Source organism: Paraflavitalea sp. CAU 1676, from assembly GCF_029223285.1.
GTDB lineage: Bacteria > Bacteroidota > Bacteroidia > Chitinophagales > Chitinophagaceae > Paraflavitalea.
Map to the genome: position 1 here is coordinate 57672 of NZ_JARHUJ010000004.1, position 115343 is coordinate 173014.

The 115343-nt window shown below is 49.4% G+C and carries 96 protein-coding genes (2 of these 96 cut by a window edge); 39 read left to right on the forward strand and 57 right to left on the reverse strand.

Features of this window, described 5'->3' with window-relative positions; genetic code table 11:
* Window positions 1-224, forward strand: the 3' portion of a protein-coding gene (locus tag P2H89_RS13235) for a DUF4476 domain-containing protein (protein ID WP_275827481.1). 628 nt of this gene lie to the left of the window's left edge; only the last 224 of its 852 coding nucleotides appear in the window; its start codon lies beyond the left edge, outside the window; the stop codon is at window positions 222-224.
* Between the two features lie 156 nt (window positions 225-380).
* On the opposite strand, the gene sucD is transcribed toward P2H89_RS13235, so the two are convergent.
* Window positions 381-1256 (reverse strand): succinate--CoA ligase subunit alpha, encoded by an 876-nt coding sequence (sucD, locus tag P2H89_RS13240; RefSeq protein ID WP_275827482.1) that lies wholly within the window; start codon window positions 1254-1256, stop codon window positions 381-383.
* Window positions 1257-1460: 204 nt separating this feature from the next.
* On the opposite strand from sucD, the gene P2H89_RS13245 reads away from it, so the two are divergent.
* Both P2H89_RS13245 and P2H89_RS13250 read left to right on the forward strand, forming a co-directional pair.
* Window positions 1461-1778 (forward strand): helix-turn-helix domain-containing protein, encoded by a 318-nt coding sequence (locus P2H89_RS13245; protein ID WP_275827484.1) that lies wholly within the window; start codon window positions 1461-1463, stop codon window positions 1776-1778.
* Between the two features lie 67 nt (window positions 1779-1845).
* Entirely contained in the window at window positions 1846-2325 is a 480-nt protein-coding gene (locus tag P2H89_RS13250; protein ID WP_275827486.1) for a GNAT family N-acetyltransferase, read from the forward strand.
* On the opposite strand, the gene P2H89_RS13255 is transcribed toward P2H89_RS13250, so the two are convergent.
* The 3 genes from P2H89_RS13255 to P2H89_RS13265 all read right to left on the reverse strand — a co-directional run bounded on the left by P2H89_RS13255 (window position 2318) and on the right by P2H89_RS13265 (window position 6341).
* Window positions 2318-3127 (reverse strand): ATP-binding cassette domain-containing protein, encoded by an 810-nt coding sequence (locus tag P2H89_RS13255; RefSeq protein ID WP_275827488.1) that lies wholly within the window; start codon window positions 3125-3127, stop codon window positions 2318-2320. The genes P2H89_RS13250 and P2H89_RS13255 overlap by 8 nt on opposite strands.
* A 48-nt stretch (window positions 3128-3175) precedes the next feature.
* On the reverse strand, window positions 3176-3919 hold the full coding sequence (locus P2H89_RS13260; RefSeq protein WP_275827490.1) for an ABC transporter permease: 744 nt from the start codon (window positions 3917-3919) through the stop codon (window positions 3176-3178).
* A gap of 79 nt (window positions 3920-3998) precedes the next feature.
* Window positions 3999-6341 (reverse strand): NADP-dependent malic enzyme, encoded by a 2343-nt coding sequence (locus tag P2H89_RS13265; RefSeq protein ID WP_275827492.1) that lies wholly within the window; start codon window positions 6339-6341, stop codon window positions 3999-4001.
* 679 nt (window positions 6342-7020) lie between these two features.
* Between P2H89_RS13265 and P2H89_RS13270 the strand changes: the two genes are divergently transcribed.
* From P2H89_RS13270 to P2H89_RS13310, 9 genes are all read left to right on the forward strand, one after another.
* On the forward strand, window positions 7021-7854 hold the full coding sequence (locus P2H89_RS13270) for an ABC transporter ATP-binding protein (RefSeq protein WP_275827494.1): 834 nt from the start codon (window positions 7021-7023) through the stop codon (window positions 7852-7854).
* 9 nt (window positions 7855-7863) lie between these two features.
* Entirely contained in the window at window positions 7864-8721 is an 858-nt protein-coding gene (locus P2H89_RS13275) for a hypothetical protein (RefSeq protein ID WP_275827496.1), read from the forward strand.
* A gap of 19 nt (window positions 8722-8740) precedes the next feature.
* Entirely contained in the window at window positions 8741-9112 is a 372-nt protein-coding gene (locus P2H89_RS13280) for a GntR family transcriptional regulator (RefSeq protein ID WP_275827498.1), read from the forward strand.
* Between the two features lie 18 nt (window positions 9113-9130).
* A complete protein-coding gene (locus P2H89_RS13285; RefSeq protein ID WP_275827500.1) occupies window positions 9131-9877 on the forward strand; it encodes a hypothetical protein in 747 nt (248 codons plus the stop codon).
* 1 nt (window position 9878) lies between these two features.
* Entirely contained in the window at window positions 9879-10790 is a 912-nt protein-coding gene (locus tag P2H89_RS13290) for an ABC transporter ATP-binding protein (protein ID WP_275827502.1), read from the forward strand.
* Window positions 10791-10792: 2 nt separating this feature from the next.
* On the forward strand, window positions 10793-11557 hold the full coding sequence (locus tag P2H89_RS13295) for an ABC transporter permease (RefSeq protein WP_275827504.1): 765 nt from the start codon (window positions 10793-10795) through the stop codon (window positions 11555-11557).
* Between the two features lie 29 nt (window positions 11558-11586).
* Window positions 11587-11793, forward strand: a complete 207-nt coding sequence (locus P2H89_RS13300; RefSeq protein ID WP_275827506.1) for a hypothetical protein — start codon at window positions 11587-11589, stop codon at window positions 11791-11793.
* A gap of 228 nt (window positions 11794-12021) precedes the next feature.
* Complete coding sequence (locus tag P2H89_RS13305; RefSeq protein ID WP_275827508.1) at window positions 12022-12447, forward strand: hypothetical protein; 426 nt, start codon at window positions 12022-12024, stop codon at window positions 12445-12447.
* A 37-nt stretch (window positions 12448-12484) separates the two neighbouring features.
* A complete protein-coding gene (locus P2H89_RS13310) occupies window positions 12485-12937 on the forward strand; it encodes a hypothetical protein (RefSeq protein WP_275827510.1) in 453 nt (150 codons plus the stop codon).
* A 121-nt stretch (window positions 12938-13058) separates the two neighbouring features.
* On the opposite strand, the gene P2H89_RS13315 is transcribed toward P2H89_RS13310, so the two are convergent.
* The 4 genes from P2H89_RS13315 to deoC are packed head-to-tail and all read right to left on the reverse strand — an operon-like array spanning window position 13059 to window position 17279.
* Complete coding sequence (locus P2H89_RS13315) at window positions 13059-14882, reverse strand: CocE/NonD family hydrolase (RefSeq protein ID WP_275827512.1); 1824 nt, start codon at window positions 14880-14882, stop codon at window positions 13059-13061.
* Between the two features lie 30 nt (window positions 14883-14912).
* Window positions 14913-16103: a M20 family metallopeptidase gene (locus tag P2H89_RS13320; RefSeq protein WP_275827514.1), complete on the reverse strand. Its 1191-nt coding sequence runs from the start codon at window positions 16101-16103 to the stop codon at window positions 14913-14915.
* 29 nt (window positions 16104-16132) lie between these two features.
* Window positions 16133-16555, reverse strand: coding sequence for an SPOR domain-containing protein (locus P2H89_RS13325; protein ID WP_275827516.1), 423 nt, complete (start codon window positions 16553-16555; stop codon window positions 16133-16135).
* A 49-nt stretch (window positions 16556-16604) separates the two neighbouring features.
* Window positions 16605-17279: a deoxyribose-phosphate aldolase gene (gene deoC / locus P2H89_RS13330; protein WP_275827518.1), complete on the reverse strand. Its 675-nt coding sequence runs from the start codon at window positions 17277-17279 to the stop codon at window positions 16605-16607.
* A 157-nt stretch (window positions 17280-17436) separates the two neighbouring features.
* On the opposite strand from deoC, the gene P2H89_RS13335 reads away from it, so the two are divergent.
* The gene (locus P2H89_RS13335; RefSeq protein ID WP_275827520.1) at window positions 17437-20508 is read left to right on the forward strand and encodes an amidohydrolase family protein; all 3072 of its coding nucleotides are present in this window, start codon (window positions 17437-17439) and stop codon (window positions 20506-20508) included.
* A gap of 20 nt (window positions 20509-20528) precedes the next feature.
* Window positions 20529-21839 (forward strand): amidohydrolase family protein, encoded by a 1311-nt coding sequence (locus tag P2H89_RS13340; protein WP_275827522.1) that lies wholly within the window; start codon window positions 20529-20531, stop codon window positions 21837-21839.
* Between the two features lie 161 nt (window positions 21840-22000).
* On the opposite strand, the gene P2H89_RS13345 is transcribed toward P2H89_RS13340, so the two are convergent.
* From P2H89_RS13345 to P2H89_RS13400, 12 genes are all read right to left on the reverse strand, one after another.
* Window positions 22001-22441, reverse strand: coding sequence for an NUDIX domain-containing protein (locus tag P2H89_RS13345; protein WP_275827524.1), 441 nt, complete (start codon window positions 22439-22441; stop codon window positions 22001-22003).
* Window positions 22442-22536: 95 nt separating this feature from the next.
* Window positions 22537-23271 carry a hypothetical protein gene (locus tag P2H89_RS13350; protein ID WP_275827526.1) on the reverse strand — a complete coding sequence of 245 codons (735 nt, stop codon included), beginning with the start codon at window positions 23269-23271 and terminating at the stop codon, window positions 22537-22539.
* Between the two features lie 121 nt (window positions 23272-23392).
* The gene (locus tag P2H89_RS13355) at window positions 23393-24358 is read right to left on the reverse strand and encodes a hypothetical protein (protein WP_275827528.1); all 966 of its coding nucleotides are present in this window, start codon (window positions 24356-24358) and stop codon (window positions 23393-23395) included.
* A 73-nt stretch (window positions 24359-24431) separates the two neighbouring features.
* Complete coding sequence (locus P2H89_RS13360) at window positions 24432-25046, reverse strand: helix-turn-helix domain-containing protein (protein WP_275827530.1); 615 nt, start codon at window positions 25044-25046, stop codon at window positions 24432-24434.
* A 265-nt stretch (window positions 25047-25311) separates the two neighbouring features.
* Window positions 25312-26232, reverse strand: coding sequence for a hypothetical protein (locus tag P2H89_RS13365; RefSeq protein ID WP_275827531.1), 921 nt, complete (start codon window positions 26230-26232; stop codon window positions 25312-25314).
* 101 nt (window positions 26233-26333) lie between these two features.
* Window positions 26334-27071 (reverse strand): BlaB/IND/MUS family subclass B1 metallo-beta-lactamase, encoded by a 738-nt coding sequence (bla, locus tag P2H89_RS13370; RefSeq protein ID WP_275827533.1) that lies wholly within the window; start codon window positions 27069-27071, stop codon window positions 26334-26336.
* 78 nt (window positions 27072-27149) lie between these two features.
* Entirely contained in the window at window positions 27150-27659 is a 510-nt protein-coding gene (locus tag P2H89_RS13375; RefSeq protein WP_345799367.1) for a dual specificity protein phosphatase family protein, read from the reverse strand.
* Window positions 27660-28235: a hypothetical protein gene (locus P2H89_RS13380; protein ID WP_275827535.1), complete on the reverse strand. Its 576-nt coding sequence runs from the start codon at window positions 28233-28235 to the stop codon at window positions 27660-27662.
* Window positions 28236-28257: 22 nt separating this feature from the next.
* Window positions 28258-29214 carry a nitrilase family protein gene (locus tag P2H89_RS13385; RefSeq protein ID WP_275827537.1) on the reverse strand — a complete coding sequence of 319 codons (957 nt, stop codon included), beginning with the start codon at window positions 29212-29214 and terminating at the stop codon, window positions 28258-28260.
* A 23-nt stretch (window positions 29215-29237) separates the two neighbouring features.
* Complete coding sequence (locus P2H89_RS13390; RefSeq protein ID WP_275827539.1) at window positions 29238-29750, reverse strand: GNAT family N-acetyltransferase; 513 nt, start codon at window positions 29748-29750, stop codon at window positions 29238-29240.
* 97 nt (window positions 29751-29847) lie between these two features.
* A complete protein-coding gene (gene secA / locus P2H89_RS13395) occupies window positions 29848-33171 on the reverse strand; it encodes a preprotein translocase subunit SecA (RefSeq protein WP_275827541.1) in 3324 nt (1107 codons plus the stop codon).
* Between the two features lie 508 nt (window positions 33172-33679).
* Entirely contained in the window at window positions 33680-34657 is a 978-nt protein-coding gene (locus P2H89_RS13400; protein WP_275827543.1) for a c-type cytochrome, read from the reverse strand.
* Window positions 34658-35037: 380 nt separating this feature from the next.
* On the opposite strand from P2H89_RS13400, the gene P2H89_RS13405 reads away from it, so the two are divergent.
* Complete coding sequence (locus P2H89_RS13405; RefSeq protein WP_275827545.1) at window positions 35038-35790, forward strand: LexA family transcriptional regulator; 753 nt, start codon at window positions 35038-35040, stop codon at window positions 35788-35790.
* 177 nt (window positions 35791-35967) lie between these two features.
* On the opposite strand, the gene P2H89_RS13410 is transcribed toward P2H89_RS13405, so the two are convergent.
* The 9 genes from P2H89_RS13410 to guaA all read right to left on the reverse strand — a co-directional run bounded on the left by P2H89_RS13410 (window position 35968) and on the right by guaA (window position 47955).
* Window positions 35968-36870, reverse strand: coding sequence for a histone deacetylase (locus tag P2H89_RS13410; RefSeq protein ID WP_275827547.1), 903 nt, complete (start codon window positions 36868-36870; stop codon window positions 35968-35970).
* 7 nt (window positions 36871-36877) lie between these two features.
* On the reverse strand, window positions 36878-37540 hold the full coding sequence (gene pdeM / locus P2H89_RS13415) for a ligase-associated DNA damage response endonuclease PdeM (RefSeq protein WP_275827549.1): 663 nt from the start codon (window positions 37538-37540) through the stop codon (window positions 36878-36880).
* 142 nt (window positions 37541-37682) lie between these two features.
* Window positions 37683-38156 carry a heme-binding domain-containing protein gene (locus tag P2H89_RS13420; RefSeq protein ID WP_275827551.1) on the reverse strand — a complete coding sequence of 158 codons (474 nt, stop codon included), beginning with the start codon at window positions 38154-38156 and terminating at the stop codon, window positions 37683-37685.
* Between the two features lie 73 nt (window positions 38157-38229).
* On the reverse strand, window positions 38230-40770 hold the full coding sequence (locus P2H89_RS13425; RefSeq protein ID WP_275827553.1) for a ligase-associated DNA damage response DEXH box helicase: 2541 nt from the start codon (window positions 40768-40770) through the stop codon (window positions 38230-38232).
* Window positions 40771-40916: 146 nt separating this feature from the next.
* A complete protein-coding gene (locus P2H89_RS13430; RefSeq protein WP_275827555.1) occupies window positions 40917-42299 on the reverse strand; it encodes a c-type cytochrome in 1383 nt (460 codons plus the stop codon).
* A 40-nt stretch (window positions 42300-42339) separates the two neighbouring features.
* Window positions 42340-43989: an ATP-dependent DNA ligase gene (locus P2H89_RS13435; RefSeq protein WP_275827557.1), complete on the reverse strand. Its 1650-nt coding sequence runs from the start codon at window positions 43987-43989 to the stop codon at window positions 42340-42342.
* A complete protein-coding gene (locus P2H89_RS13440) occupies window positions 43990-45012 on the reverse strand; it encodes a ligase-associated DNA damage response exonuclease (protein WP_275827559.1) in 1023 nt (340 codons plus the stop codon).
* A 95-nt stretch (window positions 45013-45107) separates the two neighbouring features.
* The gene (locus P2H89_RS13445) at window positions 45108-46310 is read right to left on the reverse strand and encodes a hypothetical protein (RefSeq protein ID WP_275827561.1); all 1203 of its coding nucleotides are present in this window, start codon (window positions 46308-46310) and stop codon (window positions 45108-45110) included.
* 109 nt (window positions 46311-46419) lie between these two features.
* Window positions 46420-47955, reverse strand: a complete 1536-nt coding sequence (gene guaA, locus P2H89_RS13450; protein WP_275827563.1) for a glutamine-hydrolyzing GMP synthase — start codon at window positions 47953-47955, stop codon at window positions 46420-46422.
* 264 nt (window positions 47956-48219) lie between these two features.
* On the opposite strand from guaA, the gene P2H89_RS13455 reads away from it, so the two are divergent.
* Window positions 48220-48939, forward strand: a complete 720-nt coding sequence (locus P2H89_RS13455) for a head GIN domain-containing protein (protein ID WP_275827565.1) — start codon at window positions 48220-48222, stop codon at window positions 48937-48939.
* A 56-nt stretch (window positions 48940-48995) separates the two neighbouring features.
* On the opposite strand, the gene pbpC is transcribed toward P2H89_RS13455, so the two are convergent.
* Entirely contained in the window at window positions 48996-51275 is a 2280-nt protein-coding gene (pbpC, locus tag P2H89_RS13460) for a penicillin-binding protein 1C (protein ID WP_275827567.1), read from the reverse strand.
* Between the two features lie 507 nt (window positions 51276-51782).
* Between pbpC and P2H89_RS13465 the strand changes: the two genes are divergently transcribed.
* The 4 genes from P2H89_RS13465 (at window position 51783) to P2H89_RS13480 (ending at window position 60220) form a co-directional block, all read left to right on the forward strand.
* Entirely contained in the window at window positions 51783-57182 is a 5400-nt protein-coding gene (locus tag P2H89_RS13465) for an alpha-2-macroglobulin (protein ID WP_275827569.1), read from the forward strand.
* Between the two features lie 127 nt (window positions 57183-57309).
* On the forward strand, window positions 57310-58140 hold the full coding sequence (locus P2H89_RS13470) for a sigma-70 family RNA polymerase sigma factor (protein ID WP_275827571.1): 831 nt from the start codon (window positions 57310-57312) through the stop codon (window positions 58138-58140).
* A gap of 69 nt (window positions 58141-58209) precedes the next feature.
* Entirely contained in the window at window positions 58210-58677 is a 468-nt protein-coding gene (locus tag P2H89_RS13475; RefSeq protein WP_275827573.1) for a carboxymuconolactone decarboxylase family protein, read from the forward strand.
* Window positions 58678-59011: 334 nt separating this feature from the next.
* Window positions 59012-60220 carry an MFS transporter gene (locus tag P2H89_RS13480; protein ID WP_275827575.1) on the forward strand — a complete coding sequence of 403 codons (1209 nt, stop codon included), beginning with the start codon at window positions 59012-59014 and terminating at the stop codon, window positions 60218-60220.
* Between the two features lie 118 nt (window positions 60221-60338).
* On the opposite strand, the gene P2H89_RS13485 is transcribed toward P2H89_RS13480, so the two are convergent.
* The 3 genes from P2H89_RS13485 to P2H89_RS13495 all read right to left on the reverse strand — a co-directional run bounded on the left by P2H89_RS13485 (window position 60339) and on the right by P2H89_RS13495 (window position 64375).
* A complete protein-coding gene (locus P2H89_RS13485) occupies window positions 60339-61181 on the reverse strand; it encodes a hypothetical protein (protein ID WP_275827577.1) in 843 nt (280 codons plus the stop codon).
* A 273-nt stretch (window positions 61182-61454) separates the two neighbouring features.
* The gene (locus P2H89_RS13490; protein ID WP_275827579.1) at window positions 61455-62561 is read right to left on the reverse strand and encodes a TonB family protein; all 1107 of its coding nucleotides are present in this window, start codon (window positions 62559-62561) and stop codon (window positions 61455-61457) included.
* An 86-nt stretch (window positions 62562-62647) separates the two neighbouring features.
* Complete coding sequence (locus tag P2H89_RS13495) at window positions 62648-64375, reverse strand: M14 family metallopeptidase (protein ID WP_275827581.1); 1728 nt, start codon at window positions 64373-64375, stop codon at window positions 62648-62650.
* A 131-nt stretch (window positions 64376-64506) separates the two neighbouring features.
* Here P2H89_RS13495 and P2H89_RS13500 point away from each other — a divergent pair, with 131 nt between their 5' ends.
* The 4 genes from P2H89_RS13500 to P2H89_RS13515 are packed head-to-tail and all read left to right on the forward strand — an operon-like array spanning window position 64507 to window position 68722.
* Entirely contained in the window at window positions 64507-65370 is an 864-nt protein-coding gene (locus tag P2H89_RS13500) for an ABC transporter permease (protein WP_275827582.1), read from the forward strand.
* On the forward strand, window positions 65367-66602 hold the full coding sequence (locus P2H89_RS13505) for an ABC transporter ATP-binding protein (protein ID WP_275827584.1): 1236 nt from the start codon (window positions 65367-65369) through the stop codon (window positions 66600-66602). The genes P2H89_RS13500 and P2H89_RS13505 overlap by 4 nt, the downstream gene beginning before the upstream one ends.
* A gap of 36 nt (window positions 66603-66638) precedes the next feature.
* A complete protein-coding gene (locus P2H89_RS13510; protein WP_275827586.1) occupies window positions 66639-67658 on the forward strand; it encodes a glycosyltransferase in 1020 nt (339 codons plus the stop codon).
* A complete protein-coding gene (locus tag P2H89_RS13515; RefSeq protein WP_275827588.1) occupies window positions 67658-68722 on the forward strand; it encodes a glycosyltransferase in 1065 nt (354 codons plus the stop codon). The genes P2H89_RS13510 and P2H89_RS13515 overlap by 1 nt, the downstream gene beginning before the upstream one ends.
* A gap of 30 nt (window positions 68723-68752) precedes the next feature.
* Here the strand turns inward: P2H89_RS13515 and P2H89_RS13520 are convergent, their stop codons facing one another.
* Window positions 68753-70993: a S41 family peptidase gene (locus P2H89_RS13520; RefSeq protein WP_275827590.1), complete on the reverse strand. Its 2241-nt coding sequence runs from the start codon at window positions 70991-70993 to the stop codon at window positions 68753-68755.
* A gap of 549 nt (window positions 70994-71542) precedes the next feature.
* Complete coding sequence (rpsT, locus tag P2H89_RS13525; RefSeq protein ID WP_275827592.1) at window positions 71543-71806, reverse strand: 30S ribosomal protein S20; 264 nt, start codon at window positions 71804-71806, stop codon at window positions 71543-71545.
* A 271-nt stretch (window positions 71807-72077) separates the two neighbouring features.
* Here rpsT and P2H89_RS13530 point away from each other — a divergent pair, with 271 nt between their 5' ends.
* Both P2H89_RS13530 and odhB read left to right on the forward strand, forming a co-directional pair.
* A complete protein-coding gene (locus P2H89_RS13530) occupies window positions 72078-74831 on the forward strand; it encodes a 2-oxoglutarate dehydrogenase E1 component (RefSeq protein ID WP_275827594.1) in 2754 nt (917 codons plus the stop codon).
* Between the two features lie 86 nt (window positions 74832-74917).
* Window positions 74918-76162, forward strand: coding sequence for a 2-oxoglutarate dehydrogenase complex dihydrolipoyllysine-residue succinyltransferase (gene odhB / locus P2H89_RS13535; protein ID WP_275827596.1), 1245 nt, complete (start codon window positions 74918-74920; stop codon window positions 76160-76162).
* Between the two features lie 512 nt (window positions 76163-76674).
* Here odhB and P2H89_RS13540 read toward each other — a convergent pair.
* Both P2H89_RS13540 and P2H89_RS13545 read right to left on the reverse strand, forming a co-directional pair.
* Window positions 76675-77301 (reverse strand): response regulator transcription factor, encoded by a 627-nt coding sequence (locus P2H89_RS13540; protein ID WP_275827598.1) that lies wholly within the window; start codon window positions 77299-77301, stop codon window positions 76675-76677.
* A gap of 139 nt (window positions 77302-77440) precedes the next feature.
* Entirely contained in the window at window positions 77441-80506 is a 3066-nt protein-coding gene (locus P2H89_RS13545; RefSeq protein WP_275827600.1) for a two-component regulator propeller domain-containing protein, read from the reverse strand.
* An 82-nt stretch (window positions 80507-80588) separates the two neighbouring features.
* Here P2H89_RS13545 and P2H89_RS13550 point away from each other — a divergent pair, with 82 nt between their 5' ends.
* Window positions 80589-81815, forward strand: coding sequence for an Fmu (Sun) domain-containing protein (locus P2H89_RS13550; protein ID WP_275827601.1), 1227 nt, complete (start codon window positions 80589-80591; stop codon window positions 81813-81815).
* Here the strand turns inward: P2H89_RS13550 and P2H89_RS13555 are convergent.
* The 3 genes from P2H89_RS13555 to mnmA all read right to left on the reverse strand — a co-directional run bounded on the left by P2H89_RS13555 (window position 81812) and on the right by mnmA (window position 85899).
* Complete coding sequence (locus P2H89_RS13555; RefSeq protein ID WP_275827603.1) at window positions 81812-83776, reverse strand: S8 family peptidase; 1965 nt, start codon at window positions 83774-83776, stop codon at window positions 81812-81814. The genes P2H89_RS13550 and P2H89_RS13555 overlap by 4 nt on opposite strands.
* 33 nt (window positions 83777-83809) lie before the next feature.
* Window positions 83810-84583: a hypothetical protein gene (locus P2H89_RS13560; protein WP_275827605.1), complete on the reverse strand. Its 774-nt coding sequence runs from the start codon at window positions 84581-84583 to the stop codon at window positions 83810-83812.
* A gap of 218 nt (window positions 84584-84801) precedes the next feature.
* Window positions 84802-85899: a tRNA 2-thiouridine(34) synthase MnmA gene (mnmA, locus tag P2H89_RS13565; protein ID WP_275827607.1), complete on the reverse strand. Its 1098-nt coding sequence runs from the start codon at window positions 85897-85899 to the stop codon at window positions 84802-84804.
* A gap of 606 nt (window positions 85900-86505) precedes the next feature.
* Between mnmA and ssb the strand changes: the two genes are divergently transcribed.
* From ssb to P2H89_RS13585, 4 genes are all read left to right on the forward strand, one after another.
* A complete protein-coding gene (ssb, locus tag P2H89_RS13570; RefSeq protein ID WP_275827609.1) occupies window positions 86506-86955 on the forward strand; it encodes a single-stranded DNA-binding protein in 450 nt (149 codons plus the stop codon).
* Window positions 86956-87194: 239 nt separating this feature from the next.
* On the forward strand, window positions 87195-88046 hold the full coding sequence (locus P2H89_RS13575; RefSeq protein ID WP_275827611.1) for a LamG domain-containing protein: 852 nt from the start codon (window positions 87195-87197) through the stop codon (window positions 88044-88046).
* Window positions 88047-88264: 218 nt separating this feature from the next.
* Complete coding sequence (locus P2H89_RS13580; protein WP_275827613.1) at window positions 88265-89116, forward strand: LamG domain-containing protein; 852 nt, start codon at window positions 88265-88267, stop codon at window positions 89114-89116.
* Window positions 89117-89243: 127 nt separating this feature from the next.
* Entirely contained in the window at window positions 89244-90023 is a 780-nt protein-coding gene (locus P2H89_RS13585) for an alpha/beta hydrolase (RefSeq protein ID WP_275827615.1), read from the forward strand.
* 89 nt (window positions 90024-90112) lie between these two features.
* Here P2H89_RS13585 and P2H89_RS13590 read toward each other — a convergent pair whose 3' ends face one another.
* The 4 genes from P2H89_RS13590 to P2H89_RS13605 form a co-directional block, all read right to left on the reverse strand.
* Window positions 90113-91411, reverse strand: a complete 1299-nt coding sequence (locus P2H89_RS13590) for a hypothetical protein (RefSeq protein ID WP_275827617.1) — start codon at window positions 91409-91411, stop codon at window positions 90113-90115.
* 178 nt (window positions 91412-91589) lie between these two features.
* Complete coding sequence (locus tag P2H89_RS13595; protein ID WP_275827619.1) at window positions 91590-92867, reverse strand: sigma-70 family RNA polymerase sigma factor; 1278 nt, start codon at window positions 92865-92867, stop codon at window positions 91590-91592.
* A gap of 102 nt (window positions 92868-92969) precedes the next feature.
* Entirely contained in the window at window positions 92970-93323 is a 354-nt protein-coding gene (locus P2H89_RS13600; RefSeq protein ID WP_275827620.1) for a YciI family protein, read from the reverse strand.
* A gap of 200 nt (window positions 93324-93523) precedes the next feature.
* On the reverse strand, window positions 93524-95230 hold the full coding sequence (locus tag P2H89_RS13605; RefSeq protein WP_275827622.1) for a PQQ-dependent sugar dehydrogenase: 1707 nt from the start codon (window positions 95228-95230) through the stop codon (window positions 93524-93526).
* A gap of 588 nt (window positions 95231-95818) precedes the next feature.
* Between P2H89_RS13605 and P2H89_RS13610 the strand changes: the two genes are divergently transcribed.
* Entirely contained in the window at window positions 95819-96697 is an 879-nt protein-coding gene (locus P2H89_RS13610; RefSeq protein WP_275827624.1) for a bestrophin family protein, read from the forward strand.
* An 8-nt stretch (window positions 96698-96705) separates the two neighbouring features.
* Here P2H89_RS13610 and P2H89_RS13615 read toward each other — a convergent pair whose 3' ends face one another.
* Complete coding sequence (locus P2H89_RS13615) at window positions 96706-97578, reverse strand: YihY/virulence factor BrkB family protein (protein ID WP_275827626.1); 873 nt, start codon at window positions 97576-97578, stop codon at window positions 96706-96708.
* A gap of 937 nt (window positions 97579-98515) precedes the next feature.
* Between P2H89_RS13615 and P2H89_RS13620 the strand changes: the two genes are divergently transcribed.
* Window positions 98516-100333: a hypothetical protein gene (locus P2H89_RS13620; protein ID WP_275827629.1), complete on the forward strand. Its 1818-nt coding sequence runs from the start codon at window positions 98516-98518 to the stop codon at window positions 100331-100333.
* A gap of 276 nt (window positions 100334-100609) precedes the next feature.
* On the opposite strand, the gene P2H89_RS13625 is transcribed toward P2H89_RS13620, so the two are convergent.
* Together P2H89_RS13625 and P2H89_RS13630 are read right to left on the reverse strand one after the other, a co-directional pair.
* The gene (locus P2H89_RS13625) at window positions 100610-101836 is read right to left on the reverse strand and encodes a sterol desaturase family protein (protein WP_275827631.1); all 1227 of its coding nucleotides are present in this window, start codon (window positions 101834-101836) and stop codon (window positions 100610-100612) included.
* Window positions 101837-101869: 33 nt separating this feature from the next.
* Window positions 101870-102190 carry a carboxypeptidase-like regulatory domain-containing protein gene (locus P2H89_RS13630; RefSeq protein WP_275827633.1) on the reverse strand — a complete coding sequence of 107 codons (321 nt, stop codon included), beginning with the start codon at window positions 102188-102190 and terminating at the stop codon, window positions 101870-101872.
* A gap of 457 nt (window positions 102191-102647) precedes the next feature.
* Between P2H89_RS13630 and P2H89_RS13635 the strand changes: the two genes are divergently transcribed.
* Both P2H89_RS13635 and queD read left to right on the forward strand, forming a co-directional pair.
* Window positions 102648-103529, forward strand: a complete 882-nt coding sequence (locus P2H89_RS13635; protein WP_275827635.1) for a DUF4382 domain-containing protein — start codon at window positions 102648-102650, stop codon at window positions 103527-103529.
* Window positions 103530-103628: 99 nt separating this feature from the next.
* Entirely contained in the window at window positions 103629-103985 is a 357-nt protein-coding gene (gene queD, locus P2H89_RS13640) for a 6-carboxytetrahydropterin synthase QueD (protein WP_275827637.1), read from the forward strand.
* A gap of 15 nt (window positions 103986-104000) precedes the next feature.
* On the opposite strand, the gene P2H89_RS13645 is transcribed toward queD, so the two are convergent.
* Window positions 104001-104435, reverse strand: a complete 435-nt coding sequence (locus P2H89_RS13645) for a DoxX family membrane protein (protein WP_275827639.1) — start codon at window positions 104433-104435, stop codon at window positions 104001-104003.
* A 166-nt stretch (window positions 104436-104601) separates the two neighbouring features.
* Here P2H89_RS13645 and P2H89_RS13650 point away from each other — a divergent pair, with 166 nt between their 5' ends.
* Window positions 104602-105660 (forward strand): hypothetical protein, encoded by a 1059-nt coding sequence (locus P2H89_RS13650; RefSeq protein WP_275827641.1) that lies wholly within the window; start codon window positions 104602-104604, stop codon window positions 105658-105660.
* Between the two features lie 117 nt (window positions 105661-105777).
* Here the strand turns inward: P2H89_RS13650 and P2H89_RS13655 are convergent, their stop codons facing one another.
* Complete coding sequence (locus tag P2H89_RS13655; RefSeq protein ID WP_275827643.1) at window positions 105778-107604, reverse strand: PDZ domain-containing protein; 1827 nt, start codon at window positions 107602-107604, stop codon at window positions 105778-105780.
* 99 nt (window positions 107605-107703) lie between these two features.
* On the opposite strand from P2H89_RS13655, the gene P2H89_RS13660 reads away from it, so the two are divergent.
* The gene (locus P2H89_RS13660) at window positions 107704-108180 is read left to right on the forward strand and encodes a nucleoside deaminase (protein WP_275827645.1); all 477 of its coding nucleotides are present in this window, start codon (window positions 107704-107706) and stop codon (window positions 108178-108180) included.
* 50 nt (window positions 108181-108230) lie between these two features.
* Here the strand turns inward: P2H89_RS13660 and P2H89_RS13665 are convergent, their stop codons facing one another.
* Both P2H89_RS13665 and P2H89_RS13670 read right to left on the reverse strand, forming a co-directional pair.
* The gene (locus tag P2H89_RS13665; RefSeq protein WP_275827647.1) at window positions 108231-108590 is read right to left on the reverse strand and encodes a hypothetical protein; all 360 of its coding nucleotides are present in this window, start codon (window positions 108588-108590) and stop codon (window positions 108231-108233) included.
* A gap of 27 nt (window positions 108591-108617) precedes the next feature.
* Window positions 108618-109190, reverse strand: coding sequence for a sigma-70 family RNA polymerase sigma factor (locus tag P2H89_RS13670; RefSeq protein WP_275827650.1), 573 nt, complete (start codon window positions 109188-109190; stop codon window positions 108618-108620).
* A gap of 101 nt (window positions 109191-109291) precedes the next feature.
* Here P2H89_RS13670 and P2H89_RS13675 point away from each other — a divergent pair, with 101 nt between their 5' ends.
* Window positions 109292-110062: a C40 family peptidase gene (locus tag P2H89_RS13675; RefSeq protein ID WP_275827652.1), complete on the forward strand. Its 771-nt coding sequence runs from the start codon at window positions 109292-109294 to the stop codon at window positions 110060-110062.
* A 177-nt stretch (window positions 110063-110239) separates the two neighbouring features.
* On the opposite strand, the gene P2H89_RS13680 is transcribed toward P2H89_RS13675, so the two are convergent.
* From P2H89_RS13680 to P2H89_RS13690, 3 genes are all read right to left on the reverse strand, one after another.
* Entirely contained in the window at window positions 110240-110800 is a 561-nt protein-coding gene (locus P2H89_RS13680) for an inorganic diphosphatase (RefSeq protein WP_275827654.1), read from the reverse strand.
* Window positions 110801-110906: 106 nt separating this feature from the next.
* On the reverse strand, window positions 110907-111308 hold the full coding sequence (locus tag P2H89_RS13685) for a hypothetical protein (RefSeq protein ID WP_275827656.1): 402 nt from the start codon (window positions 111306-111308) through the stop codon (window positions 110907-110909).
* Window positions 111309-111699: 391 nt separating this feature from the next.
* Window positions 111700-112737 (reverse strand): PhoH family protein, encoded by a 1038-nt coding sequence (locus P2H89_RS13690; protein WP_275827658.1) that lies wholly within the window; start codon window positions 112735-112737, stop codon window positions 111700-111702.
* A gap of 268 nt (window positions 112738-113005) precedes the next feature.
* Here P2H89_RS13690 and P2H89_RS13695 point away from each other — a divergent pair, with 268 nt between their 5' ends.
* Entirely contained in the window at window positions 113006-113383 is a 378-nt protein-coding gene (locus tag P2H89_RS13695) for a helix-turn-helix domain-containing protein (RefSeq protein ID WP_275827660.1), read from the forward strand.
* A 133-nt stretch (window positions 113384-113516) separates the two neighbouring features.
* Here the strand turns inward: P2H89_RS13695 and P2H89_RS13700 are convergent, their stop codons facing one another.
* From P2H89_RS13700 to ahcY, 3 genes are all read right to left on the reverse strand, one after another.
* A complete protein-coding gene (locus P2H89_RS13700) occupies window positions 113517-114023 on the reverse strand; it encodes a YdeI/OmpD-associated family protein (protein WP_275827661.1) in 507 nt (168 codons plus the stop codon).
* Between the two features lie 136 nt (window positions 114024-114159).
* On the reverse strand, window positions 114160-114429 hold the full coding sequence (locus P2H89_RS13705) for a hypothetical protein (protein WP_275827663.1): 270 nt from the start codon (window positions 114427-114429) through the stop codon (window positions 114160-114162).
* A 251-nt stretch (window positions 114430-114680) separates the two neighbouring features.
* Window positions 114681-115343 carry the final stretch of an adenosylhomocysteinase gene (ahcY, locus tag P2H89_RS13710; protein ID WP_275827665.1) on the reverse strand. It continues 666 nt past the right edge of the window, so the window shows 663 of its 1329 coding nt (coding positions 667-1329); its start codon lies beyond the right edge, outside the window — the gene reads right to left on this strand; its stop codon occupies window positions 114681-114683.

A 115343-nucleotide genomic window follows, 5' to 3' on the forward strand; every position in this document is an offset into this window, starting at 1 on the left:
CAAGGGTTACCATCGCCAAGCAGGTGATCGATCAAAACTACTTTACTGCCGAGCAGGTGAAACAATTGGCACAGATGTATTCTTTCGACAACTACAAACTCGATATTGCTAAATATGCCTACAAGAATACCCTGAATAAACAGGACTATTTCATACTGTACGAAGTGTTCCAGTTCAGTAACAGTAAGGAAGACCTGGCCAACTATATCAGGCAATTCAAATAACTTTTTCTACGATTTAAGTGATGGATTATCGAAGGCCCCGGTTTCAGCCCCGGGGCTTTTGATTTGGAGGGGTAGGTAAAATTAAGGGTATTGCAGGGCATAAAAAAAGATGGGTGACTGTTACCAGCCACCCATCTTTTTATGAGGATCAATTTGTTATTTCTTGATGATAGAAGCCATGGTTGCACCAATATCAGCAGGGCTGGATACTACGGTGATACCACAATCTTTCATGATCGCCATCTTTGCTTCAGCGGTATCTTCAGCGCCACCGATGATCGCACCGGCGTGGCCCATACGACGGCCGGGAGGAGCGGTTTGACCGGCAATGAAACCTACTACAGGTTTCTTCACCTTTTGCTCTTTGTACCAGCGGGCAGCTTCAGCTTCCATGCCACCACCGATCTCACCGATCATTACGATTGCTTCTGTCTCGGGGTCGTTCATGAACAATTCGAGGGCTTCTTTAGTAGTAGTACCGATGATGGGGTCGCCACCAATACCTACGGCAGTAGATACTCCCAAACCAGCCTTGGCAACCTGGTCAGATGCTTCGTATGTGAGGGTACCCGATTTGGATACGATACCGATCTTTCCTTTCTTGAATACAAAGCCAGGCATGATACCCACCTTGCATTCACCAGCAGTGATCACACCGGGGCAGTTGGGGCCGATGAGCCTTGTTTTAGTACTTTGCAGGAACAATTTGGCTTTCACCATGTCCTGTACAGGAATACCTTCTGTAATACAAACCACGAGGGCGATACCCGCTTCAGCGGCTTCCATAATAGCGTCGGCAGCAAAAGCCGGGGGTACAAATATGATCGATACATTGGCGCCGGTCTCTTTAACAGCATCTGCTACCGTATTGAAAACAGGACGGTCCAGGTGGGTTGTGCCGCCTTTGTTGGGCGTAACACCACCAACCACATTCGTACCATATTCGATCATCTGAGTAGCATGGAAAGTGCCTTCCGTACCGGTAAAGCCTTGCACCAGTATCTTTGATTGTTTGTTGACTAATATGCTCATAGCTGTGATTTATATATTCAAGAGGGGCAAAAGTAAGGCATAAAGTGCATATCTGCCATGGTAAAATATGATCTCTGTTAAGCTCAATTACCCTAGTGTGAAACCCCCACTAAACCTGCTTTAAGCCCTTGAGTGGTAACAGAATAAGCGCGATATGAGAAAAATAAAAAATATAATCCTTTATAGAAATTTAATACTGCTGCCATGCCCGTAATTTATAGCCCGATCGATACCTTTCTGCAGGTCATCAAAGGCAAATACAAAGCAAAGATCCTCATCTATCTCTCTGCCAAACAAAGACGGTACAGTGAGATCAAACGCAAATTTCCCCAGATGAGCGAACGCATCCTCATCAAGCAACTCAAAGAGCTGGAACAACAGGGTATCATTTCCAAAACCATTACCGGCCACAAGCCTCCACTCAAAGTGCAATACAGCATTACCGGCTACGGTTCTACCGTATGTCCTATCCTCAAGCAAATGTGGTTCTGGGGCGAGCAACATGAATTGCAGGCCCGTTAAACCATCACCATTTGTTCGTTATTGACTGGCTTTGCCAGCACTGGTAACTTTGCAAAAAAGAGAAGATATGGAAACCGTAGCAGCACAGCCTTTGCAAATTGTTCCTTACATAGCCGCACACCGCGAGGCTTTCAGGCAGTTGAATGAAGCCTGGATCACCCGTTATTTCCGGCTTGAAGAAGCGGACAGGCGCGTCCTTAATGATCCCGAAGGATATATTCTTAATAAAGGCGGTCACATCTTCATGGCGCTCTGGCAGGGAGAACCCGTTGGCGCCTGCGCGCTGATCAAAATAAGTGATGATGAGTTTGAACTAGCGAAGATGGCTGTGTCCGATCAGGTACAGGGAAAAGGCATTGGTTATGCGTTGGGCAAAGCCTGTATCGAAAAGGCACACGAGGCGGGTGCAAAGAAAGTAATGTTGTTATCGAACACCGTACTTAAGCCTGCCATTCACCTGTATACGAAGCTGGGATTTGTGGAAGTACCGCTACCACCTACCGAATACGAGCGGGCCAATATCAAGATGGAAATAGTATTTACTTGATCAGCTCATCCATATTCCGATCGTTGTCGATCTTACCGGTTTGTTCCAGCATCCGCATGTCTTTGGCGTCTTTCAGGAACTCTGAAGCAAAGATGAACTCGTTCAGCAGTTCGTTCTTGCTGAAGATGATCTCCTTGTTGTTGCCTTCCCATTCCTTGAGGCCCTGGTGCATGTAAATGATGTGGTCACCGATCTCCATCACACTGTTCATGTCGTGGGTATTGACGATGGTGGTGATGTTGTATTCTACCGTGATCTCTTTGATCAGTTTATCGATAACGAGCGAGGTTTGCGGATCGAGGCCCGAGTTGGGCTCATCGCAGAAAAGATATTTGGGGTTCAGTACGATGGCGCGGGCAATGCCTACGCGCTTTTTCATACCACCACTCAATTCGGCCGGGAATTTTTTATTCACGTCTTTCAGTTGCACACGGTCCAATACCTCGTTCACCCTTTTCATTTTTTGCGGCATGGTGTCGTTGGTGAACATGTTGAGCGGAAACAGGATGTTCTGTTCTACCGTTTGGCTGTCGAATAAAGCGGAGCCCTGGAACAGCATGCCGATCTCCTTGCGGATACCTTTACGCTGTTCATCATCCATATTGGTATAGTTGACGCCGTTGTACAGGATCTCCCCCTCATCGGGTTGAAACAGACCTACCAGGCATTTCATGAATACCGTTTTACCGCTGCCGCTGGCGCCAATGATCAGGTTGCACTTGCCGGCTTCCATGACGACATTAACGCCTTTCAGTACGGCCTTATCGCCAAAATTCTTCTTAAGGTCTTTTACTTCGATCATATGATAAAGAAGAAACTGCCGGTTGCCCGGCAGTTCTACTGTTTTATCTTAATTACTTAACAACAATGCCGACAAGACATAGTCTGCAAAAAGGATCGCGATGCAACTTACCACCACCGATTTAGTGCTCGCTCGCCCGATCTCCAGCGCGCCGCCGTTTACATGATAACCATAAAACGCCGAAATACTGGAAATGATAAAGGCAAATGTATAAGCTTTGATCAGGGCGAAGAATACATTATAAGGCACAAATGCACTCAACAAACCTGTATCGAATTCTTGCGGTGAAAGGATGCCGGAGAGCGTACCCGCCAGGCGGCCACCCCAGATACCCAGTGCGCCGGAAATTACTATCAGCATAGGGATGGTCAACAATGCTGCCGCTATTTTAGGCGCCACCAGGTAGGCCTTGGTATTGATGCCCATGATCTCGAGGGCGTCGATCTGCTCGCTCACGCGCATATTACCCAGCTCACTGGAAATCTTACTGCCTATTACACCCGCCAGTACGATACATACGAGGGTGGGGGCAAATTCCAGGATGATCGTGTCGCGCACGATCTGGGCAATGGTACTCTTGGGAATAAGGGGGCTCACCAGCTGGTAAGCCGTTTGCAGGGTCGATACCGCTCCGATAAAGAAAGAGATCAACACTACGATACCCAGTGAACCGATACCGATTTCACCGCACTGGTGCATGAACTCCTTCCAATACATTTTGCCGTTCTCCGGCTTGGAGAACATGCCCTTTATCATCAACAGGTAGCGGCCAAATTCGGTAAATAGTGTCATAGAATCGTACCACAATAATAAGTCAACTAACTGAGTATTGGCCAGTTGAACGCGTTAAATGTGCAGGAAACGACCTGTACTACGCATTCTTCGCTTCTTTTTTGCTTCTTTTCCACCAATGCGCCTTATTGGGAGCATCGGCTACACCACCCTTGCATTTCAACTGGGCGTCGATCACGGTGATCAATGCCATATTGTAAATGCTCCTCACCGAACTACCCAGCTGCAGAATGTGCACCGGCTTCTTGAGGCCCAGTAAAATGGGTCCGATAGCGTCGGCGCCACCCACTTCCTTCAATAAATTGTATGCCACGTTGCCGGCAGCGAGGTTGGGGAAGATCAGGGTATTCACTTCCTGGTCTACCAGCTCGCTGAACGGATAGCTCTCTTTCAGGATCTGTTGGTTGAAGGCAATATTCGCTTGCATCTCACCATCAACGATGAGGGTAGGATCTTTTTGCTTTACGATCTCCCGGGCTTTGGACACGAGCTTGGCTTCGGGTGATGCGCTGCTGCCGAAATTGGAATAACTCAGCATGGCGATGCGGGGCGTAAGGTTGAAGTTCCTTACTTCCTGGGCAGCCATTAGCGTAATATCGGCGAGTTCTTCGGCAGTGGGGTTGAAGTTGACAGTGGTATCCGCCATAAAGATGGGGCCACGCTTGGTGAGCAGCAGGTACATACCGGCAATCTTCTTAACACCGGGTTCGGTACCGATCACCTGCAGCGCCGGGCGGATCGTTTCGGGATAGTTACGGGTAAGGCCCGAGATCATACCGTGTGCGTCGCCGGCTTCCACCATCATGGAGCCGAAATAGTTACGGTCTTTCATGATCTTGGTGGCTTCGTAGCGATTGATGCCACGGCGTTTTCTCTTCTCGAAGAAGAGATCGCCATAGATCTTACGGCGCTCCTCATATTCATCGCTGCGGGGATCGATGATAGGCATATCCTCGATATCGATCTTGTTCTCTTCAGCGATCTGGCGGATCTTCTTTTCGTCGCCCAGCAGGATGGGGAAGGCAATACCTTCTTCGTAGGCGATCTGTGCCGCTTTCAGGATCTTCTGGTTATCGGCTTCGGCAAATACCACACGCTTCGGATCGCGGCGGGCCCTGTTGCCCAGAATACGCATCACCTGGTTGTCTTGCCCCAGACGGCGTTCCAGTTCGATCGCGTAGGCTTCCCAATTGTCGATATTGATCTGCGCCACGCCGCTTTCGATGGCTGCTTTGGCCACCGCAGGCGCTACTGTAGAGAGCAGGCGGGGATCGACGGGTTTGGGGATAATATATTCCGGACCAAAGGCCAGGTTATTCTGATTATAAGCCAGGTTCACGATATCGGGTACTGGTGTGCGTGCCAGTTCGGCAAGGGCCTTAACCGCAGCCAGCTTCATCGCTTCATTGATCTGCGTAGCGCGTACGTCGAGGGCGCCACGGAAAATGAAGGGGAAGCCCAGTACGTTGTTCACCTGGTTGGGATAGTCGCTGCGGCCGGTAGCCATGATGATATCCTTACGGGCAGTGGTGGCTGCTTCGTACGTGATCTCCGGATCGGGGTTGGCCATGGCAAATACGATGGGGTTTTTCGCCATCGGTTTCACCATCTCCGGCGTCAGTACATTGCCCTTGCTGAGACCGATGAATACATCGGCATCCACCAACGCTTCGGTGAGGGTAAGGTTCTTACCGGTCGATAAGAACTCCTTTTTCATATCATCGAGGTCGGTACGGCTTTCGTGGATGAGGCCTTTGGAATCGAACATGCGGATGTTCTCTTTCCTGGCCCCCAATGCGATGTACAGTTTGGTACAGGCCATGGCCGAAGCACCGGCGCCATTCACGACAAACTTTGCTTTCTCGATCTTTTTCTTTTGCAGTTCAACAGCGTTGAGCAGGGCAGCAGCACTGATGATGGCAGTACCATGCTGGTCGTCGTGCATCACCGGTATCTTCATTTGCTCTTTCAGCTTCTGCTCGATGTAAAAGCATTCTGGCGCCTTGATGTCTTCGAGGTTGATGCCACCGAAGGTGGGTTCCAGCGCCTTTACGATCTGTACAAACTTCTCGGGATCTTTCTCGTTGATCTCGATATCGAACACGTCGATGTCGGCAAATATTTTGAACAATACACCCTTCCCTTCCATGACAGGTTTGCCAGCTTCGGGGCCAATATCGCCGAGGCCCAGTACGGCCGTGCCATTACTGATCACCCCTACGAGGTTGCCTTTAGCGGTGTATTTATAAACAGTTTCGGGATTGGCTTCGATTTCGCGGCAGGGCTCTGCCACACCGGGCGAGTAAGCGAGGGAGAGGTCTCTTTGGGTTTTGGTTTCTTTGGTGGGGACTACTTCGATCTTACCGGGTCTTCCTTTGGCATGGTATTCCAGCGCCTGTTCTTTGATGAATTCTTTTTTCATACAATTTTTTTAGTCGGGCTGGGAAGGATGGGTTTCTGGATATTGATTAATGATGGCCTTCCCGCCATGAAAACAGGCGTGCAATTTACGGGAATTATGCTATCCGGGTGCTAATCTGCCAGTTAGGTAAAGAGTAGGCTAATATCGGTATGATGCCAGTAAGTTTTTTCTTCGACCCCGGGAATCACAAAATAACTTACCGATTGATTGGGTCCTTGCTAAAGGACTGCGTCATACGAGGCATCAATATGCTGCCATCCTAGGGTCATCCTAGGGTCATCCTAGGGTTTTCTTAGGGTCTTTGCAGGGTTATCCTAGGGTCTAAACCCTGGTAACGCCCTACTATTGCCCTGGGATGACCTTAAGATAAGGCCACCCTTTGCGGTAAATAAAGCTGTACCGGATCAGGGACGAGGGGTTTTGCCAATCACGCTAATGTTACCAGGAAAATTTGTTAGTTGGGACTCAGGGTAAATATTAAATGATTGTATATCATATGTTTGATGTGTATTGTGCAATGCTCCCTCTCGCCTAATCTTTTCAATTTTCCCCTACACCAGGTCGTCAGGCCGGGTTACTGCCGCTTACCGTTCATCCTCATTTTGGTAGAAAGATTTGGAATGTTGAGGAGTATTAGTATGTTTGTGTACTATTTAAGTAGTACACTAAAACACCGAGCATGGTCAATATTCAACAATTGCACTTTGGCTACCGTAAGAAAAAAGTCTTCACAGGCCTAAGCCTCCATCTTCAGCCTGGTCATATTTACGGCCTGCTGGGGAAGAACGGAACAGGCAAATCGACCCTGTTACGTAATATCGCCGGCCTCCTTTTCCCCGATCAGGGAACGATCGATGTGATGGGATTTGAACCCGGCAAACGCCAGCCCGCCTTTCTGCAGGAGGTGTTCATGGTGCCGGAAGAGTTTTACCTGCCCAATATTCCATTGCAGCAACTGGTGACCAGTCTGTCGCCCTTCTATCCCCGTTTCAACCAGCAGCAGTTCGACCGGTATATCAGCGAATTCGAGATACCGGTAGACAATAAGCTGGAGAGTATGAGCTATGGACAAAAGAAGAAAGTGATGATCAGCTTTGGCCTGGCCTGCAATACATCGGTGTTGCTGATGGATGAGCCTACCAATGGATTGGACATCATGAGCAAAAGCCAGTTTCGTAAAGTAATGGCAGGTGCTATCGACGAAAACAAATGCGTTATCATCAGTACCCACCAGGTGAAGGACCTCGAAAACCTCATCGACCGCATCACGATCATCGATGAAGGTGCTATCCTCTTCGATCAAACCATCGAAGCGATCTCCAGCAAGCTATCCTTCCGCATCTCCTTCGATCATGAAGAAGTAAAGCGCGCCCTATACAGTGAAAGCTCCCTGCGTGGCAGTGCGATCATCGCCAACAATACCGATGGCGAAGAAAGCAAGATCGACCTGGAACTGCTGTACAAAGCCATTGTTACGAACCGTCAATCCATTCAATCAGCTTTTCACTCTTAAACAACTATCATGAATCAGGTTTTTGATTTTCAACGGTACAGTTTGCTGGTGCGTAAGCATTGGGGCGACAACCGTAATAAATATTTGCTTTCTCTGGGGGCAATTGCCAGCTTATTGCTGTTGTGGTATGGCTTTCTGATCCTGGTAGATGGGCATGGCGCCATGGCGCAGGATGCTCAGGCCATTACCTACTATGTAGGCTTGTTCCTTACCGGTTCTTTCTATGCCAGTACGTTGTTTGCCGACCTGGCCAATAAACCGAAAGGCATCAATTTTCTGGCAGTACCTGCTTCGCAGCTGGAAAAGACACTTGTCATGTTCCTGTATTGTGTGATTATCTTTTTTGTATGCTATACATGCATCTTTTACGCCGTTGATTTTATTATGGTGAAAGTGGGCAATGCAGTAGAAGCGGAGCGCTGGCGCGAACGGCACATAGTGGGAAGTGTGTTCACTCCGCACGAAATTGCGAATGTTTTTTATAAGGCCGATAAGCACAATAGCGGCAACCCGTTTGCCACTCTCACCATCGTATTGCTGCTCTTTTTTGCAGTACAGGGTGCTTATGCGCTGGGCTCTATATATTTCCCTGCTTACAGCTTCATAAAAGTAACGATAACGATCCTGCTGCTGATCCTGTTCTTCATCTTTTTAGTGGCGAAAGTGTTGTACCCGATACTTCCGAAGGGTGGTTTCAGTAATCAACTCACGGAGTTCAATCTGTACATACCTGGAAAGGACTGGGCTTCCAACTATATACAGCTCCCCACCTGGACCGACAATGTACTCTTCGGGTTCTTCAAATATGTGATCGCTCCGGTGTTCTGGATCGCTACTTATTTCAGGTTAAAGGAAAAAGAGGTTTAACCCACGTAAACAAATCATTATGCAATTCAGAGAATCGCAAGCTATATACTTACAGATCGCAGACTATGTGTGCGAGAAGATCCTGCTGAAGGAGTGGAAGCCGGAGGAAAGGATTCCATCGGTGCGCGAGCTGGCCGTACAATTGGAGGTAAACCCCAATACGGTGATGCGTACCTTCGAATTTCTCCAGCAGCAGGATATCATCTATAATCAGCGCGGTATCGGTTATTTCGTGTCGGCCAGCGCCCCGCAACAGGCCGTTCTATACCGGAAGGCTGAGTTTACTGAAAAGGACCTGCCGCAGGTATTCCGGAACATGTACCTGCTGGGGATGTCGCCAGAGGAGCTGAAGCCCTGGTTCGAAAAATACAAACAACAACATTTCGCTTAAACCTGATAACTCAGTAACATGAGAACGAGTAATAAAATTTTACTGGCACTTTTTCTTTCAGCGATCCTGCTGTTTACAGGGCTGTTTGCCTCGGTAAGAATTAAGTATGCCAATGGTTCTATTCAACAGAGAGCAACAGATCAGAAGGCAATAGATCATTGGGCCGATGTACACGCGATCAATGGACCCATCCGCGCCGTTTCGATCCAGGGGCTCAGCGACGTAATGATCGTTCCGGCCGATTCGGCCAGGATAGAGATTGCCAAAGAGGCGAGCAGCAGAATTACCTGGAACTACTCAAACGGTGTACTTACCTTAATACCCGATACCACGGGCTCCAATGGGCAACGATTAAATTTTTCAATGAGTGGCCATGTCGAGCTCTTCCTGCCCGGTGTTGACAGCATCTATTCCGACTTCAGTACGATCCAGGTCAAGAATATTGGCGACAGCAGCGTAAAGCCTTCTTACCATTTTCACATCACCCGGTCGGTCCTCTCAGTTCAAGCCGACGACAGGAAGGAAAACGGCATATTTACCCCCTACAATAAACTGAGGGTAGATGCCAGCAACGGGTCCGAGATCAAGCTGGGCCAAAGGATAGCCATTAACGAACTGCAGGTAGGGTTGGATTCATCCCGTTTTGAGGAAGAGGATGCACCGGTGCATTTCGGCACCAATCCCAGGTTTCAATCGGATGATATATCTACCCTAAAACTAACAGGTCAAAATCTTCGCAAAGCGATCATTACTTCAAAAGAATAACATGAGCAACCATATTATCGAAACCCAGCGACTGGACTTTTTGTTCCGGTCTGGACAACCCATCCTGCAACAATTGAGTTTGCAGGTCCCCGCGGGGAGTATTTACGGATTTCTCGGCCCCAATGGCGCCGGTAAAACGACCACGCTCCGCCTGATCTTAGGATTATTGAAAAAGCAGCAGGGAAGCATCACCATCTTTGGTAAAGAGCTGATGGCGCATCGTCTGGAAATCTTACGCCGCCTGGGATCCTTGATAGAGCAACCTTCGCTCTACCTGCATCTCACTGGCCGCGAGAACCTGGAAGTGTTCCGCCTCAGCTACCAATGCCCCAAAAGCCGCATCGACGAAGTGCTGGATATCGTGAAGCTGAAAGATGCCGCCAATAAAAAGGCCAAAGCATATTCATTGGGCATGAAACAGCGGCTCTCGATCGCTATCGCTTTGCTCCACGATCCCGAACTGCTGATACTCGACGAGCCTACGAACGGCCTCGATCCCAGCGGTATCATCGAAACACGTGAGCTGATCAAAAGCCTCAACCGCGATCACGGTAAAACGATCCTTGTATCGAGCCACATGCTGTCGGAGGTAGAGAAAATGGCTACCCATGTGGGTATCATTACCAAAGGTAAACAGGTATTCCAGGGCACGCTGACGCAGTTGCAGCAATTGAAATCGAAACAATCGGCTATCGAGATCGAGGTGAGCAATGTATCGAAAGCGAAACTGGTATTGAACGGCCATTTCCCGGTGAAGGAAGTAAACGGCACCCGCCTGCTGGTGCATTATGAGAACCGGGAAAAGGTGGCGCTTATGAACCGCACCCTGGTGCAGGAAGGGGTAGAAGTCTATCAGCTCTCCCTCACCCAGAACGACCTCGAAAATCTATTCATTCAAATTACATCCGAATAATCATGGCATCCTTCGTTATCAATACAAAAGCAGAGATCCTGAAATGCCGTAAAACGGCCGCCTACTGGCTTACGCTGATAGCTGGTGTGTTTATTCCGCTGGTGTCGGGCATTATGATGGTGGCAAAGCAGGATCATTTCATCAAACGCCTCGGCGATGATACCTGGCGCAACCTGATGAACATGAACTGGCAACCGGCCGCTGCCTTCTTTTTGCCCATGTACGTAATACTGGTTACCAGCCTGGTGGTTCAGGTAGAATTTCGCAACAATGCCTGGAAACAGGTATATGCTTCTCCCCGCAGTTATGCGGATATCTACTTCTCCAAGTTTGTAGTGGTGCACTTGCTGGTGATCGCTTCACTGCTGGCTTTTAATATATCCATGGTGCTCACGGGGGTGATAGCCAACACGGTAAATGGCGGGTATAAGTTCTTCGCTACTCCCTTGCCTGTAAAGGAGATGCTGACGGTGACGGCTAAGATGTACGCTTCGGTACTCGGCATGACGGCCATTCAATACTGGATCAGCCTGCGGCTGAAGAATTACATCGCCCCGTTGGGCATCGGACTGGCTCTGCTGGTAACTGCCCTGATCATCATGACTTGGGAGAAGATCGTTTATTACCCCTACGCCTATACAGCACTTACCTATTTCCGTGAACTGAACAAGGGCGATCTGACCCACTTGAATTATTCATACATATGGTTTGTGGTGATCGTGGTGCTGGGCTTCCTGGATACTGTAAAAAGAAAAGAAAGAGGTTGATCGATATGTCAAAGCCTAAAACAAATTTTATGAGGTTCATAGTGCCGCTGGCCGTGCTGGTAGCCACTATCATCATGATAGCCACAGCGCCCGGTGAGGAAAGTCTGCAGCAAGCCGCTGCGCAGGAGGAAATCAAGGCGCCTGCTGCCGATGCGCGAAAGAAGGCGGGCGCTGATGCTGTGGCGGCCTTCGAAGCAGGTGGTATGCTGAACCGGCTGGAGGTGGTCGTATTTTGACAGGGTAAATAGCCTGTACGTCAGGTTTAGACCAAAATTGGTGGATTAGCGGCTACTGAAAATAGGGAATGTTGTAACCTGCAGCCAGATTTGTACGTCTAAACGCCGATGCCGGAGGCAGTGAGGCGATGGCCACGAAAGAAATCGCCTGAAATACGGGCAGGTGCTGTAAGTTGAGTGGTCGTGCGGACAGCGAATTATCATAAAACCAAACCTAAAAGTATAGCCATGAAAAAGTTTCTTTCTTTAGTATTAGTTCTTACGCTCGCCGCAACAGCGGGTTTTGCCCAATGCGATAAGCCGGTAGTATATCATTCCGACAAGCAGGATCGTATCAGTCCCGATGGAGAGGTAGTCGGTAGCAAGACCGACGCTATCCATCTGGCCTTTACCAAAGAAGGTGTTTCCGTAGAGGTTAACGAAAAAGTAGAGGCAACAGCCACGATCAAAGAGGTTGATTGCCAGTGGAAGCAGCTTTACAAAGAGGGTAAAGCAATTTACAAAGTAACTTTTCAAAAGCCAGAAACCGGCGAAACGAGCGAGGGTAGCCTTACCATTGAAGGCAAAGACGGTCAGCTCACGATCCTGGTAGAAATGGCCCGCATGGAGGGCAAAAAGATCAAGTTGTACGTAAGCAAGTACGAAGAAAAATGAATCACCCGCCTTTAGCGGTTACCCAAACTATACGCACATGAAAAAAGAGATCGTTGACTATATCGGCAGCCTGTTGTTTGCTGCCAGCGATACCGATGCTGCCAGCCGGGCTTTACACCTTCACAGTGAAAAGCAATTCCGGGTGGGCGCCGATGGAAGGTTGGAGAATACGGCGTCTGTGCTAACGGATATTACCGTAGACAGGGAAGCTATCTACCTTCACTATGCTTTACCGGATGGCACAGTCGTACGTTTTGCCAATGCTGTTAAGCAGGTAGATTGTACGATGAATGCTGATTATACCATAGGCAGTATCGTATATGAAGCGGAGCCACTGAAAGAAGGTTGGGATGCAGCCTCCCTGAAAAGCAACGAACAGGCCGCGTTGAGCGGGCGCTTGCTGTTCACCCTGCAATGTGACGAGGATGCAGTACGGTTTTATGAAGACCAGGATGGGCCAGCGGGCAGGGTGTTGTTCGAGATCTGTTGATTCAACTTTATTATTTCTATACGCAGTTAACCTTTGTTAACACGGGGCAGGTATTAACCTGCCCCTCTTAGTTTTTATGTTGCGGTGGTTTAGCCAGCCTGTTAGCCAGGGCAATGAGCAGTTATTTCATCACCGACAATTGTAAATGCGACGGGTATTGTGCAGTACGGTAAATGCTATGGGTGGCCTTTTGGAAATCACTTTCCTTCGCCTCGAATATATTAGGCACATATTTTTGGGGATTGCGGTCGATGATCGGGAACCAGGTGCTTTGTATTTGCACCATGATGCGATGCCCTTTCTTAAATACATGGTTGATGCTGTGCAGATCGACCGAATAATTTTCTACTTTATTGGGTGTAATGGGCTCGGGATGCTCAAAGCTCTTGCGGTAACGGCCACGGAACACATCATTGGCGACCATGAACTGGTAGCCACCCATCTTGCGGTCTTTCGGATTTTCCGCCGGGTATACATCGATTAGTTTAACGACCCAGTCGGCATCACTGCCGGTGGTGGCAGCAAAGAGCTTGGCCCACAATTGCCCCGTTACGGTAATTTCTTCTTCCAGCACATCGGTTTGCCAGCTCAATACATCCGGGCGGTTGTGGACGAAACGCTGGTCTTCGGTAAGCCAGGTAAACCAGCGCGAGCCGGGGCCATAGGTTTGTTCGATGGGGCGCGTACGATAGGGAACGGGTTTGGCCGGATCGGAAATATAGGTATCACTACCAGTGGCTGCCACAGGCTTGTTGAAAGAGAGTTTGCCATCGGGTTGCAGGTAAAGGTTTTGTTGCGCCGCTTCTGCCGGAGGCCAGCTATTGTATTGTTTCCACACATTGCTGCCGGTTTGGAAAGTGATGGCTTCGGCAAAGTTGCCATCGCCTTTTTGTTTGAGGTGCCAGGCAAACCAACGCGCCTGAATGTCTTTTCTGAAAGTAGGGCCTGTTGAGGTATCGAAACTGATATTGCCCAGTTTATTGCCGGGGCCGCCCGCCCAGCCGCCATGGTTCCAGGGACCGGCCACGATAAAATTCTTGTGGCTGCGATCGTTCTTTTCCAATACGGAATAAGCTTTGAGGGGGCCGTAAAAATCTTCCTGGTCCCACCAGCCGGCCACATGCATGGTGTACACGCGCGGCGAATCGAGCCGGTAGGCCAATGACTGCTTTTGCCAGAAGGCATCGTAGTGCGGATGGCTGGCAAAGTCATTCCAGGTGGGAATATGATGGTGGAAATACTTCTTATTTACATTGGCCAATGAGCCCAGTTGCAGGTACCAGTCGTACAGGTCGTGCATGCCGAAGGGGAAAAGGCTATCTGTTTTGGCAGCTTCTTCCATAAACGCATATTCAAACCCATAGCTCAGGCGGAAGGCGCCGTTGTGGTGGAAGTCGTCACCCAGCCACATGTCGGATGGAGTTGCCTGTTCCGATACGGCGATGAGCGCGGGATGGGGATCGATGGCGCCCTGCATGGTCGTCCACCCATCGTAGGATATGCCAAACATGCCGCCCTTGCCGTTGTTGTTGGGGATATTTTTCAGGAGCCATTCGAAGGTGTCGTAGGTGTCGGTACTTTCATCGATGGCTTTGGGATCTTTTTTATCCCGGCTGAAGCGCTGCATTTCAAATTTGCCTTCGCTTTTGTACCGGCCGCGGATATCCTGGTATACGAAGATATAACCGTCGGTTGCCATGTCTTTAACATACGTGCTTTTGTCGGGAGCGGCATCATCACTAACACCATATGGTGTGCGCCGGAGCAGGAAGGGAAGCTTTTCGGCAGCGGTTTTGGGTGTATAGATCACGGTATTGAGCTTTACACCATCACGCATGGGGATCATCAGTTCCTGCCGTTCATACTGACTGTCGGTCGTGGTTTGTGCGCACACGCCAGTAGTGATCAGCAGCCAGCAAGCTGTGATTGCAATAAATCGTACCATAAGAGTAGGTTTGTATGCTAACAATGGGTGTTATTCCATGCGTGCGTTGGCGCCCAGCCAGGCCATCATGCCAATTCCTTTCTCGATCGCGCTTTCGTCGATGTTGAAGGTAGGCGTGTGTACACCCGAAGTGATCCCTTTGGCTTCGTTCATCACACCCAGGCGATAGAAGCAGCCGGGTATCAACTGTGTATAATAGCCAAAGTCTTCGGCTCCCATCCGCATCTCGGTAGTCTCGATGTGTTCGGCGCCCATAAAATCTTCGGCCAGTTTACGGGCCGTGACAGTTAATCCTTCGTGATTATAAACAGTAGGGTAGCCCACATCGATGTGGAGGTCGATCTCTCCGCCCATGGCGTGCACCAGTTGTACGGCATTGTTGCGGATGAGTTCGTGCGCTTTAAAGCGCCAGGTTTCATCCAGTGCCCGGAAGGTGCCCATGAGCTTTACTTCGCTGGGTATTACATTGGTGGTATGTCCGCCCTGGATGGAGCAAATGGACAATACGGAAGGCGACAAGGGATTCCTGTTGCGGCTGATGATCTGCTGCAGGCTCACGATGAGGTGCGAGGCGATCAAAATGGTATCTACTGTTAAATGGGGCGCAGCGGCATGGCCGCCTTTGCCTTTGATGGTGATATAGATCTCGTCGGCGCTGGCCATTACCTGCCCGCCGCGAAAGCTTAGTTGTCCTACCGCCAATTGAGGGTGTACATGCAGGCCGAAGATCGCTTCAGGCGCCGGATGGGTAAGCACACCTTCCTTGATGAGGATACTGGCGCCGCCGGGATTGCGTTCTTCACCGGGTTGAAAGATCAGTTTTACCGTGCCTTCCCATTCTTCTTTCAGTTCCTGCAATATTTTGGCTGCACCCAGCAGGCAGGTAGTATGAACGTCGTGGCCGCAGGCATGCATAATGCCATCGCGGGTCGACTTATAAGGAACATTATTTTCTTCGAGGATCGGTAATGCATCAATGTCAGCGCGCAGGGCTACGACCCTTTTATCGGGGTTCTTTCCTTTGATCAATCCTACTACGCCGGTGGTGGCCATCACCTGGAAGGGGATGCCGTATTCAGTGAGTCGTTCTTGTATATATTTTGAGGTCTCTACTTCCTGGTAGCTCAACTCGGGGTGGGCATGCAAATGATGCCGGATATCTATAAATCCGGGAGCATAGGTATTCGCCAGGTGTTGGATCTTTTCTTTCAGGCTACTCATGCCCCAAAAGTAAAGCATCTGGCCGAAACTTAGTTGGCAGAAGGGTCGGGATTCACTTCTATCGTATCCCGTACTACATAAACACCTGTAGGGAACAAACGCTGAATGGTGGGCAGGTAATCATCGGCTTCTTTGCGGTCTTTAAAGTTGCCTGCTTTCAGTTTATAAAAGGGCGCCTGGTACATGAGGTATACCTGCAGCTCGGGCATTTCCTGGTATAACCTGGATTTGGCGTTCATGGCTTTGTTGCGGTCGTTGGTATTCACCACCAGGATACGGAAGCCGGGCACGAAGCGACGCGCGTTGCGGGTGGTGACCTCGTTGATCTCGATCTGCTTCTTTACCAGCAGATCGATGCGCGGGTCTTTGTGCACGACGATAGAGCTGGTATCGGTTTGTGCCATGACATGGGCACTGGTGAACAGGCAGAGTAAGAAGATAATTCGTTTCATGGTGTTTGTTCTGATATAACTAGATCAATAATCGTGCAAAGGTGCTTTTTCAATAACCACCGCTGGCGTTTTGGGTTGCTCCGGTTACGATGGCCACGCTGGCACTGCATCCCAACCGGTTGGCGCCTGCCTCCACCAGTTCTTTGGCAAAAGCGTAGTCGCGTATACCGCCCGAGGCCTTGATCTGTATGGAAGACGGCAAATGTTTGCGCATCAGTTGCACAGCGGCCACGCTGGCGCCTTTTTCTGCATACCCGGTAGACGTTTTAACAAAATCAGCACCGGCTTCCGCGCAAATACGGCAACATTCGATGATCTCCGCGTCGGAAAGGATGCCACTTTCGAAGATCACTTTAACCAATCTTCCTTCCTGATGGGCCGCCTCTACGATCGCAGCAATATCCGATGCCAGCAGCGCTGTGTTACCCGCCCGCAATGCCACCAGGTTGATCACCATATCGAGTTCCTGAGCACCGTCCTGTATGGCCTGCCTGGCTTCTGCCAGTTTGGCCGCGGTTACGGCATATCCAAAAGGAAAGCCGATCACGGTAGCCACTTTAACGTTACCGGCCGATAAATATTTTTTCGCCTCGCCAACGAATGGTGGAGGAACGCATACAGCTGCGAATCCATATTGGTTCGCTTCATCACATAGCTTTTTTATTTCATCCGAGGTAGTGGTAGGCTTTAATAGCGTATGATCTATGTATTGAGCAATATTCATATAAAATAAAGACAATTTTAATCCGTCATGAGCAGGAAAACAAGGTTATGAACGTCTCATGGAGGTTATTTGCCAGTCGGGCAATTTTTATGTGGTCTAAATTACACCATTTGGCTAAATTGGACCTTTCGCACAGATTAAAAACCAACCACAGCATATGAGAAAACTCAGGCTTCGACAGCCAGGGAAAGCACTTTCCCTGATGGGGCTGTTACTTGCATTAAAAGTTTCTACACTGGCCCAGTCCACGTTCCCGGTGAACGGCGTGGCGGATCCCAAAAATGGCTACTACGCTTTTACCAACGCAACGATTGTTAAAGATGCCCAAACCACCCTCACCAATGCTACACTGGTGATCAGGGATGGTAAGATCGTTTCAGTGGGTACCAATATCGCAGCGCCTAAAGATGCTGTTGTGGTGGATTGTAACGGGAAGTTCATTTACCCCTCTTTTATCGACGCCTATTCCGATTACGGTATTACGGGGCCCACGCGCACGTTCACAGGTTTCAATTTCAACCAACCCGCCCAGCTCACCTCCAACCAGAAAGGCGCTTTCGGCTGGAACCAGGCCATTCGTTCGGATGTAGAAGGTGCTAAACTCTTCAATACCGACGAGGCTAAAGCAAAGACCCTGCGTGATATTGGTTTTGGTACCGTGCTCACCCACCAAAAAGATGGTATTGCACGGGGCACCGGTGTGATCGTAACCCTCGCCAATGAAAAAGAGAACCTCGTATTGCTGAAGGAAAAAGCCTCTGCGCACTATTCACTGAATAAAGGGGTTTCTACACAAAGCTACCCCGGATCCATGATGGGCGTTATTGCGCTGTTGCGTCAGTCGTACATCGATGCCTCCTGGTACAAAGGAGCGCCTTCTAAAGAAGGAGCCAACCTCACCCTCAAAAACTGGAACGATAACCAGTCGCTGCCCCAGATCATGGAAGCCAACGACAAGTGGAATGTTCTGCGTGCCGATCGCGTAGGGGATGAGTTTGGTGTACAATACATCATCAAGGCAGGTGGCAACGAATACCAGCGTATCAAAGAAATGGCCGATACCAAAGCAGCTTTCATCCTGCCGCTGAATTATCCAACGGCCATGGATGTTGAAGATCCGAACGACGTTCGTTTTACAGGGCTTGATGACATGAAGCATTGGGAACTGGCTCCCTCCAACCCTGCTGCTTTTGAAAAAGCCAATATCGCATTCTGTCTTACTACCTCCGATCTGGCCAATGTAGGCGACTTCCTCGCCAACCTGCGCAAAGCGATCGAATATGGTCTCAGCGAATCCAAAGCATTGGAAGCGCTGACCAAAACACCTGCCACTCTCCTGGGGGTATCTGATAAAGCGGGCAGCCTCGATGCCGGCAAACTGGCCAACTTCCTCATTACTTCAGGTCCTATCTTCCAGGAGAAAACCGTGGTGTACCAAAACTGGGTACAGGGCCACAAATACGGTGTAAAGGAGGAAGCCTGGTTTGATGTGAAGGGTACTTACAAACTGGTCGCGAACACGACCAGTGGCAGCAAGTCATGGTCGGTTGATTTGAAGGATGGCGGTACTGCGGTTTTCGTTGCGCAGGATACGCTGACCGGCAAATATTCATATGACGGCAAGATGGTGAAGCTGAGCTTTACCGAAGGTCGTGGCCCCCGTGCTACAGAAACGGTGATGAGCGGCGTAGCCAGCGCGCAGGTATGGAATGGAGTGGGACGTGATGGCGCCGGGAATAAGTTTACCTGGACGGCTACCTTCGAAAAAGCAGCAGTAGCCAAAGCCGATAGTGCAAGACCAAAGCAGCCGTTGCAACTCGGTAAAGTAACCTTCCCCTTCCTCGCTTATGGAACCGAAGAGGTGGCCAAGCAAGAAACCATTCTCATTAAGAATGCTACCGTATGGACCAGCGAAAAAGACGGCAAACTGGAAGGTACCGATGTACTGGTAGTAGCTGGCAAGATCTCAAAGATCGGAAAGAACCTTGCTGCTACCGGCGCCAGGGTAATCGACGGAACCGGTAAACACCTCACAGCCGGTATCATCGACGAGCACTCTCATATCGCTGCCGCCTCTATCAATGAAGGCGCGCAGAGCGTCACTTCCGAAGTACGTATTTCGGACAACCTGAATCCGGAAGATATCAATATCTATCGCCAGTTGAGCGGTGGTGTTACTACATCCCATATCCTGCACGGATCTGCCAATACCATCGGTGGCCAAACCCAGCTGATCAAATTGCGTTGGGGAGCCAACGACGAAGACCTGAAGTTCAAAGGTTCGGATCCCTTTATCAAATTTGCCTTGGGCGAAAATGTAAAGCGCAGCGGATCCAATGCCAACAACCGTTTCCCCGATACGCGGATGGGTGTTGAGCAGGTGCTCAACGATGCCTTCCAGCGCGCTAAAGACTACGAGGCGGCTATCAAAGCGAAGAAGCCGGGTGTACGCCGCGACCTGGAACTGGATGCGCTGGTTGAGATCATGAACAAGAAGCGCTTCATCACCATGCACTCTTATGTGCAGAGTGAGATCACGGCTGCCTTGCGTGTTGCCGAGCGATATGGTTTCAGGATCAATACCCTCACCCACATTCTCGAAGGGTACAAAGTAGCCGATAAAATGAAAGAGCATGGTGTTAACGCCTCTACTTTCAGCGACTGGTGGCAATACAAAATGGAAGTGGTTGACGCTATCCCTTACAATGCCGCGATCATGCAGCGCGTGGGGTTGAATGTGGCGATCAATTCTGACGATGCTGAAATGGCGCGCCGCCTCAACCAGGAAGCTGGTAAGATCGTGAAATACGGTGGCGTTACAGAAGAGGAAGCGTTGAGGATGGTTACCATCAATCCTGCGAAGATGTTACATGTAGATGATAAAGTAGGCAGCATCAAGGTGGGTAAGGACGCCGACCTGGTGTTGTGGAGCAATAATCCGTTGAGCATATATGCAGTAGCTGAGAAAACGATCGTAGACGGTACTGTTTATTTCGACCGCGAGAAAGACAAGGAACTGCGTGCGCAGATCCAGGCCGAAAGGACCCGTTTGATCCAGAAGCTGGCTGCTGCCAAACGCACGCCTGCAGCAGGTGGTGCACCCGCTGGTGGCTTTGGCCGTCCAAGACCCCGCTTTGAAGTGATCCAGGCCTGTATGGATCACCTGCACAGCCATGGCTTGCTATCGATCACAGAAGAGGAAGCCGAACTGCTCAACGAAAAACAATAACCTACAAACGAATCTGATTTATGAAAAGAATATTTTTCACGATATTAATGAGCAGCTGGGTAGTAGCGCGTGTTGCTGCACAGGAAACGGTTTATCCTGCTCCCGCTCAAACACAAACCATCGCGCTCACCAATGCCACCGTACACGTGGGCAACGGTCAGGTGATTGAAAATGGCATGGTGGTTTTCTCCAAAGGAAAGATCATCGATGTAAAGCCAACGGCTGTCGTGGCCGACGCTAAAGTGATCGACTGCAAAGGCAAACATATCTATCCCGGACTGATCCTTTCAACCTCCAACGTGGGTCTGGTAGAAGTGGGCAGCGTGCGTGCTACTTCAGATGCCTCCGAACTGGGAGATATGAACACCAATATCCGTTCGCTGGTGGCTTATAACACCGATTCGAAAGTGACGAATACCCTTCGTAACAATGGCATCCTCCTGGCGAATATCGTACCGCAGGGTGGTGTGCTTTCGGGCAGCTCATCGGTAGTGCAACTGGACGCGTGGAACTGGGAAGATGCGACTTACCTGGCAGATAATGGTATTCACTTCAATGTGCCCTCCCTGCTGTTGCGTGGTGGTGGCCGTGGTGGATTTGGTCGCTTTGGCGGTCAGCAGCCTGCCGGTGATCCTATTAAACGAGCTTTGGAACAGATCGAGAGCGTAAAGGTTTTCTTCCGCGAAGCAAAGGCATACTGCCAGGAAGCCAGCCATGAAGAGACCAACACGAGGTGTGAGGCCGTGAAAGGATTGTTTACGAAAAAGCAAAAGCTGTATGTGCATTGCGATATCGTTAAGGAGATGCTCATTGCCATCGACTTCGCGAAAGAGTTTGGTTTCGACGTGGTGATCGTGGGCGGTTCCGAAAGCTACCAGATCGCCGACCTTCTGAAGGCGAACAATATTGCAGTGATCCTGCAGCAGATGCACAGCTTGCCTACAATGGTAGACGATGATGTGGATCAGCCCTACAAAACACCTGCTGCCTTGCAGAAGGCCGGTGTATTGTTTTCGATCAATGATGATGATGGCAACACCCGTCAGCGTAACCTCGCCTTCAATGCCGGTACCGCTGCTGCTTATGGTCTTACTAAAGAAGAAGCGCTGGCAGCTGTATCATTGAATGCAGCAAAGATCCTGGGCGTGTCCGATAAAACAGGCTCGCTCGAAAGTGGCAAAGACGCCAACCTGCTGGTTTGCGACGGCGATCTGCTCGACATGCGCAGCAATGTTATCCTCAATGCCTTCATTCAGGGCCGGGAGATCAACCTCACCGACAAGCACAAGCAACTGTACGAGAGGTATAAATACAAATACGGGCTGAAATAACGGTGATCCGTTCCCCCATAACAGCGGTCCCGCCAATTGGCGGGACCGTTTTGTTTATTTATTGACCGTGGGCTCGTTAACTGGAGTTTGAGCCGGAGCAGCCCTTTGTGCAAAGCAGCAGCATGACTATGTGCTGCTGACTGCTTCAATAGCCTGGGATATTACCGCATGAAGGGACCCGCTTTCCTGTCGAGGGCGTCCTGCAACCAGTATTGGTTTACCTGGGCCATTGTTTCGGGCAATGCATCGGGTGCGAAATACCTGAGTTCGGCCGTTTCTTCATTGAAGAAGCCTGGTGCGATAGCGCCCCGCAGGTTCACCTCAAAATACGAAGTGACATATTGAACGGTGCGGTTGTTGTAATAATAGGTTTGCGAAGCCGGGGCCGAATAGATGCCGATGAACCGGCTAATTGAGCCTTCGTTATCCGTTTCTTCCCGCACCTCACGCAGGATAGCATCGGTGATGCTTTCTCCAAATTCCACATGGCCGGATATCAGTCCCCATTGGTTCACATCTTTGCGTCTTTGCAGCAGCACTTCCCCCTGTTGATTGAAGATGATGGCGGCTACGGCCGGCAAAATTTCCTGTTTGTTATTCATCGGCAACCTGTTTGGGTAAAGGTACTTCTCTTTTCGTCTATCTTCCCTAACCGGTTCTTTGTAAAGCCTGATCGTCTTCGGCCGGCAAGGTACAATCAGCCACTCACGGCTACTCTGATAAAGGTATTCCCATTCTTCATCGAATATTTCTTTTTCACCTGCTCGTGCCCTTTTACGGTATACCACTGCAAAGTGAAAGTATTACCGGTAGTAACGCGAACACGCCAACACCAAACCGGTCCCGCGGCAGACAAAGAAATCAACTCCTTATCCTCGACAAATACCGTTGTGACGTATTCGAAATAACGAAGCCCGGGATTTACCGTTTTCAGGATGAATTGTTTATTTTGTTCAAGCGGTAAAGCTGCAATCAATTCATCGGTCATAACTCCATTATAGAACCCGTTGTCGGCTTGCATGGTTTGTTTGGTGCTATCCTTAAAGATTATCTTATTGTCTATACTGTTTCCCCGGAACAATACCTGTTCCTGGTGCAATTCCGATTGTATGTCCGTAAAATAGGCAAGGGGACGCAGGGTGTATAGATCGCAGTAGCTGGAGTCTCTGTCGATCGCTTTTGCTGTTTGATACTGTTGGATGATCAACCATGCTTCTTTACCGTTATAAATAGTTTTTTCAATGGAACGGGTTAATAAGGCATTGAAATTGATCGTTCCTGCTCCTGTTTCTGTGTACTGAATATATTTCCGGGTTGCAGGGCCGATTGATTGGTGTATTTTTTTTATTTCAAAGGTGTCCCTTTTAAAGGCGAGTGTCGAAATGGCCAGTAACAGAAAGGAAGGGAGGAGGTATATTGATTTGTTGGTCATGGTTATTTAGGAATTTGCCTTCACCAAAATACCTTTCCCAACCTTACAAATCTCAATGAACTGATTCAAATGTTCAATTGGTGGGGTGTAAATGCAATTATTGATGTTGAAGGAATGACAATTACCGGTTTCCCACCTCATTGCCATTAACCAAAGAGAATTGTTTCTTAGTAATATCCAAAATCAGGACATGGTTCATAAAGAGCTTATTCCCTGTCATGCCGCCAATACCCATGCGCATCATTTGATTTACCTGGTTTGTACTGGCACCTTCTATCCAGGTAATGGTGCGCAGCGGAAGTGACCGGGAGGCCATCGTGATGCTATCGGTGGACGGCAGGGAATGGGCAGTGAGTGTTTTACCCCAGGACTGTACAGGGTATCCGGATATGGCGGTGGTATCACTGGCTAGCCGGTAACAGGTGGCTTTATCTGTGAGCAGTTCGAAGGCGCTGGAGCCTGAATCAAAATAAAGCATCGATTGGCGGCCATCGATGGTGGCCGGAAGCAAAATACGACGCATGGCATAAATGAATTGGGCCGATGCTTGTTGGCTGAATTGAGCAGGCAGCTTGTCGGTAATAACCAATTGTTTACGGGGATAATCAAGTATGACAACCTTATTGTCGAGCAGGTCGGTCCCGATGGTGCCGATAATGGGCAATAAGTTGCCACCTGGATTACTGTTCTTCTCTTCGAAGTCTATGACAGCAATTTTTGAGGCTTTGACGGACATCGGGCCAGCCTTGAATTGAAAGTTCGTTAAGCTGTCGTTGCTACTGACGGAGGTAGCCGACGGAGTGTAACGTGGATAAAAAGCCTGCAGGGCCTGTCTGTAGAAAATGGTACTGGGCGATCCTGTATCAAATTGCATGAACAGTTTCCGCTTGCTGCAGGGTAAAGTAACCGGAATCAACAGAGCGGCTTGTGGCTCCCAGCGGTCGTTGAGCGAATCACCTTTCCAATGGAGGGGAAGGGTATAATGGCCGGAAGGTAGTAGTAGCTGATTCGGCAGCGGTGCTTGTGCGACTACCTGAGCTGTGAGGCCCAAAAGACAGGAGAAAACGGTAATGAGTAGTTTTTTCATGCAGCAAAGGTATCTGCATGTTTAGCCGGGCGTACCGTCATTGCCCCGACATTTACCCGACATTCTCTGTGAATCAGCCTCTTATATAAGATGCTCGGTTGTAATTCCTGATCTTCAAAGCGGTAGTGCCAATGATGAGGGCATTGAGAATATACATGGCGGCGAAGATCCAGATATAATTCAGCAGGTTGCTTTTGTCGAACCAGGTTGCTTGAATGAGGTTGTATACGAGGGTCAGGAATAGTAAGAAATGCGTGCAAACAGTCCAGTAGATCTGCTGACGAATGATACGCTGACCGGTAGTTTGCAGGGTATCGTCTTTTTCTTTCCTCTTTTTAAGTAACAGAATTGGAATCAGGAAATGAATGAATGGAACAACCAGGTAGGCGAAGGCTGAGAGATTAAGCAGTTGGAGAAAATGGCAGTTCTCATCCCGGCGAATGGGTTGATGATCTTGTAAATGGCTGGAAAGATTAATATTTCTGAGGCATGACCTTACGGGAATAAATTCTTCGAAGGGCATATTGAGGGCCGATGCTATGGCCTTGAGGGTGTAATCACGGGGTATGCTTTCATCACTTTCAATGCGTTGAATGGTGCGTACGGTGATCGTTGCTCTCTCTGCCAGTTGTTCCTGCGTAAGGCCTTTACTCTTTCTGGCGCTTACTACTTTGTGTCCAAGACTCATACTTGTAGAACTATCATTAGGGTACTCCTTAAGCAAAGCCGGTGCCACCGGCTTCGTAAAACTTAGGGGTAGCAACAACAAAGATAAACGGAGAACCTGAATGCCGGAAATATTGTGCAGTCCATTACGGGTTCTTACTTATGCAAATTGTGGAAAATACGCTGTAATAAATTAGCTGTTAATGATTTAAATACGGGCTGATTGCGAAGTTTTAAAATGAGGAAGCCGACGCCGGAATGCAATTTCCGGCTGCTCAGGATAAGAATTACCTAAAAAGCAGCATAGCCAGGCTGCCACAAAGCGCTTTCACGAGCATGAGTCCGTCGATGATAAATAGGTAATAAAGGATCGATTTCCGTTGGTGCATGGACCAGGCCACCCAGATCAGTGTAACGAAAGGAATGATGTTGATCACGATCTTCATCGGGTGGAAGCGGAGGGCCAGGGCAAACAGGATAAAAGAAGCCAGCCCAACCACGCATAAAGGAATAATGATATAAAAGATCGTTTTGCGCAGGCCTGCATTTACCACAAAGGTCTTCAACTGCCGGTTGTAGTCGACGGCATAGTCCTTAATATCGAACATGATACACAGCACGGTGATGAACATGAAGTTCTTGATGAAGAACCAGGCACCCACCAAGGTGGGTTGAAAATCGACGCCGCGCTCCATGCAGGAAAATAGCAAGGGATAAACGGTGACCAGGCCAGCCCACGCAAAACCAATGACAAAAGGTTTGAGCCAACCCGAATTGCGGAGACTAAACCGCCCGAACTTATGGTGATTGAATCCGTAGTACAGCAGTGCTGTGACCGGGAAAATGAAGATCAGGAGCCAGCTGGATAGCGGTTGCTGCAGGAGGTGATGCCAATACCTGTACGCGAGGTAACCGCCGCCTGTCGCTACGATCACCGTTAGCATAATCTGGGAAATAAATACCCATTTCCTGAATTGGATATACCAATTGGTCCTTTTGTTGGTGGTCTCAACGGTGACCTCAGTAATATAGGCTTTGGTGTAATAGAGAATGGTGGCGCAGAAAACCAGTAGATAGTACAGCCAGTCGTTCAACGGATATAGTTGTTGCAGGCTGGCTTCGATAGAAAGCGCAACTGCACAAATACCATAAAAGTAATTACCGAAAAAGATGAAGCGGATCACAGCATGGTGAAAAGCATTTTTCATGGGTAAAGTCCCGGCTGATTTATGAACTGCTGCTGCCATTGAAAAACTACTGGTAATGGCTTCTCAAGTTACACCAAACCGGTCAAGCCGGCAAAAAGGGGCTAATGCACGGCCTTTTTGGAGGCATTGTATCGCTTGAGTAATTGCAGGGTATGTTGCAGGGATCTTTTATCGGCCCAGCCATCGTGGCCGGGAATGATGTAGGCGGGCGTTGGGAATTTCTTCATGACCTTGTGAATGGAAGACGGCCATACGTCTACGTTGGCGTCGGAGAGATTGCCGAGGCTGGTGGCTTCGGTGCTTTTTACAAAGCAGCCCCCATACAACACTTTGTCTTTCGGCAGCCAGATCACAATATTGTCCGGTGCATGGCCGGGGCCAGGATAGAAGATGTTGATCTGCTGACTGCCGATCCTGAAGGTTGTATCGCCGGCAAATTGATGCGCCGCCTGCGGTTCTCCCTTCTCTTTGCAAAGAACCAGCGTTTGTTGCGACGACCAGGTACTGATACCCTTTGATTTCAGGAAGTCGATGCCGCCGGTGCGGTCTTCATGGAAGTGGGTAGAAATGGAACGTACAACGGGTTGATGATGCTTAGCCTCGATAGAGTCGAGCAGTGGCTGGAACTGGGTAGTATCCCAGGGTGTATCGAATAATACAACGCCATTGTCCGTGACCAGGTAGGCGCTGTTGGAAGGTACAGGTGTGTTCTGGTATAGGTTGTAGGTGGTATACACGTAGATATTGCCGGTCAGGTGCGTAATCTTTAATTTGGGCGACTGCGCGGAGGCAAACATGGTGGTTACAAGAACGGCGAGTAGCAGGCTGAAGTGTTTCATGGCGATTATGTATGATTAACTGGTTCTTTTTTCAGACGAGCACCTGCACACCCGGCGAATAATATGCCAGATCGAAAATTATGGGTTCCATTTTTTTAGCCAGTTGATTTGTTCTTCCGTGTCTGGTACTTTAAGTCCGCGGGCTTTGCTGACGTGTTCGATCAGGTTGTTGAACGGGAGGCCGAGGTGAAGCAACAGGCATCCTGCGATAATAGACGAGCGTCCAATGCCCATGCGGCAATGAATGACGATGGTTTTTCCGTTGCCGAGCGATTGCTGTAAGGAGGTCACCAGATCCCTCACTTTACCGGAGTGGGCAGGAATATTTCTATCGGGTATTGGATAGTTGATGAATTGAATATCGTACTGAGCACAAAGGTCTGGCTGCCTGCTAAGCCCCAGCTCACGTATTTCGTGAGATTCTAATAAGGAAACCATAACACCAATACCTTGTTTTGCAAGGTTTGCTATTTCACCTTGCAACCATTCTTCTCCCCTGGGGCGTGCCATAATGCCTATCCGGGCTTGATTCGAAGTTTGGTGAAGCCAGTATACTTTGGAATGCATGAATATTTTTAATGTGATCATTTAGTCCCAGTCCTCAAATTCCAAAGCTTGTTGAAGAAGGAAAATACTGGCAAAGAGTAGCATTAAGTTCTGATGGCCTGTGAGTTCAATCTCCCCCTCGAACGCCACCCTTGAGTGAGTGAGTGTTTGAATAAACCAATATTTTGGTTTACGAATTTGCACTGAATAATTGACCCATTGGGTAGGATTGCCCACTTGGATAGTGAGCACCTTGATCTGCTTATCGAACAACGATACTCCTTCGTTGATTTTACCAGCCTTGTAAACCTGATCGCCCAGGAATAGTTTCCCATAAGGAGTCCATTCGCTTGTTTTCTCTTTCCGGTCGTATCGGCCAATGGTTTGATTGGTCGTTTGATCAATGATCGGGTACTGCTTGCTCCGCAGGAATCTATAAATGTACTCAATCCTGATATCGCATTCCCCAAACCCAATAAATGAAACAGTATCACTATGAAAGAATTTACCAATCACCTTATCCTGCGACGAAACGGTGAACATTGAACAGCAGTCCAGCCGGCCGTAGCCTGCCATATACCGATGCTCCAGTAATTCTTTCCTGATGGAGTATTGCATACCAGTTTGTATGCGCTACAAGTTATTGCTTTTTATCGGTTAGCCAAACCACCTTCTGCTCGGGCGTATGTTCTTGTCCGATGATGTCGCGGTACAGGTCGGGGCGGCGGGCTTTGAGGTATCGGTAGCCACCTGCCTGCCTGAGTTTTTCGGGGGTAAGGGTAGCAGTTACGAAATCATCGCCGAGGGTGCGGCATTCTGCGATGATATCTCCAAAAGGATCGAGGATCATGGAGCACCCATTCTTTAGTTGGTCGTCGTCCATACCAATGGGGTTGGAGAAGACCGTATAGATGGCATTGTCATAAGCGCGTGCGGGCAGCCACTTCATCAGCCAGTCGCGCCCTTTCATTCCATCAAATTCAAGGCGCAAGGAGGTAGGGTCTGCTTCCCGGTTTTCCCAAAGGGTTGGGTCTACGAAGCCAGCTCCCGGACGGGTAGAGGGTGTACACATCGTTACATGCGGCATGAAGATCACCTGGGCTCCGAGCAGGGTGGTGGCCCTTACGTTCTCGATCACATTGTTGTCGTAGCAAATTAGGATACCGCATTTCCAGCCATGCAAGTCAAACACGCAGTATTGATCGCCGGGTGTAAGATGCGGGTTGATGAAAGGATGTAGTTTCCGGTATTTAGCGACCAATCCATTTTTATCCACGCACACGTAGGCTTTGTAGAGATAGTCCTGGTCGTCTTTTTCAAACAGTCCGGCCAGTATCGTGATATCGTATTTGATCGCTATGTTTTGCAGTTGACGGATACTATCACCCTCCGGTATCAATTCTGCAATGGCCAGCATTTGCTCTTTAGAGAGTTGGCGGGCGAAGGTATAACCGGTGATGGAGCACTCATGAAACGCGATCACCTGTGCGCCCTGAGCTGCTGCTTTGCCAGCCAGCTGATCTATGATGGAAAGATTGTATGCTTTATCGCCGCTTTTGTTTTCGAACTGGGCGGTAGCTATTTTGAGATTGTTCATAATTAACTTTTTTTCTCAACCCATTACCAGGGCAGACCCTGCAAATCGATTGAAGCTGGTGTTATTGGTGTGCCCGGACTAAGCAACATCGTATTGGCTGCCCATAAACGGCGTCCCTGGGGTTGGTCGAAATATACTTCACTGTTTACCGCATACCATCCCAATTGGTTGTAATAGGGGATCATCGCATCGGCACATAACAAGAGCCCTTGCCCGCATCGCAGGTCGGTAAACAGGAAATGGCGTGTGTTGTTCAATAAGCGTGTTGCGTAACCTTTTCTCCGGTACTCGGGTGGTGTGATGACGTTATTGATGCCGCCTGCCTTGCAGGGAACGCCATCAATCAATATGTTTCGCTCGATGATATTGTAAAACGAAAGTATCCTTTCGTCTTCCATGTACAGGATGGTCCAGTGGGGAGTTGCCCAGCTCGTTTCCTGCACTATAGGGATATGACCAAACTCTGCATGAATAGCCTGATGGAGTTGCAGGCGGGTGCCTTCGCTTAACTCGTCATATTTTTCAATGCGGATCATCGCAGTGAAGGTAGCCGATTTCACTGCAATTGCCGCTACCTCCAACAAAAAAGCACCCACGAATGTGGATGCTTTAAGATATTATTTACAGTTGTACTTAGGCGTCTTTGCCGTGGCAGTTCTTGAACTTTTTGCCGCTGCCACAAGGACAAAGGTCATTGCGGCCCACTTTAGGTCCTACGCGCACAGGCTCTTGTTTTACCTGAGTAGAAGGATCGAGGTAGTCGTTCTCGTTGGCCGCATAGTCATCGCCCCGGCGATCTACTTCTTCCTTATTGGCCTGCATACGACTCATATCGGTCTTCTCTTCGTGCCCTTCCCGGATCTGTTGTGGATTTTGTTGCTCCACGGGGATATTGGCATGGCTGAGGAAGCTGATAATGTCTTTGTTCACATCGCTATCCATCCGCTTGAACAGGTCGAAAGCCGTGATCTTATAGATCACCAGCGGATCTTTCTGCTCGAGGTAAGCTGTTTGTACGCTCTGTTTCAGATCGTCCATAGCGCGCAGGTGCTCTTTCCAGGCATCGTCGATGATGGCCAACGTGATCTGGCGCTCCAGGGCATTGGTCAGTTCACGGCCTTCTGTCTCTACCGTTTTATTCAGATTGGCCAGTACCTGCATTCCCTTTTTACCGTCGGTAAATGGTACCACTACGTTCTCGATATGGGCTCCCTGTGTTGCACGGATATTTTTGAACACCGGCACTGCCTGCTGCTGAACGTCAGTCAGTTTACGCTGGTAGCGTGTTGTAGCCTCTGCATACAGGCGGTCGGCCAGTTGTCCGGCATTGCCCTTATTGAACTCTTCTTCTGTAATAGATGTGTCTATACCAAAGTTTACGATGGTTGCCATCTTAAATCCTTCGAAATCGCTCTGCTCCTGGAATCCGGAGATCAGGCTTTCTGCTACGATATAGAATGCGTTATCGAGGTCGAGTGCGAGGCGGTCACCAAACAGCGCGTGGTTACGTTTCTTATAGATCACATTACGCTGCTTGTTCATGACGTCGTCATATTCCAGCAGGCGCTTACGGATACCAAAGTTGTTCTCTTCTACTTTCTTCTGCGCACGTTCGATGCTCTTCGTTACCATGCTGTGCTGGATAACTTCCCCTTCTTTGTAACCAAAGCGGTCCATGATGGAAGCGATACGTTCGCTACCGAAGAGGCGCATCAACTCATCTTCCAGTGATACATAAAACTGGGTAGTACCGGGATCGCCCTGACGACCTGCACGGCCACGAAGCTGGCGGTCCACACGGCGGCTTTCATGGCGTTCTGTGCCGATGATGGCCAAACCGCCTGATTCCTTAACACCAGGTCCGAGCTTGATATCCGTACCACGACCCGCCATGTTGGTAGCGATGGTTACAGCGCCGGCCAATCCAGCCTCTGCTACCACCTGCGCCTCACGGGCGTGTTGTTTTGCGTTCAAAACGTTGTGGGGGATCTTTTTACCCTGCATCATCTTGCTCAACAACTCACTCACTTCTACCGAAGTAGTACCCACCAGTACCGGACGGCCTTCGTTACGCAGCTTTTCAATTTCATCGATCACCGCCTTGTACTTCTCGCGCTTGGTCTTGTACACCAGGTCTTCCTGGTCTTTACGGATGGCTGTTACGTTTGTTGGGATCGTAACTACATCCAGTTTATAGATATCCCAGAACTCACCGGCTTCCGTAACAGCTGTACCGGTCATACCGGCCAGTTTGTGGTACATCCGGAAGTAGTTCTGCAAGGTGATGGTCGCATAGGTTTGTGTAGCCGCTTCGATCTTCACGTTTTCCTTGGCTTCAATAGCCTGGTGTAAACCATCGCTGTAACGGCGTCCATCGAGGATACGGCCGGTTTGTTCGTCAACGATCTTCACCTGTCCTTCCATCACCACATACTCGATATCCTTATCGAAAAGGGTATAGGCTTTCAGCAATTGCTGCACCGTATGGATACGGTCGGCCTTGATGGTGTAATCGTTGAGTACCGCTTCCTTGCGTTGCAGTTTATCTTCGCTGCTCAGTTCTTCTTTTTCGATCTCGGCCAATTGAACGCCGATATCCGGCAGCACAAAGAATTCGGGATCTTCGCCCGACCGGGTGATCGCCTGGATACCCTTATCAGTAAGCTCCACCTGGTTATTCTTCTCGTCGATATGGAAATACAATTCCTGGTCAACTGTTGGCATTTGCTTCTGCTGATCGGCCAGGTAGTAGTTTTCTGATTTCTGAAGTTTTACCCGTACGCCTGGTTCGCTGAGGAACTTGATCAGGGCGCTGTTCTTGGGTAAGCCACGGAAAGCACGCATCAGGGCGAGTCCGCCACCTTTGGGTTCATCGTCGCCGTCGGCAAATAATTTCTTGGCTTCGTTCAGGTATTTGTTGGTAACCTGTTTCTGTACCTCTACCAGCTTCTCTACGCGGCCTTTCAGGATATGGTATTGCTGGTCGTCGCCACGGGGCACCGGACCCGAGATGATCAGGGGCGTACGGGCGTCGTCGATCAATACGCTATCCACCTCATCCACCATGGCAAAATGGTGTTTGCGTTGCACCATTTCTTCCGGACTGTGTACCATGTTGTCGCGGAGATAGTCAAAACCGAATTCGTTGTTTGTACCGTAGGTAATATCGGCCTGGTAGGCCTTGCGCCTGTCGGCACTATTGGGTTGGTGTTTGTCGATACAATCAACGGTAAGGCCCAGCCATTCGAAGATGGTGCCATTCCATTCAGAGTCACGTTTGGCCAGGTAGTCGTTCACGGTTACGATATGCACACCTTGTCCGGCGAGCGCGTTCAGATAAGCCGGCAGGGTAGATACGAGTGTTTTACCTTCACCGGTGGCCATTTCCGAGATCTTGCCTTCGTGCAGCACGGTACCGCCGATAAGCTGTACATCGTAATGCACCATGTTCCAGGTGATGGGCGCGCCGCCTGCATTCCAGGTATTCTTAAATATCGATTTATCGCCTTCTATCCGGACATATTCTTTTCTTACACTCATGTCGCGGTCGAGTTGCGTGGCTGTAGCAACGATCTCGGTATTTTCCTTGAAGCGACGGGCGGTTTCTTTTACCGTAGCGTAGGCTTCGGGAAGAATTTCTTTGAGCACCTCTTCAATTTGCTTATCGCGCTCCTTGATCAGTTTGTCAACCTCTTGATAAATAGCATCCTTGCCGTTGATATCGCTAAAGGGGAGCTCTTCGGCCTGTTTGTTCAGGGAGGCCATATCTTCATCGATCTTTTGCAGGTGGGTCTTTATCCGCTGGCGGAATTCCTGGGTCTTATTCCTTAACTGGTCATTGTTCAGGGATTGGAAGGCGGCAAAGTGCTTGTTGATCTGCGCCACGATGGGTTGGATATTCTTGATATCCTTCTCCGACTTGCTGCCTCCAAACATTTTCGATAAGAAACCTAACATGATTATAGCTGGTTGATGTGTTTATAAGATTATTGAACCTTCCTGTCGTCAAAAAAGATGCTATACTTTGATAACGAGCCAATTTGACAGGACGTCAAAGGTAAGGAAAAGCGAGCGTAGTGGACCACGCCAATGAGGTGTGATGTGAAGTGATTGATGGTTTCACCGGGCGAATTGAGCGATGATTCAGTCAGAACAATGCCTGTTCGCGCTCACCCAGGCTAAAATTGATCCTACCGGGTTCATTATAGGTGTTCTACAGACCGGTAAAAAAAATAATGTATCATTCGCTCCGGCCGCTGCTGATGCATCTGGTCATGAAACGGATTTTCTCATCCGGCAGACTGAGAAATCACATTGATGGAGAGCATCTCTGCAAACTGTAATGGCTCATGCGCCAGCATTGCATGATGGAGGCGGTAATGAGAGGCTATTTAAGGCAAAAAGGCAGCAAAACGGAAATGTTTTGCTGCCTCCTGACCTGGCTATCAATGATAACTTTTGCTATTTAATGTTGGTTGGTGATCACCCCGGACTTTACTTCGTTCTTTACGGGCTTCAGGCTTTGCAGGTATTTGAACAAGGCTTTCAGTTCATCGTCACTCATGCGCGAGTAGGAAGGCCAGGGCATGGGACTATGCGGGTTGATGCGGCCCTGACGGAATCGTTGTATGAATTGCTCCTGCGACCATCCGGCGAGCCTGCCGGTAGTGGCGTCGGGCGTAAGGTTGGGGGTAAGCAGGGAATATTTTTCAGCGTCGATGATCGATTCGATCGTCATGCCGCCGGCAAAGGGTTCGCCGATCATGGCGCCAGTCATCGGATCGCGGTTGCTGTGGCAGCCCACGCAATTGGCGATGCTGTTGGCTATGTACTTACCGTAATTGGCGGTAGTGTCGCGAGGAATACTCTTCCGGATCGGCATCGACGGGCCCACGGGTTTGATCATAAATGCTTTCACCACCTTGCCCATAGTGAATATCTCATGTTGAGGCACTTCATGTTTTACAGGCTTTTGACTGCGCAGGAATGAAATGATGGCAGTAAGATCCTCATCGGTAGCATCATGGAACGGCATGAAGTCGAGCACCGCGGTATTATCGGGGCGCACGCCATAACGTAGCAGCCTGGCAATCTCCGCATCGGTACGTTTGCCAATGCCGGTTTCCATATCGGGTGTAATATTCCTTACGTATATAGTAGCGATGGGCAATTTAAAAGGCATGCCTCCACTGAGCGGCACTTCCTGGCCTTTCAGCATCAGTTCCTTTGAAGCGGGATCGTGGTGACAATCGGTACAATGGCCCGGACCATAAGCTATATACCGTCCGCGGGCGATGATACTGCTATCCGTCGACGCTTTGATATCGGGATAAGGCGCTTCGAATTGCAGGTTCTGCCGGCAGGCAACTGTAATGATCAGCCCCACGACCAGCACGACGATGATAATACCTGTCCACTTAAGGATCTTCAGAAATACTTTCATGGCTTTATAAAATTCAAATTGGTTATGTTGAAAGGTTAGAGAGGCAAATCTTGTTATTTATCAGCCCGCGAGAAAGAGAGAGGCGGATAGATTGTCGAATGCTGGTAGTGAATTGTGGTAGTCCGTCGGGCGCCCCGTCATTGGAAAGAGAAAAACTTAACAGGTCGCGGTCACCAGAAGCTGCATGGCGAGCCGTTGCTGGTTTTAAGTATGAAGCCGCGAAGCATTAGACGATGGACAGGCGCACTGGGGCCCCTATTCCTTCAAGCAGCTCACGCTGGAGACTAGCGGGCTCGTCGGGAATTGTTTGATTTTCTGGCAAAATTTATTTGTTGGAATGATAAAATAGTTAGTATTTTTACTGCTAAAATTATTAGTCTATGGGAATAGCTGGTAAAAACCTTAAATATCTCCGCAAGCTGCGGGGCTGGACCCAGGAAGAGTTTTCCAACAAACTGGGCATCAAGAGATCCTTGTTAGGCGCTTATGAAGAAGAAAGAGCCGATCCACGGATCGAGGTGCTGGAGCAGGTAGGTGAGTTATTCAAGCTTACGCTCGATGAACTGTTGTTGAAAGACCTGGGTGACGCAAAAGGTAATTACCTCGCAAAACGAAGGGCGCAAAAAATGTCTACCGGCTCCAACGAGATCCAACTCGTGCCGGTGAAGGCTGCGGCAGGTTATCTCGCCGGATATGCCGACCCCGAATTCCTGGACGAACTCAATACATTCACCTTACCGATGCTCGCTCCCGGATCTTACAGGGCATTTGAAATTGTGGGCGACTCCATGTTGCCAACGCCCAGTGGTTCGGTGATCGTAGGAGAAAAGGTGGATGATGTAGATGATGTGAAGAACAATAATACCTACATCGTTATCAGCCGTAATGAAGGCATCGTCTATAAAAGGGTGTTGAAGAATACGCGTACGAGGAATAAGTTTACCCTGATCAGTGACAATGTTGCTTATCAACCCTACAATATCAATGCAGAAGATGTGATCGAGTTGTGGAAGGCGACGATGGTGATCAGTAAGGCTAACGTACAACAGCGTTGGGATGTAAACCAACTGGCCAGTGTGGTGAGTGACCTGCAGGAACAGGTGAGCCAACTGAAGAAAAAGAAAGCGAATTAACAGGACGGATTATTGGATAAAACTGGCATTTGGTTGGCAGTACGCAGGTACAAGCCGCATGCCATGTAACACGCAGCGACCGGTAATTATAGGAATATAGTTATTCGTCGTTGCGTTTTTTTGTGCGCTATTATGTTGCAGGTAAGTGAGCAATATCCTCCTGCAATCGATCTGTTATCAGCCGTAAATATCCAATGCAGCCCGGAACGTGTTGCAATGCGCCTCGACGATCGTCTTCACCTGGGGCGAATAACCTCCACCCATCGCCACTGTACAGGGTATGTTGTGACGACGAAGCATTGAAAATACAATCTCATCCCTGCGGCGACAGCCCGGCATCGAAACTTTTAATTTTCCGAATTTATCAGTATCCAGGATATCGACGCCCGACAAGAAGAAAGCAAAGTCGGGTTTTAGTTGGTTGATGAGGGTTTGAAGGGTGTTTTCCAGCAGTGGCAGATAAATGGCATCGTGGGTGCCATCCTTTAAGGCAACATCCAGGTCGCTCCGTTCTTTATGAAAGGGGTAGTTGTGATCACCATGCATGCTGAAAGTAAATACGCGCGGCTCTTTTTCGAAGATGCGCGCGGTGCCGTTACCCTGGTGCACATCGAGGTCGATGATCAGTATCTTTTGAGCTAACTGGCGATGCAATAAATAATTCGCGGCAACAGCGAAATCGTTCAGCAGGCAAAAACCTTCTCCTCTATCTGCAAAAGCATGGTGTGTGCCACCTGCCACATTCATGGCAACTCCATATTCCATTGCAAAATGACAGCAGTCGATCGTACCCTGCGCGATCACCAGTTCGCGTTTAGTCAAAGCCGGCGATTGCGGAAAACCTATATGCCGCTGCTCTTTGGCCGACAGCGTTTGCCGGTGCAGCTTCTCCAGGTAAGCGGCATCATGCGTCCACAACACGAACTCGTCCGGGCAAACTTCGGGTGTAAATAAATTCAACGCGGTGATGCTTCCTTCATAGATCAATTGTTCTGGAATGAGTTCATATTTCACCATCGGAAACCGGTGGCCTTCGGGCAGGGGATGGGCGTAGATGGGATCGAATGCAATCTTCAACATGGGCAACTCATTGCAATTGAATGATCTGTTTATTGACGATGGCGAAGACGTTTTCGTCGGCAGCCGGGTTGATCATAGCCAGGCCGGTAAACTGTCCAAATGCCGGCAATACGCAAAATGACCGGGTGAAATAAAAGCAGGGAAAGGACAGTGATTGTTTGCCCAACCCGCTTATACGTACGCCGGGATGCAGGTGGCCCGAGAAACTATACAGCTGCTCACTGTTGATGTGCTCGGGTAGCAGGTCGTGGATGAAATTAAAATGGGTATGTAAAGTAAGGGACTCCTCGATGACTTCTATAGCAGCCTCCCTGTACCACTGGTCGCGCAGGATATCGTGGTTACCCCGCACGAGCCGGATGGGCAGATCGGCAAAATCATGGCGCCATCTTTTAAACAGCTCCAGCTCTTTATTCTCCCGGCTGTGAAAAAGATCACCCACTACGATCACCTGTTCGGGTTGAAAATATTGCAGCTGACCTACGAGGCGCTGAAGGTCATGTTTGTAAACCATTTGTGGAATGGGGATGCCGTTCTTTCTGAAATGACCCGATTTGCCAAAATGGAGGTCCGACACGATCAGGGCTTTGGCTTCTTCCCAGAAGATGCAGCGATCGGGCGAAAGCCAGAATTGATGTTCGAATATTTTATGTGCTACGGGTACTTGCATGAAGAACAGCAAAGTTAGGGAAAGGTAGTAAGATGTGCTGGCCTTCGCTTTCTGCGGCTGCAAAGATGATGTTTTTGTGTACATATACAGTGGATGTCACAGCAGCGAAGCTCACCCCGGCAGCCTTTGAAAACCTCACCGGTCATTTCTTCACGGCGGGCTTCACAGCAGCGATCTCTGCCTGTAATTGCTGCGCCCAATCGATCAACGCCTGATTCTCTTCGTCGGTGAGTTTGGCTTCGCCGTGCATCCACAAATAACTGTTCAGGGGCATCTCTTGTTTTTCGATCACCTCGATCACTTCCTCCATGGCATGGTCCTGGTCTTGCGGTGAATAGGTTCCAAATTCGTTGAAGTTGAGGCTCCGTTTTCCATCTTCCACATGATCTTGCATCCACCAGCCAACGGGCTGAATGTTGGTATACCAGGGATAGTGGGTGTTGTTGCTGTGACAATCATAGCAGGCGCGCTCCAGTATTTCGGTGATGTCGGGTGGAATGAAATAATGCTGCGTGATGTCATTGGCTGTTATGCCAGCCGATTCATTGCGATCGGGGCGGATGAACTGGATGCCAATAAGGATGATCAACAGTATACCGATGATCTTCTTTTTCATGCGGCGGGTATTAAGGTGCTCTAAAATAACGAATCCGCAGAAAGGCAGGAAGTATTTACACGAACAGGCAGGATTACTTGCTTAACTGCAGCTGCATTTTCTTTACGCGGTCTTCCAGTTTTTCGGAAGTCAGTTGTTCGCGCATACTGTCTACCTTGATGGGGAAGCAGAAAGGGGTAAGCCGTTCGGGAAATGTGAGGATGATAGTGGATTGCTGAATACGCTCGAGCATATTGCGCAGCCTTACTTCTTCCATTTGCTGGTCCAATACCTCCTGGTAGGCCTGGCGCATCAACAGGTTATTGGATTCATATTCTGCAAATACGTTGAACAGTAAGGATGCCGATGACTGCAGGTGCCGTGCTTTCTTATATTCGCCGGGAAAGCCCTGGAAAATGAGGCCGCCAATAACAGCGATATCCCTGAACTTGCGTTTGGCCATCTCACTGGCGTTAACGCTGCGCTGAATATCTGCCAGCAGATCCTCTGGACTGAACAGTTCGTACACATTGGTATCGTCTACTGGAATGGGCTGATCGCTCAACAGCTCGAAGCCATAGTCGTTCATGGCAAAGGAGAAGGTGATGGGAGTGATCTTACTGATGCGGTAAGCCAGGATGGCTGCCATTGCTTCATGCACAAGTCGCCCCTCGAACGGAAATACAAAGAGATGGAAGCCGTCTTTGGTTTCTATCTGCTCGATCAATAGTTCATTTGCTCTGGGTACATGCGAAAGCGATTCCTGCAATTGGAAAAGCGGTTTCAATACGGTTAATTCGATATCGGTAGCCGGCGTTTTTTTAGCAGCTTTACGCCCTGTCGCAGTTGGCGAACCGTTGTTGCCGACAGTATCATTTCGGACAAGGGCTTCTGCTTCCGTAAACTTCTCCCTTAATTTTTTTCCGAGGTTGGCCGATAAGGGCATCCGGCCACCATTCCAGCTGGGTACAATGGCCTTGGTGGCATTCGACTTTCTTACCAGTGCCGTCATATCCTTGATCATGACCAGCTCGAGATTCCTCCCTGCGAGTGTAAAAACATCGCCGGGCTGCAAGCGCGAAATGAAGTATTCTTCGATCACCCCAATGAATCCGCCGCTTACAAACTTTACTTTCATCATCGACTCGCTAACGATGGTGCCAATGTGCATGCGGTGCCGCATCGCGATACGCCGGTTCGTGATCCGGAACAATCCATCGATCACTTCTATTTTCTTATAATCATCATATTGTTGCAGGGCAGTGCCACCGGCCGTTACAAAATGCAGAATGGCAGACCAGTCATCGGGCGACAGATCGCGGTAGCAATAAGTGGCGGTTAGTTCATGGTAGAGTGTGTCGGGCGAAAAGCCATCCGAAATAGCGAGGGTGCTTAGGAATTGGATCAGCACGTCGTAGCACAGCAGCATAGGATCGCGGCTTTCGATGAAGTTTTCCTCTATGGCCGATTTGAGGGCAGCTGCTTCTACCAGCTCCAACGAATGGGTAGGCAGAAAATAGATCTTACTTACCTCGCCCGGTTGGTGGCCCGATCGGCCGGCCCTTTGTAGAAAACGGGCCACTCCCTTAGGTGACCCCACCTGTATTACTGTTTCCACCGGGCGGAAGTCAACTCCCAGGTCAAGGCTGGCGGTACATACAACGGCCTTCAGTTTGCCGGTATGCAAATTTTCCTCCACCCATAGGCGTAATTCCTGTTCAATGCTGCCATGGTGCAACGCGATGGCACCTGCCAGTTCGGGGGCAATGTTCAACAAGGTCTGGTACCAGCGCTCACTCATGCCTCGTGTGTTGATGAAGATGAGGGTAGTACGGCTGTTCCCGATGATCGGGATTACTTTATCCGCCAGTTTAATGCCCAAATGGCCGGCCCATGGATATTGCTCTATTTCATCGGGAATGATGGATTCTATTGCTACTTCCTTGCGTAACTGTGCTTTGACGGTAGCTCCCGTTCCACCTACCGGTGCCAATAAAACTTCCTGTGCTTCATCGAGGTTACCAATGGTAGCGCTGATGCCCCAAATGTTGCAATGACGGTTATAATGGGCTTGCTGCACATGCACGATCCGCGTGATCGCCAGTTCTACCTGTACACCACGTTTGCTGCCGATAAGTTCATGCCATTCATCGACAGCTATAATTTTAAGTGATTTGAATACTTCGGCATAACCTTTTTGCGCCAGCAGCAAATGCAGGCTTTCGGGGGTAATGACAAGCGCCTCGGGCATCTGCCTTTTTTGACGTTGCCGTTCGTTGACATCGGTATCTCCATTGCGGATACCTACCTTCCAGCTCATACCGAGTTCAGTAATGACCTCCTCCATGGCGCGGGCTATATCTTTTCCCAATGCTCGAAGTGGTGTAAGCCACAACAACTGCAGGCCGTTCTTTGATTTGGATTGGTAATTGCCGGGATGCATGTTGATGAAGTCGATGACTGCACCAAGAAATACCGAGAAGGTCTTGCCAAAGCCGGTCGGAGCATTTACCAGGCCGCTGCGATTATTCACAATATGATCCCAGGCTTCTTCCTGGAACGGAAATGGCCGATGTCCTTTAGCTGCCAGCCATTGCTGCACGATCTTATATCCTATGGTTTCACGAAGCTCCACTACACCCACTGAATTTTGAAGAATGGTCCGGCAATTTACGTGTCCTGCGGCAGATGCAGTCCATGTTTGATGGACGATTTTACCGGCAAGGGAAATTGCAGATGGCGAACTTGTTTCCGATCGTTTTAATAAAGGGAATTGCTTACCTACAGTTTTTTGAGGTATTCCAACACGGCCTTTCTTTCTTCAGGTGTTAAACGGTCACCAAAAGAATGCCCATAATTGCCGTATCCGGTTTTGTGGGTATTGTAGACATTTTTACCGGGTTGTTCCTGCTTTTTGTAAACCCAGCCCAGCTGGTCATAGTTGTATTCCGGCTTATCGAAGTTGCGCGACCAGTAGGCGGGTCGAAGGTCGCTGTTGAGCAAGGCTTCGAGTGTAGGTACCGAGCCATTGTGCAGGTACGGTGCGGTGGCCCAGATGCCATCGAGGGGCTGAGCCAGATAGCCATCAAATGGCTCTAGCCTGGCCGGGTGGCTACCCTGGGTAAACCAGCTTTTATTGAACCAGGCAACAAACTGTGGATTGGAATAATTGCTTTTTGACAGCATGGAATCGGTTTGTATCACCGCTGCCGGTATCAACAGATTCGGGAACTGCCCCCCTTCACCATAGGTGCCGTGGCATTTGGAGCAGTTGTTGATGAATACTTTTTCTCCGGCGGTGGCCAGTTGGCCATCGATAGGGCCGGGGTATTTAGGTGGCTGAAGCGAATAGATATAAGCCAACAGGTCGGGCATATGGGAGTCGACTTCCGCCGACTCACTGGTGTCGACCACCGTAAGCAAATTGGAAGCGCCGAGGAACTTGCCAAAATCGCCCCGGCCAAAACCATTGTAGAACATCGCATGCTTCTTCTTCAGCAACCACCAGGCGGGCACATCGGTGGGGATCACTTCACCGGGTATATCGAGTTGCGCAGTATCGTTCCATTTAAAGGTGACCGGATCGCGGTGGGCCACCAGCAATGCTGCCAGCCTGTCGGCCGCATTGACGCCCTGCACATCGGTTTGCAGGTTGTTACCGATGGCTTTAGCCACCTCGATGAAAGATTTGGCCGCCTGGTATTTTTTAGGAGCAGTCAGTTTCAACCAGGATTCGAGGGTTTTGAGATTCTTGATATTCATCTTGTCGTTCTGGGTAAAATCGATCGACGTATTACCAAGTCCAAGGATCAGTTCACCATTGAATACCTCTGCATGGCATTGCAGGCAATTGGGAGCTACCAGTATTTCGCCATTGGAAGCAGTGACGGCTGTGTAAGCAAAGGGGAGATTTTCGTTTTTCCCGTCACGTTGCAGGAGGTTGCGTTTGTCTTTACCAAGCCCCATCACGAAGGAGCTGTAGGGTACGCCTCCTTTAACATAGTCACCCGTAGTGAGGTACTCATATCCTTTTTGCGGATCACCGCCGAGGCGTTGGGCGCTGGGTGGAATGGGTACCGGATCGTATTCATTAAAAACCTGTATCCAGGCAGTAAATACAAAACCACACAAGATCAACAGCGACAAAATGAAATATTTCCTCATGAATCCCGTATTTCTTCTTTCAAGGTACAATTTAAGCCTCTTACTTCCCGTATCGTTCCAGCATTTTCTTGAGATCTTCAAGGGTATTGATCTCATCGGCCTTTTTGTCGGTTCGCCAGCGGCTGATACGGGGGAACCGTAACGCTACACCCGATTTATGCCGGTTGCTGGCAGCAATGCCTTCAAAGGCGATCTCGAACACGAGTTCGGGTTTGACAGTGCGCACCGGGCCAAACTTTTCTATGGAGTTTTTCTTAACGAACGCATCTACCAGGGCAAACTCCTTATCCGTCAATCCGCTGTAAGCTTTCGCGAAGGATACCAGCTGATCGCCGTCCTTAACGGCAAAAGTGTAATCGGTGTAAAGGTTACTTCTGCGCCCCGTTCCCTTCTGTGCATAGATCATTACCGCATCGATCGTGAGTGGATCTATCTTCCATTTCCACCAGTCGCCCCGTTTGCGGCCTACGAGATAGGCCGATGATTTGCGTTTCAACATCAGTCCTTCACTGTTGAGGCTTCGGGACTGCTCGCGTATTTCGGTGAGCTGCTTCCAGTCATTAAAGGCAACGATGGGGGATAGCTGAATGAAAGGCAATTGCAGGGAACCGATCAGCTGCTCCAGGGCGGCCCGCCTTTCTGTGAGCGACAGGTGGCGTATATCCTGACCATCAAGTTCCAGCAGGTCATAGGCAAACAATCCGGCCGGTGCCTCCTGTAAATGCTTTTTGGTAACGTTCTTGCGCCCAATGCGGGTTTGCAGCACATTGAAGTTGAGTACCTGCCCATCTTTGATCGGGAGAACCTCACCATCGATCACCACACCATCGGGCAACCGGCTGGCCAGAACGGCAAATTCAGGAAACTTATCCGTGATAAGGTCTTCGCCCCGGCTCCAAACAAATACCTGACCGTTTCGCTTGATGATCTGTCCGCGGATGCCGTCCCATTTCCATTCAGCCTGCCATTCCGCAGGGGCGCCGAGGTTGGCCACCTCTTCTTCGATGGCGTAGGCCAGGTAGAACGGGTAGGGCTTCGAGTGGTCGATGGTGTCGCCGGCTGCCAGCAGCAGATCATCGAACCCGGTAGTTACAGGATCCCAGTTGCCGCTGATGCGATGGGCGATCACACTAGGCTCTATTTGGACTGTTTTTGCCAGGGCATTGACCATCATATTTTGGGATACCCCTACGCGAAAGGTGCTCGAGAGTAATTTATTGAATACAAATCTTTCCTTGCTGCTGAGTTCCTGCCATGACTGAAGAATGAATTCCTTTTTAAGCGCTTCCTCTGCCTTTTCCAGTTGGAGGAACTGCTCCACGTAATAGTGAAGCGGCTTGCCTGTTGTACGATCCGCTGCAAGTTGTTCAGGAATCAGTAGCGCAATGGTTTCAGAGAGATCGCCCACCGTATGATAACATTCTTCCAGCAACCAAAGCGGCAGTTGAACCAGTTCGGCGCACCAGGATTGCAGCTGTGTGGAGTTGACTGTACGATGCGGCCTTCGGCCGCTGAAAAGCGCGATGACCCACACTTTGTCTCTGGCATCGGCGTGGGTGAAATACTGCACCAGCGCGTTGAGCTTATCATTGGTCTTGGTGCTCATGCCCAGATCCTGTACCAGTTGCGCAAACTGCTGCATGCCGCCTGTGCCTGCCAATGAGATCGTATCGTGTTGACCGTTTTTCAACTATTCGTCCGCTTTTTCAGGTTCAGTAACAACCTCTTCCTCCTCGCCGCCAAACGCTGTTTTAACTTCTGCGGCTTCAATGCCCTGTTCGTTGAGGTAGCGGCTGAATACACTTTGGAAACCATGGGTGGCAAACACTTTGGAAGCGCCCGTTGCCTTAACTGCTTCGAGCAAGCCTTTCCAATCGGCATGGTCGCTCAGGGCAAAGCCCGCATCTGCATTTCTCCTTCGTTGATGCCCCCGCACCTGCATCCAACCACTGCATACACCAACACTGAAAGGAGCAAAGCGCCGCATCCAGGACGTGCCGTCTGCAGAAGGCGGCGCAATAACCACTTGTCCTTTGTAGGCATCTTTGGGCAGTTCGGGGGTAACACGTATTACCTCCGGCAAATTCCACCCTCCCCTGGTCAATACCTGGTGTGTATTGTAGATAGCACCGTGCACAAAGATGTTGCCCGTTAGCGGCGCTACTGCCTGCAATACTCTTTGTGCTTTTCCGAGGCTATAGGCAATCAGCACGGAGGTTTTGCCGGCCAGTTGATTGTCGTGTATCCAGTGGCGAATGTCGTTGTAGATGGTTTCCTGGGGTTTCCAGTTATAGATGGGCAATCCGAAGGTTGATTCGGTAATGAAGACATTACAGGGTTCCGGTTCAAAAGCGCCGCTAATGCCATCATTCTCCACTTTGTAGTCGCCGCTCACGACCCATACTTCTCCCTGTTGCTCTATCCGCACCTGCGATGAGCCAATAATATGACCTGCCGGGTGAAGTGAAACTTTTACGCCATTCAGGTAGATCAGTTCATTCCAGCCGATACCCTGGTAGACATGCTCGCCCAGCCGTAGTTGCAAAAAAGGGATCGTATCGTGGTGACTTAGGTAGGCTTTGTGACCGGCGCGGGCGTGGTCGCTGTGGGCATGGGTGATGATGGCTTTGTCGACAGGCTCCCAGGGATCGATGTAAAACCGGCCCGCGGGGCAGTAGAGCCCCTTATCGGTGAATTCTATGATTTGCCCCATTGCTGTTGAGTAACAGGAAAATGCGCCGAATGTTCCTGCTGCGCCGCCTGTTATGGGGAATAGGAATGCAATTTTAGGGCCTTGCCCGGGGATCCTTAATAGACGGCTTTTACTACGCCATCTACCTTCTTGATGAAGTACAACTTCTTGTTTTCGAAATAATCGAGGGTCATGGTCTTTTTATCGATCACGGGTTGCACGTCGAACTCGTTGAAAAGCTTGAACTTTTTATCGCCCAGCGCAGAGTTAACGTTTTTTCCATGAATGTTCAGCAGGTGGCTGAAATGGTAAAGGGATTCATAGCCACGGAACACCATATCCGATGGCCGTGAATAGAAATTGACGCGGAAATATTCGTTGAGGGCTACGGCCAGTTTATCGGCAGGGTTCACATAGAACGGTGTACCATAATAAACTTCAATGCCTTTGAAGATCGGCTTCTCAAAATCGAACTGGTCCCAGGTAGGCATACCGATCACAGTGGAAGTATAACTGGTGCTTATGGCAGCGAGGTGCTGACAGATCTGCTGACCGAAAAAGGCGTCGAGGCTGGCAACGAGGCAAACATTGGTCTTGTTGCTATCGAGGTAATCGGTAATATCTTCCTGCGTGAAGTTGTTTTCCAGGGTAACATATTTCAGCTTTAACGGCACACCCATTGTAGACTTCTCCGCTTCGCTGATATAGTTCCTCAACACATCCTCAGTCGCTCCTTTTTTACGGAACACCACGATGGTGGATACCGAGAAGTTCTTTTGTAAAAATTTATAGATGCCGGCGCACTGTGTCATCAATGTTGAATTGAGGATGACATAGTAAGGATTATTGGTAGCGCCTGCTTCGTTGGGCAGGTTTGCGTTGATGAACGGGATCGACAGGTTGGCTGCCATCTTCGACAGGAGGCTGGCTTCGTTCACATTCACGTGTCCGATAAGCAGGTCCATGTTTTTGATGGCATCGCTTTGCAATACCGTCATCAATGGTTGCGAAGCCGACCGGGTATCGTACACATGCACATCCAGCTGCAGACCTTCCTTCTTCATGGAATCGATGGCCAGCTGGGCGCCTTCCCAAAATTCCAGACCAGGGTTGATGAACTTGGGAAAGCTTTTCGCGTAACGGTACTGCCCGGTGGCATCAAATGCCGAATCGAGGTAAAGCGGCGCAAATACCGCAATATGGTGACGTTTGGGAGTAGTATCTGCTTGAGCGACGGTGGAGTCGGTTTGAGAAAAAGAAATAGTCCAGGACAAGAGGGCCAGGATAAAGAGAAGGATATGAAGGCTATTCTTTTTCATAATGGTTCGTTATGATATGTTCCTTAGTAGAGATATCTGTACGTGCAGGCAATAACGCGCTGCACCGTACAGATATTTTATTGAAATACAAGGATTATGATCAAGACGGTTATTCCCACTCAATCGTTGCAGGAGGTTTGCTGCTGATGTCGTACACAACCCGGTTGATCCCTTTCACATTATTGATGATCTCGTTCGAAATGTGTGCCAGGAAATCGTAGGGAAGGTGTGCCCAGTCGGCCGTCATACCATCTACAGAGGTTACTGCGCGAAGCGCAACAGTAAATTCATAGGTACGTTCGTCGCCCATAACGCCTACACTCTTTACAGGGAGGAGGATAGCGCCCGCCTGCCATACCTGGTCGTAGAGGTTATGCTCTTTCAGCCCATTGACATAACGTGCATCTGCTTCCTGCAGCAAGGCTACTTTATCAGGGGTGATCTCACCCAAAATACGAATGGCCAGTCCGGGACCGGGGAAGGGATGGCGGTTGAGCAGGTCGGCCGGGATGCCCAGCTCGGCTCCTACACGGCGTACTTCATCTTTGAAGAGGGCGCGCAGGGGCTCTACCAGCTCAAGGTGCATGATATCGGGCAGGCCACCTACGTTGTGGTGCGATTTGATCGTTACCGACGGTCCGTGTACAGAAACGCTTTCAATAACGTCGGGGTAAATAGTACCCTGACCCAGCAGGCCGATTCCTTCTACCTGCTTCGCTTCTTCCTGGAATACGTCGATGAACAATTTACCGATCACTTTACGTTTGGCTTCGGGATCGGTTTTGCCCGCGAGTTCTTTATAGAAGAGGTTCTTCGCATCGATGCCTTTTACGTTAAGACCAATGGTGGCATAGGTGTCGAGTACCTGTTGAAATTCTCCTTTACGCAAAACGCCGTTGTCGACGAAGATGCCATAGAGGCGGTCGCCGATAGCTTTGTGGATCAGGGTGGCTGCTACGGTAGAGTCAACACCGCCGCTGAGGGCCATGATCACTTTACGATCGCCGATCTGTTTTTTGAGGGCAGCAACGGTGTCGGTGATGAAGTGGGCCGAGGTCCAATCCTGCTTAACGCCGCAAATATTTACGAGGAAGTTCTTTAAGATCTTTTTGCCTTCGATGGAGTGGTATACTTCCGGATGAAACTGTACACAGTACAATGGTTGCTCTCCCGTACCATTCTTTTTAAAGGCTGCGTAAGGAATGGCGTCTGTATTGGCCAGTACCTCGAATCCTTTAGGAAGATCCAGAATGGTATCGGCATGGCTCATCCACACCTGCGACATTTCTGTCACATCCTTCAGCAACACATCTTCCTTTTGTTTGTGCATCAGGGCGCGGCCATATTCGCGTTTGTTGCTGTTGGCCACCTTGCCGCCGTATTGTTTGGCGGTAAGCTGTGCGCCATAACAAACACCGAGTACCGGCAATTTCTGATGCAGGCTATCCACATCTACCAGGGGTGCATTGGCATCGTTCACCGAGAAGGGCGAACCCGACAATATGATACCCTTTAAAGAGGGATCGAATTCAATTTTGTGATGGTAAGGGACTATTTCGCAATAAACGCTGGCCTCCCGGACGGCCCTGGCAATCAATTGAGTATACTGACTGCCGAAATCGAGAATGAGAATCTTTTCCGTCATGGTGGTGCGAAGGTAATAAAGTTTCCGTTTTTGGATACTGCTTTTTGCTCCTGGTGCGTGAAAACGGGTTCCCAACAGCCTAGTTTTCATGCGGTTTGCCCAAACCGGACCGATCGGGGCACCAACGCACAATTGCCGGTATAGCCGGTATTATCCGGCAAAGGTTACACGTGCCGAACCGTAACCTTTTATTGAAGGCTGCGTCTAATCACTATAAAATCAATATAATTCAGCATTTTTGTGATCGCCAAAACACCCATTTACATGAAACAGATCCTACTGATACTCGTTACAGCAACAACTTTATTGGCATCCTGCGATTTTGTAGGAGGCAAGCGCGTTAAAGGAAACGGAAATATGAAAACCGAAGACCGGTCCGAAACAGGTTTTACCGGCGTTAAATCGATGGACAATCTGGAGACCTATGTCGGCATCGGACCTTTTTCCGTAAAGATAGAAGGGGAAGATAACCTGATTCCCTACATTGAAACCTATGTAGAAAATGGCATCCTGCACATTTCTACTGAAGACGGTTTCAACCTCAAACCACGCCGCTCCCTTAAAGTGTATGTTACCGCTCCCCGCCTCAATAAGATCCATGCCAGCGGCAACGGCGGCATTACCAGCACCACCAAGATCACCGACAGCACAAAGGTCGACATCGATGTAAGCGGCAACGCGGTGATGAAGCTGGATGTAGATGCGCCTGCCATTGATGCCGAGCTTACCGGCAACGGCGGTATCGACATCGTCGGTCAGGCCCGCGATTTTCAATGCAGAACCACCGGCAATGGCAATATCGATGCCGGCAACCTGCAAACCGAGAATACGAAAGTGGAAATACTAGGTAATGGAGAAGCGGTGGTAGCCGCCAGCGTAAAACTGGATGTGCGTATCGGCGGAAACGGCGATGTGCGTTACAAAGGCAATCCCCAAACTTCTACCAACATCACCGGCAACGGCAGCCTTAAAAAGATCGATTAATAATTATTTCATTAATAAGTAAGTGGCAGGCAGGGGATTGGTCCTTTGTCTGCCACTTATAAGTTTATATACTTCACAGTGATCCAGATATCCCTGTTCCTCCCTTTATCGTCTGTACAGGAGATCTTCACCGGCCCTTCTTCGGGTACAAAAAATTGCTTAGCCTTCGCTTCAGCCGTCTTATAGTACTGGTTGTTGATATACCAATACACTTTACTCACATCATTGCCTGTTTGACAGGTGAGCTGCAAAGGCTCGGGATGCTTACGGCTGATGAGGTATTCGGCCCCATTGCGCGGCGAGGTGATAGCGGGCGCCCGGCCCGAAAATACCTTTTCGCAGTCGGGATTGTGGGCAGGTATCTTTTCGTAGGCGATCCGGTGCTCCTCATAATACTGCTGCATATCGGCCGTAACCACCTTATACCATTTCTTCTTATAGCCCAAATCGGGCATACAGCTTTTGCAATAGGACATTTTTTCATCGGCCGACAGCATCACTTCCTCCATATTGTTGCAGGCCTGGGTGGCAGAGATGAGCGGTATGAAATAATCGCTGATGGTATTGGGGCAATGTTCGCCGGGCAGCATACCGGTTTCGGAGCAAACGATGCGGCTGTCGCAATCCTGCGGACGGGTAAACCATTCCTGGTCGCTGTCGTAGTCGATCGTGTTGAATACTTTAAACAGCAGGGGAGTGGCCACGTTGGCGCCACTGAGTTCGGGAATACCCAATGCAGAGAAGTTGCCAACCCACACGCCAACCGTGTAGTTCCTGTTGTACCCGATGCTCCAGGCATCGCGCCTGCCGTAAGAAGTGCCTGTTTTCCAGGCGATCTTGGGCATATGCTCGGTACTTTGCCAGTTGAGGGGAAAGTCGGGCCGGTTCACCTTCGACAGGATTTCGTTGATCATAAAGGTGGCCGCAGGGCTAATGACCCGGTAGCCGTTGCGATCGACGAGGGTGGTAGCTGCCATGGTATCGTCTACCGAGCGCGTGTACAATGGCCGGTAGTATTTTCCTTCATGGGCAAACGTACTGTACAGACCGGTCAGTTCTTCGAGGGTGGCGCCACAGCCGCCCAACACCATCGATAAGCCCAGTTTTGGCTGGTCTTTTTTGATCTGCCGGAAATTGCAGGCGCCCAGTTTTTGAATGAGCTTGTCCTTGCCCAGCATGCGCATGGCCTTTACTGCCGGGATATTGAGCGAATGTTCGAGCGCGTATTCGACAGTGACATAGCCGTTGAATTGCTTGTCATAATTCTCCGGAGCGTATCCTTCGTAATTAACGGCCACATCGGTGATCACCGCTTTGGGGGTCATCAACCCTTCATCGATGCACAGTCCGTATAGTAAGGGCTTCAGGGTGCTGCCCGGCTGGCGGATGGCGGCAGCGCCATTGACCTGTCCGCCATCGAGCGTATCATAAAAACCGGCGGAACCGATATATGATACCACCTGGTGGGTTTGGTTGTTGATGACCACCACCGCTGCGTTGCGGATGTTTTTCAGGCGCAGGGAGCGTATGTAATCTTCTACCAGGTTTTCGACCTGGGTTTGCTTGTGCATGTCGATATAGGTGGCGATGATATCGCCCCCCTGCTTTTTAAGCTGCCAGGCCAGGTGTGGCACCAGCTTAGGCACTTCATGCCGGGTGGCATTGAGCGGTTCGTCGAGGGCGTCGCTGATCTCTTTCTCCGTAAATACCTTGTCGGCAGCAAATTTCTTCAACCAACGGTTACGTTCCTGAACGATCCGGTCATTGTTCTTACCGATAACGAGGCTCGAAGGCCGGTTGGGAATGATGGACAGTGCAGTGATCTCGGCCAGGGAGAGGTGGTCGGGGTTTTTATTGAAATAGAGGGTAGACGCGCTTTTGACGCCTTCAATATTACCTCCGTAGGGCACCAGGTTGAGGTAGAGTTGAAGGATCTCATCTTTGCTGTACTTCCATTCCAGCTCAAATGCCCGGAATACTTCTACCAGTTTATTGGCGTAGGTACGTTTTTTAGGCTCCAGCGCACGGGCTACCTGCATGGTAATGGTGCTGGCGCCGGACGTACGTTTCAGGCGGAATAAGTTCTTGGCCATGGCACGGCCGATGGCCAGCAGGTTTACGCCGGGATGGGAATAGAAGTAATGATCTTCCTTTTCAACAATGGTCTTCCGCAGCAGGGGGGATATTTCATCGAGCGTGGTCTTCATACGCCATTTCTCGTCTTTGGTGAGGAAGGCGTGGACTACTTCTCCTTTACTATCGGTAATGATGGTGGAATATTCTACGTTATCGGGCAGGGGGAAAATCCATTGCAGCAGCAGGAATAGAAGAAACAAACCACCGCTGGTGATTAAAACCCATTTGCCTGCTTGCCTCAATTTGCCCCGGATATTTTTCACGCAGTAAAGATATTAGGTAGTTGGAAATGCTGGCGGGTAAATAGTGAGACAGTGTCTCACTTATTTAGAAACGCTGATCCTGGGATGAATTGATGTGTCGCCAATAAGTTTTATGGGAATTAACAAATACTTATCTTTTGCAATTTGCAAATGGCTTTACCCGTTATGTAACTTTCCTATGAAATCGTCTGTATGGCTTCGTCCAGCATCCCTCCTTAGCTTTTCAACTTTATTTCTGGGTTCCGGTTCCTTTTCAACTACCGGTCATGGTAACAAGGGTAGCTCACCCGTGGGTAAGCGGCTTTTGCCTGCCATGAAGGATACCGCCTTCTCATGGTATTCCGGGATATTCACCCGAATACCTTCCACGAAGGTTGGGTAATCCGCTATATTTTGTATTTTTCGCCCGCTTTTCCTTAACAATCACATCAATATTAACCCTTTATGCGTAAACACCTGTTGGCCTTAACAACCGTATCGGTTGTTATTTTTTTGCTTGCCTGTAATCGAAGTATCGTCAACCTCGATTATACCAATGCCAAAGGGGAAGTACATTCCCTCGGTAACCTGGTATTCCGCTTCGATCAGGCACTGGTAGCCGATTCACTCCTGAATCAATGGGACTCTACGGATTATGTTGACTTCGAGCCCAAGATCCCCGGCCGCTTCCGTTGGGAAGCACCCGATCAGCTTGTATTCTCCCCGGCCCGCCCGCTACCGCCGGCCACCAGTTTCAAGGCTACTATCAATAACGACGTACTCCAGCACAGCAAGTATGGAAAGATCGGTAAGGCCGAAGATCTTGCCTTCTCTACGCCATTCCTGCAGTTGGATAATACCAATGTAACGTGGACACTCACGGATGAACGCAGCACCAATGCCATCCCGCAGGTAGACCTCTATTTCAATTACCCCGTCAACCCGGCAACGATCAAGGAAAAGCTGAAGCTGGAGATCGGTGGTAAAATAGCCAATTATGATGTGATCACGCTTTCGAACGATAGCAAGGTTTCTTTACGCGTATTGGGTATAAAAGCAGAAGACAAAGACCTCGATGCGGTGGTGACGCTCGACAAGGGACTTATTCCCGAGGGTGGCACCAACGGTACCAAAGAGGCCATCGAAAACAAACTGACCATTCCTTCCCCCTTCAACCTGAGCATTAATGATGTTACGGCCGAACATGATGGTACCGGCGGTACGGTCTATGTACGCACCAGCCAACAGGTGCTGCTCGACGGACTTGCCGCACGCATTCAATTTGATCCTGCCGTAAAATTCACTGTGCAGGAAATGGAAGATGGCTTCAGCATAAGCGGTGATGGATTCGATGCTGATAAAACCTATAGCCTTAAATTATTGAAAGGCTTACGTGGTAAGATCGGCGGCGTATTGCGTGAGGAATACAACGGCAATGTGGCCTTCGGTGAGCTGGAGCCTTCTCTCAGCTTTGCCAACGGCAAAGGAGTTTACCTGTCGGCCAAAGGCAGTCAGAATATTGAAGTGAAGATCATCAATATACCAAAGGTAAAAGTGATCATATCCAAGATATACGAAAGCAACCTGTTGTTTGCACAGCGCTATGGTTACTACCCCAAAGATTCGCGCCGGGATTCGGACGAAGAAGAATATTACGAGGAAGACTACGGTAGCAGCGATGTATCGATGGGCGATGTGGTATTTGAAAAAGAGATCGAAACACGCACCCTGCCCAAATTCGGCAACAGCCGCCTGTTTACTTTTAATGTAGACGACCGCCTGCCCGATTTCAAAGGTATCTACCATATCAAGATACGATCCACTACCGACTACTGGGTCAATGATAGCCGGTTCATCTCCAAATCTGACCTGGGTCTCATCGCCAAAGAAGGCAAGGATAAACTCTATGTATTTGCCAATAGTATTAAATCGGCCGCTGCAGTAAATGGCGTGAATGTGATTGCCTACGGCGGCAACAACCAGGTACTGGGTATGGGCACCACCAATGCCGAGGGCGTGGCCGAACTGGCGCTCACCCGCAAGGAGTTTGCAGGTTTCCGCCCCGCCATGATCATCGCCAAAACAGCTGATGATTTCAACTACCTGCCCTTCAATACCACGCGGGTGAACACTTCGCGTTTCGAAGTAGGCGGTAAAAGAAGCAACAGCACCGGTATGGACGCCTTTATTTATGCCGAAAGGGATATTTACAGGCCAGGAGAGAAAGTGAATTTTTCAGTGATCCTGCGCGACAAGCAATGGAAATCGCCCGGTGAACTGCCCGTGAAGATGAGGTTCCTGATGCCCAATGGTAAGGAACTGAAGAACTTCCGGAAGTCACTCAATGCCCAGGGCTCCCTGGAAGCTGATGTAGATATAGCCGTATCGGCCATTACCGGCAGCTACACCCTCGAGGTATACACCTCCAATGATGTGCTGCTCGGAACAAAGAACTTCAGCATTGAAGAGTTTGTGCCCGACAGGATCAAGGTATCGGCCAAACTGGACAAACCTTCGCTGGCGCCTGGTGCTTCAACCACTTTAAGCATCAATGCGCTCAATTTCTTCGGGCCTCCGGCTGCCAACCGCAACTACGAGGCAGAGATACAGACCAAGGTGAAATACTTCAGTCCGAAAAAGTTCAACAGGTTCAGCTTTGGTCTCGAGAACCAGGGATTGTCGTTCGACAATGTGGTGAAAGAAGGCAGCACCGACGACAATGGTAATGCCTCCATCAGCTATTCGGTGCCCGATATCTATGCTAATAAAGGATTGTTGCAGGCTACTTTTTTTGCTACTGTATTTGACGAAACGGGCCGCCCCGTAAGCCGCAGCACCTCGGCCGATATCTTTACCCAAAATGTGTTCTTCGGCGTAGGCAATGATGGATATTATTACTATCCACTCAATCAGCAGGTCCGCTTCCCCATCATAGCGCTCGACAAAAACGAAAATGTAGCGAGCAGCAAGGCCGATGTGAAAGTGATCAAACATGAATACCGCACCATCTTGCGCAAAGAAGGGAATTACTTCCGCTATGAGTCGCAGCAGGAAGACCGGATCGTATCGCAGCAGCAACTTTCTGTAACAGGTGAAGCGACCGCCTATTCTTTTGTGCCCCGCTCGCCGGGCAATTATGAGTTGCGTGTATCAATTCCCGGCGCATCGAGCTATGTAAGTACTTCATTCTACAGCTACGGCTCCTGGGGTGGAGATAACAGCTCGTTCGAAGTGGATGCTGAAGGCAATATCGATATCGAGCTGGATAAATCGACCTATCAAACTGGCGAGAGCGCTAAGGTATTGTTCAAAACACCTTTCAGCGGCCGCATGCTGGTGACCATGGAAACCGATAAAGTCGTTTCTTATCAATATGTAAATGTGGAGAATCGTACCGCTTCGGTCGATCTGAAATTGTCGGCTGAGCACCTGCCCAACGTATATGTTACAGCTACCCTGATCAAGCCACATGAATTGAGTGAAATTCCGCTCACTGTAGCACATGGCTTCAAGAGCATCCGCGTAGAAGAAAACGATCGCAAGATCGCCGTTCAAATAGATGCTCAGAAGTCTGTAAGGTCACGTACCCACCAAACCGTGAAAGTGAAAGCCACACCGGGCAGCTTCGTAACCCTTGCTGCGGTAGACAATGGTGTGTTGCAGGTAAGTGATTTTAAAACGCCCGATCCGTATGGATACTTCTATGCCCCCAAATCGCTGGAAGTGCAGGCTTATGATATGTACCCCCTGCTGTTTCCCGAGCTGCGTGCCCGCCTCAGCAGCACCGGTGGTGACGGCGACCTGGAAATGAACAAGCGTACGAACCCCATGCCCGCCAAGCGCGTGAAGATCGTTTCTTACTGGAGCGGTATCGCCAAAGCCGATGGCAGTGGCAATGCGAGCTTCGAATTCGATATTCCTCAGTTTAGTGGCGAAGTACGTCTGATGGCTGTTGCTTATAAAGACGAAAGCTTCGGCAGCACCGAGTCGGCGATTACTGTGGCAGACCCGTTGGTATTGAGTACGGCCCTGCCAAGGTTCCTGAGCCCCGGCGATACGGCCACCGTGCCGGTGATCATTACCAATACGACGGCGAAGAGTACGTCGGCTACCGCAACGTTGAATGTAAGCGGACCGCTCAAGGTAATAGGTGATAGCCGTCAATCAGTATCACTTAATGCCAATAGTGAGAACCGCGCTGTATTCCAGATCGTGGCGGCGCCTGCTGTTAATGTGGGTAAGGTGTCGGTTGAAGTGCAGGGACTGGGCGAAAAATTCAATGACGAAACCGAGATCGGTGTGCGTCCTGCCTCTCCTTTGCAGGTGCAAACGGGTGCAGGAACTATTTCGGGTGGCAATACACAACGGGTTAGCATACCGCTCAATGATTTCATGCCGGGCAGTTCAAGTTATCAACTGGTGGTGAGCCGCAGCCCTGCCCTCGAACTGGGCAAGCAATTGCGGTACCTGGTACAATATCCATATGGCTGTACGGAGCAAACCGTATCGGCCGCCTTCCCGCAATTGTATTATGATGATATGATGCAGCAGATGAATCCGAAAAAGGCCGGCGGATCGGGCGCTAATTATAATGTGCTAGAAGCGATCCGCAAGATCAAGCTGCGGCAGTTGCACACCGGCGGTGTTACCCTGTGGGATGGTGAGGGCACCGAGCAGTGGTGGACCTCTGTATATGCTGCACACTTCCTGATCGAAGCACAGAAGGCAGGGTTCGATGTAGATAAGAGCCTGTTGAACGGACTTACCAGTTTCATGAACAACCGACTCAAGAACCGGGAAACGATCAGCTATTATTATAACCAGAAAGAGCAAAAGAAGATAGCACCCAAAGAGGTGGCTTATAGCTTGTATGTGCTTGCATTGGCCGGTAAACCGAATGTATCGGTCATGAACTATTACAAGGCCAATCCTTCCTTGTTGAGCCTGGATAGTAAATACCTGCTGAGCGTAGCGTATGCCATTGCAGGCGATAAAACGAAGTTCAGGGAAATGTTACCAACCTCCTTTGCCGGCGAAGAATCGGTGGCGCAAACAGGCGGCAGTTTCTACTCCGATATCCGGGATGAGGCGGTTGCGCTCAATGCGTTGCTGGATGTAGATCCCGGCAATGGGCAGGTACCGGTAATGACGTCGCATGTAGCTACCAAGCTCAAGCAGCGCACCTGGTTCAGCACGCAGGAATGTTCATTCAGTTTCCTGGCACTGGGCAAACAGGCAAGGGCTGCCAACAAAGCCACTGTAACGGCCGAGGTGAAAGTGAATGGTAAAACCGTAGGAAAAGCGGAGACTAATACCCTCAAATTGAATGCACAGCAATTGGGCAGCAATAATGTGGAGATCGTCACCAAGGGAGAAGGTCGCCTTTATTATTTCTGGGAGAGCGAAGGGATTAGTGTAAGCGGCAGCTATAAAGAGGAAGACAATTATATCCGGGTGCGCCGCAAGTTCTTCGACCGTTACGGTCGTGCCGTTACGGGTAATACCTTTAAGCAGAACGACCTGGTGATTGTGCAGCTTAGTTTGGAAAAAGCCTATAATGGCGATGTAGAGAATATCGTGATCACCGATCTGCTGCCTGCCGGCTTCGAGATCGAGAACCCCCGTACCAGGGAAATACCGGGTATGGACTGGATCAAGGATGCTTCCACACCAACCTACCTGGACGTGCGTGATGACCGGATCAATTTGTTTGTTGATCTTAGGAGCGGTCGCCAGACATACTATTATGCCGTACGCGCCGTATCTCCGGGCTTGTACCGCATGGGGCCTGTGAGTGCCGACGCCATGTACAATGGAGAATACCATTCTTATAATGGTGCGGGTGTGATCAGGGTGACTCAATAAAAATCAAGCGTTGTGATAAATTACAGGGCCAATAACCAGGTGGGCAGTGCCACCGGTTATTGGCCCTGGTTTTTGATAGGATGTTTACGTGCCGTTTCATGTACCTTTGAGCTCTTTGCTCCCAGCTATGAATGAACTACGTCCTTTGTTAACGACCTACGCCTACAATATCATGGGCTCCCTCGAAGAGGCGAAAGACATTGTACAGGATGCCTTCCTCAAATTTATCCCTATCGACAGCGATAGGATAGAAGATAAAAAGAACTACCTCATCCGCACGGTGGTCAACCTGGCCATCAACGCCAAGAAAAGGCAGCAGAAAACGGTGTCGGAATATGTAGGCCCCTGGCTGCCCGAACCTGTTGCCACAGAAAGAGCCGATTCGGCAGTCATCCAGAAAGAAGTGTTATCCTATTCATTGATGGTATTGCTGGAAAAGCTCAATGTAAAACAAAGGGCCGTCTTCATCTTAAAGGAGGCCTTCGACTACGACCACGATGAAATTGCCCAGGTACTCGATATCACGGCCGAAAACTCGAGGAAGTTATTGAGCAGAGCGCGTGAGCAATTGCAAAAAGGAACACCCATCGCACATAAACCAGTCGAAGCCGATTACATCAACAAGTACCTGACTGTAATTCAACAGGGTGATACCAGGCAGCTGGAACAGCTGTTTCATGATGAGATCACGCTTGTCTCCGACGGTGGCGGTAAAGCGGTGGCAGCTACCAGGCCGTTGCTGGGTATTAAGTCGGTGATCAGCTTTTTGCAAGGTGTGTACAATAAGACCTATCAGAAGCTGCGCTGTGAAGTGGGGCATGTTAACCACGAACCTGCCTTGTTTTATTATTTGGAGGGACAATTGGTTACCTGCCAGATATTTGTGATCGAAGAGGGGCAGGTGGCCAATATCTATTTCATGCGTAATCCCGATAAACTGAAATTCCTTCAAAAATAATTGGTTCCGGTTGTCACGTTTTTTCCTCCTGGTTTGTTTTCTATACATAAATCATAAAAACAAACAGTTATGGAAAGGATTTCATATTCCTCGTTGCCCAACGGATTGTACCAGGTAATGGCCAATGTAGAAGTATACCTGGCTAAGTGTGGACTTGATCATAAGTTCCTGGAGCTCATCAAATTCAGGGTTTCACAGATTAACAATTGTGCGTATTGTCTCGATATGCATTACAAAGAAGCGATCCATGCAGGTGAAACACCTTTGCGTTTGATCTCTGTATCGGCCTGGCGCGAAACGCCTTATTATACGCCCGCAGAGCAGGCTGCACTCGAATTCGCTGAAGTGCTTACGCATATGCCAGCCGAACAACACAGTGATCATCTGCATGATGAACTGAACAAGTATTTTACCAAAGATGAAATTGCCAACCTTACGTTAGCCATTGCGCAGATCAATTCCTGGAACAGGCTTACCCGTTCATTCGGTGCGGTGCCCGGTAATTACAAAGTAAAGGAACGCCCTGTAACTGCTTAATGCAGGAAGATGGCGGTATGAAAGATCACCGGGACGGTTACTTCCGGTGAACCGCCTGATAGCCATGGATTAACAATCTTTCTGCCAATGATCGATAACTACTGCACGTAATTATCGGTCATTGGCATTTTTGCGGGCCATTTGTAATTTACCCCCATTCATCCGCCATTCGCTTCCATTGACTCAATTGCTGTAATCCGCATCTTTGAAATGGCCGATCTTTGTAGCTCCCTCCTGATCATCCGCCATACTAATTACTGCGAAGAGGATTTTTTCACCAACAATATTGGTAAAGGTTTGTTGTTGGATACCACAACTGTTAAACCGAGAAAATATGAGTCGCAAAGAAAGGATCATTTTATTCATCCTGGCCTGTCTGAATTTTACCCATATCCTTGATTTCATGATCATGATGCCTTTGGGCAATTACCTGATGCCTTATTTCGGTATGTCGACAAAGTTCTTCAGTTTGATCGTGGCCGCCTATCCTGTCACCGCCTGTATCTCGGGGTTGATTGCTGCCTTCTATGTCGACCGGTTCGACAGGAAGAAAGTATTGCTCTTTGCCTATACCGGCTTTATTATAGGAACTATTTCCTGCGGTATTGCACCAGGACCAGGTTTGTTGATGGCTGCGCGGATCCTCACAGGACTGTTTGGTGGTTTGATCGGCGCGCAGGTGTTGTCGATCATTGCAGATATTTTCCCCTATGAAAAACGTGGACAGGCCATGGGTACTATCTTTATGGCATTTTCAGTAGCATCGATAGCGGGCGTACCTTTTAGTTTATACCTCGCCAGTTTGATCAGTTGGCATGCTCCTTTCATCTTTATCGGGATATTGGGTATTGCGCTGGTTCCTTTTATTATCCGGTTCCTGCCGCCGATGAAGATACATTTAGCGCCTGCAGGCGATACAACCGTAAAACCACCCGTTACCAAAGTACTGGGGGATATCATACGCAACAAACCGCAGATCACAGCTTTGTTCATGTCGGGCATCCTCTTCATGGGGCATTTTATGATCATTCCGTTTATTAACCCGTACATGGAATTCAATATGGGGTTTTCGAAAACGCAAACCCCTTTGATCTATATGATCGGTGGTAGCTTTACACTGGTGTCGTCGTTCCTGATCGGGAAGCTGTCTGACAAATATGGCAAGTTTCGCATCTTCACCATTTGCCTGTTCTGCTCGCTGGTGCCGGTGTTGTTCATCACCAATATGCCGGCTATACCTTTCGTGGGTGTACTGGCCATTTTTGCGATCTGGTTCGTATTTTCTTCCGGCCGCAATATTCCGGCACAAGCTATGATCACGACGGTAGTCAACCCGGCGCAGCGTGGTCAGTTTATGAGTTTCATTTCTTCCTTTCAACAACTGTTTACCGGACTAGCGTCGATCATTGCGGGTATGATCGTGGTGGAAGGTGCGCACGGAAAGATACAGCGCTATAGTTGGGTAGGTTACTTGAGTGTAACCATTGTTGCCAGTACTTTCTTTATTGCCCGCAGCCTGGCACGCCAGCAACAACTGCATTGAGTCAATGTCTTTGATCTGATTTTTCCTGATCAGGGTACCCCAATGATCAATAATGGGTTTTGTTGATCATTGCCTGTTTTTTGAAAGGCCATCACCACCGAATTGATACAATGGCCAGCTATTCCAGGCTGGCCCTTTCGGCAGACGATAAAGCCGATTGGGCGCCGATGCGCTTACTGGCGATCTCGCGGCCGCGTTTGTTGTAAGTCTTCAGGCCAACAAGCCTGCCCGATGCCGAATAGTATTTCCAGGTGTCCTGTTTAACTCCGCGATGATAAGCACCGGTAGAGCGCATATCGCCCTGGTTAATCCATTCTTCCCATACTCCTTCGCGCAGCCCATTGGTGTAATAGCCTGAATCTTTCATGTTGCCATTGGGATAGAAATTCATGTACAGGCCATGATGCAGGCATTCGGTGAACGGCGGTAAATAAGGATGCAGACCTTTTAATACATTTTGCTCTACGCGGTCTTCGATATTGCGGGGTGCAATAATTTGCGGATTGGCTGCATTGACGGCAAGCGTTACATATGAATACGTAGGGGTGAGTAATAGCCAGGCATAGGATGGGTCCGATTTCGCGATATCCGTTACCGCAAAGAAAGTCGCCTTGCCTCCCCGGCGTGGTATCTCATCTTTTATCCGGTGCATCAGGTAAGCATTGTAGGTGCGGATGGAACGTGGTTTGCCATTGTTGTACCAGCTTTTCCATTCACCATCGGGAACATTACGCACTAACCTGCCCGAATCGCACAACTGGCTGGGGTGATACCAACTCATCCAGGTGCCATGCAGACGCCCACGCTTGAAGCCCCCGGAAAACAACGTATCACCGCTCGCGGAAAATCCAATGAGCTGGCTTTGGTGCCGATGCTTTTTGTCTATAATGATTGGAGGCGAAGCGTGTGTTGTAGGATGCACCCCAATGGGCAATAACACCGATTTTGCAGAAATGGGCATAGTGTGTTGTTGCGCCTGAGTGGAAGGAGCAACAAGTAATGCCCATACCATAGGTATGAGTAAAAAGGTTTTCATGACATTGACAAGCTGGTACGCATTAAAGTTACGCCAGCTTATCGTGGAACGGACGCGTGTGCAAAAATATTAATACCTTTCTAATTCAGTTACAGACCTCCATGAGCCATTGAGGAGAATAAGAGCGGCATAAGAAAGGATGCGGATATTTAATAATGTGTAGGTTTTGAGTGTAGTTCCAACTAATTCCCGGCGATATTACCGGTAAAATGGTACTACATATTTCATTGGATAAGAAATTGGCCGGTTATGCGACATCGCAGGTGACCATTGAAGGGTGCGAAAAAAGCGTAATACTTCATCCGACATGGCCTTATGCGGTGAACTGGTAACCTTAAGCTCCTCCATTACTCCTGCAGCATTGACAATGTACTCTATCTCTACGTTGCCCTCGATATCCGACCGGTTCAACTCTTCGGGCCAAAATAAATGATCCATTACATACTTGTCGAAATCGAGGAATTTGCCCAGGGCTACCGGCGGCTTCAGGAGGGGGCAGGTATTGCCGGAGAAATTCCCTTGCTCGTCAAAACATTCCAACCTCTTTACTTTGTTACCGGCATATTGCTCTTTGGTGCTGCGATGACCGTTCTCCCGGAAATACTCCCAGTCGCCGTCTTGCAAACCTTTTTTATACGTGCCGAAAGATTCCTGTTTTCCATTGGCATACCACTCTTTCCACAGCCCTTCTTTAAGGTCGTCCACATAACTGCCTGAATCTTTGAGGTTGCCATTGGGGTGATAGGTCATTGAAACGCCTCGCAGAATGCCGACACTGGTATCGCCCGATAGCAGCGATGGTCTTCGTTCTGCGACCCGGTTGGCACGTACCACGGCCAACTGCGCTTTGTCGGTAGCATATTCGTGAGTGGCTGTTAGCTGCCCTTTTTCATTCCAGGTAAACCAGGTGCCGGTAAGATGGTTGTGGTAAAATACCCCTGAATCTTTTAGCTGTCCGTTGGTATGCCAGGATTTCCAGATGCCTTCCCGGATGTTATCGGTGTAATGCCCCTCTACCGCCTTGACATTTTTACGGTGATAGAGTGTAAATGGGCCGTTCTTCACCGTTAACTCCTCATCCCTGAACCATACCCGCAGTAACAGCGTAGTGTCTTCGTAAGCAGCTACCAGCTTCCAATAGTCTCCATCCCTGAAAGCCATAGCGGGGTAATCCATATTGGCCTTATTGGTGAGGGCCAGCCGGCTGTCGAGGTATTTACGGACCGTATCGCGCTGCTTTTTTTGTGCAGTAAGGCCGGTGGCAATACCCAGCAGCCATAAAAGAAGGAAGCAGGTTCTATACATACGGATGAAGATACATCATAGAAAAAAGTCGCGGTAGAGCTTACCGCGGCTTTTAACAGCTTTTTTAATTCGGCAAACGGTGGCCATTAGGGCAAAACCCGGTAAACGGGGTAACGCAGGTGGGCTGGCTCGTAATAAGGAGAATTTTTATATACGAAATCCAGCTGCGCTGCGGCGCTTTTGGCCAGGGTGGTATCCGTGGCTTTCCTTTCCTCCAGTTTGGTGCGCACCTCAGGGTGTGCTTTCAGGTATTCGGCGGCAATGTCTTCAAAAGCGTAGCCGCTGAATCCTTCTTTTTGCCCCAGGATGCCATCAAAATAGTTCCAGGCGAAGTAGGAATCGTCGGCCTGAGGTTCGAGCACTTCTATCAGGAACCGGTTAGCTTCCTGGTTCATGGGGATATATAAATCTCCCTTGCGGAAGCTGACCTTTTGAACACTGCTGCTCAGCTTCACGTCGCTGTTGAGATGGTGCATTTCATAAGGACGGGGTGAGGTTTTGTAGTCTTCGATGCGATACACTTCTACTTCGATGCTGGTGTCTTTCGCCAGTGGCTTCATTTGCACTTTGTTGATCTTTAGGAGATCGATGACGCGGGTCCAGCCCTGTGGAAGGATATAGGCGGCCGGTTTTCTGATGGTCGTCTTAGCGTCGAAATAGTTATAATATTTGAGCTGTTTTTCATAAGGCTTGCTGCGGTCATAATAAAGCCGTGGCAGACCGGATACCTCACTGGGTTTGCGTCCTGCTTCAAAACCCTTGAAGGTAACGGTGGCTGTTTTATCCCTGTTCAGTATCCAGCTGACCGGAAATTCGGTTTGCTGCTTCACGGATTGCTTGGTTTGCTCTCTCAGCTGTTTGATCGCAGCACTGTTGGTGGAGGCAAAAGCGATAAAGCTTTCCATCAGGGCATAGGTCGATTGTACGCGCTGTTCATAACTTTTCAGCATATGCGTTTCGGGTACAAAGGCAAAGGTGTGCCAAAGCGTAGCATAACCGCTGCTGTAGCGGGGCCCATCGAAGTAGGCGGTGAGACCGGCATCGGGCGTATTACCACCGAAGCTGACATAAGGTACTAAATCGTAACCCTTTTGTTTCATGAGGCTGTAAATGCCCGGTTCAAATTGTTTATTGAGGTATTCGCCCATGGCGCCGCCCAATTTGCTGTGCTGTGAGGATAACAGCGTCATGACGTGCTGGTAATCGGCTCCATTGCTGACGTGGTTGTCGACAAACACATCAGGGTCGGTGAGGTGGAATATTTCTGCAAAAGACCTGGCTTCGCGTGAGTCGCTCTTAATGAAGTCGCGGTTAAGGTCGAGGTTTTGGGAGTTGCCGCGAAAGCCAAACTCTTTAGGGCCGTTTTGGTCTACCCGGTAGAAAGCGCTGCGGTTGAGGCATCCGCCGATATTGTATACGGGGATAATGGCCAGCACTACATTGGCGGGCAGTGTTTTTTTACGGGTCACGATATCGCGCACGAGCAACATACTGGCATCGATACCATCGGGTTCGCCAGGATGAATGCCGTTGTTGATGAGTATGAAGCGGCGGTCTTTCTTTTTGAGACTGGTGATATTGACATCCTTGTCGGCGCTCACGATCACGAGGTGCAGGGGAAAGCCTGCATCAGTGAGGCCCATGGTTTGCATTTTTACCTGTGGAAACTTTTCGTCCAGCATTTTCCACCAGGCGATGGCTTCCTGGTAGGTGGGTGTTTCGAGGTGATTGGATTGTTCGTACCGGGTGTTGATGGTCTGCGCCCGGAGCAGGGATGGTGCAAAGGCTACAAGGATCAATAGAAGTTTTCTCATTGTTGTTACTTAAGGCATAAAAATAAGGCAGCCGCCTGGAATGAGCAGCGTAGTGTGGTTTAATTCATTTTAATGCAGGCCGACTATGATGACCGGTGTTGAATTATTATCTTTAAGCATAATATCAATCCATGGCCGTAGAAGCTGGTACCAATGAACACTGGGACTGGGAAGCCAATAGCACCACCAAATGGGTTTCCTTGTCATTTCGATCGCTCTGGGATTACCGTCACTTGCTGGCGCGCCTTGTGCGGCGCGAGTTTTTGATCAACTACCAGCAAACCATCCTGGGCCCCCTATGGGTAGTGCTGCAGCCCGCACTCACCTTGCTCGTGTATGTGCTGGTGTTTGGCAAATGGATGGGGGTGAATACGGGCACAGCGCCCCCGGTATTGTTCTTCTTGTGCGGCATCCTTCTGTGGGGCCTGTGCAACGACCTGTTTACCGGTACCGCTTTTATTTTCACGTATTATAGCTATTTATACAGTAAAGTGTATTTCCCCCGACTGATCATTCCTTTTTCCATAGCCGGCACCCACCTGGCCCGGTTTGCGATACAGGGCGTACTGCTGCTGGCGGTTTTTATGTATTTTGGATTATTCCGCCAGTATTCATTTGGCTTAAATTACTGGGTGCTTTTCCTTCCGGTGGCGATCTTGCTAACGGCTGCTTTCGCTTTATCGTTGGGGTTGATCTTTTCTATCCTTACCGCGCGGTATCGCGACCTGTCGAATATTGTGCACCTCGGTATCCGGCTGTTTATGTTCGTAACGCCAGTTATCTATCCATTGTCACTGGTGCCCGATAGCATCCGGTGGCTGGTGCAGATCAACCCGCTGTCTTCATTGTTTGAAGTATTCCGCTATGCTTTGCTGGGGCAGGGGCAGTTCACCACCAGCGGCTTGTGGTACAGCGCTACCTGTATCGTCATTCTATTTGTATTTGCATTGGCATGGTTCAATAAACAGGCCGCAAGGCTGATCGATGTAGTATGAGCAACGTTGTTATAGAAGCACAACATATATCGAAACGATACCGGTTGGGTCCTACCGGTACTGGCTCCATCAGGCAGGATGTTCAGCGATGGTGGCGGGGTAATGCCGATCCTTTTTTCCGGGAAAGGACGGATCCTGGAACGTTGTGGGCGTTGAAGGATATCGATTTTACGATGCAGCGCGGTGATATCTGGGGAATCGTCGGCGATAATGGTGCCGGCAAATCCACTCTCCTCAAGATTATTTCGCGCATCATTCAACCCACCACAGGCCGGGTACGTGGAAGGGGAACGGTGGGTAGTTTACTGGAGGTAGGAACAGGCTTTCATCCTGAACTCTCAGGCAGGGAGAACATATTCATCAGTGGCTATTTGCTGGGTATGAACAAAGCACGCGTCAAAGAGAAGTTCGACGAGATCGTTGCCTTCTCGGGCATTGAACAATTTATCGATACCCCGGTAAAAAGATATTCGTCCGGCATGTATGTGCGACTGGCGTTTTCTGTGGCTGCCCATCTTGAGCCGGATATCCTTATTATGGATGAGGTGCTGGCTGTGGGCGATACGTCATTCCAGAAGAAATGCCTCGATAAGATGAAAGAACTCTCAGGTGATGGGCAACGTACCATTTTATTTGTAAGCCATAATATGCAGGCGGTACATCATTTGTGCAAACAGGCCATGTGGCTGCAACGGGGGCAAATGGTGACCATAGGGTCGGCCACCGAGGTGGTAAACAGGTATGTTGGCAGTCTGCAACAGCACAAGCTGCGGCAACAGTGGGACGATCCAGCGTTGGCACCAGGGAATGAATTTGTAAGGATCATGTCGTTCGAATTGATCCCTGAGCTTGTGGAAGGGGCTGTTTCTATCGACGTTCGCACGTCCCTTACGGTGAAGTTCAGCATCCGCAACGAGGTGGCGGGGGCCTTACTCAATGCCGGGCTGCATCTATACAATTATGCCGGTGAGTGCATTTTTGATGTAGCATCGCCAGCTACAGCGTGTGCAGGCGGGCTGGTGCAGGGTGAATGCAAAATACCTGCTCATTTTCTCAATGACGGAGCTTATTATTTTTCGCTGATCATCGTGCGCGATACTTCCATACCGGTGTACTATCACGAGGGAGGCATACATTTTGAAGTGGCCGACTACCGGGAAAACACCAACTGGTATGGAAAATGGAAGGGTGCCGTAAGGCCTCAATTCCCTTTTAGTTTTGGAAGTGTATAAATTTATCTGTTCTGCTGAACGAAAAGCTATAGTCCTATGCCGGAAATCCGGATACCCGTTGCGCCACCCGTGATCCTGCCATTGCCGGCCGGCACCAGCCGCCCCAAATGGTCGGTGATGATACCCGTGTACAATTGTGCGGACTACCTGCGCCAAACGCTGGAGGCCGTGTTGCAGCAGGCCCCTGCCCCGGAATTCATGCAGATCGAGGTAGTAGATGATGCCAGTACCGATGCCAATATGGAAGCATTGGTGGCCGAAGTGGGAAATGGGCGGATAAGTTATTTCCGGCAGCCGCAAAATGTAGGCAGCCTGCGTAATTTTGAGACCTGCATCAACCGCGCAACCGGATTTCTCGTACATATACTGCATGGCGATGACCTGGTTAAGCCGGGTTATTATTCGAGAATAGGCGCCTTGTTTGACCGTTATCCTGCTATCGGCGCTGCATTTTGCCGTTATGTTTACGTAGGGGAGAGTGGTAAACCTCTTTATTACCGGGATGAAGAAATGGAAACGCCGGGCATACTTGATAACTGGCTGGCCCGCCTGGCGCAGCGACAGCGGCTTCAGTTTTGTACAGTTACCGTTAAGCGGGAGGTGTACGAAAAGCTTGGTGGTTTTTACGGGGTTAATTATGGGGAAGATTGGGAAATGTGGGTACGTATTGCCCAACATTACCCCATGGGCTATGAGCCCGAAGTGCTGGCTGCCTACCGGCTGCATGGCAAGTCAATATCGGGCCAGTCTTATGCTACAGCCAAGAACCTGAAAGATCTTCAATGGGTGATCAGGGCCATACAGCAATACTTACCCGAGGCGGAAAAAACGGAACTATACCGGGAGGCGATGAAATTCTATGCGCACTATGGTATTAAAATTGCCAATGACCTTTGGTACGGATTGCGAAGCCGAGAAGGGGCAAAAATACAGGTACAGGAAGCGTTGTCGATGCATGTTGATCCTTTGCTGTTGTGGAAGATCTCGAAATTGTACATCAAAATGACGTTGAATATAACTTCATTCATACCACGTAATAAAGAATCTGATCATTAATGCAGGCTGGCATTACTATTCTGATTTGTACGTATAATGGAGCAGCGAGGCTGCCTGTTACACTGCAACATATTGCGCGGCAAGTGATACCGTTATCACTGCCCTGCGAAGTGATTGTAGTGGACAATGCTTCACAGGATAATTCCATCGAGCTTGCCTGGCGGGAATGGAGGAAATATGATGCTGCTATTTCTTTTAAAGTGATCCGCGAAGAACAGGCCGGCCTCACCTATGCCCGTGAAAAAGGGTTTGCCGCGGCCGCCTATGAATACATTCTCCTGTGCGACGACGATAACTGGTTATCGGAAGCCTATGTTCATACAGCCTTTGAAGTGATGCAGCGGCATCCTTCGATCGGTATTTTAGGGGGATATGGGGAGTTTGAATTTGAAGCAACACCGCCTGGCTGGTTTAACCTGTTCAACCTGTACGCGGGCGGACGGCAAGCTGCCGAATCAGGCCCCGTACCCGGCCATCTGGTATATGGCGCCGGGGCAGTGCTGCGTAAATCTGCTTATAAGCGGTTGCAGGAGGCGGGGTTTGTTTCCCTGCTTACCGATCGATTGGGATATCAATTGAGTTCGGGCGGTGATCATGAATTGTGTTATGCGCTGGCTTTGGCCGGATACGATGTTTGGTATGACGACCGGCTCCGGTTCACACATTTTATCACAGCCAACCGGCTTACTCCGGTCTATTACCGCACCTACATCAAAGAAAGCTCCCGTTGCTTTTCTGTTATTGAGCCTTATAAAATACTGATAAAGACCGGTAATAATTCGCTTCCGCAATTCCGGAAAGAACTTTTAAAGAGCTTTGGCTACCATGCAAGAAAAATGGCCCTCCTGATGGGTAATATGGCAGGCTCCTCCAACAACAAGGACCGCCCAATGGCCCAACGCCTCGAGTTGCTGATGTTGCGGCAGCGGCTGCTGTCGTACAGGTACTTCAAAACAATGGAGAAGAATTTTCAACTGGCCGCCACGCTAAAGTCACGGTTCAACCCCATGTCGTCACCAACTACCCAATTGGAGGCGTTCGAACAGCCTGTCAGGCAAGGATAAGCCTGACAGGGGAAATTATATGGCGCTTTCTTAGTTCGAATCGATCTCTTTCACCCCGGCATCCAACACTTCATCTTTACCATCGAGCAAGCCCTGCAAAGTTGGTTTCACTATTTTGTCGATCCGCACGCCAACCCGTTGCGTGGGTGATTGATCGGGATAAAATACCCCCAGCCCGGTCATGCGGGTGGAAATGCCGCCCGGTAGCGCAACGGCCGATACATTACCGTCGGCACCGGAAGTCTGGCTGCCCAATGTTACGGCACCGGGTACAGCTTGTAGTGTCATGGTGGTCCACTCGGCATGGCTCTGGGCGAGTTCATTAACGAGTATCACAGTTTTGCCCGCATAAGTAAACCCGCCTTTGTTTTTTCCCGGTCCCGAAGGGCCGCATTTGATGGGGGATGTGTATTTGAATGCACCGGGAAACTCGAAGGCCGGAAAGGAGCAAAGCGCAAACGGTTTTTGCTCAGTAAGCAGGTATTGTGCAATGGCATATCCCGTGCCGCGTGGATAGTTCCGGATATCGAAGATGATGCCCCGCGTGTCTTTCATCAGCAGCATCATGCTATCCACGTGTTTGACTTCGAGCAAACCCATGTTTACGTAGCCAATATTGCCAGGTAATATTTTGAAGAGTGTTTTGTCAGAAGTGTATTGATAACGTAAGGCTGAATAAGTGTACCGGTGCATGACCTTGCTAAACGACTTTCCCTGTCGGCGGATGCCAAGGGTTACGGTAGGCGAGGTGCCGCCGGTAAGCAGGTTTCGGGTATTTAACAGTCTGAGCACTGCGGTCTCGTTCGAGCCTCCTGCGAGCGCTTTTCTCTGTGCTATGAGTTCTGCGAGGGTTTGACCGTCTATTTTTTCAACGATATCACCTTTCTTCCAGTCGTCTGCCGTGGCGAGCGAATCGCTGTAGAACATTGATGCTACCAGATCGTTGCCGATAAAATTGAACGACACTGGCAGGATCAACTCAAACTCTTTGGCCACTACCGGGTTGTAGGTGCTCGCATGGCTGTCGTTGACACTGTGCACCAATTCCACTACGGCGAGATTATAAGACAAGGAATCCTTCGCCTCCGCCAGCCTTGGCACATATTCATACAGTACTTCGTTCCAGTTTCGGCCGATGATGTTCTTGTAGGGCGAAAAATACTGGATCATGTTCCAGTACCTGAACAGGGTGAGTAACCGGAAATTTTCGTTGGGATAGTCGCCACTACGCCAGTTATAACTGTTCTCGTTGAAAAGAGCATTGCCGGCTTTATCGTAACTGCCGTAGAAACCTGGCTTCTTAAAACGGCTATGCAGCAAATGCAGCCATTTCTCACGCAACGGCTGCGAGAAATGTGCATCACTCATCCAGGCGAGGTCTACATTGTACCGCAGCAGGTTGTTCGGAACGCTCGTGTCGCACGGGATGCACAGGGGGATGCTGCCAAGGCTTTCGATCCATTGTAAAATCGACTGGCTGAATGCTTCGTCGCTGGCGGCGTTCTTTGCAACGGGTATCATCCGGAACAATTCGCCGTCCCAGTTACGCTCTCCGTTGGCGACATTCGGGTGGTAGTATTTCAGGAATCCCCAGGCTTGTCCCAGCAGCGCCAGGCGGGTGATCTGTTGCTGCGAGAGTGGTTGAACGACCTCATTCACCGGCTTGCAATAGGAAGTGGTTGTTTCGAGTGGTTTACCATCTGCCAATAAAGTGATCTCATCGAGCCATAGGCTCCCATCTCCGTCATAGCTGGCGGTGATTCGGAACCGATCGGTGGGGAAGCGCAATTCATTCATGAGGATCTTGCCGGTATAGTGCGTCCATTCGGCGGTTTCGTTTAGTTTGAAGCGATTTCCTGCCCCTGCCTTCTCCATGTAGTTCTGGAACACATTAAAACTTACCTCCGCTTTTTTAATCCGCCCGGTGACCCGGGCATAAAAGGATACGGTAAGGGTGTCGCAGGGGATGTCGAGACCAATGGTATTGGTGGCCTGCCCCTGGCTGAGGGCGGAGCCTGAGGCGGCATAAGCGATGCGCAGGGCGTATTTTCCTTCTTTGGCCGACACTGAATCGAGGGAGATGGCATAATGAAGATCCTGGGAGGATGCCCTTACCCAGGGGTAAATGGACTGCCTGGGCGTATTGATCTGTTCAAAGCCAAGATTCCACGGATTGGATTGATTGATAGTCGATTGCGCACAGATCTGGGTTGCTATCAGGCAAAGGACCGAAAAGACCATAAATCGTTTTAAGCGACCAGGTATTTGCATAGAAAAGGGTTGTTTTGAATGGCGGTATTGCGGATTGTCGCGGTAAGTAGCGTTCTGCCTTGTTAGGCTGCCACGACCTCCAGGCTATGCAGAAGCCGTGTATAAGCCTACAGGAGGCCGCCAGGACCTCACTGGGTATTCACTGGAACCACTACAGATACTCGTGCCGACCTGTATAGACGTAGAGGATCTCCGGTATGGTTGGGTAGGGTATCTAGGCGGGTACACCCGGAGTAAGCACGAAGTAAGTGCGAACCAAGACGCCGGGAAGGGTTCTATAGGTGCTCTATAGATGCTCTGTAATTGCTCTATAGGTGCTCTATAGTTTTTGTCATATGGTAATTGAAAATATATGTTTGCGGCAGGTTAGCAGGTTGGGCTGCTGACTGCGAGGTGGGCGGAAGCGGTGAGGGAAGAAAGGCCGGTGCCGGATCAATCACGCCAGGGCGCGCAGCCGCATTCCTCAAACCGTTGGGGTACAGGCAAAAAAATAGTCCCGTCAACGAGTGAGGGGACTACAGTAGCTTTTATAAAGAGTCTCGGAAAAAACTATTTAGCTGCAGCCAGTGCGTTCACTTTCTTAGTGAGCTTGCTCTTCAGGTTGGCTGCTTTATTCTTGTGAATGATACCTCTTTTAGCGAGTTTATCGATCATAGAGGCAACATCAGGCAGTTGTTCCCCAGCTTCCTTACCAGTCTTCAACGCTTTCAGGTCACGGATGGCATTACGGGTAGTTTTTCCGTAATACTTATTTCTTTCCCTGCGCTTTGTAGCCTGACGCACATCTTTTTTGGTAGCCTTATGATTTGCCATTGTCTTTCGAAAAATTTAGGACGGCAAAGGTAGGCCCCATCGGGGAATAATCAAAAAAAAAGGGCTTTATTTTCTAAAAAGCCTGAAATAGGGGCAAAATGGGCGAATCGTACCGGATTTAGCCCTGTGGCGGCATTCAAACAACGGGAGGCCTTTGGCTGTTATCTAAATGCAATAAAATAGCCTCATAATCTGTTAATCACACATTCGTGGCTATATTTGTACCCCGATTTCAAATACCCATATTCTTTTAGCATTCAATGCTTCTTCAATGAAGGACTTTTCGTACATCACCAGTTCATCTCCGGCTTTTATTGAGAGTCTCTACCAGGATTTTGTGAAAGACCCCAATAGTGTTGATCCGGAACTCAAGAAATTTTTCGAAGGTTTTGATTTTGCAGTAGGCGAAGGCAAGCTTGGTTCCAACGGAACGGCTGTAGCGGAAGCGACCGCAGGCGTGGCCGGCGGAATTGACTGGAAAAAGGAGGTGGGGGCTTATCGCCTCATCCTCGGTTACCGCAACAAAGGCCACCTTATTGCGAAGACCAATCCCATCCGTGAGCGTAAGGACCGTGGCGCCAACCTCGAGCTTGATTTCTTCGGCTTTACCGAAGCTGATCTCGATAAAACATTCCACGCCGGCAATATGATCGGCCTGGGTACCACAACACTCCGTAAGATACTCGCTCACCTGCAAAGCTGCTACGCGAGCCATGTAGGGATGGAGTTCAAATACATCAGCAACCAAAAGAAGGTAGACTGGCTCACCAACGAAATGGAGCGCAACTTCAGCAAACCCATTCCGGTTGCGCAGAAGAAACGCATCCTGGAAAAACTGAACCAGGGCGTACTGTTCGAAAAGTTCCTGCATACCAAATACATTGGTCAAAAACGTTTCTCGCTGGAAGGCGGCGAAACCACTATTGCTGCACTCGACGCCATCATCAATACCGCTGCCGACCACAATGTGCAGGAAGTCGTGATCGGTATGGCGCACCGCGGTCGCCTCAACGTGTTGGCCAACGTCATGGGTAAAACCTATGAGCAGATCTTCAGCGAGTTCGAAGGCACTGCCAAGCTCGACCAAACCATGGGTAGCGGCGACGTGAAATACCATATGGGTTACGGCAGTGAAGTAGAAACGCCCAATAACAAGACCGTTCACCTTAAACTGATGCCCAACCCTTCACACCTTGAAGCGGTGGATCCGGTGGTGGTTGGTTTTGCCCGTGCGAAAGCCGATGTTCTGTACGAAAGTGATTTCGATAAAATATTGCCCATCCTCATTCATGGTGATGCTTCCGTAGCCGGTCAGGGTATCGTATACGAAGTAGTGCAAATGAGTGGTCTGGATGGTTACTATACCGGTGGCACCATTCACTTTGTGATCAACAACCAGATCGGGTTTACGACCGACTTCGAAGATGCACGTACTTCCGACTATTGTACTTCGCTGGCTGCCATGATCCAGGCGCCCGTGATGCACGTGAATGGAGACGACGCCGAAGCAGTAGTGAAGTGTGTAGAGATCGCAACGCGTTATCGTCAGGAGTTCAATACCGATGTATTCATCGATATGGTTTGTTACCGCAGGCATGGTCACAATGAGGGCGATGATCCCAAGTTCACCCAGCCCAAGCTGTACGGTGTGATCGAGAAACACGCCAACCCACGGGAAGTATATACCAGCTACCTGCTGGAGAATGGTGAAGCCGATGCCAAAGAAATGGCAAAGGATATGGAGAAGAAATTCTGGGCCGATCTGCAGGAGCGTTTGGATGAAGTGAAACAGAATCCGCTGCCTTACCATTATCAGCAACCCGAGATCGATTGGAAGAGCCTGCGTAAGGCTACTAACGAAGATTTCGATGCCAGTCCTGCTACGGCCATTGCTGAAAACGATTTCAAGAAAGTATTCGACGCGCTGATGACCTGGCCGGCAGATTTCAAACCTTTGAAAAAGATCGAGAAGATCCTGCAGGACAAGGTGAAACTCTATAACGATGAAGGCAAGATCGATTGGGCTACGGGCGAACTGCTGGCTTATGGCAGTCTTTTGCTCGATGGCAAGGATGTGCGCATGAGCGGCCAGGACGTTCGTCGTGGTACCTTCTCGCACCGTCACGCTGTATTGCGCGATGAGAACAACGATAAGGCCTATAGCCGCTTAAGCAATATACCCGGAGCAAAAGGTCAGTTCAGAATATACAACTCCTTGTTGAGTGAATATGGTGTACTGGGTTTTGAATATGGCTATGCCATGGCCAACCCCAATGCGCTTGTTTTGTGGGAAGCTCAGTTTGGTGACTTCTGCAACGGCGCCCAAACCATGATCGACCAGTTCATTGCTGCCGGCGAGCAGAAATGGAACCGCATGAACGGTGTAGGCATGTTGTTACCACACGGTTACGAAGGTCAGGGCCCCGAGCACAGCAGTGCCCGTATGGAAAGGTTCCTGCAAATGTGCGCCGAACTGAACATGGTGGCTACGAATATCACCACCGCATCCAACTTCTTCCATGCCTTGCGCCGTCAGCTGGCATGGCCGTTCCGCAAACCATGGATCAACTTCTCGCCCAAGGCCAACCTGCGCCACCCGGGCACTTATTCGCCCACCCAGGAGTTCCTGCAGGGCGGTTTTAAAGAAGTGATCGATGATGTTTTTGTGGGTAATGCCGATGACGTGAAGAAGGTATTGTTCTGTAGCGGTAAAGTGTATTTCGACCTGGCCGAACGACAACAAAAAGATAACAGAAAAGATACCGCTATTATACGGGTAGAGCAATTGTATCCGCTGCCGCTGAAGCAACTGGAGGCGCTGTATGCCAAGTACAGCAAGGCTACCTGGTTCTGGGTACAGGAAGAGCCGCTCAACATGGGTGCTGCTTCTTACCTGCAAATGAACCTCAAGTCGATCAACTATGGCGTGATCAGCCGTCAGCCTTCTGCTGCCACTGCCACTGGTTATCTGAAAGTGCACGCACAAGAGCAAAGCGAGATCATCGATACGGCATTTTCTATCTAAAATGAAGTAACTTGCCCTGCCTGTACCAGGTAGGGCATTTGCATGGATTGGCCCGACCGATTAATCAGAAACAAGCATCTTATTATATGATCGATATTAAAGTTCCGACAGTAGGAGAATCAATCAGCGAAGTGACTTTGCTCAAATGGGTAAAGAATGATGGTGATTATGTAGAAAGGGATGAGGTGATTGCTGAACTGGAAAGCGAAAAAGCAACTTTTGAAGTAAATGCCGAGAAAGCCGGTGTGCTGAAGCGTGCTGCCCAGGAGGGTGACACCCTGAACATTGGCGATGTACTGGCTACTATTGATGAAACTGCTGCAAAGCCCGAAGGCGCTGCCTCCAATGGCGCGGCAGCTCCTGCGAAGAAGGAAGAAGCAAAGGCGGCTCCTGCTGCTGACAGCAAACCTGCTTCACAAGCTCCTGTAGCGGCTGTTTCGAACGATATCAAAGCAACCCCGGTTGCCGCTGCGATCATTGCCGATAAAAAGGTTGACCCCAAGTCGGTTACTCCAACCGGCTACCAGGGTAAGATCGTGAAGGATGATGTGCTGGCTGCTTTGAGCAACCCCGGCAAAGTGACTGGTGGTAAAGCGCTCTTCAACCGCGAGCAACGCCGCGAGAAGATGAGCCAGCTGCGGAAAACCATTTCCCGCCGCCTGGTGGAAGCCAAGAATACCACTGCGATGCTCACCACCTTTAACGAGGTTGACATGAGCCGCATCATGGAAACGCGCAGCAAATACAAGGATAAGTTCAAAGAATTGCACGGCGTAAACCTGGGTTTCATGAGCTTCTTCGGTAAGGCTTGCGCCATTGCGCTGCAGGAGTGGCCTGCGGTGAACGCTTATATCGATGGCGACCAACTCGTATACCACGATTATGCCGATATCTCCATTGCCGTTTCTACTCCCCGTGGTTTGACCGTTCCGGTGATCCGCAACGTAGAAAGCCTTAGCATGGCGGAGATCGAGAAGAAGGTGATCGAGCTGGCGGGTAAAGCAAGAGACAATAAGCTGTCGATGGAAGAACTGCAAGGCGGTACTTTCACGATCACCAATGGTGGTGTATTTGGTTCGCTGATGAGCACGCCGATCATCAACCTGCCACAAAGTGCGATCCTCGGTATGCACAAGATCCAGGAGCGCCCGATGGCGATCAATGGTCAGGTGGTGATCAAACCCATGATGTACCTGGCGCTGAGCTATGACCACCGTATTATTGACGGTCGTGAGTCTGTGAGCTTCCTCGTACGGGTGAAGGAATTACTGGAGAATCCTGAGCTGTTGTTGTTTGGTAAGGATCCGGTAAAGACCCTGCTCGAACTGTAATAGTATCCCAACTTTTTACTGATAATCAAAAAGCCTGTTGTAAAGACAGGCTTTTTGCGTTGGAGAGTTGTCTATAATGGGTTAGGGAGCAACTGATGAGGGGCAGCGGTGCGGCCTGCCTGTTTTGACGGCCTTTACAAACAGAAAGGCCGGTGAGAACACCAGCCCTGCTGACGGCAAAATAGTTGATTCAATGCCGTCCGTTAAGTATCACCGCTCTTTAATTCAGCTAAGGCCGCTATGCGGCAGCTGAACAATGATTTATGCTGGCAGGGATGGGGTTCAATACAAAGTTCAGCGGATGGTGACCGGATGTCAATACCCTTTTTGAGTGAGGAAAAGTACGCGGGGGCTCGGAGGCCGCAAGCTGGTCCCGATACGCCTTCTGATGATGAAAGCTGGTGCTGGTGCAGCAGGAAGGTTTGTGATGGCGCTGTGGTTGATGGCCGGGAGGCGTCGAGCAATGCCGCAATGCTGATAGCCGAAACAGGTGCAGCGGGGCATGATGCAGGTCAAACGATCCGTTCGCTCAGGGCTTTGGCGATGGCTTCCTTGCCGCAGTTCACATGTAGTTTCTGGTAAATGTTCTTGAGGTGGGCGCGCACCGTATCGAAGGCGAGGTTCATTTCCTTGGCGATGAGCTTGATGCTGTAGCCTTTGGTAAGCCATTGCAATACCTCTATTTCGCGGGGGGAGAGGTTGTACTTGTTGGCATCGCGCCGCGCCTGGAAAGTATTCAATACTTTTTTGGCGATCGTGGGCGACATGGGGGCGCCGCCTTCCAGCACTTCCTGAATGGCGTCGAATAGTTTGGCCGGTGGCGTCTTTTTGAGCAGGTAGCCATTGGCGCCGGCGCACAGGCATTGAAACAATTTCTCATCATCTTCAAATACGGTGTACATAATGACGGCCGTTTGGGGCTGTGCTTCCTTGATGAGCTGTACGCCACGGATACCGGATTCGCCGGGCATATCAATATCCATTAATACCACATCGGGCTTGTACACGCGCGCTATATTGGCTGCATCATTGCACTGGTTATAATCGCCCACCACGTCGTAGTTGTTCATCTTCAACAGGTAGGCCAGCGATTCCCGCAGCCTGTCATTGTCTTCGAATATGGCGATCCTGGCTAACATGCGATAAAGGTAACACTCTGTTACTACTACGCGTTATCGCTCATTTGAGTAGGGGGAGGAGTAAGATTGCGGCAGGAGCGGTGAGGCTGCCTGCCTGTGGCGGGCCGTTGGAGCCTGCGGGAGGCGCCGCGATAATGGGTTAGCTTACCGGAAAACTGATATTGGTGGTGGCGCCCTTGCCGACGGCAGACCGTATCTGCAGATGCCCCTTCCACCGGTTTACCCGCTGTTGCATATTCTTGAGGCCATTGCGGTGGGTGACCAATGTGGGATCGAAGCCATTTCCATCATCCACAATGATCATATTGAAAACATTGCCTTCGAGCCATACGCGGATGTCTACATTTTGGGCGCGTGCATGCTTGTAAATATTGTTGATCACTTCCTTGAACAGTAAAAAGCAATCGCGCCTTTGCTCCATATTAAGTCTGCGTTGCGCGAACTGGTCATCCAGCTGTAGGGTATAATGAATATTGGCCCCATCGAATATTTCTGCGGCATAACGCCGCATACGGGCCACAGTTTGTGCAATGGTGTCGTTGTTGGTGTTGATGCTCCACACGATGTCGTCGAGGGCCTGACTGGAGCTGTTCACTTCTTCTGCAATGCGGCTCAGGAAGGGGGCCGCTTCTTCTCCACGGTCGATCTTTTGCCGGCTCAGTTCCGATAGGATACTGATATTGGTGAGGGTGGAACCGATATCGTCGTGCAGGTCGGTGGCGATACGGTTACGCACCTTTTGTAATTCAATAAGCTGGTTGATGCGGTACCGGTACAGCAGGTAAAGGACGGTTGCCATGGCAAGTGCCAGCAACCCGATGAACCACCAGGTTTTCCAGAAGGGTGGGGTGATGGTGATGGAAAGCACTGCTTCGGGATCATTGGGGCCGATGGTTTGTCCCCAGGCTTTTACCCGGAAGGTATATTCGCCGGGGGGAATGTTCGTGTAGGCCGCATAGTTCCTGTTACCGGCATATATCCAGTTCTTATCGTAGGGATAGAGTTGGTAATAATAGTTCAATTTGCGGGGAGCCACGTAGTCGAGGGCTGCGAAACTGAAGGACAATGAATTCTGCCGCCATGCCAGTTTAAGACTTTTTTTATACGCTATGGCGGTATCTCCAGCCCAGGGTTCGTTATTGATGGTGGCCGATGTAATGACCATCGGCGCGGCGGTATTGGCGCCAGTGTATTTGCGGGGATCGAACCAGTTGAGGCCATTGGTGCCGCCAAAGTACAGGATGCCATTGCCGGCGGCATAATAGGCGCCGGTGTTGAATTCATTACCCTGCAGGCCATCTTCCATCGTAAACAGGCTGAAATGCGAACGGTTGAACTGCTGCGGATTGGCGGGAGGGCTGCACCGGATGAGGCCGCCGTTGGAACTCATCCACAAATTGCCCAGTTTGTCGGCCACAATGCTATAGATCGTGTTGTTGGGCAAGCCGTTCTTTTCCGTGATCTCAGTGCGTATGCCTGTCGTCATATTCAGCAACAGGATGCCTTTGCCCAAGGTTCCCATCCAGATATTGGGTGATTGGTAATAGAGACATTTGAGGGTAGGTTCCTCGTCCCTGATCTGCTGCAGGGCTTTATCATATTGAAGTGAGGAGAACTTTTCTGTATAGGGGTTAAAGAACTGGATTCCCCTGTTTTCGAAGGCGAGGCAAAGCAGGCTGTCGCTGATACGGATCATGGCCCGCACGTTGTTGTCGGCTATGCTTTGGGGATTGGCGGCATCGTACCGGAATTTTTTCAATAATCCCTTGCTTTTATCGATTAAGCACAGCCCGGCGTTGCGCGTACCCAGCCAGGCCTTTTGTCCGCCGGCTGGCAGTATGCACCAAACGGTATGATCGGGCAGGAAATTGGTTCCTTTACCCTGTGGGGAAAAGCTCGCTTTGACGTTTTTGGTGCGGCTGTTAAGCAGCAGTAAACCTTTATCCTGCGTACCCACCCAGGTATCTTCTTCATCGGCATACAAAGACACTATGCGCTCTTTGGTGGCCGCACCAGGAATGCCGGGCAGCCGAACGGGCGCCAGGGTATGGTTGAGGTGGTTGGGTGAATAAGAAAGACCACTGGAGGAAGTACCGATCCATAAACCGCCCTGCTGATCGGTGGTAACGGAACGCACCTGCTCGATCGGAATATTCTTGGGTACAGTGTTCCTGCTCATCAGCGAAAAGAGGTTCAGTCGCTTGTCGTAAAAGCTAACCCCTCCACCATCGGTACCGATCCACATACTGCCCAGTCGGTCGGGTTGCAGACACAGTACATCGATATAGCTGAGGGAGGCTGCGTTGCCTTCTTCCGGTACAAGGTGCTGCACCGTTTGGTCGCGATCGTTGATGATATAGAGTCCACTACCAAGCGTACCTACCCAAAGGCGGCCCTGCTGATCGGTCATGAGGTCCTGCACCACGAGATCGGCCGGCAGCTCGTTGGCAGCATCAAAGCCGGTGAAGGGTTGCAGCGTACTGTCCTGAGGCCGTTTCAGGTACAGGCCGTGCGCATAAGTTCCGATCCAGCAATTGCCCTTCATGTCTTCTTCCATAACGCTGCAGGATATGCCGGGTCCGCCGGCATTGTACAGGTGGCGGGCGCCGGAGCCGGCAGGCATGATCACGTTGATGCCATTGCTGGTGAGCACCCAATAATTACCGTTGCGGCAGGGGTGCAGGTATTGAACGGTATCGCTGTTGAGTGTGCCGGCTTTTTTGTTGAAGTGCTGTAGTTTACCAGTGGTGGAGTCGTAGTGATAAAGCCCGTCCTTCTGCGTACCGATCCACCAGGCCTTTTGCTTTTCAAGGTGAAAGCAGCTTACCGGCGGCAGTTTATTGCCGGATGGTAGTTGGCCGATCAGTGTGAAAGAATCATTGTACAGGTTGAATCTTTCTAGTTTGCCTCCGCTGGTAATGAGCCAAAGATCATGTTGAAGGCCTGGAATTACCTTTCCCAGGCGGCTGTAGGCGCGGGTAGTCACGTCGTCGAAATTCTTCCGGAAGATCGAAATACCAATACCGTCGTAGCGATTGAGGCCATCCTGGGTTGCGAACCAGAGAAAGCCTTTGTCGTCGTTGGCAATGTCGATGACACTATTTTGAGACAGGCCCTGATTGATGGTGATGGTACGGAATGAAATAGATGGCTGACGGGCTATTGCCAATGTCTGCAGGAAAAGGATACTCCATATCGTGAGCAAACTACGCAAGGTGGTATAAGGATCAGGAAGTCAAATTACTGGAATTTATTGGCCCCACCACGTTTTCCCTATCTTGCAGCGGATGAAATTCTTTGCTCACCTCAATACGGCGGTACAGGTTCTCGATCTCTACAAGGGACAACAACCCTTTGGTATTTTCATCAAAGAGTTTTTCCGGCAGGATAAAAAATACGGCTCGCGCGACCGTAAAAGCATCAGTCATCTTTGCTATTGTTATTTCCGCCTGGGTAAAGCGTTGCGTTCGTTGCCGGCAGCTGAAAGAGTGGTGTCTGGCTTGTTTCTATGTTCGCTACAGCCCAATGAAATGCTGGCCCAATTAAAGCCAGCCTGGAATGAGCAAACAGTCTTACCGCTTGCGGATAAATGGAACCTGGTGTTGGAAGAGGTGGAGCTGCAGGAGCCTATGGAACTTATTTTTCCCTGGAAGGATGCTTTGAGCGATGGTATTGATGCGAATGCTTTTGGCGCTTCGTTCCTGGTGCAGCCAGATTTGTTTATTCGCTGCCGCCCGGGCAAGCAAAAGATAGTAGAACAAAAACTGCAACTGGCCGGGATCTCTTATTCAGCAAAGGAAAATGGCTGCCTGGCGTTGCCCAACGGTACTAAGGTTGAGGAAGTAATAGCTTTGAACAAAGAAGCCGTCGTACAGGATTATAGTTCGCAACAGGTTGGTGGGTTTTTGCAGCGTGTGAAAGAGGACTGGGCAGTCGGCAGTCAAGGCCATGCCCGCAATATGCCAGGCTCTACAAACCAGCAGCGGGTGGTGTGGGATTGTTGTGCAGCGAGTGGCGGCAAATCGATCCTTGCCTGGGATACCTTAGGTTCTATCGACCTCACTGTTTCTGATATACGGGAATCGATCATTGCCAATCTTCGTCAGCGATTTTCCGAGGCGGGCATTGCATCCTACCACTCATTGGTGGCGGATCTCAGCGACCAGCGTACGGTGTTGCCAGCTACATTGAAGCCATCATTAATAATTGCCGATGTACCCTGTTCGGGCTCTGGCACCTGGAGCCGCACGCCCGAGCAGCTGTATAATTTTGAAGAATCCGCCATTGCGCGCTACCAGGCGCTGCAGTTACAGATCGTTGGGCGGGTGCAGGCACAACTGCCATCGGGCGGTTATTTTCTGTATATCACCTGTTCTGTATTCCGGGCGGAGAATGAAGCGGTAGTAGCTGCCATGCAGGAACGCCATGGCCTTGACCTTCTTCATATGGAAGTGTTGAAAGGATACGGCCAACGGGCCGATACCATGTTTGCCGCCTTACTCAATAAGTCTTAAGGTAATTTCACGATTGTCTGATCGTAGAAGCGTTTTGATCCCTCATACAGGGTAACCCTGTACAGGCCACTTTGCCAGCCTGCCGTGTACACCTGCGTGTTAAAGTAGCCAGCCCCTTTCGATACATTCTTTTTATAAACCAGCCGGCCCTGCTCGTCGTGCACCAGTATGGAGAGGTTCGTCATCGATGCAGGTGTATTGACAATGATGCTCAACTGCGTAGTGACGGGGTTGGGCATGATGCGGATGGTGTTGGAAGGAAAGCAGATCACGTTAACTGCCTGATGCAGGCTGCCGATCTCGAAGGAGGTATCCGTGCCGATCGATTGAACGATGCGGTAGTGGGCCGTGCCCGTACCTGCCGCCGTAAGTGTATCCTGTAGGGTATAACTGTTGTCTTTAAAGAGTAGTGAGGTGGCGTTTACCTGCCTGATCGGTGTAAACGTAAGTTCGCCGGGCATCTGTCGGGCGATCGTATACACCACGCTGGTATCGTCGGTACTTGTCCATTGCAGGTTCACTACGCAATTCTCAAAGCTGCTGGTGGCTTTAGCCTGCTGCCGGATCAGTGATACCATCGCTTTTTTGAAATCGGGTAATCCATATCCGAACCGGTCGTCGGGATTACTGTATTTGTGAGCGCTCTGCTGTACGGCGTCGATGAGTTGCATATTGGAGACAGCGGGGAATGCCTGCCAAAGACAAGCGATCAGACCAGCGATATTGGGGTTGGAAAAGGAGGTGCCATTGCCGGCCGATGGGTTGCCGGTGAGGCCGGCCAGGATGGTGCCTTGTCCAACAGATGCGATATTCGGTTTCCGCGATCCTTTACCTGTGGGCCCCCAACTACTAAACGAGGCAATGGCCCCGCTGTTGGTGGTGGCGCCCACGGCCACGACAGAGTCTCCGTCGGCCGGGCAGGACACGTATTTAAGGTCGTCGTTACGGGCTCCGTTGTTGCCGGCACTGTTCATGACGATGATGCCTTTGCGGGCGGCCAAATCGGCTGCCCTTGTTACGATGGAGGTGTTGCCATCGCGTTGCGCATAGCTATGATCGAAACTGTGGTCGTTAAAATCAATGTAGCCAAGTGAAGAGGAGATCATATCGGAACCGGCGCTGTCGGCAAATTCGGCGGCGGCGGCCCAGTACTGTTCTTCCACCGGGTATTCTGATGCGGCGTTTTCCGTACGCAGCAGCCAATAGCTGGCGTGCGGTGCGGAGCCAACGATCTGTCCCGGCCTGTTGGCTGCCAAGATGCTAAAGCAATAGGCGCCATGGGGATCGTCTTCCGATACGCTGGCTTCATTGTTCACATAATCCCAGGTACCCAGGATGCGATTTTGTAATCGAACGCTATCAAAAGCAGGATTGGTATTATAACTGCGGTATCCTGCGTCGAGTATGGCGATAGCGATGCCCTGGCCGGTGAGGCCGTGGTTGTGCAGGTATTCGCCACGGTGGATATGTATCTGGTTATAGGTGCCGCCATAACTGAGCGCGGCAACGTCCTGCACGCGTGTGTTGGTGGCAGGTGTGTAGGGCATGATGGTCTCTTCAAACCGGCTGATCTTTGCGCCGGCTGATTCTGCTGCGGAGCGAAGGCCGAGCGGGCTACTGGCTATTACAAAGGGATAATTGTTGATGGTGCCCAGCGCCGATGGATCGCTGGTTTGAATAAGCACCTGGTTCAGCCATTTGGAGGTATTCAGCACTTTTACGCCGGGCACTTTCTGCAGGTTATCGAGGTAAGTGGCCGATACGGGAAGATCTGTAGAGTCGATCGCGATGTGCTGCGTTGTTCTTCTGGCGATGGCTTTTGCCGACAGGTAAGTGGCGGGATTGCTGAGGCTATGGGCCGTTCCTTTTTTATCGGCTAACCGGACTATATAACGGGTGTACTGCGCACGGGTGCTGCTGCACAAGCTGATCAAAACGATTAAGGTGAACCAGTTCTTCATGCAGCCCTATTTATGCCGGTTGCCTGTCGGCGATTAATTGTGGCTTATTATACTGAGCCGGATACCAAAGCCTATTTTTTTCCCTTCGGTTGATCCGCTCAACGGTGGCTGGTATTCCCAGATCGCTACATCGCGGTAGATGAGGCCGATATCTTTGGCATATTTCTCTACCCAAACCGTTTTAGAGGCGGGTAGTTGTTTGCTGACAATGGGTACGTCGGACGAATCGTTGACCTGGGTGATGGTAATGGTATTGTCGTAGGTTTTGCCATTTATCTCGGCCGGACCAAATTCTTCGTAGCTGGATTCCCAGGACTGCATGTTTTCGGTGATGCTGATATCGTATTGATTATAAGGTTCGTCGGGCAGGTAACCATTGCCCATGAATCCGCGACCTTCGGCAATGGGGGTTTGCAGTTTAATGAAGCGAAGGTTATTTTCATTGATCTCGATAGTGCTCTTGTCCTTGATCACTTCGTACGCAACGCTGGCCTTCCAATCGGCTTCGTTGGTACTGCTGAAGGGACGCAGGTAACGTTGTACACGCCAGGTAGGGCGGCCCAGGAGATCGGAACCAATGCCTTCTACAATATCCTTAGCCTGGTAGGAAGTGACCAGATCATCTACCCCGTAATTGGCGAACGTGAGTGAATCGAGGCGGTAAATGATGTATTTCCCCATTTCCAGCCGGAAGTAATCGCTGGGTGTGGTGTATTGGGTATCGTCGGTCTTTTTGTCGCAACCAGCCACAACGACCAGCAGAGCCAACAACACAATCAATGAAAAAAGGGTAACGTGTCTTTTCATGGTAAACCGGTTATTTTCTTTGGATATCTCCTTAAAGGACAATGTTAGGTCTTTTTTTGTTGCCCCTTAAGATACGTTCGCCACTGAGCCTGCGGATGGGCAGGTTGTAAATAAAAACCGGGAAGTGGTCTACTTTCCCGGTTCTGATAACGATTTATGGAGCTAATTATTGCTTGAAAATCAGGTCTGAACGGCCACCCTGGGGCCATTTTTCGGGTTTATTGTCCCCGTTGAATGATCCCGCCGCCGATTACGTCGTTCCCTTCATAGAAAACAGCACTTTGTCCGGGCGCTACTCCCTTGGCGTCTTCAAAGAACCGCACCCTTACGCCTCTTTCGTCGGTATAGAGGTTGGATAAGGTGCCTTTGTCCTTGTAACGGATCTTGGTCATGGCTTCCATGCCATCGGTAACGCCATCATATTTAAGCCAGTTGATCTTGCTCACGAGCATGTCGTGGCGATTGAGGTCATCTTCATCGCCAAGCATCACCGTATTGGTTTCGGGGATGATGTTGGTGACGTATACGGGTTTGCCGAAAGCTATATCGAGGCCTTTGCGTTGTCCAATGGTGTAGAAAGGGTATCCTTTGTGCTGTCCCAGCACCTTGCCTGTTTTGTCTACAAAATTGCCGCCGGCTACTTTTTCTTCGAGCCCTTCTACCCGGCGTTTCAGGAAACCGCGGTAATCATTGTCGGGCACAAAGCAGATCTCGTAGCTCTCGCTTTTTTTGGCGAGTTCGGGGTAGCCATAGTCGAGAGCCATCTGGCGGATCTCCGTTTTACGGAAGTTCCCGAGGGGCAGCATGGTGCGGGCGAGCAGGTCTTGCTGCAGGCCCCAGAGTACGTAGCTCTGATCTTTGGTATCATCCAGGCCTTTACTGATATAGTGGCGGCCATTGGTATGCTGGTGGATATTGCCGTAGTGACCGGTTGCAATAAACTCACAATCAAGGGCGTCGGCTCGTTTGAGGAGGGCGCGCCATTTAATATGGGTATTGCACATGACACAGGGGTTGGGGGTGCGGCCGGCGAGGTATTCATCGACAAAGTTCTCGATCACGAAATCACCGAATTCATCCCTGATATCCAGGATATAATGGGGAAATCCGTGTTGGACGGCGGCCATCCGGGCATCATTGAAGGAGTCGACATTGCAGCAGCCGGTTTCCTTTTTACTACCTCCGCTGGCTGCATAATCCCAGGTCTTCATGGTAATGCCTACCACTTCATATCCCTGGTCATTGAGCATGAGGGCGGCCACGGTACTGTCAATACCGCCGCTCATGGCTACCAGCACTTTTCCTTTACGACTCATGCTTGCTTGTTTAGTATGGAGAATAACAGGCAAATATACAAACTGTTCGGCGGAGGCCGAAAGGGGAGTGTTTAAACTGCCTGTAAATACTTCATAATCAACAGTACGTGTTGGCAATGGAAATAGAGGATTTTTACTTTTGCTTCCCCGAACGGGCTGGGCGGCCATTTTAATGATCTGTGCCAGCAAGGTAGGTGCGAGCCCCCCGTGCCGATCGGGTCTGGGGGGATTGATCGGGTACTTTTTGTGGTCCCGACGCAGTTCGGTTCGGTTTCGGCGGGGATAGTTTTGACGTGGATATTAATGACTAAGGGGGCGAATGGTGTTAGTGAAGATATCCGGTGACGTTAGTAATTATTTATTTGCAGATGTTCGTATACGTGATGCAGTTGTCTAAATGAAAATGTGAGCGCACATGTTACAGAAACGAAGAGCGAATCGTGAAATGTTGTGCCTGCTAATGCTTTGCAGTGCCAGACCGCCGGAAGTACGGAAACTGGCTACTCCACAGGTTATCAACATCGAAAATGTATTTATTGTTACCGTTGCAGGAAGGCGTAAATTGCCGGTTGAATTAAAATAGTACGAAGCTAAACTCCATTAAGTATGATTAAATTACAAGCTATTGGTAACTTGGGTAAAGATTGTGTTACCAACACGGTGAACGGGAAGAACGTGATTAACTTCAACGTTGCTCATACCGAAAAATTTCGTGATGCCCAGGGCAACCAGAAAGATAAAACCATTTGGGTAGAGTGTGCTTACTGGACCGACCGTACCGGTATTGCACCTTACCTTAAGAAAGGTACGCAGGTGTATGTAGAAGGTACGCCCGATATCAGAACTTATTCAAAGAACGATGGTACTACAGGCGTTTCATTGACGCTGCGTGTACTGAGCATCCAATTACTTGGCAGCCGCGGCGAAGGTGGTGGTGATAGCCAGGGTGCTGGCTACAGCAACAATAGCTATTCGGCTCCTGCCGGCAACCAGCAGGTTCCTGCTGCTACCGGTGGCGGCAACTATGGCGAGCCCATGGATGACCTGCCTTTCTAAATGTATTTACTAATCCACTGTTTTATAGTTTAAGTAAGAATGCCTCGCTTCGGCGGGGCATTTCTTTTCATAAAACCGCCGCAAACGCCAACCTGAGTGGGTGTTTTTTCGGTGGGTAGGCTGCACAGTTACAGGCCAAAACTGCACAGTTATGGCCCTAAACTGCACACTTAATAGATTGAGTCACTGGTTTGGTATTCTTGCAGTACTTTGTGCTGCTAATCTTTAAAACCCTGAACATGAGATTGTTAAAAGCGTTGTCTGGTAGTTTGTTGATTTATTTACTGTTCTTCACAACTGGAACACAGATCACCTCCTGCCAAAAAGATCCGTTGACGGACACCCTTATCATAAAAGATACCATCATTATCAGAGATACGGTAGATTGTAATTGTTACGATTTAACCAGCGGTCTGGTGGCATGGTATAATTTCAAGGACGGAAACCTCAACGATGCCAGCGGCAAAGGAAACCATATTGTTTTCAATAATGCTACAAAAGCACCCGATCGTTTTGGAAAAGCAAATGGTGCGTACTTATTTAACGGAACCAGCAATTTTATGCAGGTTGCCAACAGCGCAAGTTTGAATCCTACCAGCTCCATTACGATTTCTGCCGTTTTCAAAGCAAATGATTTCTATCCTGGTACCTGTTATGGTAATCAAATTTTGGCAAAAACCGATAATTCTGACAAAGCGACGGGCTATTATGCCATTAGTCTTTCAAACTTTACCAGTTGCTATGCAGCTTTTGATCCCAATCGGGTTAAAGTTATGGGCGTATATGGTGACGCAATGGGCGCAAATGCCAATGCAATTTCCGATTCAAATTTTGTAAAGCGTAGTGAGTGGTACAGCGTAGTATATACTTATGAAAACCTTACTGCCAGGATTTACATCAATGGGGAATTGAAGAGCGAAAAAAAGTATGCTCAGTTTTCCTTCGTGCCGAATTCCGGCAGCCTCTACCTCGGCAAGAACCTGGATTCGCAGTACCCTTATTGGTTTAATGGGGTGATCGACGACGTGCGCATCTACAACAGGGCTTTGTGCAGCGGAGAGGTTAAGCAGTTGAACAGGTCGAATGATTAATTCTTTTCTATAAGTGTGATCAGCCAGGCCAAAAGCCTGGCTTTTTTTGTGCGGCAAACCAACCGTTTTCCACCTGCCGAAAGGTCAACCCAATATGGTTGACTGCGCAGTTACGGTCCAAAACTGCACGGTTTTGGCCCGAATCTGCACGACTATCGGTTTGTTCTCCCGGCTAAGCCGGGAATTTCTATTTTTACTCGTTATTTAAAACCCTGATTATGAAAATTTTGAAAGTATTGTCTGGTAGCATTCTGTTGTACTTACTGTGTTTTTCGACCAGTACACAACTCGTTTCCTGCCAGAAGGACCCCCTGACAGACACGCTCATCGTTCGCGATACGGTGATCATTCGGGACACACTCGATTGTAATTGTTATGACCTTACGAATGGTCTGGTGGCCTGGTATAATTTCAATAATGGATCGTTGAAAGATAGCAGTGGCAATGGAAATCATATTGCTTTCAATAATGCCACAAAAGTGCCCGACCGTTTTGGTAAGCCGAATGGCGCCTACCAGTTCAATGGTACCAATAATTATATGGAGGTGCTAAACAGTTCCAGTTTGAATCCTACCGGCGCCATTACGCTGGCGGCTGTATTTAAGATCAAAGGTTATTATTCGGGCCTTTGCCGCGGAAACATCATCATGGCAAAGACGATGTACGGCGATAAGGAAAATGGTTTTTATCAGATGGGCTTTACAGATAACAGTTGTGCCACTTCGGAGCACCTGAATAAGTATAAGTTCTATGGTAATCATGGCGATTTTTATTCCGGTAAGATCGGTGGAGCCAGACCAGATTCCATTTTTACCCAAACTGAACAATGGTACAGTGTAGTCTATACGCAGGATAACCTGATTTCGAAATTGTACATCAATGGGGCATTGAAGGATTCCCGTACTATTCCCTACCACTCATTTACGCCCCATTCCGGTAGCTTGTATTTCGGAAAGTTTCCGGATCAGCAATATCACTATTGGTTTAATGGTGTAATTGACGACATAAAGATCTACAACAGGGCACTGTGTGATGGTGAAGTGAAGCAGTTGAACAGAAGTAAAGATTAATTACTGTTAAATATGAATGATCAGCCAGGCCACAAGCCTGGCTTTTTTTATAGCAGTAGTTCCTACATCGCCTAGCTATGAGTATCTTGAAGCTATGAATGCCCGGACCAAAAAACTTCTAACCAGGATGATCATGATTATCGGTTCTTTTTATGTGCTCATTTGTTTACTTGCTTTTTTCCTGCAGGAGAAATTGATCTTCTTTCCGGAAAAACTGGCGGCTGAACATGTGTACCGGTTTAGCATTCCCCATGAGGAACTGAATTTTTCCATGAAAGATGGCGTGCGGCTCAATGGAGTATTGTTCAAAGCCGACAGCGCCCGGGGTACCATCTTTTATCTCCACGGCAATGCCGGGTCTATAGACGGATGGGGAGAGTTGGCCTCCTTTTACGTGCAGGAGGGATTCAATGTTTTTATGCTGGATTATCGGGGCTATGGAAAGAGTGGGGGTAGTATCAGTAGTCAACAGCAGCTTTTTGATGATGTGCAGGCCGTTTACGAAGATATCAGGAGAAGAGCAGGTGAGGATTCGCTGATCATTCTCGGTTACTCCATCGGAACTGGCCCGGCCTCCTGGCTGGCTTCCAGGAACAATGCCCGTATGCTGATCCTGCAGGCGCCCTATTATAGTTTAACAGATATGATGGGCCACAATTACCCGATTTTGCCTAGATTCTTACTGAAGTACAAATTCACGACCAATAAATTCCTGCCGCTTTGTAAGATGCCCGTGGTGATCTTTCATGGCGATGCGGATGAAGTGATCTATTATGGCTCTGCCCAAAAACTAAGCAGGTTGTTTAAAGAGAAAGACACCCTTATCACTTTGCAGGGCGGTAGTCATAACGGCATGAGTGAACGGGAAGATTACCAGCATGCTTTCCGGCAAGTCGTGAACAGGTAGCGTGTTGTCAACTTTAGTTGAAGCGTCTCAAAGCCCCGCCAGCCGATGTAAACTTCATTTGAGGTGCTTTCTAGTGCGTGCTAACCTGATCATTTCCCCTTTTCATAGGCTTTTACCAATCGTTCCAGTTCGGCGCGGCTTACTGCTGCCTGCTGGTTGTCGAGGTTGATCACATACAGGTACCCTTTAGCGCCGGGGGTTGCGTTGAAGGTGCTTACGAGGTTGTATTGCTCGCTCACCAACAGGCGACCATTAGATACATTCCACAACTCCTTGGCACAAAGACATCCATTGGTGGGCGTTAGCGGATACCAGGGGTTATGTTTGAAATATTCAGGGTCGATGGTAGTGCCATGGGCAATGATCTCCGACCGGCCGATCTTCCCGGCTTCAAATACTTCTGTCATAGGCTGATACTTTCGCCAGGAGGGGGGTAACAGTTCGAGATAGGCAGTCATGGAATCGCGGGTGCTGTCCCAATGCTCCCAGGGAGGGTATTGGAAATATTTATCCCAGGCCTTTTCGTTGGGCATCAATAACTGCAGGTTGGGTGTAGGACCAATCAGTGTATTCCTGGAAACTGCGGTACCCTGGATGCTGTAAACACCCTGCGGTGTGCTTCCGTTGGTGATAAAATAGGGGAGGTCGGAAGCGGAGCGCGCCAACTGTTCGAAGATCATGAGGCGGCCATCGGGGTGGCGCATGAAGCGGCCCGATGCATCCTGCACAATGGCCAGTCCGCCATAGTCGCGGTTCCAGCGTTGAAATGAATACACCGTCTTTTGGCGTCGCGTGGCCTGGTAAGCAAACAGCGTTGATATATCGGGTGTTTTGTGGGTTTTGGCCAATAAGTAGCTGTTCAGGTAATTTTCGAGGGCTTGCAGTAGCGGAATGGAATCGTAATTGCTGAACTGTTCCACCATCCTGATCTTGATGTTGTTGATATTGTCTATGGTGGTATCCTGCCGAAACAGGTAGCTGGCACTCATAGCAAACAGCTTGGGATGCGTTTCTTTTTGGAATACATTGCTTACCTGTTGGGCAAAAGTGGAGGGATAGATGGCATATACCGCTTCGAGCAGGGCGCGTTTGGTATCGTACTGCAGGGAATCGTATTGCAGGAACATCTTATTGAATCCCGCGGCCACCTCATTTCCTGTGAGCTGGAATTGGGCGATGGCCAGGCAGGCCGATTCAAATTTGTATTCAGTATTGCTGTCGATGGCCAATGCTAAGGTGTTGCCGATCACATTATCGCGCAAGTCCTTTTGGAGCCAGGACCTTTTTTCATACAACACGAAGTTCGAGTAAATATCTTCCCTGCGTGTTTGTGCTTCCAGCGATATTGTCAACAACAAGCCCAGCGCGGCGATCGTCCATTTCTTCATGTTACAAATGTAACGGGTGTGGGGTAAATACGAACACGGCGGTTGCGGCGTTGGGGATGCCGGATGCGGGTAGTTCGTGCAAGCGGAGAAGTTCCTCGGAGGCGGGAGCATGACGAAGGAAGATACGGATACTTCGTGGAAGAGTAGGGCCTTGCGTAAACCGGAGGCAGGTGCGATTTTAATTGAGCAATATTTTCTCTACCTCGTTTATCTTTTGCAGGATCAGTTTTTTCTCTGCCTGCGAGGTCGTAAGGTCGTGTGCGCGCTGCAGGTAGCGGCGGGCATTCTTGTAATCGTGTATCTTTTGGTATAGGTCGCCCAGGACGGCGCTGAACAGATATTGGGATTCAACCAGTTTTTCAATACCTTCTATTTCCCAAATTTCGTGGATGGCTTCTGCTTCCTGCCGAAGCTGTGCACGCACCACGGCCCGGTTGAGCCGCACAAGCGGTGTTGGTTTTTGCTCCAGCAAGAGGTCGTATAAATAAAGCATACGAGCCCAATTGGTTTGCTCGAACCCTTCGGCCATGGCGTGTTCGGCTGCAATCGCTGATTCTATATGATAAATCGTAAGCGTTTCTCCCTGCGATGAATGATTGAGGTAATGGTATCCTCGTTGTATAAGATCACGATTCCAGGAGCTGCGGTCCTGCTGCTGCAAAAGGATAATGGTATTGTTCTCACCCAGGCGGCTTTCAAACCGGGATGCCTGCAGGCACATCAGCGAAAGCAGGGCAAAGATGGCAGGTTGCGCGCCAACTGCGTGCTGTGAAAGCAACAGGCAGAGCCGCATCGCTTCGGCACAGAGGTCGTGCCGGATGAGCTCATCTTCCTTGCCCGAATTGTAGCCTTCGTTAAACAGCAGGTATAATATAGCGTATACGATGTCGAGGCGTGCCTTGAGCTGATCACCCATGGGTATTTCTAGCGGTATGTGCTCTTCTTTCAGGAACTGTCTTGCCCGGTACAATCGTTTCTGGACGGTAGCTTCACTGGTGAGCAGAGCGCGGGCTATTTCGGCCGAACTGAAACCGGATACCGTTTTCAGGGTGAGTGCGATCTGGTCTTCTTCTTTCAGCGAGGGATGGCAGCAGGCAAAGATCATCCGCAGCTGGCTATCGGCGATCTCCGTATCGAGGAAAAAATGTTCTACTGCTTCCTCTGCTTCGGATCTCAACTGGTGCACGATCTCCTGCGAATACAATTTGTGGTGGTGCTCGCGCCGGATGATATCGATGGCTTTGTTCTTGGCAACCTGCATCAACCAGGCTGCGGGACTCTCGGGCAGGTCACCATAGCGCCAGGATTGTGCCGCTTTGAGAAAGGCATCCTGTACAACATCTTCCACCATGCCCAGGTTGTGGGTGCCGAACACCCGCGTAAGCACAGCGATCATTTTTCCGGATTCGTGGCGGAAAAGGTGATCTACTACCTGTTGCGGTGTTTCTGACGACATGTGTTACAGATAATGTATAACCAGCCGCTGCTCCTCCCGGACTTTGGTGGAAGAATCAGCGACTGGTTCGTTTAATCGTATTGGGGCGGACGTTAATGACAATTACATGCTTCCAGGTATTACCTGTACCTCTCTCACTTCTACACTGCCTTGCAAAGCGAAATCTGGAAAACCTTTTGCGTGTGCCAGGGCCTCGTCGATGTCCATTGCCTTGATGATAAAGTATCCGCCAACGAGTTCCTTGCTTTCAGCAAATGGACCGTCGGTAACTACGGGTGTTTTGCCAGCGATCACTTTTCCACCTTTCATGAGCGGGCGGCCTTCCACGTATACGCCATCTGTCTTAAGTTGTTGTACCCAATTGATCCATTTGTGCATATTGGCTTGCGCTTCTTCGGCGCTCAGGGTAAGATCTTCATAAGTGGGCCCCTTAAAAATGAACATAAACTCTTTCATAAAGTCTGTTTTTGCAGTGATTAAATGTAATGACTGTGAAGATGACGAACAAGAAATCCGGGGTAGGACAATTTTATACTATTTTTTTCCCGATGCCCTTTATATAGCATACAACCCGGCCGGGCCGGGTTGTATGTTTTGATTGATCCAATGTTTTTTTAACGGGCAATTGACCCCATGTAGCTATTCGATCATTCTGTCTATTGCACCAAAAATGGTTTGCTCACCGTTTTACCGGTGCGGCTTGCCACTACGGTATACATCCCTTTGCTGTACCGGCCGATGTCGATGCCTACGACGCCTTTTTGCTGTTTCAGGCTTTGGGAGAATACCACTTTCCCGTGCATATTGAACACCTGCAGGTGACTGAAGCCTTCATTCAACTGCACCTGAAGCTGACCATTAGTATTGACCGTTGGAAAGAGCTGCAATTCCTTGCCCCGTTCGGGATCAGTTTCCACACTTACTATTTTGGAGTATGAATAGGTATTGTCCTTGTCGAGCATTTTGAGGCGGTAGTATATGGTTCCGTGTAGGTTGGTAGCATGTTTGAATGTGTAGTCGGGATCGGTATTGTTTTCAAGCGCTGCCACCGTGCCCACCCGGGTCCAGGCTGAACCGTCGGAACTACACTCGATCTCATACGCCTGCAGGTCGATTTCGCGCGTAGCCTTCCAGCGTATTTCGTTGTAGCCGGTATAAGCTTTGGCGGAAAAGGAAAGCAGCGTGACGGGCAATGCACCGGTCACGCCAACCTGGTATAGGATGCCGCCCAGCGCGAGCGCGTACAATTCACCGTTCTCTGCTTCTCCAAAACTGGCGATACCCCCGGGGAGGCCGGCCTGCAGTGTTGTCTGCCAGCCTGTGCCATTGGGCTGTATGAGCCAAAAGTTATCGGAAATAAAATCGGCGCAGATATAATAGCCGGCCAGGGTAGGCCATTGGGATCCGCGGTAAACATATCCTCCGGTGATGGCAAATCCGCCGGTCGTATTGTTGTGCCCGTATTCAAAGATCGGACTGGTATAAGCCGCGAGTGGCAGGCATCCGCCTGTATTGTAATTGGAAGTTCCTTCATAACAGCGCCATCCGAAATTGATGCCACCTGCCGTGCCGGCGGCCCGGTAATTGACCTCTTCTGCTACATCCTGCCCTACGTCAGGTAGCCACATATTGCCGTTTGCACGGTCAAAGCTCCAGCGCCAGGGATTACGCAGTCCAAAGGCATATATAGCATGCAGGGTGTCGGTAGCGGTGGCGAAAGGATTGGTGGCGGGGATCGTGTAATAGGGGGGCGTAGTAAAACTGTTGACATCTATTCGGACCATCTTTCCCAAGAGGTTCTGGCCATTCTGGGCATTGTGATCCGGATCGCCAGTGCCCCCTCCGTCGCCTACTCCAAAATAGAGGTAGCCATCGGGACCAAAATTCAGCTTGCCGCCATTGTGATTGGTTTCGGACGATGTTTTGGGGATGTTGAGGATCACGGTTTTGGTGGAGGGATCTCCCAGGTTGGGGTTGCCGCCCTGCACCTGGTAGCGGGCTATCTCTATACTACCGGCTGCATTGGTGTAGTAAACAAAGAAGTAACCATTGGTGGCGTAGTTGGGATGAAAGGCCAGGCTGAGTAAACCCTGTTCGCCCCCGGCCAGGACGCCGGTAACGGTAAGGAACGTGCCCACCAGGGTATGGGCAGCGCTATACACTTTGATGGTGCCGCCGCGCTCCACAACAAAGAGGCGGTTGGTGCCATCGCCGGCACTGACCACATCGACGGGCGCAGAGAGGCCCGATGAGATAACCGGAGTAAGGGCAATCGTTGGCTGCGCCCAGGTTGGTACACCCGGCCACAGCAGGCAGATCAGAATGGGCAGGAGTATCTTCCGCAAGGAAATAGCATTGGTCATATACTTGATTTTTACTTGAAATGCAGGTAAAAAAAGTCCTGACAGGTACCGGAATGGTCTTGTGCACGTGGGTACAAATTCAACGCTTGATGGGGAATGGAAGGAACGCGGGATAAAGGAGTATGAATATTGGAGGTGAAACCCAGGAATCGATCGGTCAAATCTATGAAATCGGGCAATAGAAAGATGTGAAAAATACCAATATTTGTTTGTAGTTACACGTATCTGTTGGCTTTCAATGCTTAATTGACTGGCTGCCTGCACTCTGGGTATTGGTGTTTTTCAAAAAGCAGCCTAATTTTGGTATATGGTATGGCAGTTCTGCCATCCGAACGTTTGCCTGTTGCCGCACAGTTTTTAATCTACCCGATCCAATACTGTTTATTGCTTACAATATGGGAGGTTGTCGAAAGGGCCTTATTTCGCCTTAAAACAAAGGGGGAAAACGCAATGATGAAGAACATGAATGATTAACCTTGCGTTCTTTGGTTTAACCGTCAACAGCGGTGCTCTGCGGAGCGCGGAATATATCGGGCTGACTTTTGTACAACCTCTTTTTCATTTCCTCCGGGCCACTATTTTTGTAGTATGATCACGTACAATCCCAAAGACTGGTTCACGTTCGTTTTTCGCTTTCACAAGGCCGATACATTGCGCAAGCTGGTGCCCCTGATCCTTGGCATCTGTGCTTATACCGCGCTGATCGCCTTCCTGGAGCTTCGGGTTTTTCAGTTGAGTCAAAACAACTACCTGAAGAACATCTCCATGATGAATAACCTGCTGAGCTTCGTGATCTCGATGCTCCTGGTGTTCCGCACCAACACGGCCTATGACCGCTGGTGGGAGGGACGTAAAATGTGGGGTAGCCTGGTAAACAATAGCCGCAACCTGGCGATCAAGATGAATGCCATACTTGACCCAGCCGATGAAGGAAACCGTTCTTTTTTCCGCCGGGTAATTCCTATGTACGCCAATGTGCTCAGCCGCCACCTCGGCGAAGAAAGCACCAGACTGGCATTGGACGATAAAGAGCATCCTGAACTGGGTGAGCTGGATCATGCTAAGCATGTTCCTAATCAGGTAGCCACCCTACTGGTTAAGCGGGTGAACAGGCTTTACCAGGAAAAAATTATCACCGGCGATCAATTGATCATTATCAATGGAGAGTTGCAGTCATTTACCGACGTATGCGGTGCCTGCGAACGCATCAAGAATACGCCCATCCCTTTTTCTTATAGTGTTTTCCTAAAGAAATTCATCTTTTTCTATGTCATGACCCTTCCTTTGAGCTTTGTGTTCAGCCTGGGTTACATCGCCGTTCCGGTGGTGGGCTTCATCTTTTATGTATTGGCCAGTCTTGAGTTGATAGCCGAAGAGATCGAAGATCCATTTGGTAACGATGAAAATGACCTGCCGACGCAAAAGATATCCAGTAATATAAAGAAACACGTTCAGGAGATACTGTAAAGTTCCATTTATTCCACAACAGCCAGCTTGTATTTAATGGCGTGACTATGCGGTATAATAGGCTGCTGTTTGTGCTGCGCCCATACCTTCAGGAAGCAGGCGCCGTAATAGAACATGAAGGAGCAATAAAATACGAAGAGCAGCAATAGTACAAATGAGGTAGAGGTGGCATAAATGTTTTTGATGGTGCTGTAAGACAGCAGCAGCCCGAGTATCATTTTGCCGATGGTGAACAACAACCCGGTGAAGAATGCGCCGGCCAATGTTACTTTCCATTGGGTATAGCCGTCGGCGATATATTTGAATACGATGGTGAACCAGGCTGTTGCGGCGATGATGGATACCAGTTGTTTCAGGATCCTGATCAATAGATCTGCTTTCTCGGGCAACAAGGTAAGAGTTCCCTCGGCCAGCAGTACGGCGAGGAACAGGATACCGGCAAAGAGAATAACAATAAAGGAGCGGCCCCTTTGTCGCAGCTGGAACCCGATACCTGTTCCTTCTTTTACTTTAATGCCCCATAATTGATTCAGCGAATCGCGGATCACCTTGAAGAGGGTAGTGGCCACAAACAACAAAAAGATAAAGACTGCAGCGGCGATGTACCAGGATTGTGTAAGCTGGCGTACGTTTCGAAGCGTTGCCCGCATTTCTTCTACTGCATTGGGGCCAAGGATGTCGGTGAGCCCGGTAAACAGCTGGCGGCCGATTGTTCGCCTGCCCACGATAAAGCCGAATAGCTGGATGAGGATAATGAGAATGGCCGGTAGTGCGAAGGTGGTGAAGAAGGCGGTGGCGGCGGCCAATCGCAAGGGTTCATTCTTATTGAATTCCCGGAAGGCTGATCTTAATAGTTCCAACAACTTAAAGAATTTCCGCATCGGCAATAGGTATTTGTAATGGCTGTGATCCTGTACGTATCCGGGCCGGTCTTTGAAGGTAGGTAAAATGTGGGGAATGGGTTGCCTGGCAGAAGTGGACGTATGTTCATGGTGGGACAAAACAAAAACTCCCTTTTTAGACAAAAAGGGAGTTGGGTAAACCATCCAATATGTATATTCCTTTGAAAAACTGTAACCTGCGTTTAAAGAAAACCGGGACTTTCCATCACTCCTTTTTCATTTCAATGCTGATTGCCCAAAATCCGACATCCTTCACATCTCACTTCGGCAATCCTGAATCATTTGATTTCGTCGGCCATACTTGTCTCACTGCTTGCTGCACGAGCCCCGGTTTTTCTGTGGTTAGTTGTAAGGGTAGGTTACAACTGCTATGCTGGGGGTACTGCCTGAAGTTGCCTGTGCCAGGCACTTCTGGTACGCCTTCCCAAACAAAGGATCAAAAATCATAGTAATAAGGTTGTTCGTGATAAGGTTCATCTGGTTGTTTGTTCCTTTGTTGACACAAAACTAATGCGTCTGGTGACGGACATAAAGTGCTATTGAGTAAACTGTGCTATTTGTTTAATGAATGGGGGCAAATTGCCTATAAGCTGTCGCGAAGGGCTACTGGTCTATTAAAACTTACAGGAACAGAATCAGCCTTAACAAAACATTAAGTGCCTGAAAGCTACCACGATAGGTGGCTGTTCGTACCTTTTTAAGAACGCCTGGCAGGGGTTATGGTGGTTAATGGGTAGTGTTGTCCTTGCTGCGATGACCGGTGTGCCGGGGGTGAGGTACCGGTTTTGCAAAGTATTCTTGTTAAAAGCTTATTTTGCTGTTCATAATCAGGCTGTATGCTATGCGGATTACGTGGTTAACCCTTTTATGTTATTGTGCCCTGTCCCTTTTACCGGTAAACCCGTTGCAGGCGCAGGTGAAGCCTGATTCTGCCATCGCCAAACCAACGCAAGAACGGACAGATACGCTGCGGCCAGCCTCGATCGACAGTTTCATCTTAAAGCAGCGGGGCCTGTTCGGGAAGCTTGCCCGAAATCTGCTCTCGGGCAATCCGACGGGGGATATGGTTACCGGTCCTATCCGGAACGATCTTGTTTTTAGTATCTACAATGGCCGCATCATTCGCAGCATTACTGTGGTGGGGCTTGATTTCGGTACGGCGATCGCCGATACCAGCAAAACCTTCAAAAGCCACCTTACCAAACTGGCCAACGCTGTCCATCACAAAACGAGGAATTATGTGCTGCGCAATAACTTGTTCTTTAAGGTGGGCGATCGTGTATTTCCTTACCTGTTGTCGGATAACGAACGTCATTTGCGCGATCAGCCTTACCTGCAGGATGCGCGGATCGTGATACGCTCGTCTGACAGGAGCTTCGACTCGGTCGATATTACTATTTTCACCAAAGATGTATTATCGATCGGCGGTTCGTTCAGGATGCACAATACAACGAGCGTTAGTGGTACCATACGCGAGGAAAATCTTGGGGGCTGGGGCGACAGGTTGCAAGGCAGCCTGTTATTTGACCAGGAGCGTCGCGAAAAGATAGGGTATGGTGCTGCCTATATTAAGCGTAATATAGGCGGATCTTTCATTGATGGATCTTTGGGGTTCAGTAATTTCGGCGATGCTTTTAACAGTGGCCGGGATGAGGAAGTCCTTTATTATGCACGTTTTGTGCGACCGTTGGTACATCCATACCTGCGTTTCACCTATGCTGCAGAAGCCGCGTATCACCGCACAGAAAATATGTACCTCGACGACTCGGTATATAAAACCGATGCGCGCTACCGGTATTTCAATTACGATACCTGGATTGGCTGGAATACGGGCGCTTATAAGATCGGTAATGTCCAGAATGATAATGACCGTTTGCGTACGTTGCTGAGCGTCCGGTTCTTCAGGAAGCAGTTCCAGGAAGTGCCCGATGTGTTTTCGACAGAGTATTATTTTGACTACATCGACCGCATAGCAGCCCTTGGGTCTTTGTCGATCTTCAGGCAGGACTTCTATAAGGTGCGGTATATCTATGGTTTTGGCCGGAACGAGGACGTACCGGAGGGCATGGATATCTCGTTCACGGGCGGCTGGACGAAAACCCAGGGAAGAGATCGTCCTTACGCAGGTATTGACTTCAGCCGTTTTTTCTTTACAGAGGAGGAGCATTATTTCAACTATACGGCCCGGGTGGGTGGATACTTTAATAAGAATATTTTAGAGGATGTGGATGTACTCTTCAATCTCGACTATTTCTCCAATTTAAGAACGATGGGTTCCTGGAAGCAGCGCACGTTTGTGAGTGCGGGCATTGCGTTGCAGGCGAATAAAGAATTGAATGAGCCGCTGTTCCTCGAAAGCCAGTTTGGCCTGCCCGAATTGCGCAATCAAAAAAGAGTATACGGCGAGATCCGGAGTACGCTTAAGGCCGAGTCGGTATTTTATACACCCTTTATGCTGCTCAATTTCAGGTTTGCCCCCTTTGTATTTGGTAACATGACGATGCTTACGCCCGAAAAGCAGGAGCTGCGGAAAAGTGATCTCTACACCAGTATTGGCGGTGGATTGCGCAGCCGGAATGAGAGCCTTATTTTTGGAACCCTCGAGTTCAAAGCCTTCTATTTTCCCCGTAAGAACTGGTTTGGCGACCGGTGGAGGCTGGAGTTCAATACGAACGTGAAGTTCAAATACAACCGCCAATTTATTAAACGCCCCGAGCTGATCATGGCCAACTAAGAAGTTTTGGCGACGCCGGCGATAAAAAAAAGGCAGTGTAGAAACACCGCCCGTTCATCAACGATTGCTTGCCATACGAAAAAGTAGTTTGGTCCTCATGCGACCTGCATAGGGCATGCCACTATGCTAATAATTTGAAGGCGATGTAGAAACATCACCCGGAGGTTCAGGTATGAAAGTTGAACCGATGCAATGCAGTTACGGGTGGAGTCGAACCACCGTAGGAGGTCTTGCGAACCTTCGCCTTTCCTCTCGGCCACGTAACTCGTATATATATTAAGATCTTCTGTGCCGGTGATACACCCACTCCAGGTAGTACACACGGATGGTATCGAAATAAGCTACCAGCAGGATGGCTGCAAACAGCAACAGGATGTTTAGCCAAACGGCAGGATATACCATAATAAATCCTATAGTAAGGGTCAGTAGTCGTAAGAACTCGAGGTAATAGATCCATTGTTTTTGTTCCATGATCGCTCCGCAGTTGATAAGTGTGAGCAGGATGGCCAATGAGATCAATACCTGTTGGGTTACGGGTATATAATGCTCAAACAGGATAAAGATGAACAGCAGTCCGATCGTTAAGCCTATCTGCCAAACGACATACCGGTTGAGGGGTTTGTCGAAAGGAGCATTGCTCTGCCGTATCCTGAACCTTGCTTCGGCTATTTCACGCACCGCCGGGTCTACCTGGTCGGGCCGGCTGAACAGCAGTTTAAGCTTGTTCCACCTGCCTGGTGTGCGCCGCACCGCATAGGTGAGTTCGGCCAGGAAGTGGAAGTGCTGCCACAGGAAGCTATAGCTTTTCAGGGGATGCGTGAGACCGTACTTGATCTCCACATCATCTTCTTCCTTTTGAAAAGTGCCAAAGAGCTTGTCCCAGATGATGAACACATCCCCGTAATTCTTATCGAGGTACTGTTCGTTGCTGGCATGGTGCACCCGGTGATGTGAGGGCGTTACGAACACATATTCCAGGATGCCCAACTTGCCAATGAGCCGGGTATGGATGAAAAACGGGTAGAGTCCATGCACCAGTAAGATACTGGTGATCATCGAAGCCGGAAATCCGAGAAAGGGTAATACTGCCCAGAATCCGGTGCGAATGAAGGCCTGCAGTACCGTTATCCTCGCCGAAACGGTATAGTTGAAGTCCTCGCTCTGGTGGTGTACGATGTGGGCTGCCCAAAAGATGTTGATCTCGTGTGCGAGCCGGTGATACCAGTACCACAAAAAATCTGTACACAACAACAGCAGTATCCAGAGCAGGAGATTCGGTTTTATTTCAAACAGCCCGTAGTGCTTTTGAATATGATCATAAACGAAATAGAATATGCCCACAACCCATACATCCATTAATCGTTCTGCGATGCCTACACTGATATTGGCGATGGAATGGTGCAGGTTGAAATAAGGCAGCTTTTTGCGCCTTGCCACTACGTATTCCAATACCATGAAAGAAACGAAAAGCGGTACTGCAAAGGCCAGTATATTCAGGTTCATAGTGAGCAACGTTGAATGGATGGGTACTTACTGCTATTTGGGATCGAGCTTGATGGTAGCCCTGTGGGCCGGATCTTTTATGCTGATCTGTTTCGATTTGTACTTTGGATGTTCTATGATCAGGGTTACCGGCAACTGTTGCCAGGTGGAAATCGTGAATACTCCGTCTTTACCGCTCAATGCTTCTTCTTCTCCGGAGATAATGTAGATATAGGCATTCTCTACCTGTTTCCCGTTTTGGCTATGTATCACATTGCCTTCTATTTTTACCGGTTTGGACGGGTAGATGTCCGAGGGATTCATGATCAGTGCCGGAACGGCTATCAACCAACTGTAGGCGGACGTAGATTTCATGTGTTATCTTTTGATATTACAGAATAGGTGTGTATTCCTGCCGGGAGGAATCAACTACATCGTGCCTTGGAGTTTTCTGGTAGCATGGTGACCGATTCTGAGTGCAATGATAGGTATATAAATTAAGTCCACCAAAATAGTAGACTATTATTCCGTAATAATTTTTCGACTGGGGAAAATAGTGAGGGGGAAGGTGGGGGAGAAGCGTGTAGGTGTATACTCTATATACGTGGTTAAATAGCAGGGGGATTGCAGATCTGCGTATTAAATGATTTTGTTATGTTTCCGGGTGGCTATCCTGTTAAGCACCTACCAACCCGGTGGTATTGGCAAATTGTTAAAATGGTGGCGTTTGCAAAGCGGTAACCATATTTTCTCATCATTTTAACGGGTAGGCACAGAACTTGTAATAGGTGGGCAGTGACTTACCTATTCACCACTTAAAACGCTTAGACATATGACCACAAAAAGGAAGCTGTTGGGCCTATGCTCAACGGTAACGACTATTGCTATCTTACTCTATGCCTGTAAAAAAGATGATTCCGCTCAAAGCAACAACGTTCCTCCCGGCAAGCAGGAAGTGCAATTGTTCCTCACAGATGATCCCGCATTATTCGACAAAGTACTCATCGACATCAAGAGTGTTCAGGTTTTGATCGATACCTGCGATAAGAAGAAAGAACACAACGACGACGATGATCGTGGTCGCGGCAACGGTGATGACGATCATCAGGATCATTGTGTAAACTGGGATACGCTGAGCATTGCTCCTGGTGTATACGACCTGCTGGGCCTGCGTAATGGCGTGGATACTTTATTGGCCAGCGGTATCATTCCTGAAGGTAATATCAAGAAGGTGAAGATCGTACTGGGAAGTAACAACTCATTGGTGAAGGACAGCGTCACTTATCCGCTGGACCTGTTTCCTGGCACCCAGGCTACGATCCTGCTGAAGATAAAGGGCGGCGACTGGGATGAATGGCAGCCTGGCCGTAATCGTCTCTGGCTCGATTTCGACATCTCCCGGTCGGTGATCGCTGTGCGGGGAAAATTCTTCCTGCTGCCGGTGATCAAAATATTTACAGTAAAAGCCACCGGCAGTCTGGAAGGACAGGTGTTGCCGAAAGATGCCTTCCCGGTAGTGAGCGTTTACAACGCGCAGGATACAGGTTATGCTATTCCCTGGCGCAATGGGGAGTTCAAAGTGCGTGGCTTGAAAGAAGGAACGTATGATGTATTTGTCAACGCTTCCAATGGCTACCAGGATACCACTATTACAGGTGTTCAGATCCGTAGGGGTAAAGAGACCGATCTGCCGAAGATCACCCTGCATAAATGATAGTTCCGTAACAGGCCTTTTCTTATGATCGAAGTGGAGTTGGGTTCAACTCCACTTTTTTATGGATAAGCACGTACCTTTGAGCCCTTAAGTATTTCTATGCTGATTTACAAGGAATTCACATTCGATTCGGCTCACTTTTTGCCAAATGTTCCCGATGGTCACAAGTGCAAGGAAATGCACGGCCACACGTACCGCCTGCGTATCTGGATCAAGGGGCAGCCCGATCCTCAATTAGGGTGGGTGATGGATTTTGCCGTGCTGAAAGGCATTGTAAAGCCGGTAGTCGCCGAGCTGGACCATAAGTGCATGAACAATGTTCCAGGCCTGGAGAACCCGACTTGCGAACTGATCGCAGTGTGGATCTGGAACCGGCTGAAGCCAATGCTGCCGGCCATGGATCACCTGGAATTACATGAAACACCCACCTCGGGTGTCATCTACAACGGGCAGTAACCTTCTTAAAGCAACTCATTTGGGGTGCAGGCGGAAGTAGTTATCCAGCGAAAGTGGACCACCACCTTCTACCAGGAAGAACACCAGCATGAAGAAGATGATCACCGTAAAAGGCAGCGCTGTACCGGATGCGAATATGCCGTACTGGTTGGCCAGGATGATTATGGCAGCCAGGAGAATGGGCATTTGGAGCATTACGGCCCAGCGGGTCAGTAATCCGATAATGATCAGGAATCCTCCCAGCAGGTGTGCCCAGGTGATGCCGATAATGATGGCATCTGCAGAAGAAGAGAAAGCTGTGTTGTAGAGTAATTGTTGGGCGCTTAGCGAATTGGCCATGAAAGAGATCCCTTTGATGAAAAGGCATAATCCAAGCGCTACCCGGAAAACGACCAGCCAGCGGGGATGATGTACAAGGCTCCAGTTATGGATTTGTTGAAGCGTACCCATGGCAGATGATTTAAAGAACGATAAAGGTTATCTTCCTAAAGTTACGCTTAAAACACATAATAATTTTATTAATGGTACGTTTTTGGTGTTACCTATATTTGCAAACCTCATGAACCAAACCCAAGCTACCGTAGTACGCTACGCTCTGTCTAAATTATAATTCACTATGAACAAAAAGACCTGGTTGCAGGCCTCAACGCTGTGCTTATCGACGACCCTGTGCGCTTCTTTATTCAGCAACTGCCAATCGACCACTGCTGAAGGCCCCGTAACTGCCAAACAAACTGCTGACACTACTGAGAAAAAATCAACTACCGCAGAAGCTGCGCCTGCTTCTACTACCATGCTCGATACTGCCTGGTACAACGAGAGCACGCGACTGATGGTTAATGGCGATTCAACTGGCAAATGGCCCGTAAAAGGAGCTTATCCGTTGCCGGGCGCTATTTTACCCATGAAGCGTATTCTGGCTTATTACGGTAATTTGTATTCCACTAAAATGGGCATTTTGGGTGAGCTGCCCGAGCAGCAAATGCTTGAAAAATTGCAGGGTGAAGTAAAGCGCTGGCAGGCAGCCGATACGGCTGTTGAAGTAGTGCCTGCGCTCCACTATATTGCTGTAACTGCACAGGGTAGTCCTGGTGCAGCGGGCAAATACCGACTTCGCATGCCTTTCAAAGAGCTCGATAAAGTGATCGCTATGGCGGCCAAGATCAATGCCCTGGTTTTCATCGATATCCAGGTAGGTCTGGGTACGGTGCAGGACGAAGTGCCCCAGTTCGAGCAATACTTTAAGATGCCCAATGTGCATTTTGGTATTGATCCTGAGTTCTCTATGAAAACAGGCGCCAAGCCCGGTTCTGTAATCGGCAGCTTCGATGCCTCGGATATCAACTATGTTACCAACTACCTGGCTAAGATCGTGAAGGATAACAACCTGCCTCCCAAGGTGCTGGTCGTACACCGTTTCACACAAGCCATGGTGACCAACTACAAGAATATTAAGATTCAACCCGAAGTGCAGATCGTAATGGATATGGACGGATGGGGCGCTAAAGCACGCAAGATCACTACTTACCGCTCATTTATTCATAAGGAGCCGGTACAGTATACTGGTTTCAAGTTGTTCTATAAGAACGACTTCCGCGAGCCAGGAAGCCGCATTATGACGCCTGAGGAAGTATTGAGCCTCAAGCCGAAGCCGATGTATATTCAGTATCAATAGATCGTCCGGCACTACTTAACAGATTGAGGGCCTTGCAGGATCAACCTGCAAGGCCCTTTTTTCGCGTATTCATTTCGGCAGGCTGGTCTGTCCATCTCCAGTTGCCTGTGTCGCTCTTTATTTCACTTTTTTGCCCAGCCAGTTGTTGCGGAAACTCAGCATGTCGGCAGTAGGGGTTTGTCCTTCTTTTTCTACTGTTACCAGGCTGTAGGCGGGATTGCCTATCAGTGAAAGGGTAGCCGTTTTGTTGTTGCCACGGTGCTGGTACTCGACCTGTATGGCATCGCCTGGTTTATGATCCTTCAGGATGGCTTCGATATCGCTTTGCTTTTTTACCGGCTTCCCGTCAAGCGTAATGATCTGGTCATCTACATCGAGACCGGCATTGTACAGTGGGCTGCCGATAACGGTATTGGAAGCGATCGCGAGGTTGTTGCCTTCTTTGTATTGAACATTGCCGATCCATGCTTTGGTTTCGTTGGCCTTCTTCAGGATTAAGCCCGCTTTGGCGAGCAGTGGCTTGTAGTCGAACGACTCATGACCGGTAACGTATTTACTAAAGAAAGTCGAAGCGAATTGCTTATCACCCGTCAGGTCGGCCAGTACACCTTCCAATCCGGGTATGGTATAGGGCTGTTCGGGTTTGCCGAATTTCTTCCAAAGGGCTGTCATGTAACTATCGAGGGTGAGGTTGGTGAACTTCGACCGCAGTTCGAGGTCGAGCGCCAGGGCAATAGCGCCTCCATAAGGATAGTAAGAGGTGTACATGTTCACATAATTGCTTTTGTCGACAGCAACGCCGGCATCCACAAATACGGCATGGCGGCTCATTTCTGCAGGAGAAAATCTTTTGGCGCCTGCGGAATTTTCCTTGGTGTTGATGAGGCCGGCGAGCGCGAACATATATTCATCGACTGTTTGAAAACCGGAGCGCGTCATGAGCAGGTCGCCATAGTACTGCGTAAACCCTTCTGCACACCACAGTTCATTGCTCATATTGCTTTTCTCGAAGTTGAATGGTTCAAGTGTTTTGGGGCGGATGCGCTCTACATTCCAGCAGTGAAAGAACTCGTGGGAGAACACATCCAGCAGGTAATTGCCACCGTCGAAATTGGTGGGCAGGCTGATCATGGTAGAGTTGCGGTGCTCCATACCGTCGCCTTTTACCCATGGGTTGATGCTCGAGATAAACGTGTAGGTGCCGAAATCATAGGCCGGCACTTCGCCAAAAACAGCTTGTGCTTCCTCGGTAATGGTTTGTACTTTTTTGGCAAAACTGGCCGCAGCCGTATCGGAAGTTTTGGCCTCGAGTGCCAGGCGGAACTGGTATGATTTACCATTTGCGTTCTTAATGGTCCAATCTTTCCAGATGAGCTCCCCGAGCTTGGTAGGGCTATCCATGAAGTATTGCAGGTTGGGGGCGCTAAAAAGCGTACCGCTGGTGCCGATGGGTTTTAACTGGGTGGCAACCGTCCAGGTTTTACCGGCGGGTATCTCGAAGTTGATATCGATCGGCGCATTTTCCATACCCTTTACCCACATGAATACGGCCGGCATATTAAAGTGAGCATTGGTTTCGTCAATGCCTGCATAGGTGCCGTCGGGGTGATTGGCATACAGCGTGTATTCCAGTTTCACATACCCATCGTTGCGGGGCACTTCATACACATCGCCGTCGGTGCGGTTAACCGCCAGCGGCTTATTGGTGCGGTCAAATGCCTTTACGTCGTATACGTTCTTTCCAAATTCGTGTGTGGCATAACGGCCCGGTGAGGACCGGCTCATGCGGAAGGTGGCTGTTTTTTGAGGTATATCGGATGCTATCACGGTGATCTTTGCTTCGTGGTGAATAATATTCGGAAACGAAACGATATAGCTCAGCTTTTGGGCAAAGGAGGTGGTGATGAGCGATGTACAGAGCGAAAACAACAGTAGTTTCTTCATGATGAATGATTAAAAACAATCAAGTTAAAGAATAAATGGCAGGCAGGTGGCTGTTGCAGCCTGCCGGATTTTGTATTTTAGGGGTCAAAATAAGGTGTTATGACTGAACGGGAACATCAATTTATGCAGGCGGCTATCGACCTGGCCCGCCAGGGTATGCAAGGCGGTAAGGGCGGGCCTTTCGGTTGTGTGATCGTGAAAGGGAACGAGATCGTGGGTAAAGGGTGTAATGCTGTAACATCGACCAACGATCCCACGGCGCATGCCGAGGTGGTAGCTATCCGTGACGCCTGCCTGCATTTGCAGGTGCATCAGTTGGCAGGGTGCGAGTTGTACACTTCCTGCGAGCCCTGTCCCATGTGCATGGGAGCTATCTATTGGGCCAGGCCCGATAAGGTGTTTTTTGGTGGAACCCGCACGGATGCTTCTGCAGCGGGTTTTGATGATTCATTCATCTACGAGGAATTGAAAGCACCGGTGGCGGAGCGAAAGATCCCTTTGCTGAATATCGACAGGGAAGAAGCTGTTAAATTGTTTGCTGAATGGATTGCCAAGCCTGATAAAATATCCTATTAGGCAATGGCATAGTTAGCAGGTAGGCACCAAAATTGAACTTAGCCGGCGGCTCAATGTTGCATTTTTTTGATGATGACATAGGCAATAACTACCAGCACGAGTACGAGGAAAATGGCGAGGTAGGTCCAGGGCTGTTCCTGGAGTTTGCGCCTTTCGCGACGGTTCTTTTTCTGCTTGATATACTGGTTCAGTTCCTTGTTCAGTTGGTCAACGTACCCTCCGATATCCTTTTTGGAGGAGAACTGTTCCAGGCCTTCCATGGCTTCGTCGGCAAAATCATTATCGGCCATCCAACGTTCCACTTCATTCTTTTCGGCTTCGGAAAGTTTGCCCGCGACGTAGTCCATCAACTTCTGGTTGTCGATGTCTTTATTGCTGTTGGATAATATGTTTAACAGATCATTGTTCATGGCGATCAGCTGACAAGCTGCCTGGTATTATCGGGAATTGATTTTCTTATCGATAGCTATTTTAAGATTCCTTTTTCCGTTCTGTATATGGCTTTTTACCTGCGTAATGGATAAACCGGTTTGATCAACGATCTCCTGGTAGGATCTCTTTTCCAGATAGAACAAAGTTAAGCACTGTTGCTGCTCATTGCTGAGATCCTGCATGCTTTCTTGCATTAATTCCAGTTTCCGGTCTTTTTCCAGGTGGGCGAGCCTTTCTTCTGCATCCTCGGCCTTGGTATGGGCCATTTTATCCTGCATTTCGACGGTTTTGCCACCTTTGCCCCGCAATTGCATCAGGCAATAGTTGCGGGCCATGACCGCCACCCAGGACCGGAAAGATTCTACCTGAAACCGGTTGGTATTGGTCAAAACTTTGATAAACACCTGTTGCACCGCATCTCTGGCCTCTTCTTCATTGCGCAGGTATTTCATACAAATACCCAGCAACAGCAGTGTGTATCTTTGTAATAAAATACCCAGCCATCGGTTGTCGTTGTCGGCATAATAGAAGGCCAGCAACTCCTCATCGCTCATATGTGCATACTGATCAGGTCTCACCCAGTGAATTTTAGCTCTTTTCTATCCTTACGATGCAAGAACGAATATTTTTCACAAATCGTTTTCGATTTTATTTCTTTGTTCTCAAATAAAGAAGATTTATGCCGTTTGTTGTATGCTGTGTGCCTGTGAGCCCCATGCGGGCCGAATCGAGTCATAAGAGTGAAATGATCAGTCAGTTGTTGCTGGGTGAAGGGGGCGAGTTGCTGGACGAAGCGGAGTATTTTGTAAAGCTGCGTGGCCGTCATGACGGTTATGAGGGCTGGTGCCAACGGAGCCAGGTGGCGATCGTAGACGCCATGCCGGGACATTGGGACAACAACCTTTATGTGGGCGATTGGACAGACAAGGTGTTGATCAATGGCGTTGCGGCCAGGGTGCCGATGGGCACGCCGGTACTGGCACCTGCGCAGGAGCCTATCCAGGCAGGTCCTTATAGGTTAGCCTATGCCGTAGGCAGTGCCTGGAATGCAGCTACGGCTAAACCGACTCCGGAAGCGATCAAGGCCCGCGCTGAGCGATTCCTGAATACGCCGTACCTGTGGGGTGGCCGTTCGATCTTTGGGATCGATTGCAGTGGGTTTTGCCAAACAGTGTACCGTTTCTTCAATATTCCCCTCCTGCGCGATGCGTATCTCCAGGCTACGCAGGGAGAAAGTGTTGGCTTTTTGCAGGAGGTGAAATGCGGCGATCTCGCTTTCTTCGACAATGCCGAGGGCAGGATCACCCACGTGGGCATTCTGTTGAATGAATCGGAGATCATCCATGCTTCCGGAAAAGTACGTATCGACAAGATCGACAATGCTGGTATCATCAATACCGATACGGGATTGCGTACGCATCAGCTCCGGATCATTAAGCGATATTTTTAAACGGGGTAGGGCCAAGCCGATGAGGTGGTAACAGTATGGTCGAATGCTCCGCGTGAGTTGCGGCCTGGCCTTGCAGTTGATAGTTGGGCATAGCTATAGAGCTACACCTATCAAATAAAAAAGCGCGCACTTCTTTCGGAGTGCGCGCTTTTTAGTTATATCGCCGGCCGCGGATCCTTACTTGGTAAGGAGCTTGGGGCTGAAATGTTCTTTGTAAGTGTCGATAGCATCCTGTACAACTTTCAGGGCCATCGATTTGTCGCCGAACTCCTCTACTACCACCGTTTTATTTTCCAGCTTCTTGTACTCTTCGAAGAAATGACGCAGTTCCTCAAAGAAGTGACGGGGCAGCTCTTCGATATTGTTGTAGTGGTTAACACCAGGATCGTTGGCAGCTACTGCGATGATCTTATCATCGGCGTCGCCGCTATCGACCATCTGCATTACGCCTACCACTTTGGCTTCCATGAGGCAAAGTGCCTGTACAGGCAGCGAAGTGATAACGAGGATGTCCAGGGGATCCTTGTCATCGCCATAGGTTTGTGGAATGAACCCGTAGTTGCAGGGGTAGTAGAAAGATGAGTATATAACACGGTCGAGCTTTAACAGACCGCTTTCTTTATCGATCTCATATTTGGCTCTCGAGCCCTGCGGTATTTCAATCACTGCATTTACGATACGGGGGGCATTAACGCCAAATGGCACTCCGTGCCAGGGATGAGAAATTGTTGTGGTCATGCTGATTTCTATTAATGTTGTTCTGTTATTGATAGAGCTGAATCAGGCTGTGCAATCGTTGAGGTGTGTGTTTAAACGTAGGAGCCGGCATTTAATTTTACCAGCATTACATTTTGATCACGGACTTAAGGTCTACCAGCCATTCGTTGTTGACTCTTACGATGCGGATGGTGGTGGTGTCGTTCGGGTGAAATGAATTGTTGTACTTGTAGTTCGTTACCGAATCATTGACAGCCTGTATCTCGATGGGCAGAATACTGGCATCGCTGAAAGAGCGCTTGTCTTCATTGGTCATCTGCTGGTAATTGGCCTGCTGCTTCTTCAGCAGGTGCAGGTTGTCTTCATCTTTCAGCAGGTAAAATTTCGCCTTCTCGTAATTGCCGTCGAGGGAGGCTCGAATGAACTCACGTCCTGCATCCTGTGCATCTTCAGCCTTTTGATAACCACTATTGCCTCCGCAGGCAACCAAGATCAGTGCCATTGCGGCTACGCTAGCATATCTAATCATAGCGCAAAAGTAAAGGATTCGGGCTGAAAACCATCCCGCCCCCCCTTTAATGGATTATTAATCCAGCCTGACGGACTTTTTCTGCGATCAGCTGAAAAGGCGTGCAGTTTCTTGGCTATGTGACCCGGAGATGCTTGTTGTAATATATAGAGAAAAACGATAATGAGCTGGCACTAAAAAGAGACCAAAAACGGGGAAGGCCCAGGTTTGGTCCCGGTTTGGTGTGTGTCTGGTGCCTGTTCAAATAGATGGATTAGCGCTATTTTGCCAGAAAATTGGTAGTGGTGGTCTTTGTTCAGGTTCCATGTTTTCGGGCAGCTTAAACCCAGGTATCAACAAAAAGGCTGACCGCTTAGCGATCAGCCTTGACAATGTTGTATTGTTAAGTTATTTATCCTTCCGACTGGGGCTTATCCTCGTTTCTATTGTTCCGGTTACCGCGCCAGTTGCCGGGTGTGTATTCGGGTGGTGGATTTTCCTTTTGTTCGCGGTCGTAGGCCTTGATGATGGCCTTTACCAGACGGTGACGTACCACGTCTTCTTCATCCAATTCGATATGTGCGATGCCATCGATATTGCGGAGAATGCGCACTGCTTTCTCTAAACCACTACGCTGGTTCTTGGGCAAATCGATCTGTGTCATATCGCCGGTGATGATAGCTTTCGCATTGGCGCCAATACGCGTGAGGAACATCTTGATCTGCAGATCGGTGGCATTCTGCGCTTCATCCAGGATGATGAAGGCATTATCGAGCGTACGGCCGCGCATGTAGGCCAGCGGTGCGATCTCGATCACCCGTGTGCTCATATAATAGCCCAGCTTATCGGCGGGTATCATATCGTCGAGTGCGTCGTACAGAGGGCGCAGATAGGGATCGATCTTCTCCTTCAGGTCGCCCGGCAAAAAGCCCAGGCTTTCGCCTGCTTCTACGGCAGGGCGGGTGAGGATGATCTTCTTCACCATCTTGTTCTTCAGGGCGCGAACGGCCAGTGCCACTGCGGTGTACGTTTTACCGGTACCGGCTGGTCCGATAGCGAATACGATGTCGTTTTTCTCTGCTTCCTGTACCAGCTTTTTTTGGTTGGCAGTGCGGGCGCGCACTGTTTTTCCATTAGGACCAAAAACGAGTACATCATTGGGGTTGCGTTCGATAAAATTGTCAACGGTTTCCGCATCGTCTCCACCGAGTATCTGCTCAAAATAATTCTGGCTCATGTGCCCATTGCGTTGAAGATACTGAACGATGAGGTCGATCTTCTCTTTCGCATTGTCCACCTGTTCGGGTGCGCCGCTTAATTTGAGCTGTGTACCGCGGGAAAGAATTTTAAGAAGCGGGAATCTTTTTTTGAGGATATCTAGTTTACCGTTGTTCACACCGAAAAACTCAATAGGGTTTACGGCGTCGAGGCTGATGATTGTTTCTGTCAAAGCACATCAATTTAAGTTCACAAAAGTGTACCGATTCTGTGTCGATACTGCTAACCCTTCCTGCTATTCCAAATATAATTTTTCAGATAGCTACAAAACAAAGTTACTTATTAACAAGGTGTGGAAATCGGTCGGACTCTTAAGTTTTTGTAAAACAAATTGCTTGCATACCATTGAACTTTTCCGGACGGAGTTTGTTAAGTATACTTTCGTAACCGGTTAACTAATGGAAACCGGCTTTCCAAACGCTACCAATTTAATCACTGTTATGGCTTTCATTACTGATACTACTGAAAAACACAGAATTAGCAGCCCCGAATGCAAAAGCCAGATGAGGCCCGTACAGGATGCACTGGATATTTTGCATGGTAAATGGAAACTGCTGATCCTGATGTCGCTGTCGGATGGCCCGATGCGCTTTAAGGAAATTCAACGGCAGGTGGAAGGTATTACCGCCAAAATGTTATCGAAAGAGTTGAAAGATCTTGAGATCAATGACCTGGTGGCGCGCACTGTTTATGATACCACGCCTGTGGCCGTTGAATATGCGCAAACCCATTATGGCAAAAGCCTGAAGAAAGTAATTGATGAATTGCATGCCTGGGGTGTGCAGCACCGGAAGCGTGTGATGCGTAAGAGCAATTAAGTTGGGTACTGGCCAGCTCGGCAAGTTTCTATAGATGCTTGGTGTTGGATTTTGGGGTTGCCCTTGCGGGAGATTTATTCCCTGGCAATCGGGTCTTTTGATCCTGTACAGTCGTAGTTGCCGTTAATTTCCCTTATTCTTCCTGTTTAAGACTTCGGATCAATTCTCCATAACCCATTTTATGGGATAACCCATTTACGGTTAGTGCGATCCTTTTTGTTTTGGTCGCTTCTGTCTTCGCGCTTTCAATCCATTTACTGAAATAAGCCTGGTGCGAAGGTGCCAGTGTTTTGAAGAATTCAAGCGCCCTTGGTTCGTCATCCAGGCATTCCATGAGCTCGGGTGATATCGTTTGCGGGGCTTTGTCTTCCTGCAGCTGCACCTGCAGCATGGCGCCTTTGTGTTTACCGGTGCCCTTGCGCATGGTGGCATTGATGGGCAATATGAAACTGCCCCCGCCGTGGGGTATCAGGGCAACACCTTTGATGGCGTATTTATCCAGTTTTCCTTTTACGCGGTAACTCTTTTTCCAGCCTGGTTTCAGCTGATCGGCTATGTCGGGAGTAATGTGGATGTAGGTCCAGCCGGTTTTGTCGCCCTGCTCGGCAAACTGTAGTATAGTAGTGGTGAACTGCACCATATCGATAGGTTGGTGCGGCCCCTGAATGCCGGTTATCGGCAGTGCCGGGCCTGCTGGTGCAATATACTGACCAAAATGGTGCGTGCAAACTCCTTTACAGGGGATATAGTAAGGGCCGCAGGGCGGCCCGGTGAGTTTACAGGGACTTCAGCTCTTCTTCGATCTGATCGTGAAACTGAGCTTCGGTATCCATGATCCAGCGGGGCAGTGATTGGGGCATGATCTTCCAGTTGCCGTCTTCCTTTTGCATCCTGAACAAGATCCGGTTGCCTCGATCGTCCACCACATCAACGGTGAAAATGCCTTCATTAACTCCGCCCAGCTTCCTGAAATTAAACTCTCTCAGGCGACCTTCCACTTTCAGCAGTTTGGTGAATTGAATATTCTTTACAAATTGGATGCGCATATGCTTCGATTAAACATTTTGAGTTATCAATTCTCATGCTACACTTTGCCAAAACCTTCTTAATAACCTGAAAAGTTTTGCACAGCAGTATTAGCCAAAGGCCTAAGGTAAATTCGAGGGGATAGTGGTTGTGTTGACGGGCACAACGAATGTGTGCCAAAGGTACGTATTAAATTCCGTTTCGGCAGGGGGCAAAAATAACCCCCATCCGGTGTAGCCGAATGGGGGCATATATATGCGCTGTAAAGCGATTAATACCTGTAATGCTCTGGTTTGAAAGGACCTGCCTTGGGTATGCCGAGGTACTCGGATTGAGCGTCGGTGAGTTCATCGAGCTCAACACCGATCTTCTTCAGGTGCAGGCGGGCTACCTTTTCATCAAGGATCTTGGGCAACACGTACACTTTGTTCTCGTACTTGTCGGTGTTGGTCCAAAGTTCCAGCTGAGCCAGTGTTTGGTTGGTGAAGGAGTTACTCATCACGAAGCTGGGGTGGCCTGTGGCGCAACCGAGGTTCACCAGGCGACCTTCTGCGAGGATGATGATGTCTTTTCCGTCAACATTGTAAATATCAACCTGTGGCTTGATGGTATCTTTTGTGTGGCCATAAGCCTTGTTGATCCATGCCATATCGATCTCGATATCGAAGTGACCGATGTTACAAACAATAGCCTTGTCCTTCATAGCACGGAAGTGCTTTTCAGTGATCAGGTCGCGGCAACCGGAAGCGGTTACAATGATGTCGGCTTCTTTTACAGCGTCCACCATCTTCTTCACTTCAAAACCGTCCATAGCAGCCTGGAGGGCGCAGATGGGGTCGATCTCGGTAACGATCACGCGGCAACCGGCGCCAGCCAGTGAGGCTGCAGAACCTTTACCTACGTCGCCGTAGCTACCTACTACAGCTACTTTACC

Bases quoted from the DNA above. Each gene is read 5' to 3' on its own strand.
- P2H89_RS13475 (WP_275827573.1), top strand. From the start codon at position 58,210: ATGGAAAGGATTTCATATTCCTCGTTGCCCAACGGATTGTACCAGGTA.
- P2H89_RS13515 (WP_275827588.1), top strand. From the start codon at position 67,658: ATGCAGGCTGGCATTACTATTCTGATTTGTACGTATAATGGAGCAGCG.
- P2H89_RS13320 (WP_275827514.1), bottom strand. From the start codon at position 16,103: ATGAGTAGCCTGAAAGAAAAGATCCAACACCTGGCGAATACCTATGCT.
- P2H89_RS13595 (WP_275827619.1), bottom strand. From the start codon at position 92,867: ATGTCGTCAGAAACACCGCAACAGGTAGTAGATCACCTTTTCCGCCAC.
- P2H89_RS13290 (WP_275827502.1), top strand. From the start codon at position 9,879: ATGAGCAACCATATTATCGAAACCCAGCGACTGGACTTTTTGTTCCGG.
- P2H89_RS13575 (WP_275827611.1), top strand. From the start codon at position 87,195: ATGAGATTGTTAAAAGCGTTGTCTGGTAGTTTGTTGATTTATTTACTG.
- bla (WP_275827533.1), bottom strand. From the start codon at position 27,071: ATGAAACACTTCAGCCTGCTACTCGCCGTTCTTGTAACCACCATGTTT.
- P2H89_RS13650 (WP_275827641.1), top strand. From the start codon at position 104,602: ATGAACAAAAAGACCTGGTTGCAGGCCTCAACGCTGTGCTTATCGACG.
- P2H89_RS13400 (WP_275827543.1), bottom strand. From the start codon at position 34,657: ATGAAAGTATTTCTGAAGATCCTTAAGTGGACAGGTATTATCATCGTC.
- odhB (WP_275827596.1), top strand. From the start codon at position 74,918: ATGATCGATATTAAAGTTCCGACAGTAGGAGAATCAATCAGCGAAGTG.
- P2H89_RS13530 (WP_275827594.1), top strand. From the start codon at position 72,078: ATGAAGGACTTTTCGTACATCACCAGTTCATCTCCGGCTTTTATTGAG.
- P2H89_RS13510 (WP_275827586.1), top strand. From the start codon at position 66,639: ATGCCGGAAATCCGGATACCCGTTGCGCCACCCGTGATCCTGCCATTG.
- P2H89_RS13625 (WP_275827631.1), bottom strand. From the start codon at position 101,836: ATGAACCTGAATATACTGGCCTTTGCAGTACCGCTTTTCGTTTCTTTC.
- P2H89_RS13310 (WP_275827510.1), top strand. From the start codon at position 12,485: ATGAAAAAAGAGATCGTTGACTATATCGGCAGCCTGTTGTTTGCTGCC.
- P2H89_RS13520 (WP_275827590.1), bottom strand. From the start codon at position 70,993: ATGCAAATACCTGGTCGCTTAAAACGATTTATGGTCTTTTCGGTCCTT.
- P2H89_RS13495 (WP_275827581.1), bottom strand. From the start codon at position 64,375: ATGAGAAAACTTCTATTGATCCTTGTAGCCTTTGCACCATCCCTGCTC.
- P2H89_RS13405 (WP_275827545.1), top strand. From the start codon at position 35,038: ATGGGAATAGCTGGTAAAAACCTTAAATATCTCCGCAAGCTGCGGGGC.
- P2H89_RS13660 (WP_275827645.1), top strand. From the start codon at position 107,704: ATGACTGAACGGGAACATCAATTTATGCAGGCGGCTATCGACCTGGCC.
- P2H89_RS13325 (WP_275827516.1), bottom strand. From the start codon at position 16,555: ATGAAACGAATTATCTTCTTACTCTGCCTGTTCACCAGTGCCCATGTC.
- P2H89_RS13655 (WP_275827643.1), bottom strand. From the start codon at position 107,604: ATGAAGAAACTACTGTTGTTTTCGCTCTGTACATCGCTCATCACCACC.
- P2H89_RS13560 (WP_275827605.1), bottom strand. From the start codon at position 84,583: ATGAAAAGACACGTTACCCTTTTTTCATTGATTGTGTTGTTGGCTCTG.
- P2H89_RS13260 (WP_275827490.1), bottom strand. From the start codon at position 3,919: ATGACACTATTTACCGAATTTGGCCGCTACCTGTTGATGATAAAGGGC.
- P2H89_RS13300 (WP_275827506.1), top strand. From the start codon at position 11,587: ATGAGGTTCATAGTGCCGCTGGCCGTGCTGGTAGCCACTATCATCATG.
- P2H89_RS13335 (WP_275827520.1), top strand. From the start codon at position 17,437: ATGAGAAAACTCAGGCTTCGACAGCCAGGGAAAGCACTTTCCCTGATG.
- P2H89_RS13705 (WP_275827663.1), bottom strand. From the start codon at position 114,429: ATGCGCATCCAATTTGTAAAGAATATTCAATTCACCAAACTGCTGAAA.
- P2H89_RS13430 (WP_275827555.1), bottom strand. From the start codon at position 42,299: ATGAGGAAATATTTCATTTTGTCGCTGTTGATCTTGTGTGGTTTTGTA.
- P2H89_RS13580 (WP_275827613.1), top strand. From the start codon at position 88,265: ATGAAAATTTTGAAAGTATTGTCTGGTAGCATTCTGTTGTACTTACTG.
- P2H89_RS13645 (WP_275827639.1), bottom strand. From the start codon at position 104,435: ATGGGTACGCTTCAACAAATCCATAACTGGAGCCTTGTACATCATCCC.
- ssb (WP_275827609.1), top strand. From the start codon at position 86,506: ATGATTAAATTACAAGCTATTGGTAACTTGGGTAAAGATTGTGTTACC.
- P2H89_RS13615 (WP_275827626.1), bottom strand. From the start codon at position 97,578: ATGCGGAAATTCTTTAAGTTGTTGGAACTATTAAGATCAGCCTTCCGG.
- P2H89_RS13500 (WP_275827582.1), top strand. From the start codon at position 64,507: ATGGCCGTAGAAGCTGGTACCAATGAACACTGGGACTGGGAAGCCAAT.
- P2H89_RS13445 (WP_275827561.1), bottom strand. From the start codon at position 46,310: ATGAAAAAGAATAGCCTTCATATCCTTCTCTTTATCCTGGCCCTCTTG.
- P2H89_RS13265 (WP_275827492.1), bottom strand. From the start codon at position 6,341: ATGAAAAAAGAATTCATCAAAGAACAGGCGCTGGAATACCATGCCAAA.
- P2H89_RS13305 (WP_275827508.1), top strand. From the start codon at position 12,022: ATGAAAAAGTTTCTTTCTTTAGTATTAGTTCTTACGCTCGCCGCAACA.
- P2H89_RS13680 (WP_275827654.1), bottom strand. From the start codon at position 110,800: ATGACCACAACAATTTCTCATCCCTGGCACGGAGTGCCATTTGGCGTT.
- P2H89_RS13315 (WP_275827512.1), bottom strand. From the start codon at position 14,882: ATGGTACGATTTATTGCAATCACAGCTTGCTGGCTGCTGATCACTACT.
- P2H89_RS13455 (WP_275827565.1), top strand. From the start codon at position 48,220: ATGAAACAGATCCTACTGATACTCGTTACAGCAACAACTTTATTGGCA.
- P2H89_RS13610 (WP_275827624.1), top strand. From the start codon at position 95,819: ATGATCACGTACAATCCCAAAGACTGGTTCACGTTCGTTTTTCGCTTT.
- P2H89_RS13490 (WP_275827579.1), bottom strand. From the start codon at position 62,561: ATGTATAGAACCTGCTTCCTTCTTTTATGGCTGCTGGGTATTGCCACC.
- P2H89_RS13350 (WP_275827526.1), bottom strand. From the start codon at position 23,271: ATGACCAACAAATCAATATACCTCCTCCCTTCCTTTCTGTTACTGGCC.
- P2H89_RS13675 (WP_275827652.1), top strand. From the start codon at position 109,292: ATGCCGTTTGTTGTATGCTGTGTGCCTGTGAGCCCCATGCGGGCCGAA.
- P2H89_RS13365 (WP_275827531.1), bottom strand. From the start codon at position 26,232: ATGAAAAATGCTTTTCACCATGCTGTGATCCGCTTCATCTTTTTCGGT.
- P2H89_RS13555 (WP_275827603.1), bottom strand. From the start codon at position 83,776: ATGAAGAACTGGTTCACCTTAATCGTTTTGATCAGCTTGTGCAGCAGC.
- mnmA (WP_275827607.1), bottom strand. From the start codon at position 85,899: ATGAGTCGTAAAGGAAAAGTGCTGGTAGCCATGAGCGGCGGTATTGAC.
- P2H89_RS13600 (WP_275827620.1), bottom strand. From the start codon at position 93,323: ATGAAAGAGTTTATGTTCATTTTTAAGGGGCCCACTTATGAAGATCTT.
- P2H89_RS13440 (WP_275827559.1), bottom strand. From the start codon at position 45,012: ATGGGGCAAATCATAGAATTCACCGATAAGGGGCTCTACTGCCCCGCG.
- P2H89_RS13665 (WP_275827647.1), bottom strand. From the start codon at position 108,590: ATGAACAATGATCTGTTAAACATATTATCCAACAGCAATAAAGACATC.
- P2H89_RS13700 (WP_275827661.1), bottom strand. From the start codon at position 114,023: ATGGTGCAGTTCACCACTACTATACTACAGTTTGCCGAGCAGGGCGAC.
- P2H89_RS13585 (WP_275827615.1), top strand. From the start codon at position 89,244: ATGATCATGATTATCGGTTCTTTTTATGTGCTCATTTGTTTACTTGCT.
- P2H89_RS13345 (WP_275827524.1), bottom strand. From the start codon at position 22,441: ATGAATAACAAACAGGAAATTTTGCCGGCCGTAGCCGCCATCATCTTC.
- P2H89_RS13470 (WP_275827571.1), top strand. From the start codon at position 57,310: ATGAATGAACTACGTCCTTTGTTAACGACCTACGCCTACAATATCATG.
- P2H89_RS13630 (WP_275827633.1), bottom strand. From the start codon at position 102,190: ATGAAATCTACGTCCGCCTACAGTTGGTTGATAGCCGTTCCGGCACTG.
- P2H89_RS13550 (WP_275827601.1), top strand. From the start codon at position 80,589: ATGAAATTCTTTGCTCACCTCAATACGGCGGTACAGGTTCTCGATCTC.
- P2H89_RS13505 (WP_275827584.1), top strand. From the start codon at position 65,367: ATGAGCAACGTTGTTATAGAAGCACAACATATATCGAAACGATACCGG.
- sucD (WP_275827482.1), bottom strand. From the start codon at position 1,256: ATGAGCATATTAGTCAACAAACAATCAAAGATACTGGTGCAAGGCTTT.
- P2H89_RS13590 (WP_275827617.1), bottom strand. From the start codon at position 91,411: ATGAAGAAATGGACGATCGCCGCGCTGGGCTTGTTGTTGACAATATCG.
- P2H89_RS13275 (WP_275827496.1), top strand. From the start codon at position 7,864: ATGAATCAGGTTTTTGATTTTCAACGGTACAGTTTGCTGGTGCGTAAG.
- P2H89_RS13485 (WP_275827577.1), bottom strand. From the start codon at position 61,181: ATGCCCATTTCTGCAAAATCGGTGTTATTGCCCATTGGGGTGCATCCT.
- P2H89_RS13280 (WP_275827498.1), top strand. From the start codon at position 8,741: ATGCAATTCAGAGAATCGCAAGCTATATACTTACAGATCGCAGACTAT.
- P2H89_RS13375 (WP_345799367.1), bottom strand. From the start codon at position 27,659: ATGATCACATTAAAAATATTCATGCATTCCAAAGTATACTGGCTTCAC.
- P2H89_RS13540 (WP_275827598.1), bottom strand. From the start codon at position 77,301: ATGTTAGCCAGGATCGCCATATTCGAAGACAATGACAGGCTGCGGGAA.
- P2H89_RS13390 (WP_275827539.1), bottom strand. From the start codon at position 29,750: ATGATCCGCATTGAAAAATATGACGAGTTAAGCGAAGGCACCCGCCTG.
- P2H89_RS13410 (WP_275827547.1), bottom strand. From the start codon at position 36,870: ATGTTGAAGATTGCATTCGATCCCATCTACGCCCATCCCCTGCCCGAA.
- P2H89_RS13285 (WP_275827500.1), top strand. From the start codon at position 9,131: ATGAGAACGAGTAATAAAATTTTACTGGCACTTTTTCTTTCAGCGATC.
- P2H89_RS13355 (WP_275827528.1), bottom strand. From the start codon at position 24,358: ATGAAAAAACTACTCATTACCGTTTTCTCCTGTCTTTTGGGCCTCACA.
- P2H89_RS13695 (WP_275827660.1), top strand. From the start codon at position 113,006: ATGGCTTTCATTACTGATACTACTGAAAAACACAGAATTAGCAGCCCC.
- queD (WP_275827637.1), top strand. From the start codon at position 103,629: ATGCTGATTTACAAGGAATTCACATTCGATTCGGCTCACTTTTTGCCA.
- secA (WP_275827541.1), bottom strand. From the start codon at position 33,171: ATGTTAGGTTTCTTATCGAAAATGTTTGGAGGCAGCAAGTCGGAGAAG.
- P2H89_RS13380 (WP_275827535.1), bottom strand. From the start codon at position 28,235: ATGCAATACTCCATCAGGAAAGAATTACTGGAGCATCGGTATATGGCA.
- P2H89_RS13245 (WP_275827484.1), top strand. From the start codon at position 1,461: ATGCCCGTAATTTATAGCCCGATCGATACCTTTCTGCAGGTCATCAAA.
- P2H89_RS13605 (WP_275827622.1), bottom strand. From the start codon at position 95,230: ATGACCAATGCTATTTCCTTGCGGAAGATACTCCTGCCCATTCTGATC.
- deoC (WP_275827518.1), bottom strand. From the start codon at position 17,279: ATGAATATTGCTCAATACATAGATCATACGCTATTAAAGCCTACCACT.
- P2H89_RS13685 (WP_275827656.1), bottom strand. From the start codon at position 111,308: ATGATTAGATATGCTAGCGTAGCCGCAATGGCACTGATCTTGGTTGCC.
- guaA (WP_275827563.1), bottom strand. From the start codon at position 47,955: ATGACGGAAAAGATTCTCATTCTCGATTTCGGCAGTCAGTATACTCAA.
- P2H89_RS13420 (WP_275827551.1), bottom strand. From the start codon at position 38,156: ATGAAAAAGAAGATCATCGGTATACTGTTGATCATCCTTATTGGCATC.
- P2H89_RS13255 (WP_275827488.1), bottom strand. From the start codon at position 3,127: ATGATCGAAGTAAAAGACCTTAAGAAGAATTTTGGCGATAAGGCCGTA.
- P2H89_RS13295 (WP_275827504.1), top strand. From the start codon at position 10,793: ATGGCATCCTTCGTTATCAATACAAAAGCAGAGATCCTGAAATGCCGT.
- P2H89_RS13385 (WP_275827537.1), bottom strand. From the start codon at position 29,214: ATGAACAATCTCAAAATAGCTACCGCCCAGTTCGAAAACAAAAGCGGC.
- rpsT (WP_275827592.1), bottom strand. From the start codon at position 71,806: ATGGCAAATCATAAGGCTACCAAAAAAGATGTGCGTCAGGCTACAAAG.
- P2H89_RS13480 (WP_275827575.1), top strand. From the start codon at position 59,012: ATGAGTCGCAAAGAAAGGATCATTTTATTCATCCTGGCCTGTCTGAAT.
- P2H89_RS13270 (WP_275827494.1), top strand. From the start codon at position 7,021: ATGGTCAATATTCAACAATTGCACTTTGGCTACCGTAAGAAAAAAGTC.
- P2H89_RS13635 (WP_275827635.1), top strand. From the start codon at position 102,648: ATGACCACAAAAAGGAAGCTGTTGGGCCTATGCTCAACGGTAACGACT.
- pdeM (WP_275827549.1), bottom strand. From the start codon at position 37,540: ATGCAAGTACCCGTAGCACATAAAATATTCGAACATCAATTCTGGCTT.
- P2H89_RS13465 (WP_275827569.1), top strand. From the start codon at position 51,783: ATGCGTAAACACCTGTTGGCCTTAACAACCGTATCGGTTGTTATTTTT.
- P2H89_RS13250 (WP_275827486.1), top strand. From the start codon at position 1,846: ATGGAAACCGTAGCAGCACAGCCTTTGCAAATTGTTCCTTACATAGCC.
- P2H89_RS13360 (WP_275827530.1), bottom strand. From the start codon at position 25,046: ATGAGTCTTGGACACAAAGTAGTAAGCGCCAGAAAGAGTAAAGGCCTT.
- P2H89_RS13340 (WP_275827522.1), top strand. From the start codon at position 20,529: ATGAAAAGAATATTTTTCACGATATTAATGAGCAGCTGGGTAGTAGCG.